This window comes from Kribbella sp. CA-245084 (assembly GCF_050942355.1).
GTDB lineage: Bacteria > Actinomycetota > Actinomycetes > Propionibacteriales > Kribbellaceae > Kribbella.
In genome coordinates, this window is record NZ_CP192053.1 from 57672 (window position 1) to 172019 (window position 114348).

The 114348-nt window shown below is 68.3% G+C and carries 103 protein-coding genes, 1 tRNA gene and 1 pseudogene (2 of these 105 running past the window's edge); 55 read left to right on the forward strand and 50 right to left on the reverse strand.

The window, feature by feature from the left end; translation table 11 throughout:
* From ACQPYH_RS00330 to ACQPYH_RS00340, 3 genes are all read left to right on the forward strand, one after another.
* Positions 1-372: the 3' portion of a DUF4328 domain-containing protein gene (locus ACQPYH_RS00330; RefSeq protein WP_130445494.1), read on the forward strand. The gene continues 354 nt to the left of window position 1, outside the view; the window shows 372 of its 726 coding nt (coding positions 355-726); its start codon lies beyond the left edge, outside the window; the stop codon is at positions 370-372.
* A gap of 208 nt (positions 373-580) precedes the next feature.
* Positions 581-2647 carry a DUF4328 domain-containing protein gene (locus tag ACQPYH_RS00335; protein ID WP_432884905.1) on the forward strand — a complete coding sequence of 689 codons (2067 nt, stop codon included), beginning with the start codon at positions 581-583 and terminating at the stop codon, positions 2645-2647.
* A 12-nt stretch (positions 2648-2659) separates the two neighbouring features.
* Positions 2660-3448 carry a sugar phosphate isomerase/epimerase family protein gene (locus tag ACQPYH_RS00340; RefSeq protein ID WP_432884908.1) on the forward strand — a complete coding sequence of 263 codons (789 nt, stop codon included), beginning with the start codon at positions 2660-2662 and terminating at the stop codon, positions 3446-3448.
* Here ACQPYH_RS00340 and ACQPYH_RS00345 read toward each other — a convergent pair.
* Positions 3415-3975: a TetR family transcriptional regulator gene (locus tag ACQPYH_RS00345; RefSeq protein WP_432884910.1), complete on the reverse strand. Its 561-nt coding sequence runs from the start codon at positions 3973-3975 to the stop codon at positions 3415-3417. The two genes, ACQPYH_RS00340 and ACQPYH_RS00345, sit on opposite strands and share 34 nt — an antisense overlap.
* Before the next feature lie 94 nt (positions 3976-4069).
* On the opposite strand from ACQPYH_RS00345, the gene ACQPYH_RS00350 reads away from it, so the two are divergent.
* A complete protein-coding gene (locus ACQPYH_RS00350) occupies positions 4070-5212 on the forward strand; it encodes an FAD-dependent oxidoreductase (protein ID WP_432884912.1) in 1143 nt (380 codons plus the stop codon).
* Here ACQPYH_RS00350 and ACQPYH_RS00355 read toward each other — a convergent pair.
* The gene (locus tag ACQPYH_RS00355; protein ID WP_432884914.1) at positions 5209-6207 is read right to left on the reverse strand and encodes a LacI family DNA-binding transcriptional regulator; all 999 of its coding nucleotides are present in this window, start codon (positions 6205-6207) and stop codon (positions 5209-5211) included. The genes ACQPYH_RS00350 and ACQPYH_RS00355 overlap by 4 nt on opposite strands.
* A 120-nt stretch (positions 6208-6327) precedes the next feature.
* Between ACQPYH_RS00355 and ACQPYH_RS00360 the strand changes: the two genes are divergently transcribed.
* The 4 genes from ACQPYH_RS00360 to ACQPYH_RS00375 all read left to right on the forward strand — a co-directional run bounded on the left by ACQPYH_RS00360 (position 6328) and on the right by ACQPYH_RS00375 (position 12342).
* Positions 6328-7812: an alpha-N-arabinofuranosidase gene (locus tag ACQPYH_RS00360; protein WP_432884916.1), complete on the forward strand. Its 1485-nt coding sequence runs from the start codon at positions 6328-6330 to the stop codon at positions 7810-7812.
* Positions 7813-7824: 12 nt separating this feature from the next.
* Entirely contained in the window at positions 7825-10035 is a 2211-nt protein-coding gene (locus ACQPYH_RS00365) for a family 43 glycosylhydrolase (protein ID WP_432884918.1), read from the forward strand.
* 459 nt (positions 10036-10494) lie between these two features.
* Positions 10495-11382 (forward strand): glycoside hydrolase family 43 protein, encoded by an 888-nt coding sequence (locus tag ACQPYH_RS00370; RefSeq protein ID WP_432884920.1) that lies wholly within the window; start codon positions 10495-10497, stop codon positions 11380-11382.
* A 60-nt stretch (positions 11383-11442) separates the two neighbouring features.
* A complete protein-coding gene (locus tag ACQPYH_RS00375) occupies positions 11443-12342 on the forward strand; it encodes a hypothetical protein (RefSeq protein WP_432884923.1) in 900 nt (299 codons plus the stop codon).
* On the opposite strand, the gene ACQPYH_RS00380 is transcribed toward ACQPYH_RS00375, so the two are convergent.
* Complete coding sequence (locus tag ACQPYH_RS00380) at positions 12329-13696, reverse strand: PLP-dependent aminotransferase family protein (protein ID WP_432884925.1); 1368 nt, start codon at positions 13694-13696, stop codon at positions 12329-12331. The two genes, ACQPYH_RS00375 and ACQPYH_RS00380, sit on opposite strands and share 14 nt — an antisense overlap.
* Before the next feature lie 69 nt (positions 13697-13765).
* On the opposite strand from ACQPYH_RS00380, the gene ACQPYH_RS00385 reads away from it, so the two are divergent.
* Entirely contained in the window at positions 13766-14443 is a 678-nt protein-coding gene (locus ACQPYH_RS00385; protein ID WP_432884928.1) for a pyridoxamine 5'-phosphate oxidase family protein, read from the forward strand.
* Here ACQPYH_RS00385 and ACQPYH_RS00390 read toward each other — a convergent pair.
* From ACQPYH_RS00390 to ACQPYH_RS00410, 5 genes are all read right to left on the reverse strand, one after another.
* On the reverse strand, positions 14440-15225 hold the full coding sequence (locus ACQPYH_RS00390; RefSeq protein ID WP_432884930.1) for an ABC transporter permease: 786 nt from the start codon (positions 15223-15225) through the stop codon (positions 14440-14442). The genes ACQPYH_RS00385 and ACQPYH_RS00390 overlap by 4 nt on opposite strands.
* The gene (locus ACQPYH_RS00395; RefSeq protein WP_432884933.1) at positions 15222-16175 is read right to left on the reverse strand and encodes an ATP-binding cassette domain-containing protein; all 954 of its coding nucleotides are present in this window, start codon (positions 16173-16175) and stop codon (positions 15222-15224) included. The genes ACQPYH_RS00390 and ACQPYH_RS00395 overlap by 4 nt, the downstream gene beginning before the upstream one ends.
* Before the next feature lie 126 nt (positions 16176-16301).
* On the reverse strand, positions 16302-16826 hold the full coding sequence (locus tag ACQPYH_RS00400; RefSeq protein WP_432884936.1) for an EXLDI protein: 525 nt from the start codon (positions 16824-16826) through the stop codon (positions 16302-16304).
* A 58-nt stretch (positions 16827-16884) separates the two neighbouring features.
* A complete protein-coding gene (locus ACQPYH_RS00405; RefSeq protein ID WP_432884939.1) occupies positions 16885-17499 on the reverse strand; it encodes a hypothetical protein in 615 nt (204 codons plus the stop codon).
* 31 nt (positions 17500-17530) lie between these two features.
* Positions 17531-18115, reverse strand: a complete 585-nt coding sequence (locus ACQPYH_RS00410) for a PQ-loop domain-containing transporter (RefSeq protein ID WP_432884942.1) — start codon at positions 18113-18115, stop codon at positions 17531-17533.
* A gap of 81 nt (positions 18116-18196) precedes the next feature.
* Between ACQPYH_RS00410 and ACQPYH_RS00415 the strand changes: the two genes are divergently transcribed.
* Positions 18197-18643: an Lrp/AsnC family transcriptional regulator gene (locus ACQPYH_RS00415; RefSeq protein WP_363881206.1), complete on the forward strand. Its 447-nt coding sequence runs from the start codon at positions 18197-18199 to the stop codon at positions 18641-18643.
* Between the two features lie 160 nt (positions 18644-18803).
* Here ACQPYH_RS00415 and ACQPYH_RS00420 read toward each other — a convergent pair whose 3' ends face one another.
* Positions 18804-19064, reverse strand: a complete 261-nt coding sequence (locus tag ACQPYH_RS00420; protein ID WP_130445510.1) for a cell division protein CrgA — start codon at positions 19062-19064, stop codon at positions 18804-18806.
* A 101-nt stretch (positions 19065-19165) separates the two neighbouring features.
* Between ACQPYH_RS00420 and ACQPYH_RS00425 the strand changes: the two genes are divergently transcribed.
* Complete coding sequence (locus ACQPYH_RS00425; protein WP_130445511.1) at positions 19166-19936, forward strand: DUF881 domain-containing protein; 771 nt, start codon at positions 19166-19168, stop codon at positions 19934-19936.
* Positions 19937-19953: 17 nt separating this feature from the next.
* Positions 19954-20571: an aminodeoxychorismate/anthranilate synthase component II gene (locus ACQPYH_RS00430; RefSeq protein ID WP_432884947.1), complete on the forward strand. Its 618-nt coding sequence runs from the start codon at positions 19954-19956 to the stop codon at positions 20569-20571.
* Between the two features lie 51 nt (positions 20572-20622).
* On the opposite strand, the gene pknB is transcribed toward ACQPYH_RS00430, so the two are convergent.
* From pknB to ACQPYH_RS00460, 6 genes are all read right to left on the reverse strand, one after another.
* Positions 20623-22461 carry a Stk1 family PASTA domain-containing Ser/Thr kinase gene (gene pknB, locus ACQPYH_RS00435; RefSeq protein ID WP_432884950.1) on the reverse strand — a complete coding sequence of 613 codons (1839 nt, stop codon included), beginning with the start codon at positions 22459-22461 and terminating at the stop codon, positions 20623-20625.
* A gap of 123 nt (positions 22462-22584) precedes the next feature.
* Positions 22585-24039 (reverse strand): peptidoglycan D,D-transpeptidase FtsI family protein, encoded by a 1455-nt coding sequence (locus ACQPYH_RS00440; RefSeq protein WP_432884952.1) that lies wholly within the window; start codon positions 24037-24039, stop codon positions 22585-22587.
* Positions 24036-25421 carry an FtsW/RodA/SpoVE family cell cycle protein gene (locus ACQPYH_RS00445; protein ID WP_432894677.1) on the reverse strand — a complete coding sequence of 462 codons (1386 nt, stop codon included), beginning with the start codon at positions 25419-25421 and terminating at the stop codon, positions 24036-24038. The genes ACQPYH_RS00440 and ACQPYH_RS00445 overlap by 4 nt, the downstream gene beginning before the upstream one ends.
* Positions 25418-26815, reverse strand: a complete 1398-nt coding sequence (locus ACQPYH_RS00450; RefSeq protein WP_432884955.1) for a PP2C family protein-serine/threonine phosphatase — start codon at positions 26813-26815, stop codon at positions 25418-25420. The genes ACQPYH_RS00445 and ACQPYH_RS00450 overlap by 4 nt, the downstream gene beginning before the upstream one ends.
* Before the next feature lie 10 nt (positions 26816-26825).
* Complete coding sequence (locus tag ACQPYH_RS00455; protein ID WP_432884957.1) at positions 26826-27308, reverse strand: FHA domain-containing protein FhaB/FipA; 483 nt, start codon at positions 27306-27308, stop codon at positions 26826-26828.
* Between the two features lie 10 nt (positions 27309-27318).
* Positions 27319-28149, reverse strand: coding sequence for an FhaA domain-containing protein (locus ACQPYH_RS00460; protein ID WP_198681756.1), 831 nt, complete (start codon positions 28147-28149; stop codon positions 27319-27321).
* A 170-nt stretch (positions 28150-28319) separates the two neighbouring features.
* Here ACQPYH_RS00460 and ACQPYH_RS00465 point away from each other — a divergent pair.
* From ACQPYH_RS00465 to ACQPYH_RS00480, 4 genes are all read left to right on the forward strand, one after another.
* Positions 28320-28403, forward strand: a tRNA-Leu gene (locus ACQPYH_RS00465).
* A gap of 158 nt (positions 28404-28561) precedes the next feature.
* A complete protein-coding gene (locus tag ACQPYH_RS00470; RefSeq protein ID WP_432884961.1) occupies positions 28562-29317 on the forward strand; it encodes an ABC transporter ATP-binding protein in 756 nt (251 codons plus the stop codon).
* Positions 29302-31137, forward strand: coding sequence for a hypothetical protein (locus ACQPYH_RS00475; protein WP_432884963.1), 1836 nt, complete (start codon positions 29302-29304; stop codon positions 31135-31137). Before ACQPYH_RS00470 ends, ACQPYH_RS00475 begins: the two co-directional genes overlap by 16 nt.
* Positions 31138-31414: 277 nt before the next feature.
* Entirely contained in the window at positions 31415-32389 is a 975-nt protein-coding gene (locus ACQPYH_RS00480; RefSeq protein WP_432884965.1) for a helix-turn-helix domain-containing protein, read from the forward strand.
* Here the strand turns inward: ACQPYH_RS00480 and ACQPYH_RS00485 are convergent.
* Positions 32386-35973, reverse strand: coding sequence for a S8 family peptidase (locus ACQPYH_RS00485; protein WP_432884968.1), 3588 nt, complete (start codon positions 35971-35973; stop codon positions 32386-32388). The genes ACQPYH_RS00480 and ACQPYH_RS00485 overlap by 4 nt on opposite strands.
* A gap of 144 nt (positions 35974-36117) precedes the next feature.
* On the opposite strand from ACQPYH_RS00485, the gene ACQPYH_RS00490 reads away from it, so the two are divergent.
* Together ACQPYH_RS00490 and ACQPYH_RS00495 are read left to right on the forward strand one after the other, a co-directional pair.
* Positions 36118-36906: a PrsW family intramembrane metalloprotease gene (locus ACQPYH_RS00490; RefSeq protein WP_432884971.1), complete on the forward strand. Its 789-nt coding sequence runs from the start codon at positions 36118-36120 to the stop codon at positions 36904-36906.
* Between the two features lie 344 nt (positions 36907-37250).
* Positions 37251-38375: an endonuclease gene (locus ACQPYH_RS00495; protein ID WP_432884973.1), complete on the forward strand. Its 1125-nt coding sequence runs from the start codon at positions 37251-37253 to the stop codon at positions 38373-38375.
* A 3-nt stretch (positions 38376-38378) separates the two neighbouring features.
* Here ACQPYH_RS00495 and ACQPYH_RS00500 read toward each other — a convergent pair whose 3' ends face one another.
* The gene (locus ACQPYH_RS00500) at positions 38379-41003 is read right to left on the reverse strand and encodes a hypothetical protein (protein ID WP_432884976.1); all 2625 of its coding nucleotides are present in this window, start codon (positions 41001-41003) and stop codon (positions 38379-38381) included.
* A gap of 192 nt (positions 41004-41195) precedes the next feature.
* On the opposite strand from ACQPYH_RS00500, the gene ACQPYH_RS00505 reads away from it, so the two are divergent.
* From ACQPYH_RS00505 to ACQPYH_RS00515, 3 genes are all read left to right on the forward strand, one after another.
* Positions 41196-42254, forward strand: a complete 1059-nt coding sequence (locus ACQPYH_RS00505; protein ID WP_432884978.1) for a hypothetical protein — start codon at positions 41196-41198, stop codon at positions 42252-42254.
* Between the two features lie 3 nt (positions 42255-42257).
* Positions 42258-43289: a hypothetical protein gene (locus ACQPYH_RS00510; protein WP_432884980.1), complete on the forward strand. Its 1032-nt coding sequence runs from the start codon at positions 42258-42260 to the stop codon at positions 43287-43289.
* Between the two features lie 70 nt (positions 43290-43359).
* Complete coding sequence (locus tag ACQPYH_RS00515) at positions 43360-44181, forward strand: siderophore-interacting protein (RefSeq protein ID WP_432884983.1); 822 nt, start codon at positions 43360-43362, stop codon at positions 44179-44181.
* Here ACQPYH_RS00515 and ACQPYH_RS00520 read toward each other — a convergent pair.
* On the reverse strand, positions 44178-44885 hold the full coding sequence (locus tag ACQPYH_RS00520) for a hypothetical protein (RefSeq protein WP_432884985.1): 708 nt from the start codon (positions 44883-44885) through the stop codon (positions 44178-44180). The two genes, ACQPYH_RS00515 and ACQPYH_RS00520, sit on opposite strands and share 4 nt — an antisense overlap.
* A 37-nt stretch (positions 44886-44922) precedes the next feature.
* Between ACQPYH_RS00520 and ACQPYH_RS00525 the strand changes: the two genes are divergently transcribed.
* The 5 genes from ACQPYH_RS00525 to ACQPYH_RS00545 all read left to right on the forward strand — a co-directional run bounded on the left by ACQPYH_RS00525 (position 44923) and on the right by ACQPYH_RS00545 (position 50340).
* Entirely contained in the window at positions 44923-45822 is a 900-nt protein-coding gene (locus tag ACQPYH_RS00525; protein WP_432884988.1) for an aminoglycoside phosphotransferase family protein, read from the forward strand.
* Between the two features lie 12 nt (positions 45823-45834).
* Positions 45835-46293 (forward strand): group II truncated hemoglobin, encoded by a 459-nt coding sequence (locus tag ACQPYH_RS00530; protein ID WP_130445530.1) that lies wholly within the window; start codon positions 45835-45837, stop codon positions 46291-46293.
* Positions 46294-46370: 77 nt separating this feature from the next.
* On the forward strand, positions 46371-47429 hold the full coding sequence (locus ACQPYH_RS00535; RefSeq protein ID WP_432884990.1) for a quaternary amine ABC transporter ATP-binding protein: 1059 nt from the start codon (positions 46371-46373) through the stop codon (positions 47427-47429).
* Complete coding sequence (locus ACQPYH_RS00540; RefSeq protein ID WP_432884992.1) at positions 47429-49381, forward strand: ABC transporter permease subunit; 1953 nt, start codon at positions 47429-47431, stop codon at positions 49379-49381. Before ACQPYH_RS00535 ends, ACQPYH_RS00540 begins: the two co-directional genes overlap by 1 nt.
* Positions 49378-50340 (forward strand): ABC transporter substrate-binding protein, encoded by a 963-nt coding sequence (locus ACQPYH_RS00545; protein ID WP_432884994.1) that lies wholly within the window; start codon positions 49378-49380, stop codon positions 50338-50340. Before ACQPYH_RS00540 ends, ACQPYH_RS00545 begins: the two co-directional genes overlap by 4 nt.
* 93 nt (positions 50341-50433) lie before the next feature.
* Here the strand turns inward: ACQPYH_RS00545 and ACQPYH_RS00550 are convergent, their stop codons facing one another.
* Positions 50434-50958: an RNA polymerase sigma factor gene (locus ACQPYH_RS00550; RefSeq protein WP_432884995.1), complete on the reverse strand. Its 525-nt coding sequence runs from the start codon at positions 50956-50958 to the stop codon at positions 50434-50436.
* Positions 50959-51216: 258 nt separating this feature from the next.
* Between ACQPYH_RS00550 and ACQPYH_RS00555 the strand changes: the two genes are divergently transcribed.
* Positions 51217-51813, forward strand: coding sequence for a ParA family protein (locus ACQPYH_RS00555; RefSeq protein ID WP_432884997.1), 597 nt, complete (start codon positions 51217-51219; stop codon positions 51811-51813).
* 34 nt (positions 51814-51847) lie between these two features.
* On the opposite strand, the gene ACQPYH_RS00560 is transcribed toward ACQPYH_RS00555, so the two are convergent.
* The 4 genes from ACQPYH_RS00560 to ACQPYH_RS00575 form a co-directional block, all read right to left on the reverse strand.
* Positions 51848-52996, reverse strand: coding sequence for an ROK family transcriptional regulator (locus ACQPYH_RS00560; RefSeq protein ID WP_432885000.1), 1149 nt, complete (start codon positions 52994-52996; stop codon positions 51848-51850).
* A gap of 74 nt (positions 52997-53070) precedes the next feature.
* Entirely contained in the window at positions 53071-53946 is an 876-nt protein-coding gene (locus ACQPYH_RS00565) for an oxygenase MpaB family protein (protein WP_432885003.1), read from the reverse strand.
* 33 nt (positions 53947-53979) lie between these two features.
* Positions 53980-54516, reverse strand: a complete 537-nt coding sequence (locus tag ACQPYH_RS00570) for a GNAT family N-acetyltransferase (protein ID WP_432885005.1) — start codon at positions 54514-54516, stop codon at positions 53980-53982.
* A gap of 9 nt (positions 54517-54525) precedes the next feature.
* The gene (locus ACQPYH_RS00575) at positions 54526-55821 is read right to left on the reverse strand and encodes an XRE family transcriptional regulator (RefSeq protein ID WP_432885007.1); all 1296 of its coding nucleotides are present in this window, start codon (positions 55819-55821) and stop codon (positions 54526-54528) included.
* 214 nt (positions 55822-56035) lie between these two features.
* Here ACQPYH_RS00575 and ACQPYH_RS00580 point away from each other — a divergent pair, with 214 nt between their 5' ends.
* Positions 56036-56224: a hypothetical protein gene (locus ACQPYH_RS00580; protein ID WP_329004684.1), complete on the forward strand. Its 189-nt coding sequence runs from the start codon at positions 56036-56038 to the stop codon at positions 56222-56224.
* Positions 56225-56617: 393 nt separating this feature from the next.
* Here ACQPYH_RS00580 and ACQPYH_RS00585 read toward each other — a convergent pair whose 3' ends face one another.
* Positions 56618-57010, reverse strand: a complete 393-nt coding sequence (locus ACQPYH_RS00585) for a MarR family winged helix-turn-helix transcriptional regulator (protein ID WP_432885010.1) — start codon at positions 57008-57010, stop codon at positions 56618-56620.
* Between the two features lie 28 nt (positions 57011-57038).
* On the opposite strand from ACQPYH_RS00585, the gene ACQPYH_RS00590 reads away from it, so the two are divergent.
* Positions 57039-57470 (forward strand): MarR family winged helix-turn-helix transcriptional regulator, encoded by a 432-nt coding sequence (locus tag ACQPYH_RS00590; protein WP_432885013.1) that lies wholly within the window; start codon positions 57039-57041, stop codon positions 57468-57470.
* On the opposite strand, the gene ACQPYH_RS00595 is transcribed toward ACQPYH_RS00590, so the two are convergent.
* Genes ACQPYH_RS00595 through ACQPYH_RS00605 form a run of 3 tightly spaced genes read right to left on the reverse strand, consistent with a single transcriptional unit; the run spans position 57467 to position 60943 of the window.
* Positions 57467-58906, reverse strand: a complete 1440-nt coding sequence (locus tag ACQPYH_RS00595) for a GNAT family N-acetyltransferase (protein ID WP_432885016.1) — start codon at positions 58904-58906, stop codon at positions 57467-57469. The genes ACQPYH_RS00590 and ACQPYH_RS00595 overlap by 4 nt on opposite strands.
* A gap of 41 nt (positions 58907-58947) precedes the next feature.
* Entirely contained in the window at positions 58948-59436 is a 489-nt protein-coding gene (locus ACQPYH_RS00600; protein WP_432885019.1) for a hypothetical protein, read from the reverse strand.
* Positions 59437-59488: 52 nt separating this feature from the next.
* Entirely contained in the window at positions 59489-60943 is a 1455-nt protein-coding gene (locus ACQPYH_RS00605) for an MDR family MFS transporter (RefSeq protein ID WP_432885022.1), read from the reverse strand.
* A 119-nt stretch (positions 60944-61062) separates the two neighbouring features.
* Between ACQPYH_RS00605 and ACQPYH_RS00610 the strand changes: the two genes are divergently transcribed.
* The gene (locus tag ACQPYH_RS00610; RefSeq protein WP_432894680.1) at positions 61063-63294 is read left to right on the forward strand and encodes an NACHT domain-containing protein; all 2232 of its coding nucleotides are present in this window, start codon (positions 61063-61065) and stop codon (positions 63292-63294) included.
* Here the strand turns inward: ACQPYH_RS00610 and ACQPYH_RS00615 are convergent.
* Positions 63194-64414, reverse strand: a complete 1221-nt coding sequence (locus ACQPYH_RS00615; protein ID WP_432885024.1) for an MFS transporter — start codon at positions 64412-64414, stop codon at positions 63194-63196. The two genes, ACQPYH_RS00610 and ACQPYH_RS00615, sit on opposite strands and share 101 nt — an antisense overlap.
* Before the next feature lie 54 nt (positions 64415-64468).
* Here ACQPYH_RS00615 and ACQPYH_RS00620 point away from each other — a divergent pair, with 54 nt between their 5' ends.
* On the forward strand, positions 64469-65293 hold the full coding sequence (locus tag ACQPYH_RS00620) for an AraC family transcriptional regulator (protein WP_432885027.1): 825 nt from the start codon (positions 64469-64471) through the stop codon (positions 65291-65293).
* On the opposite strand, the gene ACQPYH_RS00625 is transcribed toward ACQPYH_RS00620, so the two are convergent.
* The 8 genes from ACQPYH_RS00625 to ACQPYH_RS00660 form a co-directional block, all read right to left on the reverse strand.
* Positions 65266-65877, reverse strand: a complete 612-nt coding sequence (locus ACQPYH_RS00625) for a TetR/AcrR family transcriptional regulator (protein WP_432885030.1) — start codon at positions 65875-65877, stop codon at positions 65266-65268. The two genes, ACQPYH_RS00620 and ACQPYH_RS00625, sit on opposite strands and share 28 nt — an antisense overlap.
* On the reverse strand, positions 65870-67426 hold the full coding sequence (locus tag ACQPYH_RS00630) for an AMP-binding protein (RefSeq protein WP_432885032.1): 1557 nt from the start codon (positions 67424-67426) through the stop codon (positions 65870-65872). The genes ACQPYH_RS00625 and ACQPYH_RS00630 overlap by 8 nt, the downstream gene beginning before the upstream one ends.
* A gap of 13 nt (positions 67427-67439) precedes the next feature.
* The gene (locus tag ACQPYH_RS00635) at positions 67440-68597 is read right to left on the reverse strand and encodes an acyl-CoA dehydrogenase family protein (protein ID WP_432885035.1); all 1158 of its coding nucleotides are present in this window, start codon (positions 68595-68597) and stop codon (positions 67440-67442) included.
* A gap of 76 nt (positions 68598-68673) precedes the next feature.
* Positions 68674-70575, reverse strand: a complete 1902-nt coding sequence (locus ACQPYH_RS00640; RefSeq protein ID WP_432885037.1) for an acetyl/propionyl/methylcrotonyl-CoA carboxylase subunit alpha — start codon at positions 70573-70575, stop codon at positions 68674-68676.
* 5 nt (positions 70576-70580) lie between these two features.
* Positions 70581-72134 (reverse strand): acyl-CoA carboxylase subunit beta, encoded by a 1554-nt coding sequence (locus ACQPYH_RS00645; protein ID WP_432885040.1) that lies wholly within the window; start codon positions 72132-72134, stop codon positions 70581-70583.
* A complete protein-coding gene (locus ACQPYH_RS00650; protein ID WP_432885042.1) occupies positions 72131-73243 on the reverse strand; it encodes an acyl-CoA dehydrogenase family protein in 1113 nt (370 codons plus the stop codon). The genes ACQPYH_RS00645 and ACQPYH_RS00650 overlap by 4 nt, the downstream gene beginning before the upstream one ends.
* Positions 73240-74949, reverse strand: coding sequence for an acyclic terpene utilization AtuA family protein (locus ACQPYH_RS00655; protein ID WP_432885045.1), 1710 nt, complete (start codon positions 74947-74949; stop codon positions 73240-73242). Before ACQPYH_RS00655 ends, ACQPYH_RS00650 begins: the two co-directional genes overlap by 4 nt.
* Complete coding sequence (locus ACQPYH_RS00660; protein ID WP_432885048.1) at positions 74946-75734, reverse strand: TIGR03084 family metal-binding protein; 789 nt, start codon at positions 75732-75734, stop codon at positions 74946-74948. Before ACQPYH_RS00660 ends, ACQPYH_RS00655 begins: the two co-directional genes overlap by 4 nt.
* A gap of 163 nt (positions 75735-75897) precedes the next feature.
* On the opposite strand from ACQPYH_RS00660, the gene ACQPYH_RS00665 reads away from it, so the two are divergent.
* A complete protein-coding gene (locus ACQPYH_RS00665) occupies positions 75898-76641 on the forward strand; it encodes a GntR family transcriptional regulator (RefSeq protein WP_432885050.1) in 744 nt (247 codons plus the stop codon).
* 40 nt (positions 76642-76681) lie between these two features.
* Positions 76682-77317 (forward strand): hypothetical protein, encoded by a 636-nt coding sequence (locus ACQPYH_RS00670; RefSeq protein ID WP_432885052.1) that lies wholly within the window; start codon positions 76682-76684, stop codon positions 77315-77317.
* On the opposite strand, the gene ACQPYH_RS00675 is transcribed toward ACQPYH_RS00670, so the two are convergent.
* Both ACQPYH_RS00675 and ACQPYH_RS00680 read right to left on the reverse strand, forming a co-directional pair.
* Positions 77303-78574 carry an NAD(P)/FAD-dependent oxidoreductase gene (locus tag ACQPYH_RS00675; RefSeq protein ID WP_432885055.1) on the reverse strand — a complete coding sequence of 424 codons (1272 nt, stop codon included), beginning with the start codon at positions 78572-78574 and terminating at the stop codon, positions 77303-77305. The two genes, ACQPYH_RS00670 and ACQPYH_RS00675, sit on opposite strands and share 15 nt — an antisense overlap.
* A 65-nt stretch (positions 78575-78639) precedes the next feature.
* Positions 78640-79122, reverse strand: coding sequence for an Lrp/AsnC family transcriptional regulator (locus ACQPYH_RS00680; protein WP_130445555.1), 483 nt, complete (start codon positions 79120-79122; stop codon positions 78640-78642).
* 145 nt (positions 79123-79267) lie between these two features.
* Between ACQPYH_RS00680 and ACQPYH_RS00685 the strand changes: the two genes are divergently transcribed.
* The 6 genes and pseudogenes from ACQPYH_RS00685 to ACQPYH_RS00710 all read left to right on the forward strand — a co-directional run bounded on the left by ACQPYH_RS00685 (position 79268) and on the right by ACQPYH_RS00710 (position 85521).
* A complete protein-coding gene (locus tag ACQPYH_RS00685) occupies positions 79268-80458 on the forward strand; it encodes a polyamine ABC transporter substrate-binding protein (RefSeq protein ID WP_432885057.1) in 1191 nt (396 codons plus the stop codon).
* 90 nt (positions 80459-80548) lie between these two features.
* A pseudogene (locus tag ACQPYH_RS00690) lies at positions 80549-81595 on the forward strand (ABC transporter ATP-binding protein); the annotation flags it as partial.
* Positions 81592-82494, forward strand: a complete 903-nt coding sequence (locus tag ACQPYH_RS00695) for an ABC transporter permease (protein ID WP_432885060.1) — start codon at positions 81592-81594, stop codon at positions 82492-82494. The pseudogene ACQPYH_RS00690 and the gene ACQPYH_RS00695, both read left to right, overlap by 4 nt.
* The gene (locus ACQPYH_RS00700; RefSeq protein WP_432885062.1) at positions 82491-83291 is read left to right on the forward strand and encodes an ABC transporter permease; all 801 of its coding nucleotides are present in this window, start codon (positions 82491-82493) and stop codon (positions 83289-83291) included. The genes ACQPYH_RS00695 and ACQPYH_RS00700 overlap by 4 nt, the downstream gene beginning before the upstream one ends.
* Positions 83288-84655 carry an NAD(P)/FAD-dependent oxidoreductase gene (locus ACQPYH_RS00705; protein WP_432885065.1) on the forward strand — a complete coding sequence of 456 codons (1368 nt, stop codon included), beginning with the start codon at positions 83288-83290 and terminating at the stop codon, positions 84653-84655. Before ACQPYH_RS00700 ends, ACQPYH_RS00705 begins: the two co-directional genes overlap by 4 nt.
* 314 nt (positions 84656-84969) lie before the next feature.
* Complete coding sequence (locus ACQPYH_RS00710) at positions 84970-85521, forward strand: TIGR03086 family metal-binding protein (protein ID WP_432885068.1); 552 nt, start codon at positions 84970-84972, stop codon at positions 85519-85521.
* Positions 85522-85592: 71 nt separating this feature from the next.
* Here the strand turns inward: ACQPYH_RS00710 and ACQPYH_RS00715 are convergent, their stop codons facing one another.
* From ACQPYH_RS00715 to ACQPYH_RS00725, 3 genes are all read right to left on the reverse strand, one after another.
* Positions 85593-86462 (reverse strand): hypothetical protein, encoded by an 870-nt coding sequence (locus ACQPYH_RS00715; protein ID WP_432885071.1) that lies wholly within the window; start codon positions 86460-86462, stop codon positions 85593-85595.
* The gene (locus tag ACQPYH_RS00720) at positions 86434-87525 is read right to left on the reverse strand and encodes a helix-turn-helix domain-containing protein (RefSeq protein WP_432885074.1); all 1092 of its coding nucleotides are present in this window, start codon (positions 87523-87525) and stop codon (positions 86434-86436) included. The genes ACQPYH_RS00715 and ACQPYH_RS00720 overlap by 29 nt, the downstream gene beginning before the upstream one ends.
* Positions 87526-87867: 342 nt before the next feature.
* Positions 87868-89247, reverse strand: coding sequence for an aspartate aminotransferase family protein (locus tag ACQPYH_RS00725; RefSeq protein WP_432885077.1), 1380 nt, complete (start codon positions 89245-89247; stop codon positions 87868-87870).
* Between the two features lie 148 nt (positions 89248-89395).
* On the opposite strand from ACQPYH_RS00725, the gene ACQPYH_RS00730 reads away from it, so the two are divergent.
* Positions 89396-91000 (forward strand): amidohydrolase, encoded by a 1605-nt coding sequence (locus tag ACQPYH_RS00730; RefSeq protein WP_432885080.1) that lies wholly within the window; start codon positions 89396-89398, stop codon positions 90998-91000.
* Positions 91001-91008: 8 nt separating this feature from the next.
* Positions 91009-92436, forward strand: a complete 1428-nt coding sequence (locus tag ACQPYH_RS00735) for a gamma-aminobutyraldehyde dehydrogenase (RefSeq protein ID WP_432885083.1) — start codon at positions 91009-91011, stop codon at positions 92434-92436.
* On the opposite strand, the gene ACQPYH_RS00740 is transcribed toward ACQPYH_RS00735, so the two are convergent.
* Entirely contained in the window at positions 92433-93518 is a 1086-nt protein-coding gene (locus ACQPYH_RS00740) for a glycoside hydrolase family 172 protein (protein WP_432885086.1), read from the reverse strand. The two genes, ACQPYH_RS00735 and ACQPYH_RS00740, sit on opposite strands and share 4 nt — an antisense overlap.
* An 85-nt stretch (positions 93519-93603) precedes the next feature.
* Here ACQPYH_RS00740 and ACQPYH_RS00745 point away from each other — a divergent pair, with 85 nt between their 5' ends.
* The 3 genes from ACQPYH_RS00745 to ACQPYH_RS00755 all read left to right on the forward strand — a co-directional run bounded on the left by ACQPYH_RS00745 (position 93604) and on the right by ACQPYH_RS00755 (position 96582).
* Positions 93604-94491 carry an N-acetylglucosamine kinase gene (locus tag ACQPYH_RS00745; protein ID WP_432885089.1) on the forward strand — a complete coding sequence of 296 codons (888 nt, stop codon included), beginning with the start codon at positions 93604-93606 and terminating at the stop codon, positions 94489-94491.
* Entirely contained in the window at positions 94488-95156 is a 669-nt protein-coding gene (locus ACQPYH_RS00750; RefSeq protein ID WP_432885092.1) for an N-acetylmannosamine-6-phosphate 2-epimerase, read from the forward strand. The genes ACQPYH_RS00745 and ACQPYH_RS00750 overlap by 4 nt, the downstream gene beginning before the upstream one ends.
* Positions 95157-95289: 133 nt before the next feature.
* The gene (locus ACQPYH_RS00755) at positions 95290-96582 is read left to right on the forward strand and encodes a neutral/alkaline non-lysosomal ceramidase N-terminal domain-containing protein (RefSeq protein WP_432885094.1); all 1293 of its coding nucleotides are present in this window, start codon (positions 95290-95292) and stop codon (positions 96580-96582) included.
* 430 nt (positions 96583-97012) lie between these two features.
* Here ACQPYH_RS00755 and ACQPYH_RS00760 read toward each other — a convergent pair whose 3' ends face one another.
* The 3 genes from ACQPYH_RS00760 to ACQPYH_RS00770 are packed head-to-tail and all read right to left on the reverse strand — an operon-like array spanning position 97013 to position 100266.
* Entirely contained in the window at positions 97013-97501 is a 489-nt protein-coding gene (locus tag ACQPYH_RS00760; protein WP_432885096.1) for a DinB family protein, read from the reverse strand.
* Positions 97502-99565: a YhgE/Pip family protein gene (locus tag ACQPYH_RS00765; protein WP_432885099.1), complete on the reverse strand. Its 2064-nt coding sequence runs from the start codon at positions 99563-99565 to the stop codon at positions 97502-97504. It lies immediately after the preceding gene.
* A complete protein-coding gene (locus ACQPYH_RS00770; RefSeq protein ID WP_432885101.1) occupies positions 99562-100266 on the reverse strand; it encodes a hypothetical protein in 705 nt (234 codons plus the stop codon). Before ACQPYH_RS00770 ends, ACQPYH_RS00765 begins: the two co-directional genes overlap by 4 nt.
* Before the next feature lie 58 nt (positions 100267-100324).
* On the opposite strand from ACQPYH_RS00770, the gene ACQPYH_RS00775 reads away from it, so the two are divergent.
* The gene (locus ACQPYH_RS00775) at positions 100325-100936 is read left to right on the forward strand and encodes a TetR/AcrR family transcriptional regulator (RefSeq protein WP_432885104.1); all 612 of its coding nucleotides are present in this window, start codon (positions 100325-100327) and stop codon (positions 100934-100936) included.
* On the opposite strand, the gene ACQPYH_RS00780 is transcribed toward ACQPYH_RS00775, so the two are convergent.
* A complete protein-coding gene (locus ACQPYH_RS00780) occupies positions 100917-102449 on the reverse strand; it encodes a molybdopterin-dependent oxidoreductase (protein ID WP_432885107.1) in 1533 nt (510 codons plus the stop codon). The genes ACQPYH_RS00775 and ACQPYH_RS00780 overlap by 20 nt on opposite strands.
* 73 nt (positions 102450-102522) lie before the next feature.
* Positions 102523-103074, reverse strand: a complete 552-nt coding sequence (locus tag ACQPYH_RS00785) for a MarR family winged helix-turn-helix transcriptional regulator (RefSeq protein ID WP_242000539.1) — start codon at positions 103072-103074, stop codon at positions 102523-102525.
* Positions 103075-103259: 185 nt separating this feature from the next.
* Between ACQPYH_RS00785 and ACQPYH_RS00790 the strand changes: the two genes are divergently transcribed.
* From ACQPYH_RS00790 to ACQPYH_RS00815, 6 genes are all read left to right on the forward strand, one after another.
* Positions 103260-104276 carry an ABC transporter ATP-binding protein gene (locus ACQPYH_RS00790; protein ID WP_432885110.1) on the forward strand — a complete coding sequence of 339 codons (1017 nt, stop codon included), beginning with the start codon at positions 103260-103262 and terminating at the stop codon, positions 104274-104276.
* Complete coding sequence (locus tag ACQPYH_RS00795; protein WP_432885112.1) at positions 104273-105079, forward strand: ABC transporter permease; 807 nt, start codon at positions 104273-104275, stop codon at positions 105077-105079. The genes ACQPYH_RS00790 and ACQPYH_RS00795 overlap by 4 nt, the downstream gene beginning before the upstream one ends.
* Entirely contained in the window at positions 105072-105887 is an 816-nt protein-coding gene (locus ACQPYH_RS00800; protein ID WP_432885115.1) for an ABC transporter permease, read from the forward strand. The genes ACQPYH_RS00795 and ACQPYH_RS00800 overlap by 8 nt, the downstream gene beginning before the upstream one ends.
* A 96-nt stretch (positions 105888-105983) precedes the next feature.
* On the forward strand, positions 105984-106754 hold the full coding sequence (locus ACQPYH_RS00805; protein WP_432885118.1) for a hypothetical protein: 771 nt from the start codon (positions 105984-105986) through the stop codon (positions 106752-106754).
* A complete protein-coding gene (locus ACQPYH_RS00810) occupies positions 106754-108061 on the forward strand; it encodes a hypothetical protein (RefSeq protein WP_432885120.1) in 1308 nt (435 codons plus the stop codon). The genes ACQPYH_RS00805 and ACQPYH_RS00810 overlap by 1 nt, the downstream gene beginning before the upstream one ends.
* Positions 108062-108095: 34 nt before the next feature.
* On the forward strand, positions 108096-108872 hold the full coding sequence (locus tag ACQPYH_RS00815) for a metallophosphoesterase family protein (RefSeq protein ID WP_432885122.1): 777 nt from the start codon (positions 108096-108098) through the stop codon (positions 108870-108872).
* Positions 108873-108949: 77 nt separating this feature from the next.
* Here ACQPYH_RS00815 and ACQPYH_RS00820 read toward each other — a convergent pair whose 3' ends face one another.
* Positions 108950-109594 carry a GNAT family N-acetyltransferase gene (locus tag ACQPYH_RS00820; protein WP_432885125.1) on the reverse strand — a complete coding sequence of 215 codons (645 nt, stop codon included), beginning with the start codon at positions 109592-109594 and terminating at the stop codon, positions 108950-108952.
* Between the two features lie 56 nt (positions 109595-109650).
* Between ACQPYH_RS00820 and ACQPYH_RS00825 the strand changes: the two genes are divergently transcribed.
* Positions 109651-110577: a hydroxymethylglutaryl-CoA lyase gene (locus ACQPYH_RS00825; RefSeq protein ID WP_432885127.1), complete on the forward strand. Its 927-nt coding sequence runs from the start codon at positions 109651-109653 to the stop codon at positions 110575-110577.
* Between the two features lie 159 nt (positions 110578-110736).
* Positions 110737-111573, forward strand: coding sequence for a helix-turn-helix transcriptional regulator (locus ACQPYH_RS00830; protein WP_432885130.1), 837 nt, complete (start codon positions 110737-110739; stop codon positions 111571-111573).
* Between the two features lies 1 nt (position 111574).
* Here the strand turns inward: ACQPYH_RS00830 and ACQPYH_RS00835 are convergent, their stop codons facing one another.
* Positions 111575-112270, reverse strand: coding sequence for an EcsC family protein (locus ACQPYH_RS00835; RefSeq protein ID WP_432885132.1), 696 nt, complete (start codon positions 112268-112270; stop codon positions 111575-111577).
* 218 nt (positions 112271-112488) lie between these two features.
* Here ACQPYH_RS00835 and aat point away from each other — a divergent pair, with 218 nt between their 5' ends.
* A complete protein-coding gene (gene aat, locus ACQPYH_RS00840) occupies positions 112489-113154 on the forward strand; it encodes a leucyl/phenylalanyl-tRNA--protein transferase (RefSeq protein ID WP_432885135.1) in 666 nt (221 codons plus the stop codon).
* On the opposite strand, the gene ACQPYH_RS00845 is transcribed toward aat, so the two are convergent.
* Positions 113147-113848, reverse strand: a complete 702-nt coding sequence (locus ACQPYH_RS00845; RefSeq protein ID WP_432885138.1) for a TetR/AcrR family transcriptional regulator — start codon at positions 113846-113848, stop codon at positions 113147-113149. The two genes, aat and ACQPYH_RS00845, sit on opposite strands and share 8 nt — an antisense overlap.
* A gap of 112 nt (positions 113849-113960) precedes the next feature.
* Between ACQPYH_RS00845 and ACQPYH_RS00850 the strand changes: the two genes are divergently transcribed.
* On the forward strand, positions 113961-114348 hold the 5' portion of the coding sequence (locus ACQPYH_RS00850; RefSeq protein WP_432885140.1) for a nitroreductase family deazaflavin-dependent oxidoreductase. The gene runs 80 nt beyond the window's last position; only the first 388 of its 468 coding nucleotides appear in the window; it begins with the start codon at positions 113961-113963; the stop codon falls past the right edge of the window.

Genomic DNA, 114348 nt, shown 5'->3' on the forward strand with positions numbered 1-114348 from the left:
GTCAACCTCTGGTACCCCAAGCAGGTCGTCGACGACATCGTCGCGGCCAGCGATCCGCGGACCGATCCGCACACCGAGGCGCTGAAGGAGATCCCTGGCACCCAGCTGGTCTGGGCCTGGTGGATCACCTGGGTGATCGGACTCGTCACCGGAAACATCGTGCAAAGAGGCGTACTCGCCGGCGCGTCGCAGCTCGGAGACCTGCGGACGAACGTCATACTGTCCTCCGTCTCAGCGCTGTTCACCACCGGCGCGGCCGTGCTCGCGGTGATCCTGATCCAGCGGATCGACGAACTGCAGAGCATGCGTCCATGGGTGCCGTGGTGGTCGGTCGGGACACCGCACAACGGGTTCCAACCGCCTGCGCGGTAAACCAAACCGTCACGCCCTGTCCGGTGCCTCGTTACCAATGGTGATGGGCGTACGAAAAGAACACGTTAAGTCGACACCCTCCGTGCTGGGGCCGACTCCCTTGGCGTACCTACTTCGTGGTATCAATGTGGCTCGGTCATGCGGGGGCAGGACCTGGCCGAAGCGCCGAACAGACGACGGAGTTCCAGCGACGCGAGGGACGCGAGACGTGAGCCACCCGCAGGCATTATTGACTGCTGTCGACGATCAGGAAGAGTGGCAGCCGCACGCGGCTGAGGAGTTCCAGCAGGTCGGGACGGTCGGGAAGATCGCCATCGGACTGCTCGGCGCGTCGACGATCACCCACCTGCTGTCGACCTGGTCGGACTGGAACACCTACTCCGTCGTCCACCGCTACCTCGGCGGGATGCCGAACGTCGACGACGCGGATCTGAACCGCGCCGACGCCATCGCCAAGGTCACCGCGATCCCGAACGTGGTCATCTCGGTCGCCGCCGCGGTCGTCTTCGTCATCTGGCTCTGGCGGGCCCGGGTCAACTCCGAGGTGTTCTGCCAGGCCGACCACCGCCGCAGCCACGGCTGGGTGCTGGCGAGCTGGTTCTGCCCCGGCCCGAACCTCTGGTATCCCAAGCAGATCGTCGACGACGTCTGGCTCGCCAGCGACCCGAAGACCCCTGTGTACGCGGACGACCTGCGCCGGTTCAGGACCCCCAGCCTCACCTCGGTGTGGTGGGTGGCCTGGATCGGCGCTCTTGCCTTCGACGTGGTGGTGCGCCGGTTCCTGATGTGGATGGAAGCGACCGTCGGCTCGCTGCGCGGCATCGCCCTCGCCGGTACTGCGTCCCTCGTGCTGACCGCTGTTTCCGCGGTCGCGGCGACGATGGTGATCCGCAAGATCAACCACATGCAGACCACCCGCTCGTGGGTGCCGTGGTGGGACCAGGCGCCGAAGCTCAGCGCGGTCCCGTCGTACGAGGTGACCCAGGTTCCGTCGTACGCGAACGACGACACCGACGAGCAGCCCGCGATCTCCGAGCCGATCGCCGCGTCGCCCTCGATGGGTCTGGTCCGCGAGCCGCAGCCGCAGCTCCAGATGGCCGGCGGTCCCCAGGCACCGGCAGGCAGCCCGTTCGCTCCGCAGGCCCCCGCGCCGAACCCCTTCGCCCCGACCGCGCCGGCACAGCCCGTGCCGCAGGGCTTCCCGGGCGACGGTGCCGCCGCACCGGCCGCGTTCGCCGGTGACCCGGTGGTCGAGGAGTCGCCGAAGTGGAGCCCGTTCGCTCCGGTCGTCGAGAACTGGCAGGACAACGACGCCGGTCCCGCGACCGAGCAGTTCAGCCCGGTCGAGTCCTGGCGGGACGAGAAGCCGGCCGCGGAGACGACGTACGAGCCGCAGACCTCCTGGAACGACTACCGCAGCTCCAACGACGCGCTGGGCACGACGAGCACGACGAGCAGCTGGCTCGACGAGGCCGCGCCGATGACCGTCAGCCAGCCGGATCCGTACGCGTACCAGGAGCCGCAGCAGCCTGAGCAGCAGTGGGCGGCGCGCTACTCCGAGCCGTACTCGTACGAGACCGACTACACGTCCTCCCAGGTGGAGGCGCAGACCGCACCCGAGCCTGAGCCCGCGCCAGTTGCGCGCGCCGGACGCCGGGCCGCTCGGGTCGCGGTCGACAGCCCGTCGGCGATCCAGCCGGCCGTCGAGAGCCACTCCGGCTACGGTGCGGAGTCCGAGCAGACCAGCTACTCGTCGTACTCCGACCACAGCGTCTACGGCCAGTCCGAGCACACGCAGCCGTCGTCGCACGTGTCGGCGTCCTCCGGGTACTACGAGCCGGCCCCGGCGCCGAGCCAGGGCTACCAGGAGCAGGACGACTACCTGACGCCGTCGAAGCCGCTGCCGCCGGTCCCGTCGTACGGTCCGGAGCCGACGTACTCGTCGAACAACGACGAGTACACGAGCTACGAGTCGACGTCGTACACCTCGGACTACTCGCCGTACAACTCGGAGTACAGCAGCAACAACTACAGCTCGAGCAACTACGAGTACGACGCCTACAGCAACAACACCGGGTCGGAGTACACGAGCACCGAGTCGTACGAGACCTACAGCCCGAACTACGCCACGGAGTCGTACGGGTCGCAGTACTCGCCGGAGCCGGAGCAGACCGAGTACCAGCAGCAGCCGTACTCGTACGAGGAGCAGCAGCCGACTGACCCCGAGCAGCCGACCGCCCCGCGGACCCAGCCACGCCGTGGCCGCTGGGTCTGATCAAATAGCTGTATGCGTCTAGGTTTCGCCACCCTCGGATGTCCCGGAGCTCCGCTCGACGATGTCCTGGCGCTTGCCCAGGGCAACAAATTCGTCGGTCTGGAACTGCGGGCCGCGCCGGACGAGTTCACCCACACCGGCCTGACCGCGGCCGAGCGGCGTGAGCTGCGGACCCGGATCGATGACGCCGGCCTGGAGATCTTCGCGGTCAGCAGCTACGTGAAGCTCTGCGCCGTCGAGGAGCAGCCCCTCGAAGCCCATCTCGAGCTGGCCGGAGACCTCGGCGCCCGCGGCGTTCGCGTCTTCCCCGGCGACGACGCAGCCGATGACAGCGGTACGGCGGAATCCCCCAGCGCCGGCGAGATCCGCGCGCTCGATCGCGTGACGACCGCTTCGCGGGACGTCCCGATCCTGCTGGAGACGCACGACTCGCACTCGACCGCCCGGCAGGTCGCCGCGCTCTGTGCGTTGCTCGACACCAACGTCCCCGGCCATAACGTGAAGGCGATCTGGGACAGCTCGCACACCTGGTCGCACGGTGAGACGCTGGCCGAATCGTTCGCGCTGTTGAAGCCGTGGGTCGACGTCGTGCAGTTCAAGCAGGCCGACTCACAGCAGGACTACCGTCCAGTGGCGATCGACGCCGGCGACTTCCCGATCCAGGAGTTGCTGCAGACGCTCGACGGGACCGACTACCCGCTCTCACTGGAGTGGGAGCTCAAGTGGCACCCGCAGCTGCCGTCGCTCGCGGAGACGCTGCCCGCCGTTCACACGTGGCTGGGCAACGGCGAGGTCAAGTAGCGCGTGATCGTCGGGCCGAGCCACGCGACCGCCTCGTCGGTGGACAGGCCGACGATCGGCTCGAACTCGAGGATGTAGCGGCACAGCGCGAAGCCGAGCGCCTGCGTCGCGATCAATCCCGCCCGCACGGCCGGCTGATCCAACGCGGCCCGCTCGAACGCCGGAGTGAGCTGCCCGATGAACACCTGCTGCATCCGCTCGGCAGCGGCCTGATTGGTGACCGCAGTACGCAGCAGCACCCGTAGCGTGTCGTCCTCCTCCCAGCGCTCCACCAGATGGCGGACGAGCACCTCCCCGGTCTGCTCGCGCGGTACGTCGCGCAGGTCCGGCAGCCGTACGTCGAACTCGGCTGCCGCCGCGAACAGCTTCTCCTTGCTGCCGTAGTACCGCATCACCATCGCCGGGTCGATCGCCGCGTCGGCCGCGATCGCCCGGATCGTGGCCCGCTCGTACCCGTCCGCGCCGAACCGCTCGCGCGCTGCCGCGAGGATCGACGCCCGGGTCCGGTCCGACTTCTTCTCCGCCATGCCCACAGCATATGCCAACACTTGTTGACTTTTTCTAGGAGTAGCCCTAACGTAAAAGTCAACAAGTGTTGATAAACGGTTGGAAGGAGCGACGATGACTCCGCGAAACGCAGAGGTCGTAGTGGTGGGTGCGGGTCCGGTCGGGCTCGCGGTGGCGGTCGGTCTCCGGCTGCACGGGCACGACGTGGTGGTGATCGACAAGCAGGCCGAGGGCACTAACACCTCCCGGGCGTGCGTGATCCATCCGCGGACGCTGGAGGTGCTGGAGCCGCTCGGGGTGACCAAGCAGCTCGTCGACCGCGGACTGGAGCTGGAGGACTTCTCGATCCGGGCCGGCGACCGCAAGCTGATCCCGGTCGGCTTCGAGGACCTGCCGACGGCGTACCCGTTCGTCACGATGATCCCGCAGCCCGTCACCGAGCAGGTCCTGCTCGACCGGCTCGAGGAGCTCGGCGGATCGGTCCTCCGCCCGTACGCCGCGACCGGGCTGCAGCAGACCCCCGACGGTGCCGACGTCACGCTCGACAACGGCGACGTCATCCACGCGCAGTACGTCGTGGCCGCCGACGGTATGCACAGCACGGTCCGCGAGCTGGCCGGCCTTCGGATGCCCGGCAACACGCTGGAGCTGTCGCTGAGCCTGGTCGACATCCGCGTCGAGAGCGGACTGCCGACCGACGAGGTCGGGCTGTACTTCGCGGCCGCCGGACTTCTGGTGGTCGCACCCCTGCCGGACGGTAGCTTCCGGCTGGTCGGCGAGGTCCACAACGCACCCGAGCACCCGGACCTGGCCTTCGCGCAGGACCTCGTGGACGACCGCGGCCCGCGGAAGTCGCACCCGAAGGTCACCGAGGTGGTCTGGGGCTCCCGCTTCCGGATCCACGAGCGAGTCGCGGACGAGTACCGATCCGGGCGTGTGCTGCTCGCCGGTGACGCCGCCCACACGCACAGCCCAGCCGGCGGTCAGGGCATGAACCTGGGCCTTCGCGACGCAGTGGTTCTGTCGGATGCGCTGTCGCAGGCGCTGGCGGGTGACGAGTCCGGTCTGGACGCCTACGCCACGGACAGCCGCGCGGAGGCCGTACGGGTGATCGCGCTGGCGCACCGCCTGACCAGGCTGGCCAACGTCCCGCGGCCGATCCGTCCGGTGCGCAACGCCGTACTGCGGTTCGCGGGCCGGCTCGGCAAGACCCAGGACGGTCTGGCCAAGCAGCTCGCCGGTTTCCCGGAGCGCTAACCGGCGGTCGATTCGCGGATCTGCAAGGTGTACGGGACGGTGAGGTCGCGGTGGGCCGCCTCACCGTTTCCGGCGATCCGGTCCAGGAGCAGGGCGACCGCGTTGTCGGCCAGCCACGCCTTGTCCGGCGAGATCGTGGACAGCGTCGGCGAGTGGTACCGGCCGTCCTCGATGTCGTCGAAACCGACCACGGCGACGTCATCCGGAACGCGCAGCCCGGCGTCGGCCAGCGTTCGCAGCGCGCCGAGCGCGAGCAGATCGTTGAAGCAGAAGATCGCATCAGGCGGCTCCGACAGCGCCAGCAGGTCGCGCATCGACGCGGCGCCGTCCTCCCGGTGGTACCCGGTCCCGGCGAGCTCGAGTGCGGGATCGTGTGGCAGGCCGGCCGCCTTGAGTGCCTTCCGGTACCCCTTACGCCGTACCGCGCCGGTGCTCGTCCCGCCGACGCCGATCGCTGCGATCCGCCGCCGGCCGATCGAGATGAGGTGCGTGGTGGCGTCGCACGACGCCTGGACCGAGTCGACCGCGACCCGGTCGAACTGGCCGCCGGCCGGACGCTCGCCGAGCAGGACCAGCGGCTTCCCGGCGTCGGCGACGGTCAGCTTGGCCGGCACGGTCGTGATCGGCGAGAAGATGATGCCGTCGATCAGCTGCCCGCGCATCCCGTCCAGGACCAGCTTCTCGGCTGCGGCCTCGCCCTCGGTCTGGTCGATCAGCACGGTGATCCCGCGGCGCTTCGCGGCCCGGCTGATCTCGGCGCCGAGCTCGGCGAAGTACGGCGAGGCCATCTCCGGGATGGCCAGCGCGATGAAGTCCGAGCGGCCTTTGCGCAGCGAGCGCGCGCTGACGTTCGGACGGTAGTCCAGGGCGGCGATCGCGGCCTCGACCTTGGCGCGAGTCCGCTCGGTGATGTGCGGGTAGTCGTTGATCACGTTCGACACGGTCTTGACCGAAACGCCGGCCCGCGCGGCCACATCACTCAGCCTGGTCGCCATCCCGAGAACCTCCAGTCACCGGCCTGTCGCCCGAGTCTGCCACCGGCGAACTCTTTACAGCGATTGTCAATCGTTGTAGACAACCACGTTAAACGTTGTAAACGACTCTGGGGAGGCCCTGTGGCTCGGCTCGTGGTTGACCCGGCGTTCGTGGTGGGTGACCTGGACCGGCGGGTGTTCGGTTCGTTCGTCGAGCACATGGGGCGCTGCGTTTACACCGGGATCTACGAGCCGGAGCATCCGCGGGCGGATGCGGACGGGTTCCGGGAGGACGTGCTGGAGCTGGTGCGCGAGCTCGGCGTGACCGCGATCCGCTACCCCGGCGGGAACTTCGTCTCGAACTACGACTGGGAGGACGGCGTCGGCCCGAAGGACCAGCGGCCGCGGCGGCTCGACCTGGCCTGGCGGGCGATCGAGCCGAACCAGTTCGGCACCGACGAGTTCATCGCGTGGTCGCGCAAGGCCGACGTACAGCCGATCTGGGCGGTGAACCTCGGTACCCGCGGGATTCGTGAGGCCGTCGACCTGCTCCAGTACTGCAACCTGCCGGCCGGGACCGCGCTCAGCGACCGCCGCGTCGCCAACGGCAGCCCGGAGCCGCACAACATCAAGATCTGGTGCCTGGGCAACGAGATGGACGGGCCGTGGCAGATCGGCCACAAGACCGCTTCCGAGTACGCGCGTTTGGCCGAGGAGACCGCCAATGCGATGCGTCGCGTCGAGCCGGACCTCGAGCTGGTCGCCTGCGGTTCGAGCAACGCCGGTATGCCGACGTTCGGCGAGTGGGAACGCGTCGTCCTCGAGCGCACGTACGACCTCGTCGACCACATCAGCCTGCACGCGTACTACGAACCGCGCGACGGCGACCAGGCGAGCTTCCTGGCCGCCGCCGAGGAGATGGACCGGATGATCTCGTCGGTCATCGCGACCGCCGACCACGTGAAGGCGCTCAAACGCAGCGACAAGGAACTGACGCTGTCGTTCGACGAGTGGAACGTCTGGTACCAGCAGCACTTCCCCGGCGAGCTCGGTCTCGGCATCCGCGAGGTCGGCCCGCTGATCGAGGACAGCTACACCGTCGACGCCGCGGTCGTGGTCGGCAGCCTGCTGATCACCCTGCTCCGGCACGCCGACCGGGTGAAGATTGCTTGCCTCGCGCAACTGGTCAACGTGATCGCCCCGATCCGCACCGAGCCCGGCGGTCGCGCCTGGCGGCAGACGATCTTCCACCCGTTCGCCCTGACCGCGCGGTACGCCGGTCCGACCGTGCTGCAAACCGCGATCACCGGCGGACCGGAGATCGATACTGCCGCCTTCGGCAAGGTCCCGGCGTTGTGGAGCACAGCGACGTACGACGAGAACACCGGGGAGACCGCGATCTTCGTGGTGAACCGGAGCGAGACCGACAAGATCGACCTCGAGATCCCGGTGACTGGACGCATAGTCGAGCACCTGGCTCTGTACGACGAGGACCGGTCCGCGGTGAACACCGCGGACCAGCCGGACCGGGTGACGCCCCGGACCGTGGATGGCACCGAGATCGTCGACGGTGTCTGCACCGCCACGTTGCCACCCGCTTCGTGGCATCTGATCCGTTTGAGCTGAAGGGACCGCCCTGTGCCTTCGAAACGACTACTCGCCACAGTACTTGCTGTCGTCGTAGTAGCGGCCGGTACGTCGGCCGCCACCGCGGCGCCGGTCGTGACCACCACCAACCCCGTCACATCCAGCTTCGCCGACTCCTTCGCCGACCCGTCGATCATCCAGGGCCGCGACGGCTACTGGTACGCGTACGCCACGTCTGACCCGCTCGTCGCGAACGGCCCGTTCGGCCTGATGCACATGGCCCGGACCAAGGACTTCAGCTCCTGGGAGTACCTCGGCACGGTCTTCAACGATCAGACCAAGCCGGCGTGGGCCGCGCCCGGCTCGTTCTTCTGGGCGCCGGACATTCGGTACTTCGGCGGCCGCTACGTCATGTACTTCACCGTCACCGACACGACCGCCAACGCCGGCGGCGATCCCGCGATCGGCGTGGCCACCGCGCCGACGCCGGCCGGACCGTGGACCTCGAGTGACGGCCCTGTCGTAGCGCCGCGACCCGACGGCAACGGCGGCTACCTCGGCACGATCGACCCGGCCGAACTGACCGCCGCCGACGGCAAGCGGTACCTGTACTACGGCGGCTTCAACGGCGGCATCTCCGTGACGGAGTTGAGCGCCGATGGCACGCACGCGGTCGGCACCCCGACCCAGGTCACGATCGGCGACCGCTACGAAGGCTCGTACGTCGTCTACCGCGACGGCTGGTACTACTTCATGGGCTCGTCGATGAACTGCTGCGCGGGCCCGACCACCGGGTACTCCGTCTTCGCCGGCCGGTCCCGCTCCCCGCGCGGCCCGTTCGTGGACGCCGACGGCGCGAAGCTCACCGACTCCCGCGTCGGCGGTACGACGGTGATCACGCAGAACGGCAACAAGTGGATCGGCCCCGGGCACCACGCGTTCATCACCGACGCGGCCGGGCAGGACCACATCGTGTACCACGCGATCGACCGCGGTACGCCGTGGCTGACCGACCCGTTCGGCATCAACCGCCGACCGATGCTGATCGACCAGATCGACTGGATCAACGGCTGGCCCCGCACTCGCGCCGGCCTCGGCCCATCCGAGGGCCCTGTCCCTGCGCCCACAACCGGCTCTGGGTTGGGCATCGACTCGACCAACCCTGCCGCCGGTCTCCTGGGCGCAACAGCCAACCCCGGCGATGCGGCCGGCGGTCCCACCGCCTCTATCAACGGCGTGGCTCGAACCCGCTCGTCGGCACCAAGTGGCTCGCTCCGTGTGGAGGCGGACGTCCGGCTCGGCTCGTCGTTCACCACAGTAGTGGGCAACACAGTGAGTGCGACTGTTGCCGACAATCGGCTGACGCTCGCAGTTGGCCGTCGTACAACCTCGGTCAACCTGCCGGCCGACTTCGACCGCACGCAGTGGAACAAGCTGTCGGTGCAGGTGAGCGGATCATCCGTGACGGCACGACTGAACGACGCGGGACTCGGAGATGTTTACGGGGAGGCGCAGCTCAGCGTGCCCGGGTTGAGGTTGGCGGCGGCTCCGGTGCGCTGGGCCGGGAGCGCTGAAGTGGACAACCTGACCGTCAGGCCGGTTGCCAAGCCGGTGACGAAGCTGGCCGCAGTACCGCGGACCGGGAAGCTGCTCGCCGGTGACGACTTCAACGGGGCGCTCGGCGCGGACTGGACCTGGGTGCGTCAGGACGACAAGGCAACTGTTGCCGACGGCAACCTGAGCTGGCCGCTGGAGAACGCCGACATGGTCGGCAGCGGGAACAACGCCGGCCTCCTCCTGCACGCGACACCGGCCGGGAAGAGCTGGATCGCGGAGACCAAGCTGCACCTGGACACCGGGATCGATGACGTCCGCAACTACCAGCAGGCCGGCATGATCGTCTACCTGAACGACGACGACTTCGCGCGCCTCGGCGACGTCGCGATCTGGAAGACCCGCCAGACGGAGTACGGGCGCGAGCTGGTGGCACGACCCTCCGACGGCGCCACGTCGTACGGCGCTGCCGCGATCGGCCGGACCGCGCCGACGATGTGGATGCGGATCGCGTACCACGAGAACGCCGCCGGCGAACACGTCTACCAGGCCGGCACCTCGATCGACGGCAAGAACTGGACCTGGGGCGCCTCCTGGGTCCTCCCAGCCGCCGCCCGCATCGGTCTCTACGCCCACGGCGAGTTCACCGGCGCAAACCCGCCGCCCGTCGCAACCTTCGACTACCTGAAGTTCTACGAGAGCAGGTAGAGAGCTCTTCAGAAGTCCTGCAGAGAAGGAAAACAAACGAAGAAGAGGTTATTCAGAAGCTCTGAAGAGAAGGTACAAGAAAGAAACGGAAAGACGAAAAGATAGAGTGGTGGTTGGCTGCACGGCTGGGTCCGGCGGTCCGGCGTCAGTCGGCAGGTGCTGTCCGGCCGTCGAGGCTGTTCGCGGTGGAGCGTTTGAGGGGTTTCCGCCGGGGGTGGTCGGTTCCAGATGCAGGCCAACCAACTGTCCGGCCGGCACCACGGCTTCCCGGCAACCCAACTGTCCGCGCCGTGGTCGGCTGGTTCGCCGAGTCGTGGAGAAGGGCCCCTGGCCGGTACGCCGAGTCGTGGACAGTGGCTGCAAAATATCGCCAGAACCCACGACGCGACGAACCCGCAACCGGATCCGGTTGATCTCTTCCTTGCAGGCTCACCTGGGACTTCTGATTGGACCTCATAGATGTTCACCAACCCGGTGTACGACGGTAGCTTTGCCGATCCGCAGGTTATTGCGGTGGGCAATGAGTACTTCGCCTTTGCGACGAACGGGCCGCTCGGCAATGTGCAGACGTTGACGTCGACGGACCTCGTGTCGTGGCAGCAGGTCGGCGATGCGCTGCCGTCGTTACCGGATTGGACCGCGCCCGGAAGGGTGTGGGCGCCCGAGGTTGCCGTGCACGCGGCGGACCGGTACGTCATGTACTACACGACGCGCGATCTCGCGTCCGGTCACCAGTGCCTCGGCATCGCGGTCGCGTCCACACCCCAAGGTCCATATGTCGACAAATCTCCACGACCGTTCATCAGTCAGGCCGACGAGGGCGGCTCGATCGACGCCTCGCCGTTCCAGGACTCGACCGGCCGCCGCTGGCTGTACTGGAAGAACGACGGCAACGCGATCGGCGTGGACACCTGGATCTACGTCTCCGAACTGTCCGACGACGGCCTCACGCTGACCGGTCCCGTGCACCGCATGATCAGGCAGGACCAGCCCTGGGAGGGCAACCTCGTCGAGGCCCCGTACATGGTCGAGCGCAACGGCAAGTTCCACCTCTTCTACTCCGCCAACGCCTTCGACAAACCGACGTACGCCGTCGGCCACGCCCTCTGCGACTCCCCCACCGGCCCATGCACCAAGTCCGGCAACCCCATCCTGTCGTCGAGCGCCGACGCCGCCGGTCCAGGCCACAACATGGTCCTAGGCAACTGGTTCGTCTACCACGCCTGGGACCCAACCCAGGTAGGCACCGACCCCAAGGGCCGCACAATGTGGCTCTCCCACCTGACGTGGGACGGCGACACCCCAGCCGTCCAACCCCCGCTCGCAGAGAACCCGCTCGATCCCTAACCTTTTCGGGCTCGGCTGCATCTGGATCTGTGGAAGGTCCGGATCTGGGGAGGGAACGTTATGCGGCGGACTATTGTCTCCAGCCTGGCGGGGGCGGTTGCGTTGACTGCGGCGGTGTTTGTGCCATCGGCACACGCCGCCGGGTCGACGGCGACCGGGGCATGCTCGCTCGCACCGGGGTCTGTGCTCGACAGTGGGGCACAGGACAACGGCGGGATCACGGTGGGCTATCCGGCGCGGAGCGTCGGCCTGCCCGGGCCCATCTTCGGCGTGTTTGCGCCGGGTGCGGTCCGATTCAGTACGACGTTCACGAGCGACGCGTCCAACCTGGGCGCGACGAACGAGGGCTGGGTGGTGCAAGGCGACTCGTTGTACTACCGCATCTACTCGATCGACACGATGAACGAGTTCGTCCCCGGCCTGCCGAACGCGACTCAGCGCATCGGCGGCGGCTGGTCGAGATTCACCGCGCTGGAGGTTTCCCAAACCACCGCGCGTACGACGGCGTACGGACTGCGCAACGACGGGACGCTGTTCCGCTGGACCGTCGCCGGTGGATGGAAGGCCACCGGTTCGGCGACCGGGTTCGCAGCGGTGAAGTCGATGGCGCTGATCAGCAAGACCGCGACGTACGACACGTTCCTCGCGAACACCCGCGGCGGAGCGCTCTACACCATCCACATCCCGACGGCAGGGTCGATGAAGCCGATCGTGAAAGCGGTCCGCACCAAAACCTGGCAGGGCTTCGACAAGCTGCTCGCGAGCAAGTGCGGCAACTACGGCACGCTGCTCGTCGGCATCGACAAGGACACCAAGACGGCCACCACGTACGCCGTTGGTCGAGCCAACGGTACTGCCACGGTGATCAGCCACGTCAGCTCGTCCGCAGGCAGCTACAAGGCACCGGTGTACTTCCGCTGGGGCAGCACTCCGGACATCGACCCGCTCAACGGCGAGTAAGGACCTCAGTCAGGATCGTCAGGGCTCGGTGCAGATCGGACGTCGCCGGCGTCGCGTAGCCGATCACCAGCCCTGGCGGTCCTGACACGCTGCGCCGGTACTCCGACAACGGCGCGACGACGACACCCGCTTCCCGAGCAGCGGCGGCGATCCGGAGGTCGTCGGCGTCGTCGGGCAGCACCAGCGTGACGTGCAGGCCGGCGTCCTGGCCGATCACCTGACCGTACGGCGAGAGCACTGCGACCGTGTGCGTACGGCGATCCGCGTACAGGCGGCGCCCGCGGCGTACGGCCTGGTCGAGGTAGCCGTCGCGGAGCATCGCGAGCAAGGCAGCCTGCATCGGCCAGCCGGGCCAGTCGCCGGAGTTGGCGCGGAACGTGGCGAGGCGGTCGACCATCTCCTCGGACGCGACCAGCCAACCGAGCCGGAGGGCGGGGCTGAGCGTCTTCGACAGCGTGCCAAGGTGGACGACGCGCTCCAGATCCAGTTGCGCGAGCGCGGGCAGCGGCGCGACGTCGTACCGGAACTCGCTGTCGTAGTCGTCCTCGATCAGCTGAGCGCCGGTGCGTCGCGCCCAGCGGATCAGTTCGTTGCGTCGGGCAACGGGTAGCCGGCCGCCGAGCGGGTACTGGTGCGATGGCGTGACATAGACCGCGGCCGCGTCGTCCGTCAGCGCGCCGACCTGCAGACCGTCCTCGTCGACCGGGACGTCGACGATCTCGAGGCGGTGATCGCGGGCGGCGACCACTGCGTTGAGATAGCCGGGATCCTCGATCGCGATCCGGTCGCCGGGCTGCCGGGTCACGGTGAGCAGCAGGCGTAGTCCATGCACGGTGCCGTTCGTGACGAGCACGTTCTCCGGTCCGCATGCGATTCCGCGGACCCGCCCGACGTGGTCCGCGAGCGCGGCACGCAGTGCGGGAAGTCCTGCCGCGTCGTCGTACCCGCGCGGCGGGGACTGCGCGGACACCTCACGCCAGGCGCGACGCCAGCCGGCGTCAGGCGTCGGGGCGATGTACGGGATGCCGGGGCGGAGCGTCGGCAGCTTGGTGTCGGGATTCGCGGGGTGCGGCGTGTGGCGTCGGACGGCGGGCTGCAGCGGGACGACGTCCGTGACGAACGTGCCGGCGCCCGTGCGTCCCTCGATCCAGCCCTCGGCGTGCAGCTGGTCGTACGCCGCCTGCGTCACGGACCGCGAGACGGACAGGTCCCGCGCGAGGTCGCGGGTCGACGGGAGCCGGTGGCCTGCCTGGAGCCGACCGTCCAGCACAGCGGCCCGGAACTGCTCCGCCAGCTGCAGATGCAGCGGGAGCCCCGCGGTGCGGTCGATGGTCAGCGGGAGCGAGCTCTCCACGAATGGACTACCTGATTCGAACGGGAATGGACCGTGCCAGCATGCCACTCCTGCCATCACTCTGATGACATGACCAGCCCGATGCAGCCGACCGCCCGGACTCAACTCCGCCGCTCGAAGGAGCGTGCCGCGGCCGATCGCGAGGCGTTGTACGACGTACTGCTCGACGGCATGTTCTGTCATCTGGGTGTCGTGGTCGACGGTGCTCCGCTCGTCCTGCCGACGGCGTACGGCGTCGACCTGGATCGCGGGCCGGACGGCACGCTGTACCTGCACGGCTCGGTCGCCGCGCGCAGCGTGGTCGCGGCGCCGGAGCAGACGATCTGCGTCACGATCACGCACACCGACGGGCTGGTGCTGGCGCGGTCCGCGTTCCACCACTCGGTGAACTACCGGTCCGCGGTCATCTTCGGCGTGCCGCGGCTGATCACCGACCCCGACGAGAAGCTGCACGGGCTCAACCGGATCGTCGACCACCTCGTCCCCGGCCGGTCGACCGCCGTACGGCCGCCGAACCGCAAGGAGCTGGCCAAGACCTCGGTGCTCGCGCTCTCGCTGACCGAAGCGTCGGTGAAGACCCGCAACGGGCCTGCCAACGACGACGAGCAGGACCTCGACCTGCCCTACTGGACAGGCGTGATCCCGCTCCACGTCGTCGCCGGCGAACCGGAGAACAACCCTGACTGCGACCTGTTGGTCCCCGCCCACGTCCGCACCCGCGCGAACCTGATGGGCGCTCCCTCCTAGGCCGCCGTCCCCTTGTTGTAGCTCTTCTGGGCCCAGAAGTAGCCGACGACCGCGATCGCCAGGCACCAGGCCAGGGCCAGCCAGCCGTCGCCGCTGTCCATCGGCGTACCCAGCAACAGGTGGCGCAGGGTGTTGATGATCGGGGTGAACGGCTGGTATTCGGCGAACCAGCGGATGCCGCTCGGCATCGCGTCCAGCGGGATGAAGGTGTTGCTCAGGAACGGCAGCAGCAGGGCGATCGGCAGTACGACGTTGCTCGCGCTCTCCGGCGTCTTGCTGGTCAGACCCAGGGCGATCGCGAACCAGGTCAGCCCGACGGTCACCGCGATCAGCAACCCGGCCGCCAGCAGCCAGTCACCGACCGACGCGTTCGGGCGGAAGCCGATCAGGACCGCGAAGCCGACGACCAGGCCCAGGCTCGCGATCGTCAGGATCACGTTGCCCAGCACGTGCCCGGTCAGCACGGCCGGCCGGAAGATCGCCATCGTGCGGAACCTGGCCACGATGCCTTCGGTCATGTCCATGCAGACCGCCACCGCGGGCGACATCGTCCCGGAGGCGATCGACATCAGCAGGATGCCGGGGGTGAGGAAGTTGATGTACTCGCCTCGGCTGCCGCCTCCGCCGAGACCGGCCGAGAAGGTGTCGCCGAAGATCAGGCCGAACAGCAGGATCATGATGACCGGCATCCCGAGGGCGCCGAGGGACAGACCCGGATACCGCTGGGCGTGCCGTAGGTTGCGGCGGAGCATGGTGCCGGTGTCTTGCAGTGCGTAACTCATTTCGCGGCAACTTTCTCGGTGGACTGATCAGTGGGCTGACCGGTGACGGCGAAGAAGACGTCATCCAGGTCGGGCGTGTGGACAGTGAGTTCGTCGACCTCGAGCGAGGCGTCGTCGATCCGGGCCAGCAGGTCGCGCAGCGCGTGCACGCTGCCGTCGTTCGGCACCTGCAGGACCAGCGATTCGTGATTCGGTACTGCGGTCGGCAGCACCTGGCCCGCCAGCGAGAACGCGTCCGGCGAGGTGAAGCGCAGCCGGATGTGTCCGCCCGGTGCGAGCCGCTTGAGCTCTTCCGCCGTACCTTGGGCGACCAGTTGTCCGTGGTCGAGGACCGCGATCCGGTCGGCCAGCTGGTCCGCCTCGTCGAGGTACTGCGTGGTGAGCAGGACCGTGACGCCGCCGGCGACCAGCTCGCGGATCATCGTCCACATGCTGTGCCGGCTGCGCGGGTCGAGGCCCGTGGTCGGCTCGTCCAGGAAGATGATCTGCGGGCGGCCGACCAGCGTCATGGCGAGATCGAGCCGGCGCTTCATGCCGCCGGAGTACGTCATCGCCAGCTTCTTGCCGGCCTCGACCAGGTCGAACTGCTCCAGCAGCTCGTCCGCCCGGCGCCGGGCCTCCTGCTTGCCGAGGTGGTACAGATCGGCCATCAGGATCAGGTTCTCCCGGCCGGTCATCAGGCCGTCGACCGCGGAGAACTGGCCGGTGACCCCGATCGAGGCGCGGACCGCCTCGGGGTCGCGGTGCAGGTCGTGGCCGGCCACCCGGATCTCGCCGGCGTCGGCGGTCACCAGTGTGGACAGGATCTGTACCGCGGTGGTCTTGCCGGCGCCGTTCGGGCCGAGCAGGGCAAAGATGGTGCCTTCGGCAACGTTCAGGTCGATGCCGTCGAGCACGAGTTTCTCGCCGTAGGACTTGCGCAGTCCGATGACGTCGATCGCAGCTGACATGAGTCTTCCTCGCAGGTTTTCGGGCAGGGTGAACCTGCCCCCAGGTGGCCAAGGGGTTGTTTCAGGCGTGTTCGACCGCCCCGCGACCTAGCTCAGGTCGCCGGTGCCGATCAGTTGTGGTGGGAACTAGATGTCGAGGTCCTCCACCGCCGGTTGGTTGGCGGCTTCCTCGACCAGTTCGTAGAGGTCTTCGGGGATCAGCTCGCGGAGCTGCTCGACCGAGTCGACGATGTTCAGCGTGGCCTCGCCCTGCGCCATGCTCCAGGACTGGTCGCTGCTCCAGTTGCCGATCCAGGACCGCCAGCCGGACAGGTAGCGCTCGTCGTCGCCGCTGACGGTGAACTGGCTGCGGCGATCGGCGTGCAGGACGAACTTGCCGGTCCGGCTCCGGTAGACCTTGAAGGCCTCGTACCCGGTGGTGCTCGACCGCCCGCCCTCGGCCAGCAGTACGCCGGAGAACCGCTGCTTGCGGCCGGCGCCCCGGCCCACCCGCACGGTGATCTCGTCGTACCCCTCGAGCCGTCCCTCTTCCATCTCGACGTACTTCCGCAGCGCGATCGAGATCGCCGACGACAGATTCCCGGCGAGCTCCTGCGCCTTCTTGTACAACGGCAGGTCGTCGTCGGACACATAGATCGTCTTGTTTGGCATCGCTCTCCTCCTACGTAGAACTATACGCAGAAGGTTTCACCCATGTCTACATATATCTCTACGTAGATGCAGGCGAGTACACCCAGGGCGCGGTCAGGTCGAAGAACTCCGGCGGCTCGGCGTCAAGCGCGTCCAGCTCGTCGACTGTCGCTTTCAGCTCCTGCGGCGGTTCCTTGCGCTCGCCTTCGCGGGCTTCGGCCTCGGAGGTGAAGTAGAACGTCGTGGTGAAGGCACCGTCGTCGTACAACGAGAACACGCTGCCGATGACGTCCGGCCGGAAATCGGCCCACTTCGCCGGATCCCCAGACATCAGAGTCCGGATCCGATCCGGATCCGTAACGCGACCGCGGATGATCTGCACGAACCCGGCCGTATCCGGATCGCCGACCATGCCGACGGTCACGTCCTCGGTGTCGTGGAAGGCGGCGTCGCCGCTGAACAGCGACGAGAACTCGTGCCACCACTTGTCCTGCCCCGGCGACTCGCTGTTGCGCCGCGCGGAGTCAGCGGACTCGAAGCGAGCTTGCGCGATGAACCTTCCGTCCGCGGTGACGCCGGCGGTGGTCCCCAGCCAGCCGGGTGCCTCGGGCGCGAGTTCTTCCATCCACCGATCCATCGCGGCGTGTGCCTGCTCGGCGTCGGTGACCTGCCCCTGAATGACCTGTACGAACATGGTGCGACCCTCCCCGGTCTCCCCCAGGTCGCTACCGCTGATTCGACAGTACGCCCGCCTGTTGTACGCGGGCGAGCATGAGGATGCCGGCCAGGACGCCGGTTGCGCCGAGGGTGATCAGGCGGGGGTCGGTTTTCCACAGGCCGAAGATCAGCCAGCAGGACAGTTCGCCACAGACGAGGGTCCAGGTGCCCTTCGAGATGCCGGTTGGATGAGTGGTGCGGTACGCCGTCCACAGCGACGGGGTCACCTGGACGATCGAGGCGGCGGCGAGGAGGGTGCCTAGGCCGACCCGGCCGCCGAGTGCGGCGGCGAGGGCGAGGAGGCCGGCCCAGGCGGCGATCCAGCGGATGGCGCGGCGGTTGAGGGCGCCGCGGCGTACGAGCATCACCGAGACGGTGCCGGCCAGGGTGCTTGCGGCGGTCGACGGGAGGCTCGCGGTCCAGTAGCCGGAGGCCATGAAGTAGCAGAACCAGGCGGCGTTGTTGATGCTCGTCAGCGTCGCCCAGGACCAGGAGACTCCGGCCGTGTCCCCGGTCCGGCGGAGTTTGAGGATCTGCGGAAGGTACTGCGGAATGCCGAAGCAGGCAGCTGCGATGGGCAGAAGGTCGAGCATGGCGCAAGATTACGGCTGAATCGGCGAAGTTATCGTGCGAATTCATGCTCAACCGCAGCGTCCGGAGATAGGATCTTTGCTGTGGATGCGATTGATCGCAAGATCCTTGCGGTGCTACAGGCCGAGGGCCGGCTGACGGTGACCGAACTGGCTCAGCGGATCGGGCTGAGCGCGGCCCCGTGCCATCGCCGGCTGCGGGAGCTCGAGCGCGGCGGCGTGATCTCCGGCTACCGCGCCGTCGTCGATCCGGGCGCGGTCGGGCACGGGTTCGAGGTGCTGCTCGCGGTCACGATGGACCGGGAGGAGTCGGTGGCCGGGTTCGAGGCGGGGCTCGAACAGATCCCGGAGGTGGTGCACGCGGAGCGGCTGTTCGGCGAGCCGGACTACTTCGTCCGGGTGGCCACAGCCGATATCGCGACGTTCCAGCGGCTGCGCGACGAGCGGCTGGCGCGGCTGCCGGGTGTCCAGCGGATGACCTCGACGATCGTGATGAAGAAGGTCGTGGACAACCGGCCGCTGCCAACGTGAACAGTGTGGAAACTCATCCACTCAAACCTGATTTATCCACAGATTTGAGCCATTTCGGGGCGGTTTTCGTGGAGAAGTAACGGTCAGCTTGGGGATAACTCGCCCGAATCGGTGTGCACAACTGGGGATACGGGTGTGGATAACTCTCCGATGACCGGGGTCAGACCCACTGTGTGGAGACCACGAACCCGACCGCGATCAGGCCCATGCCGATCAGCAGGTTCCAGTTGCCGAGGTCCTTCATCACCGGGATGTCCTGGCCGGCCACGTAGAAGACGACCAACCAGGCGAGACCGAGCAGCCAGCAGAACAGCATCAGCGGCGCGACCCACACGCGGCTGGTGGTACGCGGCCTCTTCGGGGTCTTCTCGACCTTGACCTTCTCGGTCTTCTTCTTGTTGCGACTGCTCGACTCGGGCACGACTGAACTCCTTGTAAGGACGGACGCATAAGCTGACCGCTACGACCTGTGCGGGTCCGGTCCGGGTTAGCGTAGTGCAGACAGCAATGTGGAGATCACTGGTGCGTAGGTTGAGGCGGATTTCGCTGTGGCGCGTGGGTGCGCCGCTGGCGCTGCTGTGCGCCGGTCTGCTGTTCGCGACCAGTGCCACCAACGCCCGTGGCACGGACCTGCGGCCCAGTCGCAACACTACGCTCGCGGGCCTGGTGGAGGAACAGAGCCGCCGCAGCGCGAGCCTGGTCCGGCAGCACGCGGCACTGACCCACGACATCGAAGCGCTGCAGGCGCAGCAGGGATCGATCGACCCGAAGCTGGCCAAGCAGTTCGAGGACCTGTCCGAGCAGGTCGGCACCCGCCCGGTCGTCGGCCCGGGGCTGACCGTCACCCTCCGGGACGCGCCGCCCGAGGTGGTCAAGGAGAACCCGGACGTCGACGAGAACTGGCTGGTCATCCACCAGCAGGACATCCAGGCCGTGGTGAACGCGCTGTGGGCCGGCGGCGCCGAGGCGATGACGATCCAGAACCAGCGCGTCATCTCCACAACCGGGGTCAAGTGCGTCGGCAACTCCGTCGTACTGCACGGCGTTCCGTACCTCCCGCCGTACACGATCAGCGCGATCGGCGACCGGCGGAAACTGCAGAAGGCGCTCGACGACTCGCAGTACATCGAGAACCTGCAGGACTACGTGGTGAAGTTCCAGCTCGGGTACGACGTGAAGAACGAGTCGTCGATCTCGATGCCGGCCTACGAAGGCACCCTGGACCTCCAGAGCGCGACCGTGCCCGGTTATCCACAGACCCCATCGGCCAGCCCATCGGTCACCGGCCGGTAGCTGTCACAATGGTCCGCATGCCGCGGATCCTTGTCGTCGACAACTACGACTCCTTCGTCTACAACCTGGTGCAGTACCTGCAGCAACTGCAGGCCGACACCACGGTGCTGCGCAACGACGAAGTCACTCCCGACCAGGCCGGTGAGTTCGACGGCGTCCTGCTGTCCCCCGGTCCCGGTACGCCGGAAGAAGCCGGCGCCTGCGTCGACATCGTCAAGGAGAAGGGCGGCGAGGTCCCGATCTTCGGGGTCTGCCTCGGTCTCCAGGCGATCGGCGTCGCGTACGGCGGTGTCGTCGGCCGGGCGGACGAGCTGCTGCACGGGAAGACCAGCCAGGTGTTCCACGAGGGCGCCGGCGTACTGTCCGGACTCCCGTCGCCGTTCACCGCGACCCGGTACCACTCGCTCGCGATCGCGCAGGACACCGTGCCGGACGAGCTGCAGGTGACCGCCCGCACCGAGGCCGGCGTGATCATGGCCGCGCGGCACCGCGACCTCCCGGTGGAAGGCGTGCAGTTCCACCCGGAGTCGGTGCTGACCGAGGGCGGTCACCGGATGCTCGCCAACTGGCTCGCGATCTGCGGCGACCAGGACGCGGTCGCGCGCTCCGTCGGCCTGGCCCCGATCGTCAGCTAGAGCTCGAAAACGACGGAACCCCCGGAGCAGTCGCTCCGGGGTTCCGTCGTCTCATCCGCCGATCGTGATGCCCGGCGTGGTCGGTGTGCTGGGCGTGTCCGTCGGCTGGCTCGGCGGCGGGGAGGTCGTCTCCTGCTGCTTGTTGACGGTCAGCGTGATCAGCGAGCCCTTCGGCGCCTTGCTGTTCGCCTTCAGCGACTGCTGCAGCACCTGGCCGTCGGCCGCGTTCGGGTCGTTGCCGAACACGTACCCGACCCGGAAGCCGGCCTGCTCCAGCGTCAGCTTCGCGTCGTCGTACGACTGGGTGACGACGTTCGGTACGTCGACCTGGGTCTTGCCGCTCGACACGGTCAGGGTGAACTCCTGACCCGACGGGTACTGCCCGTTCGGGTCCGGGCTGACCGCGAGCACGGTGCCCTTCTTCTCGTCGCTGTCCTGCTCGACGACCTTGTCCTTGACCTTGAAGTTCGCGGAGGTGCCTTCGAGCGCCTTGCGGGCGGCGGACTCCGACTTGCCGATCACGTCCGGCACCGGGAACGCACTCCGCCCGGACGAGAACACGACGGTGACCGTCGAACCCTGCTCGGCCTCGGTCCCGCCCAGGGGCGTCTGCCGGATCGCGGAGCCGCGGCCCACCGTGTCGCTGGTCTCCGACGGTCCCTGCGCGAACCTCAGACCCTTGTCGGTCAGCAACGCGGTCGCGTCGGCGACCGATTTGCCGCTGACGTCCGGCACGGCGACCTTCGCCACCGGGGTGTTCGTCGCGCCACCGCCTGCGTTGTTGTCCTTGCCCATGTTGGTGAACAGCGCGTACGCCCCGACGGCGACCGCGACGATCGCCAGACCGAGCAGGAAGTACGCCAGGCCGCGGTTGCGCCGCGACCGCCCGTCGTCCTCCTCTTCCAGGTCGTCGCCGCCCGGCGGGAGGATGTCGTTCCCCGCGGTCTGGCGGTAGGCCTGGGTGGCAGCAGCCGCCGCGACCGCGGTCGGCGCCATCGCGCGGGTCTCGGCGACCGCGGCCATCGGCGCGGTCACCTGCTGGCCGGCCAGCACCCGATGGATGTCGGCCCGCATCTCGGCGGCGCTCTGGTACCGCTCTTCGCGGTTCTTCGCCAGCGCCTTCAGTACGACGGCGTCGACCTCCGGCGGGATGTCCGGGTCGAACGACGACGGCGGGAGCGGCTGTTCCCGGACGTGCTGGTAGGCCACCGACACCGGCGACTCACCGACGAACGGCGGACGCCCGGTGAGCAGTTCGTACAGCAGACAGCCGGTCGAGTACAGGTCGGAGCGGGCGTCGACGGTCTCGCCGCGGGCCTGCTCCGGGGACAGGTACTGCGCGGTGCCGATCACGGCCGCGGTCTGGGTCATCGTGGAGGACGTGTCGGCGACCGCACGGGCGATACCGAAGTCCATCACCTTGACCTGACCCTGCGGGGTCAGCATCACGTTCCCGGGCTTGATGTCGCGGTGCACGATGCCGGCCCGGTGGCTGTAGTCCAGCGCCTCGAGCACACCGGAGGTGATCTCCAGGGCGCGCTCAGGCATGATCTTCCGGCCTTCGCGGATCAGGTCCCGCAGCGTCTTGCCGGTGACGAGCTCCATCACGATGTACGGGATCGTGACGCCGGAGCCGTTCGGATCGGGCTCCTCGCCGGTGTCGTACACCGACACGATGGTCGGGTGGTTGAGCGAGGCGGCCGACTGGGCCTCCCGGCGGAATCTGGCCTGGAAGGTGGCGTCACTGGCCAGATCGACCCGCAGCCGCTTGATGGCGACCGACCGGCCGAGCCGGTTGTCCACACCCCTGCGGACCTCGGCCATGCCGCCGCGGCCGAGCGGTTCGCCTTCTTCGTATCGGCCGCCGACGAGACGTGCCTGCGATGTCATGACCTCAGCCTTCCAACCTGTCTGTGAGACACAAAAACACACTCAACTTGCCCACGGTAGCGGCCGCCACACGTGGTTCCCCGTTGGAAAGACGCGCCGTGACGGCATCATTCCGTATGGTGCTCATTGGCCCAGCACCGCCTCCATCACCGACTTGGCGATCGGCGCGGCCAGCTTGCCGCCGGCGATGTCGTCCCGGGCGATGTCGGCCTTCTCGATCAGCACCGCGACCGCGATCTTCGGGTCGTCGGCCGGTGCGAACGCGGTGAACCACGCGAACGGCGGGCGGTCCTTCGCGGTCTGCGCCGTACCGGTCTTGCCGGCCACCTGGACGCCGCTGATCTGACCGGGCTTGCCGGTGCCGTTGTTGACGACGTCGACCATCATCGCGGTCAGCTGGGAGGCGACCTGCGGAGTGACCGCCTGGTGCAGCGACTCCGGCTTGGTCTCCGAGACCGTCTTCAGGTCCGGCGTCTTCACGTTCTGGACGAGGTACGGCTTCATCACCTCGCCCTTGTTCGCGATCCCGGCCGCGACCATCGCCATCTGCAGCGGCGTGGCCCGTACGTCGTACTGGCCGATCGCGGACTGCGCGGTCTGCGGCTCGTTCGGGTCGCCGGGGAACTGGCTGGTGGCCACGCTCGGCAGCTCGGCCAGCGGCCGCGCACCGAAACCGAACTTGGCGGCCTGCTCGCGCAGCGCGTCCGGCCCGAGCGCCAGACCGACACTGCCGTACGCCGTGTTGCAGGAGTACCGCAGCGCGACCGTCAGCGTCGCGTTGTTGCTGCCACCGCAGTTCTTGCCGTCCTCGTTCACCAGCGGGACGGTGGTCTGCGGCAGCGGCAGCTCGGCCGGCGAGTTCACCTTGGTCTCCGGCGTGTACTTGCCGCTGGACAGCGCGGCCGCCGCGGTGACCAACTTGAACGTCGAGCCCGGCGGGTACAGCTCCTGCGCCGCGCGGTTCGACAGCGGCCGGTCCTTGTCCTCGGTCAGGCTCTTCCAGGCGGCGTCGACCTTCGCGCTGTCGTGCGAGGCGAGCCGGTTCGGGTCGTACGACGGCGTGGTCGCCATCGCCAGGATCTTGCCGGTCTTCGGCTCGATCGCCACCACCGCGCCGGTCTTCGAGCCCAGCCCCTTGTACGCCGCCTGCTGCGCCGCCGCGTTCAGGGTCAATGTGACGCTGCCGCCCTGCTGCGGCCGGTTGCTGATCACGTCGATGATCCGGCGGAACGCCATCGACGGGTCCGAGCCGTTCAGCTCGGAGTTCATCGTCAGCTCGATCCCGCCCCGGCCGAACCGGTAGGAGTAGAAGCCGGTCACGGGTGCGTACACCGGGCCGGACGGGTACGTCCGCTGATACTTGAACCGGTCGTTCGACGGCTTGCTCTGCGCGACCGGCGTACTGCCGATCAGGATCGGGCCGCGGTTGACCGAGAACTGTGAGTCGCGGACCCGGTTGTTGTCGTTGCGGCCGTTGATCTCGTTCGCCCGGAAGGCCTGCAGGTACGTCGAGTTCGCCATCAGCGCGAGCATCAGGATCATCGCCGCCACGGCCAGTCGTCGGATCGCCGAGTTCACTGTTTCTGCACCGCCATCGCGATCGTTTCGTCGGACACTGGAGCGGCCGGGGTCTGCGGCCGCCGGGCCTGGTCGCTGATCCGTAGCAGCAGCGCGATGATCGCCCAGTTCGCGACCAGCGACGTACCGCCGAGGGCCATGAACGGGGTGGCCAGACCGGTCAGCGGGATCAGCCCGGTCACGCCGCCGACGATCACGAACACCTGCAGCGCGAACGACATGGCCAGGCCGGTCGCGACCAGCTTGCCGAAGATGTCGCGGCAGCCGAGCGCCGTGCGCAGGCCGCGCTCGATGATCAGCGTGTAGACCAGGATGATCGCGATCAGGCCGGTCAGGCCCAGCTCCTCGGCCATCGAGGAGATGATCATGTCGCTGTTGGCGTAGAGGGTCAGCTCGGGCCTTCCCTGGCCGAGGCCGCGGCCGAGAATGCCGCCCCAGGCCTGGCCCATCAGACCGAGTTTCACCTGGCCGCCGTCAATCGCCCACGGGTCCATCCAGTCGGTGACGCGGCGGTGCACGTGGCCGAACGCGGAGTACGCGAAGGACGCCCCGGCGGCGAACAGCAGGCCACCGATGATCAGCCACCCGGCGCGCTCGGTAGATACGTAGAGCAGGAACAGGAACAGGCCGAAGAACAGCAGGGACGAACCCAGGTCGCTCTCGAAGACCAGCACGCCCAGACTGGCCAGCCAGGCGATCAGGATCGGCCCGAGGTCCCGAGCACGTGGCAGGTCGAGGCCGAGGAACCGGCGTCCGGCCAGCGTCAGTACGTCACGCTTCACCACCAGGTAGCCGGCGAAGAAGATGACCAGGCAGACCTTGGCGAACTCGCCGGGCTGGAACGACATCCCGAAGACGCGGATCCAGATCGGCGCGCCGTTGACGTTGGCGCCCAGGCCGGGGACCAGCGGCAGCACGAGCAGCACCAGACCGGCCAGGCCGAGGCTGTAGGTGAACGCCTGCAGCCGGCGGTGGTCGCGGACCACGATGATCACTGCGAGGAACAGCACGACGCCGACCGCAGTCCAGGTGATCTGCTGCGGCGCGAACGGGACGCCCCTGGTCTTGCCGATCGCCGTCAGACCGAGGTCGATGCGGTGGATCATCGCGACGCCCAGCCCGTTCAGCAGGACGGCGCACGGGAGGATGACCGGGTCGGCGTACGGCGCACGGAACCGCAGCGCGAGGTGGGCGATCAGGGCGAGCAGGGCGATGCCGACGGCGTAGTACCCGGTGCTGGCCGGGACCTCGTTCTGGACGGTCACGCCGATGTTCACGTACGCCGCGACCGAGACGATGACCGCGATGATGAGCAGCAGCAGCTCCACCCCGCGCCGGGTGCGCGGAATGATCTGGATGACCGACGTGGAGGCGATGCTCATCGGACCCCGTCGCAGTCGTCCGGGCTGCCCGGCGTCGTCGTACTGCCCGGGCTGGTCGGCGTCGTCGACGGGTGCACGACCGGAGTCGTCGTCACCGGCGGCTTGGAGACAGGCGGCTTCGACACCGGCGGCGTGCTCGGCTTCGGCGTCGGGGTGGGGGTCGGCTTGGTCTTCGCGGCGCACTCGGCAGCGGTCTGCTGCAGCTCGGCGACGATCGACCGGGCGCCGGCCAGGTTGTCCGCCTGGATGTTGCCCTCCACCTGCTCCCGGCTGTACGTCGGAAGCTTGTCGACCTGCAGCGCCTGCCGCTCGTAGACCTTCGACAGGTTCAGACCCGGGAGATCCGCCTCGACGCCCTTGAAGATCGCCACGTAGTCGCCGTCGGAGCCGACGTAGTACTGCTTCTGGGTCCAGCTGTACGCGAACCAGCCGCCGCCGCCGATCAGCCCGAGGACGATCACGAGTACGGCGATCCGCCGCAGCCAGGGGAACCGCTTCGGCGGGCGCGGTGCGTACCGAAGCTCTTCGGGGTCGAGCGCGCCGCCGTGGCCACCGCCGCCGTGCCCGTGGCCGCCGGTGCGGATCGCGACCGTCGGCTCGCCGCGGCCGGTGCTGCCCTGGGCCAGCTCGGCGGCCGCGCCCACCAGTTGGGGCTGTACGCCGCTCGCGGGCTCCGTCTCGACGACGTCGGCGACCACACAGGTGACGTTGTCGTTCGAGCCCGCCTCGAGCGCGTGCGTGATCAGCTCGACGACGACGGAGTCCGGCGTACCGGAGGCCATCGAGGCGGAGATCACCTCGTCGCTCACGTAGTCGGGCAGGCCGTCGCTGCACAGCATCAAACGGTCGCCGGCCCGGACGTCGATGATCTCCAGGTCCGGATCGGAGTCCGGGCGGCCGTCGAGCACGCGCAGGATCAGGTTGCGGTGCGGGTGGGTGAAGGCCTCCTCCTGGGAGATCCGGCCCTCGTCGACCAGCGACTGCACAAAGGTGTGGTCGTGGCTGAGCTGGTAAAGGATTCCGTCGCGCATCCGGTACGCGCGGGAGTCGCCGAGATGCGCCAGGCCGAGCTGCTTGCCGTCGAACATCAGCGCGGTGACGGTCGAGCCCATGCCCTCGCGCTCGGGGTCCTCCTCGACCAGCTCGGACAGCCGCTCGTTGGCCCGGTGGACCGCGCCGGCCAGCGCCTCGATCATGTCCTCGCCGCCGATCTCGGCGGTGTCCAGCCGCCGGATCACCTGGACCGCCGCCGCGCTGGCCACCTCACCGGCCGCGGCGCCGCCCATTCCGTCGGCGAGCAGCAGCAGGTGCGGACCGGCGTACGCCGAGTCCTCGTTGTTGCGGCGCACCCGTCCGACGTCGGACAGTGTGGCGTAGTCGAGCGACAGGGTCATCGAGGCAGGCCTACTTCGCGATGTTCAGCGTCGTCCGGCCGATCCGGATCGAACCGCCGATCTCGGCCGGGACCGGGCGGGTGACCCGCTGGCCGTCAAGGTACGTGCCGTTGGTGGAGCCGAGATCCTCGACCCACCACTGGCCTTCGGACATGAACAACCGGGCGTGCCGGGTGGAAGAGTAGTCGTCGTCGAGCCGGATCTGGCAGTCCGAGCCGCGACCGATGATCACCGGCTTCTCGGTCAGCGAGGCGCCGACGCCGGCCTGCGGCCCGTCCGCGATCGTCACCGACGCGGGCAGGCCCTTGCGCTTCTTGGCCGGCTTGGCGGTCTTCGGCGTCCGGGTGTTCTGCGGTACGACGGCCGCCGCGGCCCGGCTGTCCACCTTCGCGCCGAACAGGTCGGACCTGATCACGGACAGCACCGCGAGGACGAACATCCACAACAGGGCCAGGAACCCCAGTTTGATCAGGGTCAGGGTCAGTTCCGACATGGACTTCCGGTCACCACCCGCTGCTCGGCGGCTGGGCCATCGGCTCGTCCGCGAGACGCAGCGTCATGGTCGTGTTGCCGATCCGCACCGTCGAACCGTCGACCAGCTCGGCCTCGGTGCTGCGGCGGCCGTTCACCAGCGTGCCGTTGGTGGAGCCGAGATCGACCAGCACGACCCGGATACCGTCCGGGCCCTCCGGCATCAGCCGGATCTCGGCGTGCCGCCGGGACACACCCGGGTCGTTGATCTGGATGTCCGCGTCGGTACCGCGGCCGAGCACGACGCCGGGCGGGTTGACCGGGCGGCGACGCCCGTTCACCTCGAGCATCACCTGCGGGTGACCGCGGCGCGGGGACGGCTGCGGCTGGTACTGGGGCTGCGGCGGACTGACCGGCTCGGGCGGCACGTAGGGCTCCTGCTGGTAGGGCTGGGGCTCGGGCTGCTGATAGGCGGCCGGGCGACGCTGTGGCGTCCCGACCGTCTCGCTGACCACCCGGAACTTACCGGTCGGGAGGTCGTCCTGCTGAACCAGCTCGATGTCGATCGGCCCGGAGAACGTGTACCGCTGGATGTCGGCGTGGTCCCGCAGTTCGTTGGCGAGCTCGTGGTTCAGGGTCCGGCCGTAGGCGTTGAGGCGCTCGAAGTCGTCCGGCCCGAGCTCGACGATGAAGTGGTTCGGCACCAGCCGCCGGTCCCGGGACAGGATCCGCGCGGTGTTGTCGATCTCACGCTTGAGAGCCGCCGCGAGTTCGATCGGCTCGACGTCACCCTTGAAAGCGCGCGCGAAGACACCGCTGACAATGCCTTCCAGGCGTCGCTCGAAGCGCTGTAGCGGTCGCACGCCTCCTCCTCCACGGTCGGTACGCCAAAGATCATCCACCGGTCGAGGCGGACACACCGGGTACGACGATCGATCGTATCGGGAGGTTCGACCGAACCCGCAATGTGAAGCACCCGGACAACCCGTGCTAATGTTCCTTCTCGTCGCCGGGAGCACCATCCGGCGACTGCGCGCGGGTGGCGGAATAGGCAGACGCGCACGGTTCAGGTCCGTGTGCCCGAAAGGGCGTGGGGGTTCAACTCCCCCCTCGCGCACAAAGAATGTCCCGGTCGGTCGACCGGGACTTTTTGTTTTCCCGGCTGTGTCGCCTGTCACTCGCTACGAACGGTAACCGGAGCGCCGTCCGGTGGATGAAGACCATCAGCCATCCGGGGGACGTCGGGGGACGGTGCCCGGTGGAAGAGTGTTCGGTATGGAGCAAGCACTCGAGCTGGTGGGGTTGACCAAGGTGTTCGGCGAGGAGCGGGCGGTTGACGATCTCAGTTTGAGCGTGCCGGCTGGGTCGTTCTTCGGGGTGTTGGGGCCTAATGGGGCTGGGAAGACGACGTCGTTGTCGATGGCGGTTGGGTTGTTGCGGCCGGACGGCGGTACGGCGCGGATCTTCGGGGTCGACGTTTGGCGGGAGCCGGCGACGGCGAAGGCTCTGGTCGGGGTGCTGCCGGATGGGTTGGGGATGCCGGAGCGGCTGACCGGGCGGGAGGTGCTGACGTACCTGGGGCTGTTGCGCGGATTGCCTGAGGACGAGGTCGAGCGGCGGACAGCCGAACTGCTGGAGGTGCTCGAGCTCGATCACGAGGACGACAAGCAGGTGATCGGGTACTCGACCGGCATGCGGAAGAAGCTCGGCCTCGCGGTCGCGCTGCTGCACGCGCCGCGGTTGCTGGTGCTGGACGAGCCCTTCGAGGCGGTCGATCCGGTGTCGGCGGCGACCATCCGGACCATCCTGCACCGGTTCATCGCCGGCGGCGGCTCGGTGGTGATGTCGAGCCATGTCATGGCGCTGGTCGAGCAGCTGTGTGATCGCGTCGCGGTGGTCGCGGACGGCAAGGTAGTTGCCGCAGGCACCGTTTCCGAGGTGCAGGCCGGCGGCACGCTGGAGGATGCGTTCGTGTCGCTGGTCGGTGCGTCGACGCGTGGAGCGGACGGTCTGACGTGGCTCTCGCACTGACGTACAACACCTCGCACACGCTGGTCCGGATGCGGCTGGCCGCGTTCCGGCATGCGCTCAAGGACCAGCTGCGGCTGACCTGGATCGTCACTGGCGGGTTCGTCGGCCTGGTGCTCGCAGGCGGGACGATCTGGGTTGCGGCGAAGGGCGACAACGACGTACTGGTCGTGGTGCTCGCGGTCTGGATGCTCGGCTGGGTGGTCGGTCCGCTGTTCGCGGGCGGTGGCGACGAGACGCTCAAGCCGGAGTACTTCACGATGATGCCGCTGTCGCCGCGCACACTCTCCACCGGCCTGCTGGTGGCTGCGCTGGCCGGTGTCGCACCGATCATCAGCCTGATCGCTCTACTCAGTCTCGTCATCGCCGGCGCGAACGTCGCCGCCGCTCTGGTCGCAGTGCCGGCGCTACTGCTCCAGCTCTTCTGCTTCATCCTCGCGTCCCGGCTCGCCGTCGCGGTGTACGGCGTACTGCTGCAGGTGCGGGCCGGTGCGGTGATCGCAGCGCTGGTCAACGCGTTCATCCTCGCGTTCACGGCGCAGGGCTGGGCGCTGATCGTGGCGTACGTGTCCACCGACGTACAAGGCACGCTGGCCAAGGCCGCGCGGATCGCACCGTCTGGTTGGGGTCTGGTGGCCGTAGAAGCGGCCGGCCGTGGCGACTGGCTCAGAGTGCTCGCAGCACTGGCCGGACTGGTCGTGCTGGGTGTGCTGATGCTCGTTACCTGGTCGGCGTTGCTGGTACGTCGGACAACTGCGTCCAGAGTCGGCGGCAAGGTACGGCGACCGCTGAGTGGGACCGATCCGCGGAGTGGTGCAGCCGCCAAGGAACTGCGCTCGTGGACGCGGGACCTGCTCTACGGGCACAAGGCGGTCTTCGCCATCAGCTACGGACTGTTCTTCTGCATGATGCCGCTGGCGCTGGGCTGGAAGGCGATGCTGCCGTGGGCGGGTCCGGCCGCCGTCGTGATGGCCGCTGCGATGTCCGCCAACCTCTACGGCGCGGACGGTACAGCGCTTTGGAGCACGCTGATGACGCCCGGCGCAAACGGGCCGGATGTGCGCGCACGCCAGCGCGCGTTCTTGCTGGTCTTCGGACCGATCACGCTGGTCATCACCCTGTTGCTGACCTGGTGGTCCGGCTACGCCAGCGCCTGGCCGCTCGTGCTGAGCGTGTTGCCCGCACTGCTCGGTGGTGCAGCCGGTCTGGTCGTGGCCAGCTCGGTGTACGCCGCCGTACCGACGACTGATGCGCACAAGCGGTCCGGCAATCCGCTGAACTCGGGCGAGAACGAGGGCGAGACGATGGGAATCGTCTACGTGATGCTCGTGCTGGTTGCGTCGACCTGCGTCCCGGCCCTGATCGTGGCGCTGAACGCCGGCTGGTGGGGCGTGCTGGTCGGCATCGGCTCCGGCGTACTCGCGTGGTGGTACTTCGGCCGCCTGGCGATCCGGCGTCTCGATCGGCGTGGTCCTGAGCTCCTCACGCTGCTCAGGCATGGCAGATCGCCCGCGGAGCAGGCCAGGAAGACCGCAGGGCTGGACGCACTGCCCAGGTGGAAGCGGACCGCCGCGGGACTGTGCCTCGGGTTCGCTGCGATCCCGCTCTTCCCCCAGGCCGTCGTACCGGCGATCTTCAAGCTGACCGGGAACGACGACACGCGGTCCTGGTTCCTGGCGCTCTACCAGACCGGACCGTGGCAGTGGATCGTCATCGTGCTGATGGCCGCGTTGGGCCTGTCGATGTACGCCTTCGGCGGGCTTACCTACTACCGCGCGAAGAAGCGCGCTCCGGGTGCGTCGGTCGCGGCAGCCGCAGGGTAGGCGCCCCTCGATGCCGGGCCGTCGGTGCCACGGTCCGGTGGTTGCGCAGCATCCAGACAGCAACTGCGGCCGCGGCGAACAGGCCGGCGATCCCGGCATAGTCGGTCAAGCTCATGATCATTCTTTTCTCCAGGGCGGTGGGCTCGGCGGCGGCGAGTTCCGCTGGCGTCTGACCGGAAAGTGACGGGCCTTCAGGCTTTCCGTGATGACACGGCAGTGCCGTGACCAAAAAGTGCCAACAATTCCTGAAAGGGTGGGTCCCCGGAGGTGGGGTGGAATGCAGGACGGCTCGTTGCTCGATGCGCGTGAGGAGCAGACCTACCGGCTGCTGGTCGGCCTGTCCGCCGCGCGGGCCGCGGAGCTCGCTGAAGTCGCCGAGCTGCCGCAGCACGAGGCTGACGAAGTACTGCAGCGGTTGCAGGCGAAGGGCCTCGTCACAGTCCAGGCGGCCGACGAGCCAGTGTTCAGCCCGCTGCCGCCGGATGTGGCCTTCGGTACGACGCTGTTGCGCCGCCAGGAGTCGCTCGAGGCCGCCCGGAAGACGGTCGCCGCGCTGAGCGAGGAGTTCCGGGCCAGCGCCAGCCGCCGGGACGCGCACCACCTGGTAGAGGTGATCATCGGCGCCACGACCCTCCGCGAACGGCTGCGCGACCTGCAGAACGCGGCCCGCGAGGAGATCCTCTGGTTCTGTCGTGCGAACCCGCTGGCGATGCAGGGCGCCGAGAACACCGAGGAGTACGGCGCTCTGTCGCGCGGCGTCCGGTACCGCGCCATCTACGAGCGAGCGCTGATCGAGACGCCCGGCGAGCTGGACTCGATCGCCGAGGGGGTCAGCTGGGGCGAGGAGGCCCGGGTACTGCCGACGCTACCGGTGCGGATCGCGATCGTGGACCGGTCGACCGCGATCTGCCCGCTGGTCCGCGACGACGAGAGCATCGGGGAGCCGTCCGCGGCGATCATCAACCGCGGCCAGCTCCTGGACGCACTGCTGGCGCTCTTCGAGAGCTACTGGGAGCTGGCGACACCCGTCCGGCTCCAGCCCGGCGACGCGCAACCGATAGAAGGTCTGGACGACTCTGAGCGGCTCCTGCTCTCACTCCTGGTCGCTGGGGTGCCGGACAAGTCGATCGCGAATCAGCTGGGCATCAGCCGACGGACAGTGCAACGCTGCCTGGACCGCCTGATGGTCCTGGCTGGTGTGGACACCAGGACCGGTCTGGCGTTCCAGGCGGCAAAGCGCGACTGGCTCTAGCGAACGCCGTAGGCGCGGATCACTGTCTGGGTGATCTTTGCGCCGTTCGGTCCGGTGGCAGCGACCTTCAACGACACCGAGTCGTGCGCGTTCGGTACGACGGCGAGGTAGTGGCCGAGGGCGCCGATCACGACGAGGCGCTTCCAGGTCTTGCCTTCGTCGTACGACGCCCAGGCCTGCAACGAGGTCGCCCGCGGCGACTCGAAGCCGATGGCGTGCGTACGGGCTGCCACCCGACCGGTCAGGTCGACCGGAACGGTGTAGCTGACCTGCTGCAGCGGGAGCGCCACAGCCTTGTCGTCAGGCTGGTTGGTCGAGCGGAACTCCCACGAGGTCTCGGTGTGAGTACCCCAGTTCCACTCCCCCTCGGAGTCCTTGCGCTCGGTCGTCAGGTCGAGCTTGTACGCCGCGTCGTCGCTGGACGTGATGACGTCCTCCCACGCGTCCGGGAGCTCGGCGACGACCTGACCGTTGCGGGACAGGGTCGCCGACGACGCAGTGGTCTCGCCGACCGTGTAGTGGCCGGCCGCGTCCACAAAAGACGGGATCCGGAGCGACAGCCGGTCCCCGGTCCGAGTGGACTGCACACCAGGCGCTGCAGCCGGGCGTACGACGGGACCGAACCACGTCTCGTCCGACGTACCGGTTCGGTACGAGCGAGGTACTGACGTCATCCCGCCGGCCAGCGGGTTCATGTCGTCCCAGGTGTAGAGATGGTGCACCCGGTGCTGCCAGAGCGAGTCACCGGACGTCACCCACTCCTCCCGCACCTTCGGCGTCTCGACGAACCGCTGGGAGTCGTTCCAGGAGAATTCCTGCCACGGACGCCAGCCGAACCGCTGCTCCTTGGCCCAGTTGAACCCGCCGTTGTCGGCGTACCGCGTGGTGATGCGCGCGCTGTTGGCCGGCGTCACCTTGTAGTCGATCTTCGCCGGGATCGACCCGATCGAGACCTGCTGTACGTCGTACAGGTACGGGCTGGAGGTGGTCAGCGTGAGGTCGATCGTCGCCTTGCCGCGTCGGGCGCGGTCGATCAGCTTCTGCCCGTCCTTGAAGGTCGTGACCATCGCGGGGATCGGCTCGCGGTCCCCGGTCGGGCGCCAGACCGTCCAGGCGGAGAAGTCGGCCGGGCGGACCAGGATGATACCGGCGGCACCGGCGTCGGCTGCTGCGGCGATCTGAGCTTCCTCGTCGTCGGCCGCCATCACGACCACCGCACCACGCACGGGCGCGTTGGAGTACACGAGCGGAAAGCGCCGCTTGCCTTCGAACGAAGGGGACCGGTGCAGCAGGTTGATGTCCAGGGGACCGGGAACTCCGGGGACTGCGGCTTGGACGAGCGGAGCCACCAGTTGCCAGCGGGAGGAGAACTCGAAGGTGCCGTCCTTGACCGGCTTGGTCGGCGTGACATTGACCTGCTTGACCGTGCTGAAGTGCATCACGCCGTGGCTGATCGAGCGGCCGTTGGCGTACACGCGGTGCACGTAGTAGCTGAGCACCGCCTGCTGTTCCGACGGCTTCGGCGTCTCGATCGTGATCGGGACGGCCTTCCGCGCGTCGATCACGATCTCGGTGTCCTTGCTGACCACGATGTTCGGGTCGGTGAACAGGCTGACCTGCTCGTCCTGCGGGTCCGAGTTCTCGACCAGCGAGTGCAGCAGGTACGTGCCCTCCTCGACCTCGGCCGTGTACGACGCGCCGTCCGGGATCCACGCCAGTACGTCGGACCGCGAGTTGTCGCCGAACAACGAGATCACCGGTACGCCGGTGGGCCGGCCGTCCAGGCCGACCGCGCGCAGCGTCACCTTGTGCTTCGGACCGGACCGGAGCGCGCCGACCGCGGTGTGGGTGACGACACCATCGGGGCCGGTGGCAACGATCCACCCGCTGTACTGACCGCGACCGACCTTGGCCGGGTCGAGGGTCACCGGTACGTCGGCGGCGCCGTTGGCCGGAACGGTGACGCTCGCGGGCAGGGCGAAGCCGGTCGCCGGCTGCTTGTCGTCGAGGTTGGTGACCTGAGCGGCCAGGTTCAGCGTGACCGCTGTATCGGAGTCGTTCTTATAGGTCACTGTGCGGGTGCCGGTTTCCAGGCCGAAGTCGGCGACGCCGCTCGCGGTCACCTTCTGCGCAACCGCACGGGTCAGGTCGACCCGGCCTGCGCCCTGCTGGTACACGGTCTGGTCAGGCTGCGTCTTCGCCGTGCTGACCAGCGCGTTCTTGAGTTGGTCGGCCTTCCAGTCCGGGTGCTGCTGCGCGAGCAGTGCGGCTGCACCGGCAACGTGCGGCGTCGCCATCGACGTACCGGAGGCGGAGGTGTAGAGCTCGTCGATCGGGTCGCCCATGATCGTGCCGGCCGCGCGGGCGGCGATGATGCCGACGCCGGGCGCGGTGATCTCCGGCTTCAGGCCGGCGTCGCCGAGACGCGGTCCACGGCTGGAGAAGTCCGCGAGCTGGTCGTTGCGGTCCACGGCCCCGACGGTGAGCGCGGACGCGGCGGCGCCCGGCGTACCGACCGTCTCGTCCTGACCCTCGTTGCCTGCGGCAACGACGAACAGAGTGCCGGTCCGGGCGGTGATGTCGTTGACGGCCTGGCTGAGCGGGTCGGTGCCGTCGGTGGCTTCGCCGCCGAGACTCATGTTGACGACCTTCGCGCCTTCGGCCGCGGCCCACTCCATCCCGGCGATGATCCAGGAGTCGTACCCGTACCCGTCGTCACCGAGCACCTTGCCGACCAGCAGGTCCGCCTTCGGCGCGACGCCCTTGCGGGTACCGCCCGCGCCCGCACCGGTGCCGGCAATCGTGGCGGCGACATGCGTGCCGTGGCCGAAGTGGTCCACGGTGCCGCTCGGGCTGCCAGAGAAGTCGACGCTCTCCTTGACCTTGCCGGTCAGGTCCGGGTGCGTGGCATCCACGCCGGTGTCCAGTACGGCGACCTCGACGCCCGTACCTTCGTACCCGGCCTTCCATGCGTCGGGTGCACCGATCTGCGGGACGCTCTTGTCGAGCACCGGACGGACCTTGCCGTCGAGCCAGATCTTGGTGATGCCGCTGTTCAGGGAACGGGCACCCGTGGCGGGCTTCAGCGATTTCCACAGGGCGGGGAGCTGGTCCTTGGCCGCGTCCACAGCCCGGCCGCCGATCGACGGGAGCTGGCGGGTGGTCGTCGTACCGGCGAGGTTCTGGTCGGCCCGGAGGCCGGGAGTGTCCTTCACGATCAGCGGGAGGTTGGCGGCGGCGCCGTACCCGTCGGCGATCAGCTCGTCGACGTCGAACAGGTCCACGTCGAGGACGCCGGTGGAGATGTACGGGACAGCGTCGCTCGGCAGCACCCGGAGTCCGCCGTCGACCTCGATGGTGTGGAACGAGACGCCTTCACGGCCGGGCGCCGGTGTGACGGTGGCAGCCTTCTTGCCGCCGCCGGCATCGGCGAGTTCGACGACGTCGCCGGTGATCAGCGTGACGGCGGAGGTCTTGATCGTTGTGGATCCCGTGGGCGGGGCGGCGGCGGCCGGGATCGCCGACAGCGTGCCGATGGTCAGCATCGCCGCGAGGGTGGCGGCGGTGAGGCGGGTGGAGGACATAGGCGGATTCTCCTTCGAGAGGTTGGGGGCAGGACCACCTCTTCTTCCGACAGAGTTTGCAATCAGGTCACAGCAATCAGCCCTGTCCATCACTGCCGTAGCTGCGACATGGCGCAACCACGCCATCACCGGCACCATCGGGTCATGACCGGACAGCAGCTCGTACGTCGGTGGGCCTGGTTGGGGACGTTCCTGATCGGCGCCGGGCTGTACCTCGCGGTGCTGGCGGTGCTCACCGACACCGGGAACCCGAACCTGTTCCCGACGATGATCCTGCTCGGTGCGCTCGTCGTACCGCTGACGTTCGTGACGTTCGCGGCCGGGCGGTCCGGGCGGTGGCTGATCGACGGGCCGACGCTCGGCGGGTGCGTGCTATTCGGCGGCGTGGTCGGCGTGGTGGTCGCGGGCCTGCTCGAGTACGACGCGATGCGGCGGCTCGGGACGTTGCCGATGGTCGGTGTCGGGCTGATCGAGGAGGCGGCCAAGCTCGTCGTACCGGCGATCCTGGTGATCTTCTTCGGGCACCGGTACCGGACCTCGATCGGGCGCGGGATCGTCATCGGCGTCGCGGTCGGCACCGGGTTCGCCGTCCTCGAGACGATGGGGTACGCGTTCGTCGCGCTGCTGCAGTCGGACGGGAACGTCGGCGCCGCCGAGCAGACGCTGTTCATCCGCGGGCTGCTGTCGCCGGCCGGGCACGCGGCCTGGACCGGGCTCGCCTGCTGGGGTCTGTGGCGGTACGTGACCGCGCCGTCCGGCAAGCACTTCGCGGGCTTCGTCGGGATGTACGCGCTGGCCGTCGCGCTGCACACCACCTGGGACGGGATCGGCGGCAAGATCACGTACGCCGTCGTCGGCGCGATCTCCATCGGGCTGCTGCTGTACGGGTTGAAGCGCGCCCAGAAGACCGACGCCGCCGTGGTCACCGCCTGACGGGTCAGTGACCTGTCAGTACGGTGAGATCGCGGTCGCGAGCCATGGACAACGCGTGCCGGAGTGAGTACGGTCCGTAAACGGCGTCCGCCATCACGCCACCCTCGTCGGTGAGGTACTGCCCGCCAGTAGTACCTCGCTGGTGGGTGGGCAAGCAGGCTGCGGCGGACAGTCACGGCCTGATGGGGGCCCATCCACCCAGGTGGGGCGATGAACGGCACTCACTCGTTCACCGCCCCACCGGTTCAACCCTTCACCGGGTGTTCGCAATCCGGATGTTCCGTGGCCCGGCAAGCTGGGCAGACTGATCTGCGTCCGGTCCCCACCCGCCCCTGGGAGTAGCCGTGTCCCGATTGTTCCGTCCGGCGCTGCTCGTCACCGCCGTACTCGCACTGCTCGGCTTCGGCATAACACCGTCGAACGCCGCCACCACGATCACCGTCGCGACAGCGATCGGCCGCCAGGACAACTCCACGGCGTCCGTCAGCGGGTACGTGGTCGGCCAGCCGACCGCGACCAGCACCGTTGTCCGCAGCAACTTCCCGAACGACTACGCGCTGGCGCTCGCCGATTCGGCCACCCAGACGAGTACGTCGGCGATGCTCTACGTCCAGATCCCGGCCGCGTTCCGCGCGTCGTACGGACTGCAGAGCAACCCGAGCCTGCTCGGCAAGCAGATCACCGTCACCGGCACGTTGGCGGCGTACTTCTCGCACCCCGGCCTGAAGAACGCGACGGCGTTCACCGGCGGCGGCGGTACGACGGACCCGCCCGGCGACCCGGGTGACTACTACGCCGGCGCCGAGGGCAAGACCGGCGCCGCACTGAAGGCCGCGCTGCACACGATCATCTCGAGCCAGACCAAGCTCACCTACGACCAGGTCTGGGACGCGCTCGAGGTCACCGACCAGGACCCGAACAACAGCAGCAACGTCATCGAGATCTACTCCGGCCGCTCGATCGCGAAGAGCAGCGAGGGCGGCGGCGTCGACGACTGGAACCGCGAGCACGTCTGGGCCAAGTCCCACGGCGACTTCGGTACGGCGACCGGCCCGGGCACCGACATCCACCACCTCCGCCCCGAGGACGTCTCGGTGAACTCGGCCCGCGGCAACCTCGACTTCGACAACGGCGGTACGGCGGTCGCCCAGTGCTCCGGCTGTACGGCGGACTCCGACTCGTTCGCCCCGCGCGCCGCGGCCCGCGGTGACGTCGCCCGGATGATCTTCTACATGGCCGTCCGGTACGAGGGTGACGACGGGTTCCCGAACCTCGAGGTGAACAACTCGGTCGGCAACGGCACCGCGCCGTACATCGGCAAGCTGTCGGTGCTGAAAGCGTGGGCGGCCGCCGACCCGCCGGACGCGTTCGAGAAGAACCGCAACGAGGTCATCTACAACCAGTTCCAGCACAACCGGAACCCGTTCATCGACCACCCGGAGTGGATCAACTCCATCTGGCCGAACTAGACCCTAGAACTGCCGATTGACCTGCACGTCCTCACGCCTCGGCCCGCCCTGACCCAGGGCGGGCCGAGGTGCGTTGGAACCCGACTCGACCTGTCCGGCGACGACCTGCGGACGGGCGATGCCGGACTGTGCGGCAGCGAAGCCCAGGCGGGTCTGCACCCAGTCCTGGAAGCCGGGGTCGGCGACCCGGATCTGGTAGCCGGTGCGGGTCAGCAGCCCGCGGGAGATCAGCTTGTGGGATGCCTCGTCGAGGTTCCATCGCCCGGGCCCGGCCGGCTCGGAGCGCGAGGGGATGACCATCCCGTTCGACCCCTGCACAGACGTCTTCGCGAGCAGTTCCTTCTCGTTGGGCGAGCAGTTGTACCAGGCGGCGTCGTACAGTGCGCGCGACTGTGCGTTCAGGCGTGCGGTCGCAGTCGCGGCGATGTCGGCGGTGATGCCCTGGCCGTGGTCGGTGAGCTCGAGCGCGGCGGCGGCCAGAGTACGCAGCCGGGTCGGGTTGCCGTTCGCCGCCGCGACCAGGTTGTCGACGGCCTCCGGCTCGTACCGGACCCGGGCCTTGTCGAGCGGCACGGTCAGCGCGAGCCGCAACTCGTCGGAGTGGATCGGCTGCAGCCGGCGTACGTCGAACTTGCCGGCCTCCTTGGTCTCGGTGCCGGCGTGCCCGCCCGATGCCTCGAGCAACCGACTGGTCGCCTCCTCGCCGCCGGCGGCGATCAGGAACATCGGATGCCGGACTTCCTTCAGGTGTGCCGACAGCGAGGTCAGGACGTACAGGTCTTCCTTCGACGCGGCGTCCAGGTTGTCGACCATCACCAGGATCGGAGTCCGGCTCGGGTGCGCCATCTTGCCGAGGTGTTCCGCGACCTCGTTCAGGGTGGTGCCGACCGAGTCCTTCTTGATGCCCTCCACCGTGCTCTTGTGGATGCCGACCTTCGGACCGGGCGCCAGGCCGAACCGGAGCTGATTGGTCTTCATCAAGTTGGCGGTCCGGACCGCCATCCGGTTCAGGAGCTGTTTCAGCTCCCGCACCTCGCCAGCCGGGTACTGCTTCTTGATGGCATCCATCTCACCCTGGACGGCGCGGATGAACCGGGCCTCGAGCCCCTCCCGCCGGGAAGCGTCCAGCTGGATCGCGATCCAGCCCTCCGCGTCGGCCATCTCCTTGGTCCGGGTGAGCTCATGACTTGTGCCGCTGCCGGGCGCGCCGGTGAACAGCAGTGACGTGCCGGTCGGACCGCGGTCCTCGAGCGAGATCGGACGGCCCTGCGCGTCCGTCCGCTTGACCTCGTGAACGAGCTGTCCCGAGATGCCGAACACCTGGTTGACCAGCTCGCGATCACTGGTCGGGTGGACCGGCGCGAGCGCCACGTCGCCGCGGGAGACGGCTGGACCGTTGGTCAGCTCGGGCACCGGATCCGGTGTCTGCCCGACGTAGTCGTTGACCCAGTCCCGGAATCCCTCGTCGGGGATCGTGACGACGCCCCCGCCGTGCTCGCGCAGCATGCCGCGGGCAACGAGTTGCTGGCGGGCCTGGTCGATCTCCTGCCACTTGCCGGCGCCGGCGGCCTGGGTCACGGCCGGCATGTACACGCTGTTCGGCCCCTGCGATGCGACGAGCACGAGCAGGTCCTTCTGCGCGTGCGTGGTGCTCTTCTGGTTCCAGTGGTCCTGGTACGTCTCGGCCGCGTCGGCGTTGACGTGGGCGATCGCCGCCTGCACCGAGCTGACCGTGATCCCGGCCTGCTGGTCCTGATAGGCGATCGCGGCCTGGCTGAGCGACCGGAGCCGGGAGGGGTCGCCGTTCGCGGACGCGACCAGGCGGTCGATGGCGTCGTGCTCGTACGCGATCCCGTGGTCCTGGAGCGGCAGGGTCAGGGCTTTCCAGACCTGATCGTCGGGCAGCGGTCCGAGCTCGCGGACGTCGAACTGGTTGCTGATCGTGGTGGCGATACCGGACATCCGCCGGGAGGCGTTCATCAGCGACCAGGTCGACCGCGCTCCACCGGCCGCGACCAACCAGACCGGCAGGTCCATCTGCTCGATGTGAATCGCCAATTCGTTCAGCCCGGCCTGGTCGTTTTCCAGAGCTTGGTCGATTCCGTCCACCAGCAGCAGGATCGGCCGGCCGTTGTCCCCGGTCAGCTTGCCGAGCTCGTCGGCGAAGTCGGTGAGCGTGGTGCCGAGTTCGCTGTACGCCGTGGTGTCGCGCTCCATCTTCCCGACGTACTCCATCGGGAACGGGCCGCCGCCGAAACGCAGCTCGACGCCCAGGCGTTTGTTGCCGCCGCTGCGGGTCAGCTGGCCGACCGTGTTGTCCAGCTTGCGCACCGCGCGGCGGCTGAAGCGCTTGCGCAGCTCGTCGATACTCGAGCGGATCGCGATCGTGAGCTGGTGCTCGAGCGGGGCGTTCGCGGACGCGTTGAGCCGGATCGTGGACCAGCCGTTCGCCTCGGCCAGGTCCTCCGCGCGGTACAGCTCCGAGGTCTTGCCCATACCGGGTGGACCGGTGAAGAGGATCGCCTGACTCTCCGGCAGGACGTTGCCGAGCGAGATCGAATTGCCGACCTTGTCGGTTCGGATGACCGAGTACGCCGGGTACCGATCACTGCCGAAGACCGAACTCATTGGACCAGCGTGCGGACCGTAGCCGTACCCGACACGGTCTGTACATGACTGGGTGGTTAACAATCGCCGCCCGGCAGTTGAATCGGGCCACTATCTGACGAGGCCGGCAACCGGTCTACACGCGGCGGCCCGATCGAGCAGTTCTGAGCCGCAAGGCTTGGAAGCGACCTGTACCGCTGTCACCCTCGGTGCATGCGAATCAAACCGGTCCTGGCGACGCTGGCAACAGCGTCCGCGGTGGGGCTGTTGCTCGGTGCGGTTCCGACAGCGGCGCAGGCCGACCCGGATCCGAACCTGACGATCACCCAGGTCACCCTCGACCGTACGTCGGTCGCGGTGTCCGGCCTGAACACGTACCCGATCAACGTCACGGTCAAGGGCGGTTACCGCTCCAGCGAACCCGGCGACGAGAGCCTCGTGCTGAACCTGCTGCTGAAACGCACCAGCGGCACCGGGGCGCGCGGCGACATCGTCTCGGCCGACCTGAAGCGGACCGGCGGAACGCTTGCCAACGGCACCTGGACCGGGCGGCTCAACGTCGCCTCGACCGCGAACGGCACGTTCAAGGTCACCGGTGTGATGACCGGTCCGTACGGCGGCCCCGATCCCGGTACGCCGGTCGACCCGACGCCGTACGCGGGCCAGACGATCACGGTGAAGGGCACGAACCAGCCGAAGATCACCGCGGCGGTGAACCCGCGGATCGTGCCGTTCGGTAAGCCGTACACGATCACCTGGGCGGTCACGAACACGGCGACAGGCAAGCCGTACGGCACCCGGATCCCGATCGGCCTCGGCGTCGACACGCCCTGCGCCGAGGGCGGCAGCCCCATGTACAAGACGGGTACGAACGGCGTGATCACCAAGGCTTACACGGCGAACGACGCCGGCGCGCTGAACTGCGCGCACATCTACGCCGACCCGTACTACATCGTCGGGCAGTGGCTGTTCCCGGCGCGGCCGACCGTCATCGCCGCGGTGCCGTCGAAGGCGAGCGCGAAGGTCGGCACGATCGTCCCGGTCAACGGCTCGGTCGCACACCTGACCGGGGCATGCCCGGTGTACCTGCAGCGGCTGTACGGCCGGACGCAGTGGCGCAACGTCAGCTCCGGCAAGGTCCGGCAGTCCGGCCGGTTCACGCTCAACGCGCAACCGTCGTACGTCGGGGTTATCCCCTATCGGGTCTACTTCCCGGCGTGTGAGCCCTTCGTTTCGGCTGTCACCAAGACGTTCACGATCAAAGGGGTCTGATCAATGAAGGCTCGAATCCTTGCTGCACTGGTCGTGCTGGGGCTCGGGGCGGTGCCGATCACCGCCCAGGCCAGCCCGGACCCGAACCTGAAGATCGACGCGGTGGCGATCAACCAGCCCGCGGTCGCGGTCACCGGCCTCAATACCTTCCCGCTCACGGTCACGGTGACCGGGAAGTTCACCGATGCGGAAGACGCGAAGACCCCGGTGCTCGTCATCCTCCAACGGACCGGCGGATCGGGCCCGGCGACGTCGATGATCTCGACCAGCCTGCCGCGGCTCGCCAACGGGACCTGGAGTGGTCACCTGTACGTGCCCTCGACAGCCAACGGCACCTTCAAGGTGACCGGCGTGATCCACGGCCCGTTCTTCCCCGGCAGTGGTGACATGACCGACCCGACGCCGTTCAGCGGCCCGTCGCTCGCGGTCATCGGGACGCACATTCCCCGCATCAGCGCGTCGGTGATCCCGAAGGTCGTACCGTTCGGCAAGCCGTACTCGATCAAGTGGGCCGTCACCGACACCCAGACCGGGAGGCCGTACGGCAGTCGGCTCCGCGTGGTGCTCGGCAACGACAACACCTGCGCCGAGTACATGGGCCCGGGCTACACGAACCTCACCGACGTCGCCGGCACGGTGACCAAGTCGTACCCGGCCTCGCTCGCCGACTTCGTCAACTGCCTGCTACTGCCCGGCAACCCGTCGTCGAACGGCGGACTCGGGCTCGTCCCGGCCCGCCCCGGCATCGTCTCCGCGACGCCGTCGAAGACCAGCGCCACGGTCGGCACGATCGTCCCGGTGAACGGCGTGGTCGCCGGCGCGCCGTCGTCCTGCAAGGTGTACCTGCAGCGGCTGTACGGCGCGACGCAGTGGAAGACCGTCAGCCCGGCCGGGAACATCCGCTCGTACAGCGGGAAATTCGTGCTGAACGCGCAACCGGCGTACAAGGGCCTGATTCCGTACCGGGTGTACTTCCCGCTTTGCTACAACTACCAGGCCGGCGTCAGCAAGGTCTTCTACATCCGCGGGACCTGAGTGCTTCGGGCGGGTGGGTTAGGCTTACTTAGGTAGGCCTAACTTATCCGCCCGAGAGGACTGTGGTCGCGTGACCAGCCCCGCACCCCGCCGTAACCGCGTCTGCAAGCGCGCCGTCGTACTCCGGACCGAGCGGATCACTCCGCACATGATCCGCGTCGTGCTGACGTCAGACGACTTCGCCGACAACGGCTTCAGCGATCACTACGTGAAGCTGCTGTTCTGCAAGGACGGCGTCGAGTACCCCGAGCCGCTGGACATGGGTGTGGTGCGCGAGACGTACCCGGCCGAGCACTGGCCGACGATGCGGACCTACACCGTCCGCAGCTGGGACGAGGCGTCGCGCGAGCTCGCCATCGACTTCGTCCACCACGGCGACGAGGGTGTCGCAGGCCCCTGGGCGGCTTCGGCCCAGCCGGGTGACGTGCTCTGGTTCAACGGTCCGGGCGGCGCGTACTCGCCGGACGAGGCGGCCGACTGGCATCTGCTCGTCGGCGACGAGAGCGCGCTGCCGGCGATCGGCTCCGCGGTCGAGCAGCTGCCGCCGGGCGCACGAGCGACCGTCCTGCTCGAGGTCGGGGATGAGACCGAGGAGCAGAAGTTCGGTGGCGCGGGCGACGTCGACGTGCGCTGGTTCCACCGGTCCACCGCTTCCGGTGAGCGCGGCGACGGTCTGGTCGAGGCCGTGGAGGCGCTCGACTTCCCGGACGGTACGCCGCACGTGTTCGTCCACGGCGAGGCCGGGTTCGTCTTCCGAATCCGCAAGAACCTGTACCAGGAGCGCGGTCTCGCCCGCGATCGCGTCTCCCTGTCCGGCTACTGGCGCCTCGGCAAGAACGAGGACGGCTGGCAGGCCGAGAAGGCGGAGACCTCCAAGCAGGAACGAAGCTAGTTCTCGCGGCGTTCGGTCAGTACGTCGATCAGCGTCGAGGACTGGTTCGTCGGAAGGACCCAGTCCTCGCCGTTGGCCTGCAGGATGACGGCTGGGCCTTCGCTGGCGACCGCGTGGGTGACGGCGATCGGGAACTTGAGCCGCTCGGCACCTGAGAGCGAGAACTCGTAGGTGCCGGTGATGCCGGTCAGCGGGTAGGTGCGGAACTGGTGTTCCGAGCGCGGGATCGGGTGCGACTGGATGGTGACCGAGTCCGCACCGACGAGGACCGCGGCCAGCGGGATGCCACGGAGCCGGAAGACGAGCTCGTACGGCGTACCGGCGAGCTCCGGGACGAACGGCACCAGCAGGGCGCGATCGGCCGCGCGGGCCAGCGCCAGACCGGCGACGATGCCGACGATGAGACCGGGCAGCGCGAGAATCGCCGGCCACCACACCCCGACCGCGAGCGGGAACAGCGTCACCATCAGGCCCGCGAGACCGCCGAACAGGCCGGCGACCCCGAGCCACCAGCGCGGCTGGTAGCGATGCCGTCGCCGCAGTACGAAGCCCGTCACCAGCATCGCCAGCGGTACGACGCAACCGATCCAGGCGAGTGCCGATCCGGTCGAGGCGATCAGCGCCACGAGCACCAGCAGCAGCACCGGGATGCCCAGATAGATGACCGCCACCAACCGCTGAACCCGCCGATGCCTGCTCTCCACAGGAAAACCCAAGCACATCGAGGCCGAACGACCTACTGTGCCGGGTGTGATCGAGATTCCCGCGAGGCTCATCCGGAACCACAGCGAGAAGGCTCCCGAGTGGCTGGCCAGTCTTCCGGCGGCCCTCGATCGGTACGTCGACGAGTGGCAGCTGACCGTCTCCGGTGACCTGATGAGCGGCGAGGCGTCGTTGATCGTGCCCGTCGTACGGCGGGACGGGACCCCGGCGATGCTCAAGCTGCAGTCGGTCAACGACGAGAGCGAGAGCGAAGCGCTGGCGCTCCGGACCTGGAACCACGACGACGTCGTCGAGGTGTACGAGGACGACCCGGAGACCTCGACGCTGCTCCTCGAGCGCCTCGAGCCGCGCACCCTCGACGATCTGCCGGACCACGTCGAGGCGACGCGCATCCTGGCCGAGATCCTCACTCACCTGATGGTGATCCCGGCTCCCCCGGGCGTCCGCCGTCTCGCCGACATCGCGGGTCAGATGATCGAGGACGCACCCGCGATCATTCCTCTGCTGGTCGACCCGGCCGACCGTGCGCTGGCTCAGCGCCTCGTCGCCCAGGTGGCCGAAGTACTGCCCGAATCCGGTGACCGGCTGCTGCACTGGGACCTGCACTACTACAACGTGATGGCCGCCCACCGCAGGCCGTGGCTGGCCATCGACCCGAAGCCGCTGGCCGGCGATCCGGGGTTCGAGCTGATGCCGGCGTGCTGGAACCGCTGGGACGACCTGGTCGCGACCGGCGACGTGGCGCAGGCGATCCGCAACCGGTTCGACCTGATGCTCGAGGTGACGGGGATCGATCGGGACCGGGCGCTGGCCTGGACCGCCGGGCGGATCCTGCAGAACGTGCTCTGGTTCACCGAGGACGGCGACACCCGGATCGAGGCCGAGCTCAAAGCGGTTACCGATGCCCTCTTCGCGTGATTACATAATTACGTGACTACTCCGACGCTGTACGACTGGGCCGGCGGACACGACGCGCTGCGCCGGCTGACCGAGGTGTTCTACGACAAGGTGCTCGAAGACCCGATCCTCGCGCCGGTCTTCGCGCACATGAGCGACAAGCATCGCGAGCACGTGGCGATCTGGCTGGGCGAGGTGTTCCGCGGCCCGAGCCGCTACACCGACGAGCTCGGCGGCTACCCCGCGATGCTCGCCCACCACCTCAACCTCGGGCTCACCGAAGAGCAGCGTTCCCGCTGGGCGGCGCTGATCGCCCAGAGCGCCGATCCGGCCGGTCTCCCCGACGACCCGGAGTTCCGCTCGGCCTTCGTCGCCTACATCGAGTGGGGCACCCGGATCGCGCTTGCCAACTCGCAGCCTGGCGCGACCCCGCCGCCCAAGGCGCCGGTGCCGCATTGGGGCTGGGGCGAGGCGCCGCCGTACCAGCCCTGACATGAGTTAGCGCCCTTGCCGTTGGGTAGAGTCCCGGTTCACGTTGTGTCTGCCTGCGGGGATGCGAGGGTTTACCTGTGACCGCTCAGCTCGAATACCCCGACATCCAGGCTTCCGACGCCCTGCTGTCCGTCCAGGACCTGTGGAAAGTGTTCGGACCGAAGGCGCAGCGCGTCCCCCGCCGTCCCGACCTCGCCGCACTCGACCGTACCGCGCTGTACGCGAAGACGGGCTGTACGGCGGCCGTGCGCGACCTGAGCTTCGACGTCGCGCCCGGCGAGGTGTTCGTCGTGATGGGCCTGTCCGGGTCGGGCAAGTCCACCTTGGTCCGCTGCCTCACGCGTTTGATCGAGCCGACCGCCGGCCGCCTGGTCTTCGAGGGTGAGGATCTGCGGGCGGCCGACGAGAAGCGGCTGCGGGCGTTGCGGCGGAGCAAGTTCTCGATGGTCTTCCAGCACTTCGGGCTGCTGCCGCACCGCAAGGTGATCGACAACGTGTCGTACGGCCTCGAGATCCGCGGCGAGAGCAAGCCGGACCGGCGCCGGCGCGCGCAGGAGGTCATCGACCTGGTCGGCCTGGCCGGCAACGAGCACCTGTACCCCGAGCAGCTGTCCGGCGGCATGCAGCAGCGGGTCGGCCTGGCGCGGGCGCTCGCCAACGATCCCGACGTACTGCTGTTCGACGAGCCGTTCTCCGCGCTCGACCCGTTGATCCGGCGCGAGATGCAGACCGAGGTCGTGCGGCTGCATCGCGAGGTCGGCAAGACGATGGTGTTCATCACCCACGACCTGTCCGAGGCGCTCAAGCTGGGCGACCGGATCCTGCTGATGCGCGACGGCGCCGCGGTCCAGCTCGGCACCGGCGACGAGCTGGTCGGTGCGCCAGCCGACGACTACGTGCGCCAGTTCGTCCGCGACGTACAGCGGGCCGACGTACTCACGCTGCGCTGGATCGTCCGCGAGCCGCGGCCGGACGAGCCGCTCGACGGGCCGGAGCTCGGTCCGGACGTGCTGGTCCGGGAGGCGACCCGGCTCGTTCTCGAGTCCGACCGCCCGGTCAAGGTCGTCGACGGCGGCACGCTGCTCGGGGTTATCGGCGACGAGGAGATCCTGGCCGTCGTCGCGGACACGAACTGATGGCGTCCATCACCGGCTCCGTCGAGATCGAGGTACGACGGCCTCGCCGCAGCGTCGTCGTCGGCGTACTGCTCGTCGCCTGGGTCGCGCTGTACTTCGTCCTGCGCGGCATCGACACGCTCGTCCTCGGCGGGCAGGAGACGACCGCGCTGCACCGCTGGCTGACCGAGCACCGCGACGACGTCGGCCAGGGGAACGTCTTCTTCGACGCGATCCGGATCGCCGTCGACCACTTCGTCGTACTGCTGCAGAACCTCATCTCGCAGCCGTCGTTCGACCGCCCGGTCCCGGCGATCGGCTGGCTCGGCGTGATCGCGATCTCGGCGTACTGCGCCTGGGCTTTCGGCAACTGGAAGGTCGCCGTCCTGACCGCTGCGGGGCTCGGCTTCGTCGGGCTGCAGGGGTTGTGGCAGGAGAGCATGGACACGCTCTCGCTGACGATCGCGGCCGTACTGCTGTCGCTGCTGGTCGCGATCCCGCTCGGGATCTGGGCCGGGTTGTCCGACCGCGCGTTCAAGGTCGCGACGCTGGTGCTCGACCTGATGCAGACGCTGCCGACGTTCGTGTACCTCGCGCCGCTCACGCTGTTCTTCGCGATCGGGCCGGCCGCTGCGACGATCGCCACGCTGATCTACGCGGCGCCGCCCGCCGTACGGCTGACCGCGCACGCGATCCGCTCGGTGCCGCCGGAGAGCGTCGAGGCGGCTCGGTCGCTCGGCTCGACCCGTGGGCAGACGCTGACCAAGGTGTTGCTGCCGATGTCGCGTTCGACCGTTGTCGTCGGCATCAACCAGACGATCATGGCCGCGCTGTCGATGGTGACGGTGGCCGCGCTGATCGATGCGCCCGGCCTCGGCCAGACCGTGCTGAAGGCGCTGCAGACGCTCGACGTTGGCGTCGCGTTCAACGCCGGGCTGGCGATTGTCGTGATCGCGATCGTGCTCGACCGCGTCACGACCGCGGCCGGCGACCGTCCCTGGCGTACGGCGAACCGTCGTCGCCGTCTGCTGCTCGGTGCCGGCGCGGTGGGGGTGCTGGTCGCGGTGTGGTTCTCGCGGACCTACGTGTGGGCCGCGGAGTTCCCGGCGCAGGCGAACATCGGATCGCGGATCGCCATCATCGCGTCGGACGTGACCGACTGGGTCCAGAACGTCTTCGGCGGTTTCACCTACGGCGTGCGCGACGCGGTCACGAACGGCCTGCTCAACCCGCTCGAGGGACTGCTGACGGGATCGCCGTGGTGGCTGGTCACCGTGGTCGTCGTCGCGCTGGCGTTCGTGCTCGGCGGCTGGCGAGGCGCCGTACCGGCTGCTGTGTGTTTGGGGCTGCTGGTGGCGACCGGGGTGTGGCAGGACAGCATGGTCACGCTGGCGTCGACGCTGCTCGCGACCGTCGTGGTCGTCGCCGTCGGGCTGGCGCTCGGAGTATGGGCCGGGCGCAACCGACGGGTCGACACCTGGATCCGGCCGGTGCTCGACGCGGGGCAGACGATGCCGCCGTTCGTGTACCTGGTGCCGTTCCTGGCGTTGTTCGGGACCAGCCGGTTCACCGCGATCGCGGCCGCGGTCGTGTTCGCCGTACCGGTGACCACGAAGATCGTTGCTGATGGCATCAGGGCGGTGCCGGTCGCGACCGTGGAGGCGGCGAACTCGGTCGGGTCGAGCGGCTGGCAGGTGATCAGCAAGGTGCAGCTGCCGGTGGCGCGACGGGCGATCACGCTCGCTGTCAACCAGGGCCTGATCTACGTGCTCTCGATGGTCGTCGTCGGCGGACTGGTCGGCGCGGGCGCACTCGGGTACGACGTGGCCGCCGGGTTCGCGCAGAGTGAGTTGTACGGCAAGGGTCTGGCCGCCGGGCTGGCTATCGTCCTGCTGGGCGTCATGCTCGACCGCATCACCCAGGCGGCGGCTCGCCGTACCGAGAATTTCACAACAAGAGGAGACAAGCGGTGAACAAGCTCCGGTACGCCGGTGTGCTGACGGCGGTGGCGCTGGCCATGACGGCGACTGCTGGGTGTGGTGGCCAGAAGGTCGGGGAGGACAAGCCGGCCGCCGCGGGCAAGGACTGCGGCACGTTCAACCTGACCGTGAGCCCGTGGGTCGGGTACGAGGCGAACGCCGCGGTGGTCTCCTACGTGGCGACCAAGGACCTCGGCTGCAAGGTGGTGAAGAAGGACCTCAAGGAGGAGATCGCCTGGCAGGGCTTCTCCACCGGTGAGGTCGACGTGAACCTGGAGAACTGGGGACACGAGGACCTGAAGAAGAAGTACATCACCGACGACAAGGTCGCGGTCGAGGCCGGATCCACCGGGGTCAAAGGCATCATCGGCTGGTACGTCCCGCCGTGGATGTCCGCGAAGTACCCGGACATCACGGACTGGAAGAACCTGAACAAGTACGCCGCGCTGTTCAAGACGTCGGAGTCCGGCGGCAAGGGGCAACTGCTCGACGGCGACCCGTCGTACGTGACGAACGACGAGGCGCTGGTGAAGAACCTGTCGCTGAACTACAAGGTCGTGCAGAGCGGCAGCGAGACCGCGCTGATCCAGGCGTTCCGGGACGCGGAGAAGAACAAGAAGCCGCTGCTCGCGTACTTCTACGAGCCGCAGTGGTTCTTCAACGAGGTCAAGCTGGTGAAGATCAACCTGCCCGCGTACAAGGCCGGCTGCGACGCCGACCCGGCGAAGGTGGCCTGCGACTACCCGCCGTACGACCTGGACAAGATCGTCTCGAAGAAGTTCGCCGACTCCGGCAGCCCGGCGTACGACCTGGTCAAGAACTTCAAGTGGACCAACGAGGACCAGAACGCCGTCGCGCGCATGATCGCCGTCGACAAGATGACCCCGGACCAGGCCGCGCAGAAGTGGGTCGACCAGAACCAGTCGAAGGTCAACGCCTGGCTGGGGAAGTAATCCGGCATTGACCGTCCGAGCAGTCCCGCTGAAGCCGCCGGCGGGACATCCGCTCGATCCGGTCCATGATCCAGCAGGCAAGGCATGGGAACTTCATGGCCGGCCGCCCAGGGTTTGACGCACGGTGCTTCGGGCTCGGTGCAGACGTGACTTCATCGCGGCTGTACTGAGCCCGAGCGCCTTGGCGACCATCGGGCCGCTGTAGCCCTGGACGTCGCGGAGGACGAGGACGCTGCGCTGGTCCGGCGGCAGGTCGGCAATCGCAGCGGCGACGGCCTGCGCCTCCAGTTGGCGCAGGACCTCGTCCTCCGCGGATGCCGCGGTGGTCTCCGCTGTGATCGGGTGCTCGCGCAACAGCAGACGGGCGCGGCGCAGGCACTCGTTCCGGACGATGCGGAACATCCAGGACGTCAGCGCGCTGGTGGCGCGGAGCATGCCGATCTTGCGGTACAGGATGATCAGCGCCTCCTGCGCGGCGTCCTCGGCGTCCTCCGGCGTACTGCAGAGGGTCCGGGCGAACCGCCGCACCGTCGGGTGGGAGTCGGCGACCAGCGTGGTCAGGGCGTTCAGGTCGCCTGCCCGGGCGGCGGTGATCAGCTGCTCGTCGAGGTCAGCCACGGCTCCTCCGACGCAGGACGGCGACGCTGCAGGCGCCGAGCAGCAGCACCACGACAACTGCTGCGATGGTCAGGGTGACGGTCATTTCGCTCTCCTTCATCGGTGCGATTCGGGAGTAAGAGGCGGTGGGCGGGCGAAAGGATTCTGGGCTGAAGTGGCCTTGAGCTTGTTCACACGGGCCGGGGGCAACTATCACGATGTTCGAAGGCAACGCCGATGACACGCCGGAAATCGGACAAAACCGGGTAAGTTCTGTTCATGATCATCGTGACAGCTGCACTGAAGGGCGGGGTCGGGAAGACAACCACGTCGGTGTATTTGGCCGCGCTGGCATCTTCCAACCGTCGTACATCCACTCTGATCGACGCCGATCCGCAGGGCAGCGCGGCGGACTGGATCGCGGAGTCCAAGGACGACCAACTCAACCGGATCGAGATCGCGGAGGCGCCGACCGAGCGCCTGCTGAACAAGGCGCTGGACAAGGTGCCGCCGGAAGGTATCGGCATCGTGGACATGCCGCCGTCGCACGAACGCCTGCTGAACAAAGCCCTCGAACGGGCCCGGATCGTGATCATCCCGGCCCGCGTCGGGGGCGTCGAGACACCCCGGGTGAAGGCCGTGATGGAGCTGGTCCCGGACGGCGTGCCGGCCGGCCTGGTGATCTGCTCGGCCCGCACCTACACCCGCTCGTACCAGGAGGCCATGCAGCAGTACGCGCAGGAAGGCATCCCGGTCTGGGGCACCATCCCCGAGCGCGTCTCCATCACCGCCGGACCCACCGGACCGCTCGCAGCCGACGGCCTCGAGTCGTACAAGAAGGTCTGGCGCAAGATCCTCGCCGCCGCCCGCAGCTGACCCGAACCCCGCGGCCATCACCTGGTCGCGGGGATCAGCGGTGCAGGGGTGGTTCGCCGCGGACGTACGAGCGGATCACCGTGGCTGCCGCGCCGCGGGCCCAGTCGTCGAAGGTGTGGGAACGCAGCATCAGCCGGCAGTCGCCCGCGGCGCCGAACGCATGCTCGGCGAACGCGCGCCGCATCCGGTCCTCGTACAGGTCGTACTCCGCGACGCCCTCGCCGGCGATCACGACCAACTCGGGGCCGACCAGGTTCACCATCGCGGCCAGCGCGGAGCCGATCACCTCGCCGGCCCGGTCGAATGCCTCGCGGGCCTGCTCGTTGCCTTCGTGCGCGAGCTTGATCGCACCCGCCAGGTCCAGGTCCGCGCGCCCGGTCGTCTCCCGGGTCCGGGACAGGATCGCGTCCGACGAAGCGACCGTCTCCACGCACCCACGCCGGCCGCAGGTGCAGACCAGGTCGCCCGGCGCGAGAGGCAGATGGCCGAGCTCGCCCGAGACGCCGTACGCGCCGGAGACGACCTCGCCGTTGATGTAGAGCCCGCATCCGATGCCGGAGCCGATCGTCACCACGGCGAACGAGTCCGCGTTCACCCCGACGCCGAACCAGTGCTCGGCCACAGTCAGCGCCCGTACGTCGTTCGACACCACGATCGGCACGCGCACCCGCTCGCCGAGCAGCTCCGCGACCGGTACGCCGCGCCAGCCCATCAGCGGCGAGTCCCGCACCACGCCGTGGGCAGCGTCGACATCACCCGACACCGCGATCCCGATGCCGGCCAGCGGACCCGCCACCGCCGTACCGGACTTCAGTGAGCCGATCAGCGCCTTCACATGGGCGGCGAGTCGGTCGATCACCACCTCCGGATTGGTGTCGTCCAGCTCTTCGTGCCGGATGTTCAGGATGCCCGCGGTGAAGTCTGTCGTGACCCCGATCAGGCTCGTCGGCGTCACCTTGACCCCGATCACCGAGACGCTGCTCGGTACGACGGTCAGCGGGCTGACAGGCCGGCCGATACCCAGCTGGCTGTCCCCGTCCACCGGCGAGGCCGGCTGGTCGGTCACGAACCCGGAGTCGATCAGCGGCGCAACAGCCTTTGTCACAGCCGCCTGTGACAACCCGGTCCGGCGTGCGATCTCCACCCGCGGGATCGGTCCCTGAGTCAGAATCCTGGTCAGCACCTCAACTCCCGCCGGCGTAGCCAGGGGAAGAGGACGATGAGGACGCAGCGGCATTAGAACAACTTACCGGCGTGTCATACCTCCGCGCCGCTTTCTGCCAATGTTGGCGACGCGAGAGCCCATCGGATGGTTCTGGTGAGGCCGTCGCCGGCGGCTCGGACGACGGTCTGCTCGGCCAGCGGGACGTATGGGAGCCGAAGCGGCAGCCTGGTCCACCACGGGAGCAGTCCGACCGCGGCAGCCGTGAGTACGCCGTACGCCGGGCGGGCCGCCCACGGGACCGGCGGGTGCACCAGCATGAAGCGGGCCGCCTGGCGTGCCTCCGTCGTACCGCGTAGTTCGGGCTGGTACTCCTTCAGCAACTGCTGCAGCTCGGCGACCGTCGTCGGCGGGTCGATCACGCCCATCTTGCGGGCTACGAGCGCCGCGTCCTCGACGTACAGATCCTGTTCGGCGGCGTCGAGCGGGTGGGCGCCGTACCGCTGGTGGGCGGCGAGGAAGCTGTCCACCTCCGCCAGGTGCACCCACTTGAGCAGGTGCGGGTCGGACGCCCGGTACTTCACGCCGTCCGGGCTGGTGCCGCGGACCCGCTCGTGCACCGACCTGACGTGCTCGATCGCCTCCTCGGCATCCGGGATCGCGCCGTACGTCGTGATGGCGAGGAAGTAGCTCGTACGACGCAGCCGTCCCCACGGGTCGCCCCGGTAGCCGGAGTGCGCCGCCACCGCAGCCATCGCCAGCGGATGGAGGGACTGCAGCAGGAGGGCCCGCAGTCCCCCGGCGAACATCGACGCGTCACCGTGCACCCGCCGGATCGGCCGGTCCGGTGCGAACCAGCGTGGTCCGGGTGTGTTGTGCACGCGGTCGCGCTCAGCATGCGGATCCGGACCCGCGACCTTCGTCAGGATCATCCGCGCCAGACCGTCCCGCAACGGGTTCAAACCAGCCATACGACCAGTCTCCCCGCCACTCCAAGCGCCGGGCTACTTCGACGAGTACTCGTCCGCGAGGAGGGAGTAGAGCAGGGAGTCGCGCCAGCCGCCGTTGGTGAAGACGTGGTCGCGGAGATGGCCCTCGTAGGTGAAGCCGAGCCGTTTGACGACCGCGATCGAGGCCTCGTTCTCGGGACCGATCGCGGCGGTGACCCGGTGCCGCCCGAGCGTGCCGAAGGCGAACCGCAGCAGCACCCGGGAAGCGTCCGTCGCGTAGCCGCGCCCCCAGTGGTCCGCGCCGATCGCGTACCCGAGCTTGGCGCCCCAGGCGCCGCTCGGTGCGATCCGCGCGAACCCGATCACGTGGTCGTCGTCCGGCCGGGTGACGGCCAGCATGTAGTCGGGACGGTCCTCCTGCGCGGACCGCTGGACGATGCCGGCCAGATTCTGCACGGCCTTCGCCCGGTCGTAGCTGTCGAACGCCATCCAGGTCGTGACACGGTCGTCGCCGGCTATCCCCAGATAGTCGTCCAGATCGGTCGTACGGAATTCACGCAGTGTGGTCAGCTCGCCGCTGAGCGGTTCCATTCGCGCAGGTTACCGGGGGTACGTCTGCATCGGAGTCCGGGTGAAGGTCTCGATCTCCTCCTGCAGCTCGCGTGCGTCGTCGGCGCGACCCGACTGCCGCAGCGCCTGGTGGACCCGGCGCGCCGAGTGCACCACGCCGTTGATCCGGCGCTCGGTCGGCAGGGTCAGCACCGGAGCCAGCGCGTCGGCCGCGCCGTCCAGCTCGCCGCTCGAGATCCGGGTGATCGCCATCGCGGCGTGGCTGCCGGCGGCGTCGCCGAAGGCCCACTCCGGGTGGTTCTGGTCGGTGTAGGCGTCGACCGCCTGGCTGGAGTACCGCTGGGCCTGCTCGACCTCACCAGGCAGCTGGGCGAGCGCGTCCGCGGCGTAGTACAGCTGGCGGTTGCGGCCGAACGTGCACAGGCCGCCCATGTCGTCGAGGTCGTCGTTGTGGACGGAGTTCCACGCCTCTTCGGCCCGCTCGAGCGCGGCCCGGGTGGCCTCCGGGTTGCCGAGCGCGGCCCAGGCGCGGGCCTCGCTGACCGGGAGCCAGACGCTGGTGGTGCTGTTGGCCTGCTCGGCGTACCCGGCGCCGAGCTGGGCGTAGCGCACCGAGTCGTGCGGGTTGCCGGCCCAGTAGGAGACCAGGGACTGCAGGCCCCGCACCCAGGCGCGCAGGCCGTGGTGGTCGGCGTTGTCCGCGCACATGAACGCGGTCCGCGCCTGGGTCAGGGCGGCGTGGGGGTTGCCGAGGTCGTGGGACGCCTTGGCGAGCAGGCCGCCGGTGACGCCGGCCAGGAAGTACAGCTGTCGGTGGTTCTCCGGGCGCTGGCGGCTCTCCAGCAGACCGAACACCAGGTCCTGCGTCTCGACCAGTTGGCCGAGGATCTCCGGCAGTGGGCGCTGTGGGTACGCCTGGGCGGCATGGCGTACGTCGGCGTACACCTGTTCCATGGCCTCGCTTCCGAGGCCGGACTGGGCCGCGAGGGCAAATGCCCTCGCGCGGCTGGCAGCCATGTCGAGAACCTCCATCTCGTTACCTGTCGTGATCCGTCCACTCGCGGCAGGTGCCGGCACCACCTGGGCGGCCTGTTCGGGCACATACGGCGCGAGGAGCTCCTCGACCGGTTTGCCGAACATGCGTTGCAGGGTGCGCCGGGTCTGAGGAGTGGTCCCCGCGCGCTCGCCCGATGCGAGCCGACGCAGGTGCCGCTCGGTGATGGTTCCACCCAGCTCGACGAACTCGGCGACGATCTCGGAGTAGGTCTGGTTCCGGCGCTGGATCAGATGCGCCAGGACCGTCTTTGGCGCGTACCTACTCGCCATCGTTCCTCCCGTTCACGTCAGTACAGACGTTGTCTCGACTCATGCCCCACGACAAGGTGCTGTCCCCCAGATGTCCGTCAGAGGACCGGAAGAGGTCCGGCAAAGGTCCGGTTCAGGTCCTAGAGCGGTCACGGTGGGCTCGTGCACCATTACTGCCATGACAACCAGTAAGTCCAACTGGTTGCAAGGCCTGAGAGTTACGGGGTGAGAGGTAGTGAGCATCGCGGAAGTGACGTCGAGACAGCACCGGCGCAGAGTTCGGGTCTGGTTCGGCGAGCACGTGATCGCGCAGTACGTGGCTGAGGCGCCATTGGCGGCCCGCTACGAACACGCAATGCGGCGCCGTTTTGCCGGCCTGAAGGTCACCAACGACCTGCTCGGCCCGCTCGACTCCACAGACTGAAACACCGGTAGTAGCCGCACCACCTTAAGGCGTCCGGGTCCTCCTCAGACCCGGTCCGCTGCGCCCTGAGGTCTCCTCACGCTCAGGGGCAGCTCTGGAAGGTCCGGGGCATTCCTCAGCTCCCGGACGAAACCCGAGGTGCGGTCCGGAGCACTCCTCAGCTCCGGACCGCACCGCCCTCCCGAAACCCGGCTGGGCCTGGCGGTTGAGTTCCCTGTATCGCCGCCGCCCAGCCGTTCCAACCACCTCCTGGCCGACACCTCGGGCCAGGCAGGGTCGAGTGTCCTGGGCGGTAGGACACCGGAGGCCCCCGTCACCTCACCGGGAGCCTCCCCCTGAGGTGGCCGGCTCCGAGTGTGACCGCCGCGCCTGGGCGGTCACATTCGGAGCCCCTTAGCCGAGGTTGTCCGCCATCCGTTTCAGCACGCCGACGGTGGCCAGGTACTCCTCGTCGCTGATGCCGGTGGTGATCTTCCGCCGCTGCGCCTGGACCTTGGTGTTCAGTGCCGCCAGCGCGCGCTCGCCGGCCTCGGTCAGCTCGTCGCCGGTCAGCCACTCGCGCTCGACCAACGGATTCGTCACTGCGGCGAGCTCGGTCGCACTGTCGCTGAGGAAGGGTGACAGTGCGACCGCGATCTTCTGCGGTCCGGCCGCCGCGTTCAGCGCCTGCCACTGCCGGCGGTTCAGGCCGTCGGCCGCCAGGACCCGCTCGAAGGATTCCTCGAGCAGCCGGTCTACTTCCTTCAGCCACCACCCGATAGGCTTGTTGTCATCTGACATATACATGTCAATGAGCATATAGTTGGAGCTGGGCATGGACAAGACCGAGCCGATCGCCACGGTCGAGGCCGCGATGATCGCGATCCGCCGCCGGCAGACCCGCCGTACGCTCGCGGTGCAGTCGGGCGGACCTGATCCGGTCCAGGAGGTCCTGGACGCGATCGAGGCGGCCGAGCCCGATCTGCTCGGCGTCAACGGGGTCGCGGCCGCGATGGGGGTGGATCAGCCCCGCGCGAGCAAGCTGGTCGCCGCCGCAGTGTCGGCCGGCCTGGTACGGCGTGAGGCCGATCAAGCCGATGGGCGTCGTACGAACCTCGTGCTGACCGCGGACGGGAGACGGCAGTTGGAGGTCGTCCACGGGTTCCGTCGGGAGCGGTTCGCTGCCGCGATGGATGACTGGACGGGTGACGAACGAAAGGTGTTCGCGGACCTGCTGGCCCGGTTCGTGACCGGGTTGGACCGCTAAATGTCCGCTTCGGGTCCGCCGCAGGCGCGTTGCAGATCGGCGAAGGTTCCGTCCGGGTCGTGCAGGATCCGCATCCCGTCGCTGACCACTCGCCTCGTGCCTGCATCGACCGGGTCCAGGTTCGCCCAGGCGGTTGCGGTGACGCCGAGCTCGATCTCCAGGCCGGAGGCTCGCGCGATCCGGACCTCGCTGAGGTACGGACCCCACTGCTGCCGGCGTACGACGCTCACAGCGCCGAAGGCCTTCAGCCACTCGTCGTCGGCCAGATACTTCTCCGGTACGTCGGTCAGCAGGACGAGGTCGACGTCCGACGTCATCTTCGCCGCGTCGCGCGCCCACGATCCGACCATCGCCATCCCGCGGATCTCCGGCTGACCCTCCGCCCACTGAATCGCGGCGGCGACTACCTCGTCGACCTCCTGCCGTCGCACCGACGGATCGGCGACGTAGACGGCGAACGGGGCGTCAGGCTGTACGTCGGGCGAGCCTTCGGCCCAGCCTTCCGCGCGGATCTCACCGGCGTACTGCAGGCCGAGTCGCTTCATGACCGCCTGGGATGCGGTGTTGACGCGCTCGGTCAGGGCGATGACGGCCTGGGCGCCGAGCGTGCTGAAGGCGAAGTCCAGGCCGGCGCGGCCGATCTCGCCCGCCAGGCCGCGTCCGCGGGCCGATTCCTTCAAGGCCCAGCCGAGCTCGAGCCGGTCGACCGCCCACTCCGGTCCGACCAGGTCCGCGATGGCCGCGGTTGTCGGTGAGTCGGCCGGGATCCGCGAGAGTCCGCCGCGGCCGGCGAGGGGGCCGGTTCGCTCGTACGCGATCCACTTGCCGGCTCCATCCCGCTCCCAGCCTGCCTGGATGGCCGCGACCTGCGCGGCAACCTCCTCCGGAGACCAGTGCGCGTCGTACCAGCGGGACACCCACGGATCGGCGAAGACCTCCGCGAGGTCCGCCGCATGTCCGGGGAGGACACCGTTGGGTCCGGTGATCGGCTCGAGCCGGAGGCGGTCGGTGAACCGGGTCCTGAGCGCGTGCGCCACCAGGTCGCGCAGCCGCCGGTCGCCGTCGGTCCGGTTGACCATCAAGAGGTCCAGGTCGTCCGGACCGGCCCACGCGGACGCGTCGTGCTTGCCGGCTTCGAGACGGGGCTTGGTCAGGTCGCCGTCAATGGTGATGAGGTAGTCGACCTCCCGCCGTACGCGGCCCTCCCATTCCCACTCCCAGTCCGCGACGGTCCAGACGATGTCGCGGACCTTCCAGCCCGTCTCCTCCTCGACCTCCCGCGCCAACGCCTCCTCCGGCGTCTCGCCCGGCTCCAGATGCCCGCCGACAATGTCCCAGATCCCAGGCAACAACCGCCTCTCCGCCGTACGCCGCTGCAGGTAGACGCGATGCTGCTCGTCCCGAATCAATGCCCCAACACAGTCGACCGCACGCATGACCCCAACCTAGGACAGCCACATCCGACGGCTCGACCGGTTTAGCGGTAGCCGCTGCCGTTGCACATCGCACAGGTCGTATATCCGCCGCTGCATTGTGAGCAGCTCTTGAAAGTGCCGTCGTAGTCCTGGACCGAGCCACGGCCGTTGCACGACCAGCACATTTGCTTGCCGTTGCTGCACGCGGTGCACGGCTGCCTCGCGGGACCTGCCGTCGCCCAGTTCGCTGTCGAGCTGGCCTGCTGCGCGCTCACCGGTGGACGGTTCGCTGCGCGTGCCCGGCGGTTGGCCGTGCGGGCCGCGATGCAGTCCGCGTCGGCTCTGGCGACCGGCGGCCGGATCCGGATGTAGTACCAGAGCGCCAGCGGAATGCTCAGCAGGACGAGGTACGCGACGACAGGCAACAACGCCCACAGCCACTTCCGCTTCCCGGCCTGTTTCCAGGCGTGACCGTGCAGTCGCAGCACGCTGACGAACATCACCAATGACGTGAACAGGCTCGCCAAAGCGATCAAGTTGAGTGTTTTCATCCCCGCCCCCAGTTCGGAGTATGTGCTGCGCATCGCAGCCGCACAAGGGGGATCAGGCGTTGGACAGTGGGCGCTCGGCGACGCGGTTCGGCATGAAGGTGACGGCGGCTACGAGGAGTACGGCGGCGATCGCGGCGCCGTAGTACACATCGTGGATCGCAGGGGCGAGTACGTCGCTCGGCAGCTTCTCGAGGTCCTCGTGGTCGCCGCCGAGACGCGCGGCCACCACTCCGTTGGCCACGGCACCGAATACCGCGACGCCGACCGCACTGCCGACCGAACGGGAGAACATGTTCGCGCCGGTCACCACGCCCCGCGTCTGCCAGTCCACCGACGACTGTGCCGCGACAACCGACGGTGAGGCGGAGAAGCCGAGGCCGATGCCGATCACGAAGCACGCCGCGGCCAGGTGCACCACGGAACTCCCGGACCCGACCGTCAGCAGCAGCCCAGAGCCGAGTACGACGATGATCGCGCCCATCAGCATCGTGGTGCGGAAGCCCACCCGCAGATAGATGCGCCCGGCAAACGATGCGGCGATCGGCCAGCCCAAGGTCATTGCCGCCAAAGCGAATCCGGCAACGAGGGCCGACGTACCGAGCACGCTCTGCGCATACAGCGGGACGTACGTCGACAGCCCGATCATCAGCAACCCGATCAGCAACGCGGCCGAGTTCGCCGAGTTCAGCACGCGCTGCCCGAGCACCCACAACGGCAGGATCGGCTCGGCGGCGCGGCGCTCGACCAGCACGAATGTGGTGAGCAGCATGACCGCCGCGGCCAGGATCACGATGCTCGCGGTCGAGTCCCAGCTCCACATCACGCCGCCCTCGAGCAGCCCGAGCAGGAGCAGCGAACCGCCGACCGCGAGCAGGACTCCGCCGGCGTAGTCGATCGTGTGGCTGGTCTTGCCGGCGACCTTCTCCTTGAACCGGCGTACCAGCACCCACGCGGCCGCCATCCCGAGCGGGATGTTGACGAAGAAGATCCACCGCCAGGAGATGTAGTCCGAGAACACGCCGCCGAGCGTCGGCCCGACGAACGACGAGATGCCCCAGACGCTGGCGATGTAGCCCTGCACCTTGGCCCGCTCCGCGACCGTGTAGATGTCGCCGACGATCGTCATCCCGATCGGCTGGATCGCCCCCGCGCCGAGCCCCTGCACCAGCCGGAACGCGATCAGCGCCGGCATGCTCCACGCGAACCCGCACAACACCGACCCGAGGATGAACAGCCCGACGCCGAGCAGCATCATCGGCTTCCGCCCGCGCTGGTCGGCGAGCTTGCCGTAGATCGGCACCGACACCGCCTGCGCGAGCAGGTAGATCGAGAACAGCCAGGGGAACTGCGTGAAGCCGCCGAGATCGTCGACGACGGACGGTACGGCGGTGGCCAGGATCGTCGCGTCGATCGCGACCAGCCCGACGCTCAGCATCACCGCCAGCAGGATCGGCCCTCGCTCCGACCGAAGCCCCACACTCGTCCGGTCGATCCGCTCAGTAGTCATATCAGCCATCAATGTATGTGACCTGACAACAATTCCCCTAAGCGCTGATCGCCTGCTGGACGGCGACGCGCGCAGCCGGGTTGGTGGGCTCACGGACCGTTACGCTCCGGTGGGTGAGGATGCGGGACGGTCTGGTGCGCGCCGTCGTGCTCGTGGTGACCGTCTCGCTCACGCTGGTGCTACTCCCGATCGCGATCAACGTAGGCACCGGCGGGACCGCGCCGGCCTTCCTCGAGCCGTACGTCGGTTGGGCCTGGCCGCTGATCGGCGTGCTGTGGGTGGTGGCGATCGTCACCGCGCTGCTCGAGGTGCGCAACCGCCGTCTGCCCGTCGTCTCCAGCCGCAGCGCCGACCAGCCGCGCAACCGTACGAACGCGCTGGCCCACATCGATCGCTACCTGTCCGAGCGCCAGGCCGGCTCGCTCGCCTCGCGTACTCGCATCGCGTTGGCTCTGGAGGAGCACCCCGACGCAGTGGTCCGTCCGTACGACCTGCTCGTCCAACCGCTCGACCGCGAGCCTAGACGGGTGCCGAACGAGGCAGACATCGCGAACGTCTTCGACGAGCTGCAGGACTCCATGCTCATCCTCGGCGCACCCGGCGCAGGTAAGACCACCCTGCTCCTGGAGCTCGCGCGGAACCTCGCCGGGCAAGCACATGCCGACGACAGCCTGCCGATCCCGGTCCTGCTCGACCTGGCCGGCTGGACCACCCAGTCCGCCTACCAGAGCGACGACGACCCCAACGACAGCGCACTGCTCGCGGGCTTCGTCCGCTGGCTGCTGTACGAGCTGAACGACCGCTACGGCATCCCAGCACCGGTTGGACGCACCTGGTTGCGTGACGGCCGGTTTGCCCTGCTGCTGGACGGACTCGACGAGATCAACGAACCGGACCGCGCCAAGCTCGCACCGGTCCTGGAGGAGCTCCGCCACAACTATCTGATCGGTCCGATCGCAGTCACCTGCCGCACGCACGATTACGAGCGTCTGCCTCACCAACTGAGGCTGTACGGCGCTGTGCACATCAGACCGCTCACGCGACAACAGGTGCTCGACTACTTCGCCGCTGTCGGCTCAGCACTCGACGGTGCTCGGGTGGCGATCGAGCAGGACGACGAGCTCTGGGACTTGGTCAACTCGCCGCTGATGCTCAACGTCATGGTCCTCGCGTACCAAGGCCGAGCGCCGGAGGACGTGCTCGCCGGTGGGGTCGCGGACCAGCGGCGTGAGCTCTTCGACACCTACATCTGCGAAGTCCTCGCCCGGAACCGCAAGACAGCAAGCCAGTACGACGCCAAGACCGCAGTACGCCGGCTGTGGTGTCTGGCGTGGTGGACGCGTAGTCGTGCCGGCGACCGCACCGCCGTACCGCGGTGGATGACACCGAACGGCTGGTTCGGACTGTCGCTGCCGGACGTGGACTACCTGACGCATGCAGTCTGCCTGCCGGCTCTGTTCGCTGGACTCAGCGCGGGCGCGACGCTGGTCATGATCGCGCAGTACGGCGCACTAGCCGGGCTGGCTGTTGCTGGTGCGACGCTCTTGCTCGTTCACCTCAGGCCGCACTCGTGGCAGCGGCTGTCCGGAAGCGCACCGGACCGGGGACTGCTGTCTGCTCTGGTGTTGCTGGGCAGCACAGCGGTGACTGTCCTGGTGACTGTGGCAGCGCTGGGGCTGGTTGAGCTGCTGACAGCCAAGGTGGCGCTCATTGTCGAGGCTGTAGCGATCGCTGGGTCGTACGCCGTCGAGTTCGTCATCTTCCACGACAACTCACGTCGGCTGCTGCTCGGTGCGCGGTTAGCCTTGGTTGTTGGGGCGAGCTGGATCACGTTGAGCCTCGGTGACGCCACCGCCTTCGCGTCCGGGGTGGCGATCGCGCTACTCGTTGCCCAGGGCATCCGGATGGTGAAGTCCCTGCCGACCGACCACCTGCCCGCCACACCCGACAAGGGATGGCGGATGGACCCGTGGGTCGGCGGTGGCGTCGTCGCTGCCTTCATCGTCGCTGTGGCTCTCGGAGCGGACTTGGCGTCGCTGCAAGTCGAGGCGGTCGTTGGCATCCTGATCGGCACGGTTGCCGCGAAGCCCTGGCGACGGCGACCGCCCGTCCTTGCCGGACCCCTGTCCCGGCTGCTCCACGACTCGCTGCTCCGCTGGACCGGGTACTTGCCGTGGCACCGCCGCGCCTTCCTCCGGTACGCCGCCGACCGGTACGTGCTCGCGCACACCGGGCATGGGGAGTACGCGTTCATCCACCTGCTCGTTCGCGATCACCTGGCCGAATGCGCTCCGGACGAACTCGCGGCGAAGGTCGATCGCCGGATCGCGGAGCGCGCTGCCCGTCGGTAACCGGCTCGGAGATCGCGTACCCGATCAGACTGCAGCAGCAGACCAGCGCGATCAGCGGGCTCAGGGCGAGCTGCAGCGACGTGTGCTCGGCGATCGTGCCGAGGACCGGCGTGGCGACGCCGCCGATGCTGACGGCGAGGCCGAGCGTCATACCGCCCGCAGTACCGACGCGTCCCGGGAGGAAGTCCTGCCCGAGAGTCACGTGCAGCGAGAACGGGATCGACATCGCGATCGCGGTCAATGCGAGGAAGGCGAAGAATGCCGGACCTGGGATGAACACCAGGCAGGCGATTGCGGGCACGGCGACGGCGTACGACGAGCGCAGCGTGCGGACGCGCCCGTACCGGGTGGCCAGTCGACCGCCGATCAACGTGCCGAGCGCGCCCGCGGCGAAGAGGATGAACAGGGCGACGCCGCCGGTCGTCGTACCGCCGCCGACTCGCTGTCCGGCGTACAGGGCGATGAAGGTGCCGAGGCCGACGAAGACGATCGAGCGGCAGATCATGATCGCCGACAAGCGCAGGAACGACGACCAGTCGTCGGTGCCTTCCGCTTGGCGGCGGGTGACGGCATCGGTGACGCGCGATCGGATCGCCCAGGAGGTGATCGCGGCACCGAAGAGTGCGGGTACGACGAGCACCGGGGTCAGCGCGAGCCCGCCGGCGGCGATGAGCGGGGTGACGAGGACCGGTGCGAGTGCGAAGCCGACGTTGCCCCCGACAGAGAACCAACTCATGCCGACGTGACTGCCGCCGCTGACGACGCGGGCCATCCGGGCGGCCTCCGGGTGGTACGCCGCGACGCCGAGCCCGGAGAGCGCGGCCGCGAGCCAGCTCAGGATGTAGGTGTGACCAACGCCGAGGAGCGCGATGCCGAGGCCGGCGGTTGTCATCGCGACCGGGATCAGCCACGTCAGCGGACGCCGGTCGGTCAGTACGCCGAACACAGGCTGCACGACGGACGAGAGCAGGGTCGCGGCCAAGGTGATGCCGGATACCGCGACGTACCCGAGGCTGCGCTCGGCGACCAGGAACGGCACGAGTGCGGGCACGCTGCCCTGGTAGATATCCACGCACGCGTGGCCGGTCGCCATCAGTCCGATCGGTCGAAGTCTTCTCACCACTCGATCGTTGCCGCCGGGTGGGCTGTCCGGCTTCCGATAAAATGACAATCTATGCCGGAAACCCGCCAACGTCCCGCAACCACCGGCCACCGCCCGATCGAAGCCGGCGGCGGCATCGAGGCGCACTGGCACGACCGCCACCAGATCGTGTACGCCGGCCGCGGCGTCCTCTCCGTCACCACCGACGCCGGCAGCTGGGTAGCCCCCGCCACCCGAGCCATCTGGATCCCCGCCGGCACCCTCCACCAACACCGCGCCTACGGCGAAACCACCCTCCACACAGTCGGCCTCCGGGAGAACCCCCTCGGTTTGCAAACCCCATCGGCGCTGGTCGTCAGCCCGTTGCTCCGAGAGCTGATCCTCGCCTACACGTCTGTTGGGTATGACGAAGCCGTGCCAACTGCGGCCGGCACGGCCGGCCGGCGTGAGACGGCCGATCTGGCCGACCGGGCGCACCGGGTGGACCGCGCGCAGCGCGCCGACCCCGCGGAGCGGGGGCGGCTGTTGGAGGTTCTACTCGATCAGTTGCGGCGGTCGCATCAGCGGCCTACCTACTTGCCCACAGCACGTGATCCCCGACTGGTGGCGGTGTGCGAACTGCTGAGGGCGGCGCCGTCGGATGGGAGGACGCTGGTCGAGTTGGGACGGGTCGTCGGGGCCAGCGAGCGGACTCTCAGTCGGTTGTGTAAGGGCGACCTGGGGATGAGCTTCCCGCAGTGGCGGACGCAGTTGCGGTTGCATGAGGCGCTTCGGTTGCTCGCGGAGGGGGAGTCGGTGACCCGGGTGGCGCACAGGACTGGGTGGGCGTCGGCCAGTGCGTTCATTGACACGTTCCGGCAGGCGTTCGGTCACACACCCGGATCGCGGAGAGCCTGATCCAGGATCCGGCTCCACTGGCGCACGATGCCGCGGCGGCGGGCGCTGTCGTCGGTCAGCAAGTCAGCGAGACCCAGACCGCGCGCCATATCCAGCACGCCCTGCACCGTCTCCCGAACGCCGGGCGTGCGTTCGCTGACCTCCAGCACCTCCAGCAACGCCCGGTGCGCCTGCCGCCCCACATGCGACTCCAACCGCACGATCTGCCGTCGCAGCGCATCCTCGGTCGACGCCGCCACCCAGAGGTGCAACGCAGCCCGAAACAGCGGGCCTGTGTAGACATCCGCCAGCATCCCGACGATCGCCTCGGTCCGCCCCGGACCCACCGGCAACGCTGCCGCCTGCGAGCGGATCTCGGCCAGCCGCACCGAGGTCATGTACTCGACCGCTGCCGCGAACAGATCCGCCCGCGTCGGGAAGTGATGCTGCGCCGCCCCCCGCGAAACCCCGGCCCGGGTCGCCACGACGCTCACGGTCGTCGCGGCGTACCCGACCTCGGCCAGGGACTCGACCGCCGCCTCCAGCAACCGCTGCCGGGTAGCCCGCGAGCGGTCCTGTTGCGGTGCCTTGAGCACCTCACTCACGCGCGGCCTCGCGAGCACGCAGTTCCCGCCGCAGGATCTTCCCCGACGCCGCCTTCGGCACCGCGTCGATGAACTCGACCTGCCGGATCTTCTTGTACGGCGCAACCCGCGCGGCGACGTACTCCATCACGTCCGTCTCCGTCAGCTCGGCACCGGGCATCGGCACCACGAACGCCTTCGGTACTTCGTTGCCATCGGCATTCACCCCGATGACCGCCGCGTCCGCGATCCGCTCGTCCGTGAGCAGCACCGCCTCGAGCTCGGCCGGCGGCACCTGGTACCCGTGGTACTTGATCAGCTCCTTGACCCGGTCGATGACGAACAGGTAGCCACGCGCGTCCATCCGCCCGATGTCCCCGGTGTGCAGCCAGCCGTCCCGGTCGACGGTCGCGTCGGTATCGGCCGGCCGGCCGAGGTACCCCTTCATCACCTGCGGCCCGCGGATCCAGATCTCGCCCTCGTCGGCATCGTTGCCATCGGCACCGACCAGCCGCATCTCGGTCGACGGGAACAGCTTGCCCACGGCACCCGGCGGCGGCTCCGGGTCGTCCTGCGGTACGACGTGCGTCCCCGGCGACAGCTCCGTCATCCCGTACGCCTGGAGTACGGCGTGCAGCCCCAGCCGCTTCGCGCATGCCTCGGCCAGCTCACCGTCCAGCGGTGCTGCCGCAGACGTCACCCACTTGAGGTGCGACAGGTCCACCCCGTCGACCGCCGGGTGCTTGGCCAGCGCCAGGACGACGGGAGGTGCGACGAACGCGCGGGTGATCCGATGCTTCTCCAGCGTGGTCAGGAACTGCTGTAGGTCGAACTTCGGCAGCACGACGACCGTCGCGCCGAGCCGGAGCGGCAGGTTCATCAGCACGGACAGCCCGTAGATGTGGAAGAACGGCAGGATCGCGATGATCCGCTCGCCGTCCTCCAGGTCGAACATCGACTCGGCCTGGTGGATGTTGGTCGCGATGTTCCGGTGCGTCAGCATCACGCCCTTGGCCGCGCCCGTCGTACCGCTGGAGTACGGCAGTACGGCGACGTCCTCGACCGGGTCGATCGAGACGACCGGCTCCGGAGCCGTGGACGCGACCAGCTCCATCACCGAGCGGTACCCCTCGGCCTGGTCGCAGACGAAGATCTCCTCCACGTCCGTACCCTCGACCGCCGCGGTCGCGACCGGCAGGAACAGCGAAATCGTCACCAGCAACTTCGCCTTCGAGTCGATCAACTGCTTGTGCAGCTCGTCCGCGGTGTAGAGCGCGTTCACCGTGGTCACGGTCGCACCGGCGCGCGTGGCGCCGTAGAACACCACCGGGTACAGGATCGTGTTCGGGCTGTAGAGCGCGATCACGTCACCGTGCCGGATCCCGAGCTCGGCGAGCCCGGCCGCGACCCGACGCGTCATGTGGTCGAGCTGGACGTAGCTCAGCTCCTTGCCGGTGACACCGTCGACCATCGCCGGCCGGTCGCCGTACTCCTGGGCTCTGCCGAGAACTGCCTCGTGGATCGGTACGTCGAGCACCTCGACGGGCGCGAATTCACTGGTGATGATCATTGCCCCACTCCTTCTAGTACGACTTCGGCAGTCCCAGGCTGTGTTGTGCCACGAAGTTCAGGATCATCTCCCGGCTGACCGGCGCGATCCGGGTCGCGCGGGCCGCCGCGACCAGCGATGCGACGCCGTACTCGACAGTCATACCGTTCCCGCCGAGCGATTGCACGGCCTGATCGGTGGCCCGTACGGCGACCTCCCCGGCGGCGTACTTCGCCATGTTCGCGGCCTCGCCCGCACCCATGTCGTCGCCCGCGTCGTACAGCGCCGCGGCCTTCTGCATCATCAGGCGGGCCAGCTCGAGCTCGATCTTGACCTGCGCGAGCGGATGCGCGAGACCCTGGTGTGCGCCGATCGGGGCCTTCCAGACCTGCCGTTCCTTCACGTACGCCGTTGCCTTGTCGAGCGCATGCCGCGCGATCCCGATCGCGAACGCCGACGCCATGATCCGCTCGGGGTTCAGCCCCGCGAACAGCTGCATCAGCGCGGCGTCCTCGGAGCCGACGAGCGCTTCGCGCGGGAGCTGTACGTCGTCCAGGAACAAGGCGTACTGCTTGTCCGGGCTGATGAGGTCCATCTCGATCTGCCGGAACTCCACGCCCGGCGCGTCGATCGGCACGATGAACAGCGCGGGCTTGAGCTTGCCGGTCTTCGCGTCCTCCGTGCGGCCGACGACGAGGACCGCCTTCGCGACGTCGAGTCCGGAGATGAAGACCTTGCGGCCGGTCAGCGACCAGCCGTCGTCGGTCCGGCGGGCCGTCGTCGTGATCTGGTGCGAGTTCGAGCCGGCGTCGGGCTCGGTGATCGCGAACGCCATGATCGTCGTACCGTCGGCCAGGCCGGGCAGCCAGGTCTGCTTCTGCTCGTCGGTGCCGAAGCGGGAGATCACGGTGCCGCAGATCGACGGTGAGACGACCAGCATCAGCAGCGGGCAGCCGGCCGCGCCGAGCTCCTCGAGCACGATCGAAAGGTCACCCATGCCGCCGCCTCCGCCGCCGTACCGCTCCGGGAGGTTGACGCCGAGGAAGCCGAGCTTGCCGGCCTCCAGCCACAGCTCGGTCGTGTGCCCGCCGGACCGGGCCTGCCGGTTGAACCACTCGTAGCCGTACTTCTTTCCGAGCTCGCTGACGACCTTCCGCAGCTCCCGGCGTTCCTCGGACTCGACGTAACTCATCGTCGTCCTCGCTTCGCTCCGGGCGCCGATGAGGCACGAATCGCGCTGTGCCTTCTGATGAACTCGCTGCGCTCGTTCATGCTTGCTCCCCAACCACCGCTAGTACGGCGCCGACCTCGACCTGTTGTCCCGCTTCTACCTTGAGCTCACCGACCACGCCGTCGACCGGAGCGGCGATCGTGTGTTCCATCTTCATCGCCTCCAGCCACAGCAGCGGTTGCCCTTGGGTAACTTTGTCGCCGATCTGCACGCCGACCCGGATCACCGTCCCCGGCATTGGCGCCACCAACGACCCCACCGCCACCTGCCGCGCCGGATCCGTGAACCGCTCCACCGGAGCCAGACTCACACTCCCCAGCGCCGAGTCCACACACACCAGCCCGTCGTACGCCGCCACATCGAACACCCGCCGTACGCCGTCAACCTCCAGCACCACCCGCGTCGGCGTACTCTCCACCAGCCTGGTGTTGCCCTCAGCAACCAATCCGTCGCGGGTCATGCGGTACGCAACCTCATGCACGACCTCGCCGACGCGATAGCTCTTCCGCTGCGGCTGCGACGACAGATTCCGCCAGCCACTCGGCACCCGCACCGGCGCCTGTCGTCCGGCAGCATCAGCCAACGCCGCAGCCAACGCCGACACCCGCACCACCGCGTCATCCGGCGGCTCACCGACCCCATGCTTGTCGAAGAACCCCGTGTCGGTCTCACCAGCCAGAAACGCAGGATGACCCAGGATCCACACAAGCAAATCCCGGTTGGTCCCAGTCCCATGAATCGTGGACCGCCGCAACGCAGCAGCCAATTGCCGGGCAACCGTGCCGCGGTCAGGCCCAGCCGCAATCACCTTGGCCAACATCGCGTCGTAGTACGGCGAAACCTCCGACCCATCCTCAACCCCGGAGTCCACCCGCACGCCGAGTGGTACCTGGAAGCGGTGCAGGGTTCCTGTTTGGGGTTGCCAGTCGTTCAACGGGTCTTCGGCGTACAGCCGGACCTCGATTGCGTGGCCGACGGTGGGAGGCGGGTCCGCTGGCAGGCGCTCGCCGGCGGCGACCGCGAGCTGTAGCTGCACCAGGTCCAGTCCGGTGGTCTCCTCGGTGACTGGGTGTTCGACCTGTAGGCGTGTGTTCATCTCGAGGAAGTAGAAGTTGCCGTCCTGGTCCGCGAGGAACTCGACCGTGCCGGCTCCCACGTAGCCGATCGCGGCAGCTGCCTTTCGTGCTGCGTCGAAGAGCAAGGCACGCATCCAAGGAAGACGCTCGACCAGTGGCGACGGCGCCTCCTCGACAACCTTCTGGTGGCGACGCTGGATCGAGCACTCCCGCTCGCCGACGGCCCAGATCGTCCCGTGCTGGTCGGCCATGATCTGTACCTCGATGTGCCGACCGGCCGCCAGGTACCGCTCGCAGAACACCGTCCCATCGCCGAACGCCGACAACGCCTCTGCCGACGCCGCGTCGATCTCCGCGGCGAGGTCCTCAAGACGCGACACCACCCGCATCCCGCGCCCTCCACCCCCGGCCGACGCCTTCACCAGCACCGGCAGATCGTCGGCGGACACCTCGGCCGGCGTGAGCTCAGCCAGCACCGGCACCCCGGCCGCCGCCATCAGCTTCTTCGCCTCGATCTTCGACCCCATCGACGAGATCGCGTCCACCGGCGGCCCGATCCAGGTCAGCCCGGCGTCGATCACCGCCTGCGCGAACCCGGCGTTCTCCGACAGGAACCCATACCCCGGATGTACGGCGTCCGCGCCGGCCCGCACCGCCGCCTCGACGATCAGCTCCGCGCGCAGATACGTCTCACCCGGCGTGTTCCCGGGCAGCTCGACCGCCGCATCCGCCTCGTCGACGAACGGCATCCGAGCATCCGCGCTCGAGTACACCGCAACCGTCGACAGCCCCAGCGCCCGCGCCGTACGGAAGATCCGCCGCGCGATCTCACCCCGGTTCGCCACCAACACAGTCGTGAACATGCGCCTCACATCCGGAAGACGCCGAAGGACGAGGTGCCTTCGACCGGGGCTGAGTGGATGGCGGACAGGCAGATGCCGAGGACCGTTCGGGTGTCGCGCGGGTCGATCACGCCGTCGTCGTACAGCCGGCCGGACAGGAACATCGGCAGGGATTCCGCCTCGATCTGCCCCTCGACGTACGCCCGCATCTGCGCGTCGGCGTTCTCGTCGTACGGCTGCCCCTTCGCCTCCGCGGCCGCGCGCGCGACGATCGACAGGACGCCGGCGAGCTGCTGCGGTCCCATCACCGCCGACTTCGCGGACGGCCACGCGAACAGGAACCGCGGATCGAACGCCCGCCCGCACATCCCGTAGTGGCCGGCGCCGTACGACGCCCCCATCAGGACCGAGATGTGCGGCACGCGGGAGTTCGAGACCGCGTTGATCATCTGCGCGCCGTGCTTGATGATCCCGCCCTGCTCGTACTCCTGGCCGACCATGTAGCCGGTCGTGTTGTGCAGGAAGATCAGCGGCGTGTTCGCCCGGTTCGCCAGCTGGATGAACTGCGCGGCCTTCTGCGACTCCTCGCTGAACAGCACACCGCGCGCATTCGCAAGGATGCCGACCGGGTATCCGTGCAACGACGCCCACCCGGTCGCCAGCGACGACCCGTACAGCGGCTTGAACTCGTCGAACACCGACCCGTCCACGACCCGGGCAATCACGTCCCGCGGATCGAACGGGATCTTCAGATCACCCGGCACGATGTCCAGCAGTTTATCCGGGTCGAGCAGCGGTTCGTCGTACGACGGCTTGGGCGCCGGGCCTTGTTTGCGCCAGTTCAGCCGGGACACGATCTGCCGCCCGAGCCGGATCGCGTCCTGCTCGTCGACAGCGAAGTAGTCCGCGAGACCGGACTGCCGCGCGTGCATCGACGCGCCGCCGAGCGACTCGTCGTCCGCGTCCTCACCGGTCGCCATCTTCACCAGCGGCGGCCCGGCCAGGAACACCTTCGCGCCGCCGTCGACCATCACGACGTAGTCGCTCATGCCGGGGATGTACGCACCGCCCGCGGTCGAGTTGCCGAACACCAGCGCGATCGTCGGGATCCCTTCGGCCGACAACCGGGTCAGGTTGCGGAACATCGCGCCGCCCGGGATGAAGATCTCCTTCTGCGTCGGCAGATCCGCGCCGCCGGACTCGACCAGGCTGATCACCGGCAACCTGTTGGCCCTTGCGATCTCGTCCGATCTCAAAGCCTTGCGAAGGGTCCACGGATTGCTCGCGCCGCCCTTGACGGTCGGGTCGTTCGCGGTGATCAGGCACTCGACACCTTCGACGACGCCGATCCCGGTCACCAGGCTCGCGCCGACGGTGAAGTCCGAACCCCAGCCGGCCAGCGGCGACAGCTCGAGGAAGTACGAGTCGGGGTCGAGCAGCAGTTCGATCCGCTCCCGGGCGAGCAGCTTGCCGCGCTTGTGATGGCGGTCGACGTACTTCTCGCCGCCGCCGGCCAGCGCCTTCGCGTGCTCGGCGTCGAGGGCGACGAGCTTCTCCAGCATCGCCTCGCGGTTACTCATGCGGTGAACCCCAGTCTCTTGGAGGCAAGGCCGGTCAGGATCTCGGTGGTGCCGCCGCCGATGGCGAGGATCTTCTGGTCGCGGTACTGGCGTTCGACCTCGGCCTCTCGCATGTAGCCGAGGCCGCCGTGCAGCTGGAGCGCCTGGTCGCAGACCCATTGGCCGGCCTCGACCGCGGTGTTCTTCGCGAAGCAGGTCTCGGCGATCACGTCCTCACCGCTTTCCGCCCGCTCAGCGACCGAACGCACGTACACCCGAGCCACATCGATCCGCCGCGCCATCTCGGTCACCGTGTGCTGCACGGTCTGCCGCGAGATCAACGGCCGCCCGAAGGTCTCGCGATCCCGGCACCACGCAACAGTCAGGTCGAGCGCCCGCTGAGCCCCGGCGTACGCCTGCACCGCCAACGTCAACCGCTCAGCCACGAAGTTCACCGCGAGCTGCACGAACCCGGACCCCTGCGGCCCGACGAGATTGCCCACCGGAACCCGCACATCGGTGAAGGACAGCTCAGCAGTGTCGGAACACAACCACCCCATCTTCTCCAGCCGCCGCGACACCTCGAACCCCTGCTCGATCACGAGGAGGCTGATCCCGTGCGCACCTGGGCCGTCCGTGCGGACCGCTGTCGTCACGAAGTCCGCGCGGCAGCCCGACGTGATGAACGTCTTCGCGCCGTTGACAACGAACACGTCGCCCTCACGCCGAGCCGTCGTACGAATGGATGCCACATCCGACCCGCCGCCGGGCTCCGTGATCGCCAGCGCGCCGATCAGCTCACCGTTCAACGTGGGCCGAACCCATCGCTCGATCTGATCCTGGTTGCCCGCAGCAACAATATGCGGCAGCGCGATTCCGCAGGTCAGGAGCGACGCGACCAGGCCACCGGACCCGCCGGCGTAATGCATCTCCTCGACCACATCGATAGCGTCGAGCAACGAACCGCCGCCGCCACCGACCGCCTCCGGGAAGCCGACACCGAGCATGCCGATCGCCCCGGCCTTCTTGTGCAGCTCTCGCGGCAGCTCGCCATCGCGCTCCCACTGGTCGAGCTGCGGCAGCACCTCGGCGTCCATGAAACGCCGCACGGAGTCGCGGAACGAGTTCACAGCAGAACCTCCGGTACGTCGATGTACCGGGATCGCAGCCACTCGCCGACCGCCTTCGCCTGCGGGTCGAAGCGAGCCTGCGCCGCGACGCCCTCGCCGAGCAGACCCTCGACGACGAAGTTCACCGCCCACAGGTTCGGCAGGAGGTAGCGGGTCACAACGAGCGGCTGGGTCTCGGGCAGCAGCTGCTTGAAGAGGTCGACGGTCAGCGTGTGCGCCAGCCAGCGCCACGCCTTCTCGTCGCGCACCCACACGCCGACGTTCGCGTCCCCACCCTTGTCGCCGGAGCGTGCACCGGCGATGCGGCCGAGCGGCACCTCGCGCGTCCGCGGCGGTCCGCTCGACAGTTGGAGCAGCGGCATCGGCTCCTCGATGTCGTCGACGGGCGCCAGCGGCTGTGTCTCGGCGGCCGGTTCGATCACGGTGCGCGTGCCGTCCGGGAGTACGACGACGTGCTCCACCTCGTGGATGTCGACGTACCCGGCCCGGAACACGCCGTACGGCGAACCGTCGCCGGGCGGCGCGGTGACATGGAACCCTGGGTAGCTCGCGAGTGCCAGCTCGACCGCGGCGCTGCTGAACGCGCGACCGACGACCTTCGGATCCGGGTCCTTCACCGCGCACCGGAGGAAGACGCTCGCCTCTTCCTCGGACTCGGCGTTCGGCTTCTCGGTCCAGGCGAGCGTCCACTTCAGCTCGGCCGGCCGCTTCGGAAGCGCTTGCTCGAGCTGCTGCTGGACGAGCTCGGCCTTCTGCTCCAGCTGCAGCCCGGTCAGCACGAAGTCGACCTCGTTGCGGAATCCGCCGACGCTGTTCAACGAGACCTTGTACGTCGGCGGCGGGGCCTCACCGCGTACGCCGGAGATCCTGATCCGATCCGGCCCGTCTGCGGAGAGCTCGATCGTGTCGAGGCGGGTCGTGACGTCCGGACCGGCGTACCGGGCGCCGGTGATCTCGTACAGCAGCTGGGCTTTCACCGTGTCGATCGTGACCGCGCCGCCGGTGGTGTCGTGCTTGGTGATCACGCTGCTGCCGTCCGCGTGAATCTCCGCGATCGGGAACCCGGGTCGGCCGAAGTCGCGGATCTCGCTGAAGAACGCGTAGTTCCCGCCGGTCGCCTGACAGCCGCACTCGATCACGTGCCCCGCGACGACCGCGCCGGCAAGCTCGTCGTACTGCGTCCGCTTCCACCCGTGATGCGCGGCGGCCGGCCCGACGATCACCGACGCATCGGTGACGCGCCCGGTCACCACCACGTCCGCGCCCGCCTGCAACGCCTCGGCGATCCCCCAAGCACCGAGGTAGGCGTTGGCCGTCAGCGATTCTCCGAGGTCCAGCTCGGCGGCGCGGGGCAGCAGATCGTCACCTTCGACGTACGCGATCTTCGGGTGCACGCCGAGTCTGTCGGCCAACTGACCGATCGCCTGCGCCAGACCCGACGGGTTCAGACCGCCCGCGTTGCTGACGATCTTCACACCCCGATCCAGCGCCTCGCCAAGCCCGCTCTCCAACTGCTTGAGAAAGGTTCGCGCGTACCCGAGTGTCGGGTCCTTCAGCCGATCCCGACCGAGGATGAGCATCGTCAGCTCAGCCAGATAGTCGCCGGTCAGCACGTCCAGAGGCCCGCCCGTGAGCATCTCGTGCACCGCGCTGAACCGGTCCCCGTAGAACCCCGACGCGTTCCCGATGCGGATCGGCTCAGTCATGCGAACTGCCCCGGCCGCCGACCCTTCCCGGGCAACCCGGCGAACGCCTGAATGATCCCGAGCCACTCCTCGACCTCAACCCCCTCGGCCTCCACCGCCAGGTCATCGCGATGCCGCCGCTGCGTCGCCAGCAGGCAGAAGTCCAGTGCCGGGGCGCTCACCCGCTGAGTCGCGTCCTCCGGGCCCCAGGACCAGACATCACCGTCCGGCCCGGTCAGCTCAACGCGGAACTGCTCGGCCGGAGGTGTGCGGTCGTTGAGCAGGTACGCGAAGTCCCGCGTGCGGACCGCGAGGTGCGCGACGTGGCGCAGCCGGTTGCTCGGCTGACGTCGTACGCCGAGTGCGTCGAACACGTCCTGCCCGTGCGCCCAGGTCTCCATCAACCGCGCGGTCGCCATCGAGGTCGGGCTCATCGGCGGCCCGTACCAGAGCACCTTCTCGCCGGCCGGCACCTTCTTCAGCGCCTCGGCCACCTCCGCGCGAGTCTCCCGCCAGTACGGGAGCAACTGCTCCGGCGGCAGCGCCGCGGTCTCCGCCGCACCGTCGTCGACGTACGTCGTGGGGCTGGCGGCCGCCGTACGCAACGAGGCCTTGAACCCGTCCGGATCGGTCGCGGCCAAGTGCGCCGCCTCATCCGTCCAGGCGAGGTGCGCGATCTGATGCGCAACCGTCCACCCCTCTGCCGGCGTAGGCGTCGCCCACTCGTCGGCGGCCAGCCCACCCACCAACCGATCCAGCTCCGCACTCTCGGCCCACAAATCAGCCAGCACGACATCCAGTTGCACGCTGCACTCCCTCGCCAGGAGACCGTCCGCCGAGCGTCCCACGCCCACCAAAAAGAATCAAGCGTGCTTGTTTTCATCTCCGGGGCGAGTGGTCTAGCCGGGCTCGCTTCAGCGGTGATGAAAAGGCTTCCACACAGGTCTAGTCAGGTGTTACGCAAGACCAATGCATGGTTCGTTGCCGGGGAAGGCCGCCGAGATCCGGGCGCTGCTGCTGAGTCTGATCGACACGTTGCCGGAGGGCGCCGCGTTGCCCCCGGAACGTGAGCTGGCGGCGCGCTGGAACGTGGCGCGGATGACGCTGCGGCGAGCCGTGGACGAGCTCGTGATCGAGGAGCTGCTCGTACGGCGGCATGGCAGCGGCACGTACACGAGCCGGCCGAAGGTGGCGCGCTGGCTCGGGATGATCGGGTTCTCCGAGGACATCCGCCGCCGCGGGATGCGGCCCGGCAACACCATGCTCGAGTTCCGGCACCAGAAGGCCGAGCGGCCTGCGGCGCGCCGGCTGCGGATCCCGGTGGGCGATCCGATCATCGCGTTCACCCGGCTCCGGCTCGCGGACGACCATCCGATGGTGGTCGAGCGCACGACGCTGCCCGCGGCGTACGTCCCCGGACTGCAGGCCGAGGACCTCGACGGCTCGCTCTACGACCTGCTCACCAGCCGCTACGGTGTCGACGTCGCCAGCGGTACGTATCGCCTCGAGCCCGTCATGCCCGACGCGAAGACGGCCGGTTGGCTCGACATCCCGGCCACACAGCCCTGCCTCGCCCAGCACGGCATCAGCTTCGACGGCCGCGACCGTGTCTTCGAGTACACCTCGGCCGTCTACCGCGGCGACCGCTACGCCTTCACCACCGAACTCCGCTCCACCGCGCCGACGCGCAGGATCTCTGACGCGTCACGGTGATTACTTGACCCGTCGGGAGATCACTAGGGTGAGACGGGTTATGGATCTGAAGAGCCCGATCAGCACAGTCGTGCCGTCCCTCGACGGGCCGGTGTTGCTGGTGCTGGCGCGGGCCGAGGAGGGTCTGTCCGGCCGCCAGATTCACAAGCTGGCGGAGTCGGGAAGCGTCGCGGGCGTTCGGCTCGTGCTGCAACGGCTGGCGGCGACCGGGCTCGTACACGTCGACGATCTCGGCAATTCGTTGCTCTATCGCCTTAATCGCAAGCACATCCTGGCCCCCATCGTCGACCAGCTCGCGGACCTCCGCAGTACGTTGATCAGCCGCCTCGCGGACGAGATCAGCAGCTGGCGGATCCCGCCGGTCCACGCCAGTGTGTACGGCGCGATCGCGCGCGGCGACGGTGATCTGGACAGCGACGTCGACCTGCTGCTGATCCGCCCGGACCGGCACGAATTCGTCGACGTGCTCTGGGAGGAGCAAGTCGGTCGGCTGATGCAGACCGTCGTCGACCTCACCGGCAACCCCGCGCACGTCTTCGAGCTGAGCCGCACCGAGCTCTCGGGTCACCTCGACACCGAGGACCCGATCCTCAACGACTGGATCCGGCCGAGCATCGAACTCACCGGCGTACCGCTGATGGAAGCCGGCCGGCAGCCCGTCTCAGCCGCCAATTAACGGGGCCATCAGCCGCGCGATCAGGCTCTGCCGCCGCGTCACCCGCTCCTCGACGTCCGCGAGCGTCATCGCCCGCAACCCGGCATTGATGCCCAGCCAGCGCAACGGCTCCGGCTCCCATGCCCGCGAGCGATGCCCGACCCAGGGCAGCCGAGTCAACGCGGTGTCCCGCTCGAGGATCAGGTCGCGCAGCGTGCGCCCCGCGAGGTTCGTCGTACTCACGCCGTCCCCGACGTACCCACCCGCCCAGGCGACACCGCGCTCCAGCCCAACCGACGCGCACCAGTCCCGCGGCACACCCAGCGGACCGCCCCACGCGTGCGTGAACTCGGGCGAGATGTCGAACAGCTCCCGCAGCGTCTTCTGCAACCCCTTGAACACCCGCGGTACGTCGTCGAACCCGGGCTTGATCCGCGACCGGAAGTGGTACGGCGCACCGCGGCCGCCGAACGCCAGCCGCCCGTCTGCGGTCCGCTGCCCGTAGATGATCAGATGCCGCTGATCGCTGAACGTCGGCCGGTCCGCCAGCCCGATCCGGTCCCACACCGCCTGGTCGAGCGGCTCGGTTGCCACCATCAACGAATACACCGGCGCAACGACTCGCGACTGACCGTCCAGCCCCGGCGTGAACCCCTCGGTCGCCCGGACGACGACCTCCGCGCGCACCACGCCGTACGGCGTGATCGCGCGCCCGGGCAGGAGCCGGGTCACCGGCGTCAGCTCGTGGATCGTCACCCCGAGCCGCTCGACCGCCGCGGCCAGTCCGCGCACCAGCTTCCCCGGATGGATCGCCGCGCAGTGCGGCATGAATGTTGCCCCCAGCACCTTTGTTGCACGGACCTTCGAGGCGACCTCGTCCGGCCCGAGGAACTGCAGGTCCCCCGGTCCCCACTCGGCCGCGGCGTCCACCTCGGCCCGCGCCCGGGCCAGCTGCACCCGCGTCCGCGCCAGCACCACGGTCCCGCCCTTGTGGTAATCGCAGTCGATCCCCTCGGCCGCGCTCACCAATCCGACCTCGTTCACGCTCGCCTGCATCGCCCGGTGCAGCTCGATCGCGGCCTCCCGGCTCGAGCCCGGCAACGCGGCCAACCGTCGCGACGACACGGGAAACAGTGCCGAACACCACCCGCCGTTTCGGCCCGAAGCCCCGAACCCGGCGGTCTCGGACTCGAGCACGACGATGCGCAGCGACGGATCCGCCTTCGCCAGGTAGTACGCGGTCCACAAGCCGGTGTACCCGGCGCCGACGATCACCACGTCGGCGTCCCGGTCGCCCGCGAGCCTCGGGCGCTCCGGCAGCGGATCGGGAGCCGACCAGAGGTTCAGCGCACACCCCAGGAGTAGGTCTGTTTCACCAGCTTCAGGTAGACGAACGTCTCGGTCGCCTTCACGCCCTCGATCTGCCGGACCCGCTCGGACAGCACCTGCAGCAGATGCTCGTCGCTCTCGCACAGCACCTCGGCCAGGATGTCGAACGACCCGGCCGTGACCACGACGTACTCGACCTCGTCCATCTTGGCCAGCTCGTCGGCGATCGGCTCCAGCGCGCCCTCGGCCTTGATCCCGATCATCGCCTGCCGGTCGAACCCGAGCTCGAGCGGATCGGTGACCGCGACGACCTGCATCACGCCGGCCTCGGTCAGCCGCTGCACGCGCTGCCGGACCGCCGCCTCGGACAGGCCGACAGCCTTGCCGATCGCGGCGTACGAACGCCGGCCGTCGAGCTGCAACTGCTCGATGATCGCCTTCGAGGTGTCGTCCAGCAGGGTCTGGTTCTTGTCGGGGTTCCCCGTTCGCACTGCCACCCCAGGATCTTTTCACCGGGCCGGGGCGTCAGCAAGTCACGGAAGCGGAATTCGTTGCGAAATGGCCGATTAGCTTCGGAATCCCTTGTTCAGATCGCCAAGGTTTGACAGTATCGCCCGCGACAGACGGTTCCTAGGGGGTTCCATGAGTCCTCGTCACCAGCGCGTCGTGGGGCGTCGCGCGGTCCTGAAGGGGATGTCGCTGTCCGCGCTCGGGGTCGGAGGGGTGCTGGCGGGCTGCGGGATCCCGCCGGCCAAACAGAGCGCGGACAGCTGCATCAGCACCGACATGTCGGGCTCACAGAAGACGCTGAACTTCTCCAACTGGCCGAGCTACATGGACGAGTCCGACGAGAAGGTGAACGGCAAGACTGTGCTGCCGACGCTGGAGGACTTCCAGAAGCAGTCCGGGATCACGGTCACCTATACCGCCGACGTCAACGACAACGCCGAGTTCTACGCCAAGGTGCGCGACCAGCTCGGCAGCTGCCAGTCCTGCGGCCGGGACATCTTCGTACTGACCGACTGGATGGCGGCCCGGATGGTCGGCCTCGGCTGGCTGCAGAAGCTGGACCACTCCAAGATCCCGAACGTCGACAAGCAGCTCCTGAAGCAGCTCAAGGCGCCCGCCTGGGACCCGAACCGCGACTACAGCGTGCCGTGGCAGAGCGGCCTGACCGGCATCGCGTACAACGCCAAGGTCACCAAGGAGGTTCGCAGCTTCACGGACCTGCTCAGCCGCGACGACCTCAAGGGCCGCGTCACGCTCCTGTCGGAGATGCCGGACACGATGTCGTTCATGCTCAAGCTGGTCGGCGCCGACCCGGGCAAGTTCAACGACGCCGAATGGAGCAAGGCGCTCGACAAGCTCGAGGAGTACGTCGGCTCCGGGCAGGTCCGACGCTTCACCGGCAACGACTACGTCCAGGACCTGAACGCCGGCAACATCGCCGCCTGCGAGGCCTGGTCCGGCGACGTGATCGCGATGCAGGCCGACAACCCCGACATCAAGTTCGTGGTGCCGGAAGAGGGCCTGATGCTGTGGTCGGACAACATGCTGGTGCCGAACAAGGCGACCCACAAGACCAACGCCGAGGCGTTGATGAACTACTACTACGAACCGGAAGTCGCCGCGACCTTGGCAGACTGGGTCAACTACATCTGCCCGGTCCAAGGGGCCAAGAAGGCGATGGAGACCGTCGATCCCGACGTCGTCGACGACCCGCTGATCTTCCCCGACGAGGCCACGCTGGCCAAGACGGCGTCGTTCATGCCGTTGGACACGGCCAAAGCAGCCCTCTACGAAACCGACTTCAACCTCGCGATCGGGGGCTGATAGATGACCAGTGATCTAGTACTCCACGGAATCAGCAAGCAGTTCAGCGGGCAACGGGCGGTCGACAACCTCGACCTGACAGTCCCGTCCGGCTCGTTCTTCGCGCTGCTCGGACCGTCCGGTTGCGGGAAGACCACCACGCTGCGGATGATCGCGGGACTTGAGGAGCCGACCGCAGGCAGCATCCGGCTCGGCGAGCAGGAGATCACCGGCCTGCGCCCGTACAAACGTCCCGTCAACACGGTCTTCCAGAACTACGCGCTGTTCCCGCACCTCGACATCTTCGAGAACGTCGCGTTCGGGCTGAAGCGGCGCGGCGTCAAGGATTTCAAGCCGAAGGTCGAGGAGATGCTCGGGCTGGTCGAGCTCTCGACGTACGGCAAACGTCGGCCGTCGCAGCTGTCGGGTGGCCAGCAGCAGCGGGTCGCGCTGGCCCGGGCGCTGATCAACCGGCCGCAGGTGCTGCTGCTGGACGAGCCGCTCGGCGCGCTGGACCTGAAGCTGCGGCGGCAGATGCAGCTGGAGCTGAAACGGATCCAGACCGAGGTCGGCATCACGTTCGTCCACGTCACCCACGACCAGGAAGAGGCCATGACGATGGCCGACACCATCGCGGTGATGAACGGCGGCGTGATCGAGCAGATGGGCTCGCCGGCCGAGCTGTACGACCTGCCCGCAACCACGTTCGTGGCGAACTTCCTCGGCCAGTCGAACCTGATCCGGGCCACGATCATCGGACAGGCCGAGGAGAACATCACCGTCGACGTCCACGGCCGCAAGGTGACCGTGCCGCTGCCGCGGTGCCGGGTCACCGAGGGCGACGTCTGGATGGGGATCCGGCCGGAGAAGGTGTTCATCGCCGCGGCCGGGGCCGAGCAGAGCAACGGGTCGAACCAGTTGCGCGGCGCGGTCGTCACGGACGTCAGCTACGTCGGCGTGAGTACGCAGTACCTGGTCAAGCTGCCGTGGGACCAGGAGCTGACGATCTTCGAGCAGAACACCGGCGCGCGGGGCACGTTCGGGGTCGGGGAGACCGTCGACCTGCACTGGTTGCCGACGCACACGTTCGTGCTCGACGCCGACCAGGACGCGCACGCCGGGGTCGAGCACATCGACGATCCGGATGGTGCCGGATGAGCGCGGTCGGCCAGCTCGGGGCAGCCTCGGCCGCGCCGCCCGCGAAGGTCGAGCGCTCCGGCCGGCGGTTCACGGGGTACCTGTTGCTGCTGCCCGGCGGGTTGTGGCTGCTGCTGTTCTTCGTCGTACCGCTGATTTCGTTGCTGGCGGCAAGTTTGTACGATCCGAACGGGTCGATCGAGTCCGGGTTCAAGATGACCTGGCACTTCCACAACTTCGTCGACGCGATGGCCGACTACGCGCGGCCCTTCGGGCGGTCGTTGTGGTACTCGTTGCTGACGACACTGTTCTGCCTGCTGCTCGGGTACCCGCTGGCGTACGCGATCGCGATGAAGGCCGGCCGGTGGAAGAACTTCATGCTCGCGCTGGTGATCGCGCCGTTCTTCACCAGCTTCCTGATCCGCACGCTGTCGTGGAAGCTGCTGCTGTCGGACAACGGATTCGTGGTCGACGCCCTGAAGTGGCTGCACATCCTCGGTCCGGACGGACGGTTGCTGGCGACAACGACCGCGGTGGTGACCGGGCTGACGTACAACTTCCTGCCGTTCATGGTGCTGCCGCTGTATGCCTCGCTCGAACGCATCGATCCGCGGTTGATCGAGGCGGGCGGTGACCTGTTCGCCAATCCGTTCACGACGTTCCGGACAGTCACGCTGCCGTTGTCGATGCCGGGCGTGGTCGCGGGGACGCTGCTGACCTTCATCCCGGCGGCCGGCGACTACATCAACGCGCAGCTCTTGGGTACGCCGAAGCAGCGGATGATCGGCAACGACATCCAGCGGCTGTTCTCGGCGGGCGCGTATCCGACCGCGGCCGCGTTGTCGGTGACGCTGATGGCGGCGATCGTCGTACTCGTGCTGGTCTACGTACGGCGGGCCGGGACGGAGGAGCTGCTATGACACGGGCCGGTCGTTGGGTCAGGCAGCGTTTGATCCTCCTGGTGGCGTTGCTCGTACTGCTCTATCTCTTCGCGCCGATCTTCGTTGTGATGCTGATGTCGTTCAACGAGCCGAAGAGCAAGCTGTCGTACACGTTCGACGGGTTCACCTGGGCGAACTGGCAGCACCCGTGCCGTCCGTACGGGTTGTGCGACGCGGTCAGCACCTCGCTGCGGATCGGGTTGCTGGCAACGGTGATCGCGACGGCGCTCGGCACGTTGATGGCGTTCGCGATGGTGCGGCATCGGTTCCGGGGGCGGGCCGGGGCGAACCTGTTCATCTTCCTGCCGATGGCCTCGCCCGAGATCGTGCTCGGCTCGTCGCTGCTCGCTCTGTTCGTGTCGAGCGGCTTAGGCGGCAAGCTCGGGTTCTGGACGGTGCTGATCGCGCACGTGATGTTCTGCCTGTCGTTCGTGGTCGTGACGGTGAAGGCGCGTCTGACCGGGATGGATTCGCGGCTCGAACAGGCGGCGATGGATCTGTATGCCAACGAGTGGCAGACGTTCTGGCGGATCACGTTCCCGCTCGTGTTCCCCGGCATCCTGGCCGCGGCGCTGCTGAGCTTCTCGCTGTCGTTCGACGACTTCATCATCACGAACCTGAACGCCGGTACGACCGTGACGTTCCCGATGTTCGTGTGGGGGTCGGCGCAGCGTGACATCCCGCCGCAGATCAACGTCGTCGGTACGGCGATGTTCGTGCTGGCGCTCGTGCTCGTCCTGGGGGGTGAGCTGGCCCGACGCCGGCGTACCCGATGAAACTGGCAGCTCTCGCCGAGGCCGAACCGCGAGTCTTCTGGCTCGAGGACAAGTCGGCTCCGGAACCGCTGCCTGCCTTGCTCGGTCCCGAGACCGCCGACCTCGCTGTGGTCGGGGGCGGTTACACCGGTCTGTGGACGGCGTTGCGCGCGAAGGAGCGCTACCCGTCGCTGGACGTCGTACTGCTGGAAGGCGACGTCTGCGGCTCCGCTGCGAGCGGCCGCAACGGCGGCTTCTGCGACGCGAGCCTCACGCACGGGTACGCCAACGGATTGGCTCGCTGGCCGTCCGAGATCGACGAGTTGGAACGCCTCGGCCTCGAGAACCATCGTGCTCTCGGCGACACCATCGCCCGGTACGGCATCGACTGCGACTGGCAGCTCACCGGCGAACTGACCGTCGCCACCGAACCCCACCATCTCGCAGAGCTCGCCGCTGAGGCTGCCGAGCGCCCCGGGACGCAACTGCTCGACCAGGACTCGGCCCGGGCGGAGCTCCATTCCCCTACCTACTTGGGCGCCTTGTTCGACCCGGCCCGCACCTCGCTGGTCGAGCCTGCCCGGTTGGCCTGGGGGCTGCGCCAGGCCTGCCTGGACCTCGGCGTACGCATCCACGAACACAGCGCGGTCACGCGGATGCACTCCAGATCGTTGCATACGGCAACCGGTTCCGTTCGCGCCGACCGGATCGCCTTGGCTACCAACGCCTTTCCCTCGCTACTGCGCCGCTTGCGGCTCTACACCGTCCCGGTCTACGACCTTGTCCTGGTCACTGAGCCTCTATCGGCTGCTCAGTTGGCGTCGATCGGCTGGCACCGCCGGCAGGGCGTCGGCGACGCGTCCAACCTCTTCCACTACTACCGCCTCACCCGGGACAACCGCATCCTCTGGGGCGGGTACATGCCGCTGTACTACTTCGGCAGCCGCATCGACCCGTCCCTCGAGCAACGGAACTCCATCCACACGATGCTCGCCCGGCACTTCTTCCAGACCTTCCCCCAACTCGAAGGCCTGCACTTCACCCACCGCTGGGGCGGCGTCATCGACACCAGCACCAGATTCTGCGCCTTCTACGGCACCGCCCACGCCGGCCACACGGCCTACGCCCTCGGCTACACCGGCCTAGGCGTAGCCGCCACCCGCTTCGGCGCCGACGTCATCCTCGACCTCCTGTACGCCGAATCCACCCCCCGCACCACCCTCCAAATGGTCCGGGACCGCCCCCTCCCCTTCCCACCCGAACCCCTCCGCGCAGCCGGCATCCACCTAACCCGCTGGTCCATGCACCAAGCCGACAAACACACCGGCCACCGAAACCTCTGGCTCCGAACCCTCGACCACCTAGGCCTAGGCTTCGACTTCTAACTGGCTGCGTCAGCCCACGCGTGCTTCCGTGGGCGCTCCCGCTCGTCGCTGCGCTCCTCACCCGCGCCCACTACGCCCGCTCCCACCCGCCCCCCGGCTACCGCCGGTATTTCGCCTGCGGGCTACCGCCCGCGGTGCGCGCTCATCGCGCGATCGACTGCTGGCGCGCACCGTCAGCAACCCGACTGCCCGCTGTCAGCACCTCCCGCTGATCCTGAAGCTGCTCGCACCAGGTACCGATTCCTTTTCCAACCTCCGCGGGTCTACAAGGCAACTGCGAGAGAGGAATATGAACGGTGGAGAGTGATTCTGTAGTGAACCAACAGCTGAGCCGTGCCTTCGCCAGCACCCGTGCGGTGCTGGCCGAGGTGCAAGCGGCCCACTTGGATGCGCCGACTCCGTGTGTGTCGTGGGACGTGCGCGCCCTGATCAACCACTTCATCAACTCGGCCCAGTGGGCCGCGGCCACCGTCGGCGGACGCGAGCACACCGAGGAGGACTATGCGCCCGGCGACTTCCTAGCCACCTACGACAACAGCATCAAGGCCACCCTGGCAGCCTTCGAGTCCCCCGACGTCCTGGAACAGACCGTCCAGCTGCCATTCGGCAAGTTCTCCGGCACCGACATCCTGAACATGCTCACCAGAGACCAATTCACCCACGGCTGGGACCTAGCTCGCGCCATCAACCACCCCACCGACCTGGACCCCGACCTAGCCTCAGAACTCCTCACCCAAGCCCACCTCGACATCGTCGACGCCTACCGAGGCCCAAACGCCCAAGCCATCTTCGGCCCCGCCACCAAGCCTTCCCTTAACGCGACCCCCGCCGACCAACTAGCCGCCTTCCTCGGCCGCCCAGCCTGAAGACCAGCGACGGCCCTAGGCCTTCGACTGCCATATCTAGCAGGTGCTCGAGGGTGAGCTTCAGTTGATGATCAACTGCGGCCGCCATCGAGCTCCTGCGCTGGTCCGAGTGCCTTTGACAAGTCCTCGGCGAGAGCCGAGACGGAGGCGGCGACAAGCTCCGGATCGCCGATGCCGGACTCGGCGCGGCCGGCCATCTTCGCGCCGAGGGCTGTCGGTCCGGCGGCGAACAGTTCCCGGAGGTAGACGATCGCTGTCTCGGTCGCCGGGGCACTCACGGCATCGGCGCGCAGCTGCTCGAACACCTCGGCCAGGGCCGCGGTTTCGGTGTCGATGAGGATCCGGTAGATGTCGTGGGCATCCTTGTCCTGCAGGCGATTGGGGTTGGTGTCGTTGACGCGTTCCCCGATCTTGAAGAGCTTGGCCACGAGGAGCGCGCCGCAGCCGGCGACCTTGACGGTGGACCGGCGGCCGTCAGCCGGGTCGAGTGCGGACACCTCCATCGGCGAGTTGTCGATCAGGACCGGCTCGAGTCCGTCAGCCCTGCGGGTGGCGCTCTTGCTATGCGGTGGGATTCGCCCGCCGCGAACCTTCTTCCCGCCCTCGGTGAGCGACGCCGGGACCATCAGGTCCACCGGGATGCCGGCCGAGTTCAGCCAGGCGCCGGGCTGCCTGCTGTTCCGGTTCTGGCGGAAGCCCGCCCGGGTCATCGCATCTTCGAGCAGCGGGTCGTCGTCCAGTTGGCGGGGATCGACCGCCAGGTCGCTGTCCTTGGTGGTCTCGGCCAGGGCGACCGCCGCCGCCGAGGTCCGCAGGTACACGGCCTGGGCGCCGATAACGGTGACGGAATCCCGGTGGGACTCCAGCGCTGCAAGCACGTCGAGGAGTGCGGAGCGCGACTGGACCAGCAGATCAGTCCTGCTGGCGCCAGGTTCGTTCATTGCGAGCCATCCATTCGATGAGTTCTTCGCCCTCGGACGGGTTCCGTCCCGGGCCGGTCAGTAGGTCGACAGCAACTTGGGCCGGCGCCGCGATCTGGTAGCCGCCATCGGTACGGACGCGGGTCCGGGCGAACACGGCGGTGCTCAGAGGTTCGGCTAGTACGACGTTCGCGCTGGTCTCAACGGGACGCAGGTCCCACGTGGCGGACGCGCGCGCCACGTCCGGGGTGTAGATCATCGCCGACCTGGCCGGAGCGTAAGGCGACCACTCGGCGGCGGCCAGCGTGCCAGTCACTGCGTACTCGGCGTCCGACTCGGCAACGCGCGACAGGAACCTGTCCAGGCCACGGGGCGCGAGCCAGGTGGTCGTACGGTTGCTCGCGACGAGTTCGTAGTCCCGGCTCCATCGCCGCAGCAACGGCTGCCACTCGGGCACAACAACCTGCGACGCGTGCCGCTCGACCAGTCCCTCTTCCTCGAGGAACTGCACGACGCGGTACGCCGCACCAGTTGACGCACCCGAGGTTTCGACCAACGCCCGGATCGGCCACCGCCGGTCATAGTCCAGTAGCGCCCGGACCACCTGGGCGGCCGGCGCGCCCTTCAAACTGCCGCGCGGCCGGCCGGGACCGCGCCACGGATCGCGATCCGCGCCCCGATCGGAGACGAACAGGCCGGGGGCCGGAGACGTGATCCGGACGTTGCCGGTGGCATCGACGAACGACAGGCCGGCCTCGATCAGCTTCTGGCGAACCGGAGGCGACAGGTAGCGCGCTGCCACCACCCCTGTGACCTCCGGACTTCCCGTGACATCGCTGGCGTACCTGGTGATCTGGTCGTGGATCGCTTGAACGTCGCGGCTCTCGACTGTGCGCTTGACCTCAAACACCAACCGGCGCAGTGCGCCATCGGGGGAGCGAAGATCAACGATGCCGTCGGTGCCTCGATCACGCGAAGACGTGACTGCACGTACCTCCCACCCCTCGGGTAAGCGCTCCGAGAGGATCTCCTTGCCCCGCGCGAGAACATCAGCCTCCGTGAGCGGCGCTGGCGATGTAGCCACGACCCACCTCCTGTTCGGGAAATAGTACGACTCCGCTGTCAGCGGAATCAACTAATTTCCCGAACAGGCTTCCGAAAGCGGGTCCGCCGTGCGCGATCTCCTGGCGTCACCTTGCGGGGCTACCAGCAGCACCCCGTGACCACTGTCCGTTTACCCACGGACCTGCCCCGGGGTAGTCGCGGCGAGCGCCAGCGAGCAAGTCCCGGGCGGCAGCCCGGAGCACGCCAGCGGCAGCTGGCAGATGCCGGCGATGAGCCGGAGGGTGGGCGGGAGCGGGTGGAGCGGGCGCGGTGAGGAGCGGAGCGACGAAGATAGCGGCCGCGTAGCCCGCGTGGGGTGCTTTTACAGGAGGGTTTCGGCTTCTTTGAGGACTGATCTGAGGATGGATTCTATTTCGTTGAAGTGGGGTTGGTCGCAGATCAGGGGTGGGGAGAGTTGGATGACGGGGTCGCCTCGGTCGTCGGCTCGGCAGTAGAGGCCGGCGTCGAAGAGGGCTTTGGAGAGGAAGCCGCGGAGCAGCCGCTCGGATTCCTCGTCGTTGAAGGTTTCCTTGGTGGTCTTGTCCTTGACGAGCTCGATTCCGTAGAAGTAGCCCGCGCCGCGGACGTCGCCGACCATGGGCAGGTCGAGCAGCTTCTCGAGTGTCGCCCGGAAATCCCCCTCCCGGCTCCGGACGTGCTCGTTGATGCCTTCGCGCTCGAAGATGTCCAGGTTGGTCAGCGCGACCGCGGCTGACACGGGATGGCCACCGAAGGTGTAGCCATGGGCGAATGTGGTGTCCCCGTGCAGGAACGGCTCGATCAGCCGGTCCGTCGCGATCATCGCGCCGAGCGGCGAGTAGCCCGACGTGATGCCCTTCGCGCAGGTGATGATGTCCGGCTGGTATCCGAACCGCTCGGCTCCGAACATGTGGCCCAGCCGGCCGAAGGCGCAGATCACCTCGTCGCTGACGAGCAGTACGTCGTACTCGTCGCAGATCTCGCGGACGCGTTCGAAGTACCCAGGTGGTGGCGGGAAGCAACCACCGGCGTTCTGCACCGGTTCCAGGAAGACGGCGGCGACTGTCGACGCGCCTTCGTTCTCGATCGCGACCGCGATCTGGTCGGCGGCCCAGCGGCCGAAGGCCTCCGGGTCGTCGCCGTGGATCGGGGCGCGGTAGATGTTCGTGTTGGGCACCCGGAAGGTGCTCGGCACGAGGGGCTCGAACGGCTCCTTGAGCTCCGGCAGTCCGGTGATCGACAGCGCCCCCTGCGTCGTACCGTGGTACGCGATCGCGCGGCTGATCACCTTGTGCTTGCCCGGTTTGCCGGTGAGCTTGTAGTACTGCTTGGCCAGCTTCCACGCCGACTCGACCGCTTCGCCGCCGCCGCTGGTGAAGAACACCCGGTTCAGATCTCCGGGCGCGTACGACGCGACCCGCTCGGCCAGCTCGATCGACTTGGGATGTGCGTACGACCAGAGTGGGAAGTAGGCCAGCTCCGAGGCCTGCTTGGCAGCCGCCTCGGCGAGCTCCGTCCGGCCGTGGCCGAGCTGGTTGACGAACAGGCCCGCGAGGCCGTCCAGATACCGCTTGCCGCGGGCGTCGTAGATGTACACCCCGTCGCCGCGCACGATCACCGGCACTTCGCCGGACTGGTAGCTCGACAACCGGGTGAAGTGCATCCACAGGTGGTCGCGCGCCGACTGTTGGAGGTGGGCGAAGTCGGGCGTATCGGACGGCATAGGGCTTCCCTCTTCTCCAGGCTGGCCGGTCCCGCCATCGTGCCCGGAAAAGCGTGTCCAGGCAAGTGATTTCGTGCCAGAAGAGCCGATAGTCTGTCGATGTCAGCAGTCATGGACCGGATCCAACGCGGAATCCGTAGGGAGCTTCGTGGACACCTTGTTCCTGAACGGCGCGGTCTTCGACGGCACGTCGTACCGGCCGGGGCTGAGCGTCGGCGTCCGCGACGGCCGGATCATCCCGGGAAGGGAGCGGACGGCGAAGACGCAGATCGTCGATCTCCAAGGCGGGCTCCTGCTGCCCGGGTTCGTCGACGCGCACATCCATCCGGTGCAGGGCGGGCTCGAGCGCGGCCGCTGCGATCTCGCGCTTGCGCACGGCCTCCCGGCGTACCAGGAGACGATCCAGCGGTACGCCGAACAGCACCCTGACGTCCCGTGGATCCTCGGCGCCGGCTGGCACCAGCCCGACTTCCCCGGCGCCGCACCGCGCGCGACCGACCTCGACGCGGTCACCGGCGACCGCCCCGCCTTCCTGGTGAACGCCGACCACCACGGCGCCTGGGTCAACACAGCAGCACTCACCCAGGCAGGCATCGACCGCAGTACGCCGGACCCGCCCGACGGCCGGATCGAACGCGGACCAGACGGCTCCCCGACAGGCACCCTCCACGAGGGCGCCATGGACCTCGTCGGCCGCCACGTCCCGCCGACCACGCACGCCGAGCTCGTCGCGGCGCTCGAAGACGCGCAGGAGTACCTGCACTCGCTCGGCGTCACCGGCTGGCAGGACGCGATCCTCGGCGACTACGCGAACATGCCCGACGCGACGAACGCTTATCTCACCCTCGCCAACGCCGGACGACTGACAGCGAGGGTCAATGGCGCGCTCTGGTGGCAGCGCGACCGCGGCGCCGACCAGATCGCGGAGCTGCAGGCCAGACGAAACGCAGTAGACCACTCGCGCTTCCGCACCCGCACCGTGAAGATCATGCAGGACGGCGTCGCGGAGAACTTCACCGCCGGAATGCTCCAGCCGTACTTCGACGGCTGCGGCTGCCGTACTGCGAACAGCGGCCTGTCGTTCGTAGACCCGATCGAACTGCGCGACAACATCACGCAACTCGACGCGGCCGGATTCCAGGTGCATGTGCACGCGATCGGCGACCGCGCGGTCCGCGAAGCCCTCGACGCCTTCGAACACGCCCAGCAGCGCAACGGCGAGACCGACCGCCGGCACCACATCGCGCACCTGCAGGTGGTCCATCCGGACGACATCGCCCGCTTCGCACAGCTGAACATCACCGCGAACATGCAGGCACTCTGGGCGATGTACGACCAGCAAATGGTCGATCTCACCGTGCCGTACCTCGGCCCGGAGCGGACGAGTTGGCAGTACCCCTTCGGCGCACTGGCGAGGTCGGGTGCGCGGCTGGCGGCGGGATCGGACTGGCCGGTGTCGAGCCCGGATCCGCTCGCCGCGATTCACGTCGCGGTCAACCGGCGCGACGACTCCGCAGCGGAGCAGTTCTTCCCCGAGCAGGCGCTCGACCTCGCGACCGCGCTCACGGCGTACACCAAAACCAGCGCGTGGCTGAACCACGCCGACGACACCGGCCGGATCGAGCCGGGCGCGCTCGCGGACCTCGTCGTGCTCGACCGCGACCCGTTCACCACCCAGCCGGACGAGATCGCAGCGACCCGCGTCCGGGCGACGTACATCGAGGGCGAGTGCGTGTTCGAATCGAGCAGATAGGAACCGTCATGGACACCATCACCAACATCGTCGACGGCAAGCCGGCCGCAGCGCTCAGCGGCGCGACGTACGACGTGATCGCGCCGGCGACCGGTTCGGCGTACGCGCGAGCACCGTTGTCGGGCACTGAGGACGTCGACCAGGCGATGACCGCGGCGGCGCGAGCGTTCGAGAGCTGGCGGGACACGACGCCCGCCGAGCGGCAGCTGGCGTTGCTGCGGATCGCGGACGCGATGGAGCGGCGGGCGGACGAGTTCGTCGCGGTGGAGAGCCGGAACACGGGCAAACCGCTCGCGATCACGGTGACCGACGAGATCCCGCCGTGCGTCGACCAGTTGCGGTTCTTCGCGGGCGCGGCCCGCCTCCTGGAAGGGCGGTCGGCCGGTGAGTACCTGGCCGGCCACACGTCCTGGGTACGGCGGGAACCGATCGGCGTCGTCGGACAGGTGACGCCCTGGAACTACCCGTTGATGATGGCGGTCTGGAAGATCGCGCCGGCGCTCGCCGCCGGGAACACCGTCGTACTCAAGCCGAGCGACACGACGCCGATGTCGACGGTGCTGCTCGCTGAGGTGGCGCAGGAGTTCCTGCCACCGGGCGTGCTGAACGTGGTGTGCGGCGACCGCGACACCGGACGGGCGCTGGTCGATCACGACGTACCGCAGCTGGTCGCGATCACCGGCTCGGTGCGCGCCGGGATGGAGGTCGCGTCGTCGGCGGCGCGGAAGCTGAAGCGGACCCATCTCGAGCTCGGCGGCAAGGCGCCGGTCGTGGTCTTCGACGACGCCGACCTGGAGAAGGCGGCGCAGGCGATCGCGGCCGCCGGATACTTCAACGCCGGTCAGGACTGTACGGCGGCGACGCGCGTGCTGGCCGGTCCGCGGATCCATGACGACTTCGTCGACGCGCTGACCGAGCAGGCGAACCGCACACACACCGGGACGCCGGACGACCCACAGGCGACGTACGGCGCGCTGAACAACGAGGCGCAGCTGCACCGGGTCGACGGGTTCGTCCGCGGCCTGCCCGACCACGCGGCCGTCCGGACCGGCGGCGCCATCGTCGGTGAGCGCGGCTACTTCTACGCGCCGACCGTCGTGTCAGGTCTGCAGCAGAACGACGACGCGATCCAGCAGGAGATCTTCGGGCCGGTCATCACCGTGCAGCGTTTCACCGACGAGGACGAGGCGCTCCGCTGGGCGAACGGCGTCGAGTACGGCCTCGCGTCGTCGGTGTTCACCCGCGACCACGGCCGCGCGATGCGGATGAGCCGCCGCCTCGACTTCGGCTGCGTGTGGATCAACACCCACATCCCGATCGTCGCCGAGATGCCGCACGGCGGCTTCAAACACTCCGGCTACGGCAAGGACCTGTCCGTGTACGGCCTCGAGGACTACACCCGCATCAAGCACGTCATGTCGAACATCGAGGACTAGATCACCTCGAGGTAGTCCCTGTCGGGCAGCGTCGGGAACGGTGTGTGGGGTTCGGTCTGGTACCAGTAGGACGTCGACGCCAGGTCGTCCTGGAGTTGGAGGAAGCGACCGTCGCGCCGCCAGCCGAGCGCCTGGATGGTCACCCGGAGATCCTCGGTGAACCGGATCGTGTCCTGGATGTGCCAGCGGTAGAGCCCGAACCGCTGCTGGTTGTCGGAGAACCCGCTCGGCTCGATCACCTGCGGCATCCCGAGGTACGGCGTGGTGAACGTCGCGTACTGCCCCTCCGGATGCTCGAACGCCCAGGCGCCGCCGAAGTAGTCCTCGGTGCCGGTGCCGCAGATCGTCGGGTACTCGTCGTCGCCGTCGAGGTAGAACTTGAACTCGCCCTCACCCCACCACCCGCTGTTGTTGCAGCCCCACGCGAGGTACGTCCCGACGTACTGCCCCTGCCCTCGTACGCCGTCGAGCAGCGTGTGCACCTCGCCGTACGGGACCGGGTTGCTGCGGCGGAACTGCGCATGGAAGTACGCGACATCCTCCGGCACCGTCGTCCGGGTGAAGTCGACCTGGTAGAAGAAGTTCTCGATCTCGGTCTCGAGCAGGTTCTCGATCGTGATCCGGGCGCCGGCGCGGAACGGCATCTGCCAGTAGCTGTTGAACCCGCCCTTCGGGTTCACCGCGATCGGCACCGAGTTCACCTGGCAGTGCCGTCCCCAGCCGTTGCAGAAGAAATCGCCCAGCGGTACTTCGACCGACGGCGTCTCCTCGTCGTCCCAGTACGCCCGCAGTACGAGCGATCGCCAGGTCTTCGAATCGACCGTGATCCACAGATGCGTGATGGCCCCCGAGCCGTCGATCTCGGCGAGGGTGGTGGTCGACCCGGGGGCGAGGTTGATGCACGGCTGGATCTTCCAGCCCGGGCCGAGGTCGCGCGCGTGCCGGGAGAGGATCCCCTCGGTGGCTCGCGCGCCGCCGCCCTTCGCGCCGTCCGGGTTCTCCGCGCTGATCGAGTACGACCGCGCGGACGACAGCCGCGCCACGTTGCCGAGATGAACGTCGAGCCCGTTGAAGTCAGCCATGGGCAACGACCCTATGGCGTCGGGGATGCTGGTGAGTACGCTGCGGTGAACCACATGGCACCGACTAGTCGTACTGGATCACTGCATGAGCCGCATTGCCATCGATGGCGGTCAGTCCGCCCTTCGACTCCGTGTTCTCCCGTCCGGCCGGACCGGCGAAGGGCCCGGTTACACGCACGGACCGGATGCGCTCCGGAGGATGCTCGACGCGATCGGCGCCGCCGCGGCCGAGGCCGAGGTGACGGGGCGGATCAAGATCGTTGCCCTCGGTCTCACCGGATACCCGCAGGCGTCCGGCGCGGCGGACAGGTTCGCCGCCGACGTCGGTGAGTTACTGAACGCCGACGAGGTGCGACTGACCCAGGACATGGTCACCGCGCACGCGGGCGCGTTGCCCGAGGGGTACGGCGTGGTCGTTGCTGCGGGCACCGGACTGGTCTGTCTCGCGGTCGATCGGGACGGTACGTGGCGCAAGCTGGACGGGCACGGGTACCTGTTCGGAGACGCCGGCAGCGCGTTCGCGATCGGTCGCGCCGGGCTGGTCGCCGTACAGCGCTCACGCGACGGTCGCGGGCCGGTCACCAAGCTCGCGGACACTGCGCTCGATCCGGTGACGCTGTACCGCTCCTCGACGCTGGTCGACGACGTGGCCCGGTTCGCTCCCGAAGTACTGCGGTGTGCGGCCGAGGGCGATCCGGTCGCGCACGATCTCGTCGTACGGGCGGCTGAGGACATCGCCGAGACGATCGGTGCCGCGGTCGCGCAACTGGCCGGCGAGGGGCCTGTGCCGGTTGCTTGCGTCGGCGGTCTGTTCAACGGTGCGGGCGAACAGTTGTTGAACCCGGTCCGCGACGCTCTCCCGTCGCGCGCGCGGCTCACGCCCGCGGCCGGCAACTCGCTCGACGGTGCAGAACGCCTCACAAGGGGACCAGCCGGAACGTACGCCGACCTGATTGTGACGCATCGCCGATGAGAGCTCTCGCCCGTGGCAGCCTCGTGGTGTCCTGCCAGGCGGGTCCCGAGAACCCCATCCACGGACCTGCCGCGATGGCGTTGATGGCGCAGGCCGCCGAGGCGGGTGGCGCCGGCGCGATCCGGGCCAACGGGCCGGACGACATCGCAGCGATCCGCGCGGTGACCGACCTGCCGATCGTCGGGCTCCACAAGCTGGGCGATCCGGCGGGCGTCTTCATCACGCCCACGTACGAGTCCGCCGCCGGTGTCGTCGCGGCCGGCGCGGATCTGGTCGCGCTCGACGCAACCCTCCGACCGCGGCCCGACGGATTGCGGCTCGACCAGCAGATCGCGCGGATCCACGACGAGCTCGGCGTACCCGTGATGGCCGACGTGGACAGCCTCGACGCCGGTCTCGCAGCCCGGGACGCGGGCGCAGATTTCGTCGCCACGACGCTGTCCGGATACACCGACGGCCGTACGCCGACCGGACCTGACATCGAGCTGGTACGGCGGCTCTCGGCGCGGCTGGACTGCCCGATCATCGCCGAGGGCAGGATCCGTACGCCTGACGACATCAGCGCTGTCTGCGATGCGGGCGCGTACGCCGTCGTGGTCGGAACCGCGATCACGAACCCGATGGAGATCACCGCCCGTCTGGTCGGCGCCCTTCCGGTCCGATAGACACTTGTCACATGCGCCTGCTTGACCGCCGTACGCGGCCCTTCGCCGAGACGACCTCGATAATTCCGGTGTTGGCCGTTTATCTTGGCTTCCATCGTCAGATCAGTGCCGGTATGACAGTTGGAGCCCTCTCGTGACCGAACTGCTCCTGGCCGCGACGTCCCTGGACGTCACTCCGCCGCCCGGCCATCGCCTCGACGGGTACGCCGCCCGCGCCGGAACCGCGACCGGTACTGCGGACCCGTTGCGCACCACGCTGATCTGGCTGTCGAGCGTGGACGACCCCGGTGTGCTCTGGCTCACACTCGACGCGATAGCTGTCAGCGCCGGGCTCGCCCGTGAGCTCGCTCTCGCAGCGGGTGCTGCGGCCGGCATCCCGCCGTCCAACGTCGTCGTCTCCGCCTCGCACACGCACTCGGGGCCTTCGGGATGGACCGGTGAGATCCATCCCGTCATCCCTGCTGAGCAGGAGCGCGCACTGGTGGATTCGCTGGTCGGTGCCGTGCGCGGCGCTCGGCTTGAGCGGCAGCCGGTGACTGCGTCGTGGCGTTCGGTCGAGGTGATCGGCGTCGGTACCAACCGGCACCGCCGCAACGGTCCGCACGACAACACCGCCGGCATTCTCGCGCTGCACTCGCTGTCCGGTTCGCTCGAAGCGGTGCTGCTCGACTTCGCGTGCCACCCGACGACGTACGGCCCCGAGAACATGCGGTACTCCGCCGACTGGCCCGGCGCCGCCCGCTCCGCCCTCGCCCCCGCGGTCGTCGGGTTCCTCCAAGGCGCCGCCGGCGACGTCAGCCCCCGCTTCACCCGCCAGGGCCGCGGCGCCGCCGAAGTCACCCGTCTGGGCAGCCTGCTGGCAGGCCGCGTCCGCGAGGCGCTGGCCGGGCCCGGCCTGGAACTACCCCAGTCGGTCCCCGCGATCCGCCGTACGACGCTGACCCTGCCCGTCCGGAACATCCCACCCGCCGACGAATCCGAGAAGCTCGCCACCGCCGTCGAAAAGGTCGTCACCGCCGCCGAACAGGCCGCGACCGCATCCGGACCCCTCGGAACCGTCCAGGCCGCCGTCGACGACCCCTCCGGCCGCATCTCCCAAACCCGCCTCGACGGCGCCCGCGGCCAAGCCCTGATGGCCGCCGCCACCCTCCCCCCGACCCTCGACCTCCCCGTCAGCGCCGTCACCATGGGCGACGTCTGCTGGATCAACCTCCCGGTAGAACTCTTCGCCGTCCACGGAGCCTGCCTCCAGTCAGACAGCACCCACCCCATAACCCGAGTAATCGGCTACACCGACGGCTACTACGGCTACGTAGTAGACCCCTCATCCGCCGAAGCCGGCACCTACGAGGCCCTAATAACCTTCTTCGACCAACCCACCACCAACAAACTCCTCACCGACACAGCCACCTTCGTCAACAGCTGAACCACAGCCCCCGCGCGCTACGCAGCCGCTTGCTTCGTCGCTCCGCTCCTCAGCGCGGCAGCTACGCCCGCTACCCACCCACCCCCCGGCTCATCGCCGGTGCATCCCTTCCGGGCTACCGCCGGACTTTCCGGCTACCGCCGGGACTTGCGGGCTGCCGCCCGCGGTGCGCGCTTATCGCGCGACTGAATGCTTACTGGACACCCGGGGCAGGCGGGTCGGGGTGATGGGAACGTCGTCCGTGCCCATTGGTCGGCTGCCCGCGGTACGCGCCTATCGTCGACCGACTGCCAAGCCGGCGCCCATGGCCAACCGAATCTACGGACACATCGCGGCGACCCGGCCGCGCCGGGCGCACTGTAGTTGCCCGAAGCAACTTTGGCCGACTGTCACAGGTAGGCATGCAGCCTGCCAGTACGCGCTCTGGAGATCAGGCGCCTGTGGCCCCGTCTAGTTGTTCGCGGAGGATGTCGGCGTGGCCGTTGTGGCGGGCGTGTTCTCGGAGGAGGTGGGTGTAGATCCAGCGGAGGGATACCTCGCCGCCGGCGGGGTGGGGGACCTGGTGGTCGAGGGGGAGGGCGGCGGTGATTCGGCGGGACTCGGCGCAGGTCTGTTCGAAGGCGGTGATCGTCGCGGCGACGGTTTCGGTGTCGGACACCTGCCAGCTGTCCGGGCCGCCGCGGGACTCGCCGGGGATCTCGTCGCGGGGGCGGCCGGCGAGGATGTGCTGGAACCAGTTGCGCTCGACTCCGGTGAGGTGTTTGACCAAGCCGATCGGCGTGGTCTCCGACGGCACCAGCCGGCGCCGTGCATCCGCCTCGGAGAGGCCGCGGAGTTTGTCCACCGTGACCTCCCGATGTGAGTCCAGGAACGCCTCCAGGATCTCGCGTTCTCCCGCGGTACGAACCAGGTCTTCCATCTAGAGCACCAGTTCCGGTTGGAGTTTCTTGGCTGGCCAGACACGCTGCTTGCGGGCGGCGAGGGTCGACGCAGCCAGGGCGACCGCGAACCATGCTCCCAGGGCGAGCAGGTCGCGGCCGAGGGAGGTGCCAGGGCCGCCGTACATGAGGTGTCGTACGCCGTCGATGGCGTAGCTCATCGGGAGGGCGTGGTGGAAGAAGTACAGCGGCGCCGGGATGGTCTGCCACGGGAACGTGCCGCCGGCGCTCACCAGCTGGACGACCATCAGCACCAGACCGAGGAACTTGCCCACAGCACCGAACCACGCCGACAGCGCGTGCAGGATCGCGACGAAGGTGAACGATGTCAGGATCAGGAAGCCGACCGTCAACCACGGATGGGCAGCATGGATCCCGAGCCCGAGCGAGACGGCGACGAAGACCAGCGTGGCCTGGATCGCGCCGAAGAGGGCCGGAGGCAACCAACCGCCGAGAGCAACGCGGAACGGCGATTGCAGTGCAGCGAGCGCCCGCGGTGACAGCGGCCGGACGAGCAGGAACAGCACGTACGCACCGATCCAACAAGCCAGGCTGAGGAAGAACGGAGCCAGACCAGCGCCATAACTATCGGCCGTAGCCTGCGAAACATTCTGCAGGGTGACAGGTGCGCCCAGCGTCTCAGCAACGGCCTTGCGCTGATCGGCCGACGGGTTAGGGATCTGCTTCACGCCGTTCGCCAGCCCAGTGTTCAGCTGACCAGCACCGGTCTTGAGCTGACCCACACCGGTGGCAAGGCTGTTCACACCGGTCAGCAACTGCCCCTGTCCTACAACAGCCTGCTTCTCCCCAGCCGCCAGCTGCTGCGCACCGGTCTGCAAACTCCCCAGCCCGGTCTTCAGCTGACTAGCGCCGCTGTTGAGCTGATCCGCCCCATCAGCCGCCGCACTGATCCCACTCGTCAGCGCGGGCGTCGCGTCCGCCAGCGCAGCCGCGCCGTTCGACACCTTCCGTGCCCCGACGGCCAGTTGGTTGAGCTGCTTGGACGTCGACTGGATCTTCGTGTTCGCCTGTACGACGGGAGCGCGCAGCTTCGCCGTCTCCAGCAACACCTCGCGAATCTGATGCTGGCTGAAACCCTGAGCCTTCAACCGCGCAGCGAGCTGGGTGTCAAAAGTCGAGAGATCCTTCACTAACGTGCTCGACGCAGTAGCGACCTGCTTCCCGGCACCAGCGATCTTCTCGTTGCCATCGGCAACCTGATTCGCACCGGCGGCCAACGACTTGGTCTGCTTCGGCAACGTCGACGTCTTCCGCTTCAACGTACCCAGACCGTTGTCCAGCTTGGAAGCACCAGCAGCCAGCGAGTTCGCGCCCTGCGACGCCTGCGCACTACCCGTCGCCAACTGCGTCGCACCAGCGGACAGCTGCTTCTGTGCAGTGTTGAGCTGCGCAGCGCCGGTCTGCAACTTCCCGACCCCGGTCGCCGCCGACGCCAGCCCCTGCGACAACTGCGCAGCACCTGCAGCCGCCGAGCCCACCTGCTTGTGGATTGTGTTGTACCCCGCCAGCAGCTGCGACGCTGCCGTCTCGCTGACCTCTGACGCCACGGTCTTCGTCACCTGCGCGACGACCTGGTTGGCGATCGTGTGCGCGATGTAGTTGTTGGCGTCGTTGGTCAGCAGCTCCAGCTGCGCCTGACGCGGTGTGAACTCCGCACTCGACGCGAGATCGGACGAGAACGACTTCGGCAGTACCAGCGCGAACTCGTACTTCCCGTCCGACACCCCCGACGTCGCGTCCGCACGGTCGACCTGATGCCAGTCGAAGCTCTTGGACTTCACAAGTTCCGCGGCGACCTCCGGTCCGACGTTCAGCTTCTCGCCGGTCGCCAGCGTCGTACCGGCGTCCTCGACGACGACCGCGGTCGGGATCTTGTCCAGCCGGCCGTACGGATCGTGGTTCGCGTACAGGTACAGCCCGCCGTACAACACCGGCACCAGCAGCAGCGCGACCACAGCCAGCTTGGGCAGCCGACCCGCCGTCAGACGCCGCAACTCGCTCAGAGCCATCCGCAGTGCGGTCACTCGTCCTCCTCCTCAACTGCATCGAGCTCAACTGCACCGATGGGAGCAACCGGAGCAACCGCAGTGACCTGCACCGGGTCAGGCTGGTCCGTCTCGCCCAGCTGCGCCGCCTTCACGTCCAGCAGCCGGGCGGACGCGTCAGCGCACGTGATGATCACGCCGTACCCCTGCGCCGCCAGGTCGCGCCCCAGCGCGAACCAGCCATGCGGATCACCACCATGTCGATCCGGCATGGTCAGAATGACCACCTGTACGTCGGGACGCGCCACAGTGAGCTCCGCCAGCAGTCTGGTCCGTACTGCGACCGGCAGGTGCTCGAACCGCTTGCCGGCATGCTCTGCGGCGTCATGCTCGTCCAGCCACTCCAGCACGGCCTTCCGACCCGCCTTCCGACCGGCGATCGCCAACTCCTCGCCGACAACCGTCTGAACCGGCAGAGCATCGTCCGGCTCGGTAATGCCTGGCGCGTCGACGACGGCGACCCGTCGCCGAAGGAGAGCCGGGTCAGCCTGACCGTCGAGCCGCACCGTCCCGGTGTCCGGCTTCAGCCGCCCGGACAGACCCAGCGCGGCCGCAACGTGCCCAGCACCCGGGTATCCGGTCAGCAGCACCACCTGATGATCTGCGACCGACACCGACGTGGCGTGCAGCATCGTCGCGTGCGGACCCTGCACGCTGATCCTGGTGGCCTCGAGCTCCATCCTGCGTTCCCCGATTCAATACGGTTGTGTATTCAATACAGAACTGTATCCTACTCGTATGGAAACGCCCAAGCGCCGCCGCTCCAACACCCGGGCCCGCCTGCTCGAAGGTGCGTTGGAGGTGTTCGCCGAGCGCGGGTTCCACGGCGCGTCGGTGGAGGACATCTGCGAGCGCGCCGGCTTCACCCGCGGCGCGTTCTACTCGAACTTCGCGTCCAAGGAGGAGTTGGTCCTCGCGCTGTTCCAGGCCACGACCGACCGGCTGCTCGAGCAGATCGAGGCGCTGCTCCCCGAGCTGGCGACTCAGCCCGGCACGCTGCTCGACGCCGTACTAGGGCTGCTCGACGAGACCGCGCCGGACCAGCGGCAGTGGCACCTGATCTCCACCGAGTTCACGCTGCACGCGCTCCGCGACCCGGATGCGGCGCAGGCGCTCAACACGCAGCGAGCGATGTTCCGCGACAGCCTGACGAAGCTGGTCGAGCAGATCACCGAGACGAGCGGCCTCACCCTGAGCGTGCCGGCGGAGCAGTTCGTCCGCCTGGTCATCGCCGTACACGAAGGCGCCCGCTCCCAGAGCCTCCTCGAGCCGCGCAAACTCCCGCCCGGCGAGCTCGAGCACACCTTCCTACCAATGGTCCTGGAAGCGGTCAGCCGACCTTCACGTTGACGGTGTGCAGGCCGGTCGAGCCGTTCGGGGCCGGGGGTGCGGAGGATTCGATCTGGGCGTTGCCCTTGTCGTCGGTTGCGCGGACCTGCAAGACGTGGGTGCCACGCGGCGCGTCCCAGGTCCAATGCCACTGCCGCCAGGTGTCGATCGACACGTCCGTCGCGAGCGTCGCTTGTTGCCATGGGCCACCATCGACGCGGACCTCGACCTTCGACACGCCGACGTGCTGGTCCCAGGCCACCCCGGCCACCGTCACCGGACCCGGGTCGAGCTTCTTGCCTCCGGGTACGTCGATCCGCGAGGACAGCTTGATCGGTCCGAGCTCGGACCATCCGCGCGGCGTCCAGTACCCCTGGAACTGGTCGAACCGCGTCACCTCGATATCCACCAGCCACTTCGTCGCCGACACGTAGCCGTACAGCCCGGGTACGACGATGCGCACAGGGAACCCGTGCTCGACCGGCAGCGGCTGCCCGTTCATCGCGAACGCCAGCATCGCCTGCCGATCGTCGAGCAGCGTCGGAAGCGGCGTACCGGCGGTGAATCCGTCCTTCGACATCGACTGGATCGCGTCCGCATCCTTGGACGGACCGGCCTCTTCGAGCAGGTCCTTCAGCAGTACGCCGGTCCACAGAGCGTTCCCGATCAGATCGCCGCCGACCTCGTTACTCACACACGTCAGCGTCACCCACTTGTGGATAACCGGCCGTTTCATCAGGTCGTCGAACGACAGCGTGAGCTCGCGGTCGACCATCCCGTGGATGCGGAGCTTCCAGTCCGAGGGCACGATCTGCGGCACGGAGAGCGCGGTGTCGATGCGGTAGAAGTCCTCGTTCGGAGTCGCCCACGGTACGGCGCCATCGGCCTGGACACCGGCCGGCGGGGTGAGGCTCGGCGGCTGCGGAAGCTGGAGCTGCTTGCGAGCGCTGGCGACCGCGGCGCGGTTCCCGCCGACGACCTTGCCGAGCAGAGCGAACGCCGCCGAGCCCAGCGCGACCCCGCCCGAGAGCTGCAGGAACCCGCGGCGGCTGACGTCGTCGTCGGGGTGATCGATGAGCGGTTCGAGCCGACGGCTGAACAGGCGCAGGACGAGAAGCGCAGTACCGCCGGCCAACGCCGACGGAAGGAATCCGGTCTGCCCGGAGTCCGCGCGGGTGAAGGCGGCGATGATCGCGACAGCGCTCAGCCCGACGGTGATCAGCGCGCCGGCCCAATACCGCCGTACGGCGAGAATCCCGCCGACCGCGGCGAGGATCACCACGACGATCAGGATGCCGGCCCGGAGCGCGGTCTTGTCGTGCGTGCCGAACCACGAGATCGCGAGGTCCTTGAGCCACGGCGGCACCCGGTCGATGAATGCCGACCCGATCGCCACGACGGGCGTCTGCGGGGTGCCGAGGATCCCGGCCGCGACGCTGCCGACCGCGAGTCCTGCGAGTGCCGAGAGTATGCCGCCGACGGCTCCGCGCCATCTGGTTCCGCCGGGGGCCTTCGGGTCAGCCTGTTGCTTCACTTCTCAACAATTGCGCGACGGGGCGCCCGACACCAGCCGGGCGCCCCATTCGTTAGTCGCGGGTAATGATCGTTCAGATTCGGTCAGGGGTAATGGGTCCGAGCCCGGGCCGGCCGTTCGGCCAGCGGCGGGCGTTGTCCCGGACCCGACGGAGCTTGCCGAGGACGAGATCCCGCTCGTCGGCCAGCTGGGACATCCAGAGGCTGTCGATCTCGAGGAGGTGGTCCGGCAGTGCTTCGCGCAACCGCCGCTTCCCCTCCTCGGTCAGGACGGCGAACGAGCCGCGGGCGTCGTCGGGGCAGGGCTCCCGGCGTACCAGCCCGAGGTTCTCGGCTCGGTCGACCAGCCGGGTGATGCCGCCGGTGGTGACGGTCAACTCCCGGGCAAGTGAGGTCAAACGCTGCTTCTCACCGTGGCTGCGGGCAAGCCGCAGCAACAGTTCGAACATTGCCATTTGCAGTCCACTGCGCTTCAGAGAATGGCGCATCAGGTGATCCAGCTCAGCCGCTGCTTCTCGCAGCAGCCCGTAGGCCGTCAGCACGTCGCTTTCCCAGGGTTCCGCGGCGCGAGTGGGTTCTGCATCGGCGAGCGCTAGGGGCGAGCAAAGCGAAGGCGCGATGGTCATGCGCGGACTCTATTAGCTGACTAGGTCACTTCGCTACACGGGGTGACCCTTCGGCTACAGATCGACCCGCAATCGCAAGAACCCTGAGCGTAGCGGACGATCTGGTCTAGCACGGAGTTTTTCACCTGCGCCGGGCCTGGATCGGTGAGAGGATGACCGTTCCGCTCGCTGGGGAGGGTGTGTGTATGCCGGCTATCCAAGCGGCCGATCTGGTCAAGGAATTCAGCCGGCCCGCCGTGCTCCCGGGGCGTTTGCCCAGGTTGCGCGCCCTGTTCAGCACCAAGCGCGACACTACCCGTGCCGTGAACGGCGTGAACTTCGAGATCGAGCCGGGTGAGCTGGTCGGGTACCTCGGCCCGAACGGCGCCGGCAAGTCGACCACGATCAAGATGCTGACCGGGATCCTCACCCCGACGTCCGGTGTCTGCCGGGTGGCTGGGCTGGAGCCGTCCCGCGACCGCGCCCGCAACGCCCGCAACATCGGCGTGGTCTTCGGTCAACGCACCCAGCTCTGGTACGACCTGCCGCTGCGCGACTCGTTCGAAGTACTCGCGGATCTGTACGACCTCGACCAGTCGGCGTACCGCAAGCGTGTCGGGCTCTTCACCGAGCTGCTCGATCTGGAGGACTTCCTCGACACCCCGGTCCGCTCGCTGTCGCTCGGCCAGCGGATGCGCGGCGACCTGGTCGCGGCGATGCTGCACGAGCCGTCGATCCTGTTCCTCGACGAGCCGACCGTCGGGCTCGACGTGGTCGCGAAGGCCCGGCTGACCGAGTTCATCGCGGAGACGAACCGGACCGACGGTACGACGGTCGTCCTGACCACCCACGACATGGACGACGTCGAACGGCTCTGCCAGCGGATCATCGTGATCGACTCCGGCACGGTCCTGTACGACGGTGACCTGTCACGGCTGAAGGAACGCTTCATGCCGTACCGCTTCCTGGTGCTGACACTTGCCGAGCGCAGCATCCGCGGGGTCACCGACATGCCGTACGCGACCGAGGTGGAGACCAGCGCGGTCGGTGCAGTCCTGCCGTACCCGGACCGCAGCGTCGTACTGCGTTTCGACCCGCGGGAGATCACCACGCCGGAGCTGATCGCCCACGCCTCGCAGGTGTACCAGGTGGACGAGCTGTCGATCGTGGACCCGCGTCTGACCGACGTGATCGCCCAGCTGTACGACGGCTTGCTCACGTGAGTACGTCGCCGCAGGTCCGCGCGTTCCGCGGCATGACCCGCGCCGGAACGCGGTCGGTGCTGATCTACCGCGGCGATCTCCTCACCGGCGCGGTGACGCTCGTCATCCAGGTCGTGCTCGCGATCGCGGTCTGGCGGATCGTGTACGACGGACGCGGGCCGGTCAACGGTGTGGACGCCAGCACGGCGGTCGCCTACGCGGCGATTGCGGCCTGCCTGCAGTCAGCGCTGCTGCCGTGGCAGTTCTCGTCGCTGCCGATGCGGATCCGCAGCGGTCAGATCGCCACCGACCTGACCCGGCCCCTCGCTCTGATGTGGCAGGCCCTGGGGCAGAACCTCGGCGTATTGCTCGCCCGGCTGCCGTTGGCTGCGGTCGGTCTGGCAGCCGCCGGCGTCCTCGGGGCACTGGTGCTGCCCCCGGACGGTGCGGCGCTGCTGCTCGCGGCCGTCGCCACAGTGGTCGGAGCGTTGATCGCGATGCTGTGCAACCTGATCGTCTCCATGGTGGCGTTCTGGACGCTCGAGATCAGCGGGCCGCTGATCGTCTACCGGTTCGGCAGCTCGTTCCTCTCCGGTTCGCTGATTCCGCTGTGGTTCATGCCGGGGTGGCTGCGGTCGTCGATCGAGTGGTTGCCGTTCCAGGCGCAGGTCTACACGCCGGTGTCGCTGTACCTCGGCCAGACCCGCGGGATCGAAGCGGTGGCTCTGGTGGGGATGCAGCTGGTCTGGTTCGCGGTCCTCACGCTGCTCCTGCAGGCAGTTTGGCGACGAGCCCGGCACAAGGTGGTGGTCCAAGGTGGCTGATCACGCGCCGTCCTGGTTCCGGCAGTACGTGATCCTCGAACGTGCCGCGTTGCGGGCCCAGCTCCAGTACCGCGTGAACTTCTGGACCACGTTGATCGGCGGCGTGGCCTTCCAGGGAACGCAGTTGCTGTTCCTGGGCGTGCTGCTGTCGAAGTTCGGGATGATCGCGGGCTGGGGGTTTCCGGAGGTCGCGTTCGTGTTCTCGATGCGGCTGGCCTCGCACGCGCTGTACGTCGTACCGTTCGGCTCGCTGATGATGACCGACTTCATCGTGCGCGAGGGTGACTTCGACCGGTATCTGCTGCGTCCGGTCAGTCCGTTCCTGCAGCTGGTCACGCGCGAATTCCGGTTGATGGCGCTCGGGGACGGGCTCCTGGGGGTCGGTGCGCTGATCATCTTCAGCTGGCATGCGCCCGTCGACTGGACCGCGCCGAAGCTCGTCTACCTGATCCTCGCAGTCGTCGGCGGCAGCCTGGTCGAAACCGGCATCCAGACCTTCTTCTGCGGCCTGTCCTTCCTGGCCACCTCGACCTTCTCGCTCCGGATTTTCGCCGACGACATGATCACCCGCTTCTCCGGCTACCCGTTGACGATGTTCGGTCGCGGCGTCTTCTTCGGCTTCTGCACGGCCTTCCCGATGGCGTTCATCGCGTTCCTTCCCGCCACGGTCCTGCTCGGCCGCACCGCCGACGTACCCCTTCCCGGCTGGCTCATTGTGGTGTCGCCGCTGGTCGGTCTCGCCGTTTTCGCGCTCGGGTACGCCTGCTTCGTCCGCATGCTCCCCAGGTACACGAGCCCCGGCAGCTGACCCCTGCGAAGGGCCTGTGGATAACTTCCGCGGCGGTCCGGCGATTTTTGCGAGGCTTCTCTCGTGAGGTTGTCGACCGGCGGATCGGGGAGTCAGATGAGCGACAGCAGCGAGGAACAGTCACCGTTCGGCCGCGGCTTCATCGCGGCGAGCATCGTCATCGGCGCGGTGGTGGTCTGCGGGGCGGTGTTGCTGATCGGGAGCTTCACATCCTCTGGCACGGCGCCGGCGGCGGGTCAGGCTCAGCAGCAAGCCGTCGTGCCTGCTCCTTCGAATCCTTCGGAGCCGACCGCGACTGCCACGCCGGTCAACTCTCGGCCCGTCAACTCGACCGGCTGCAACCGCAGTACTGGCGATCAGTCGGTCCCGCAGCAGCCGCCCGCGGTGGATGGCTGGGAGGTGAGCAGCCGCATCGTCGTACCGCGGTCGTCCGCTTTTGGCCCGGTGAAGACGGACGCCGACGGGTTCCGTCGATGCTTCGCGCATTCGCCGACCGGGGCCGTGTACGCCGCTTACAGCGCGTACGCCGCGATGGCCGACCAGGACAGGGTGGTCGCCACGGCGCGCAAGCTGATGGTGCCGGGGCCCGGTGCGGACACGCTGATCCGCGAGCTGCAGACCGACCAGTCAGCCAGCGGGTACACCGTGCCACAGGTCGCCGGATACCGCGTCATCGACGCGAGCCCGGATCGCGTCAGCCTGATGCTCGCCACCTCGGTCGACTCGGCGTACATGAGCCTCACGCTCACGCTCGTCTGGCACGGCGGCGACTGGCTCCTGCAACCACCGGCGGCCGGCGAGCCGGTCGGCGCGCCGTTCGCCCAGCACCGTGACCTGTCCGACTTCGTTGCCTGGAGTGGTGTCTGATGTGCGGAAAAATGGACCTCGGCTGCTACATCCAGGACGGCTTCCAGTCCGTCGCGACAAATGCGACGGACCAGCTGCAACAGCAGGCCTCGCAGGCGGCGATGCGAACGCTGGACGCGATGACCTTCTGGATCAAACCCGAGACCCCGGCTATTGCCCAGCAGCACGGCGAGAGCTGGACCAACACCAGCACCGTCGAGTATCTCCAGCACAGTCTGCTGGGCATCACCGGCGCGGTGTTCGTGATCGCCGTCCTCGTCGCCGGCATGCGGATCGCCTGGGAGCAGCGGGCGAGGCCGCTGCAGGAGCTGCTCAAGGCGATCCTGACCTTCGTGGTGGTGGGGGTAGCGGGCACCGCCACGATGCAGTTGCTGATCGCTTGGTCGGACGAGTTCGCGGTGTCCATCATTCACGGAGTTGGCCAGGACATGTCGCTGGCAGCCGTGTTCGGTGGCTCCACCGACGGCGACGGCAAGGTGCAGAACCTCGTCGCGGACGGCCTGCCGGCGCTGCTTGGCCTCTTCTCCTGCCTGGGGGTGATCCTCGTCTCCTTGATCCAGATCGTCCTGATGCTGATCCGCTCCGCCATGCTGGTGCTGCTCGCAGGGGCGTTCCCGCTGGCCGCCGCTGCGACGAACACCGAGATCGGAAGGAACTGGCTCCGGAAGTTCTGTGCCTGGTCCCTGGCGTTCATCGCCTACAAGCCGGCCGCGGCTCTCGTCTACGCGGCCGCGATGAAGCTGGGGCACGACCCCGCCACGAGCACGAATGACGGCGTCGTGCGGGCGATGTCCGGAATGATGATGCTGCTGCTCGGGCTGCTGGCGCTGCCTGCGTTGCTGCGCTTCATGGTGCCAGTCACCGCGGCCGTCGCCGGTGGGTCCGCCGGGATGGGCAGCTCGGTCGCGGACCCGGGTGGGATGGCGACCGGGGCGGTCAACGTCGGCGCGGGATTCAGCGGGAGTCGGGGCGCAGGCAGCTCGGCGGGTGGTTCCGGCGGCGGCGCCGGGGGTGGTGGTGCATCCGGTGCGCAGACGGTCGGTGCCGCCGCGAAGGCGGCCGGGGCCGCTGCCGGTCCGGCGGGCATCGGTCTCGCCGCCGCGCGGAAGACGGCCGGCGGACTGGCCGGGGCAGCCGCGCACTCGGCCGGCGAGTCTGGTGGCGGGTCGATCACCCCAGCCTCCGCGCACGGCCCGATGGCCGGCGGCTCGCGCTCCCGGTCGGCGCGATCCGCCTCGCGCACCAGCCCGCATCCAGCTGCTCAGCAGCAGATCCCGGAGCCGGCCGGTCCGACCGGTAACGGGTGAGCGGCGGACCCCACCAGCTGAAAGCATGCAGTTCATGGACCGGATTGCCTTGATCTCCGACGTACACGGGAACCTGACAGCGCTGGAGGCGGTCCTGGCTGACATCTCGGCCCGAGGGATCACGCGGATCTTCAACCTCGGCGACAACGTCGGCAAGGGTCCGCGGGGTCAGGCGGTCGTGGACCGGTGCCGCGAGGTCTGCGAAGTGAACATCCTCGGGAACTGGGACGATCTCCTCCCCGACCCCGACCGCGTTGACGACCGCGAGGCGCTGAGGTGGTGGAAGAAGGAGCTGCGCGAGGATCAGCGCGCCTGGCTGCGAGCCCTCCCGTTCTCGCACGACTTCCTGATGAGCGGCCGGCAGGTTCGGCTGTTCCACGCCTCGTCGACGAGCGTTCACCACCGGATCTCGTTCGATCACGACGAATCGCAGTACCTGAGCTTCTTCGAGAACACGCCGGCCACGGGCGACGGGCCGGTGCCGTCCGTGGTCGGGTACGCCGACATCCACGACGCGTACTTCGAGGAGGACCGCGGCCGCACCCTCTTCAACACGGGCTCGGTCGGCAACAGCCTCGGCGACCCGACACCGATCTACGTGATCCTAGAAGGCGTCATCGGCTCACCCGATCCGGCCCCGTTCTCGATCCAGTTCGTCCGAGTCCCGTACGACGCCCCCGCCGAACTGGCGATCGCCCGCGACCTCGAAATGCCGGAACTCGACGGCTACGAGGCCGAGATCATCCACGGCATCTACCGCACCGACCTCTACAACAACACCGAGTTCGGCTACCACCGCCGCACGCCCTGACCCAACTATCCCCAGCTTTTTCCACAGCTGTGAATTCGGTGCCATCAGCAACAATCTGCCGCTTGTTCACCACTTGGTCACTTGACCAGCAGGGTCTCGGATCCCACGGGCTTGTAGCCGGCGGCCAGGAAGGCCCGGAGGGAGGCGGCGTTGCCGGGGGCGATCTGGGCCCAGATCGACGTGTTCGGCGGGATGAGGGCTCGGGCGGCGCGCGCCAGGTGACGGCCGTGACCTTGGTTGTGGTGGGTGTCGGGGAGCTCAATGGCGCACTCGAGGCGGTCGGCCAGGCCGCGGCCGATGATGACCACGCCGCCGCGTACGTCGCCGTACACGTGGACATCGGTTCGGCACTCCAGCGCCCACTGGACGCGGGGATGGCTGTGGTCGGTGAGGACGGCGAGGTCCTTGATGGCGGCGGCCCGTTTGGCGGGGTCCGGGATGGCGGGGGCCAGGAGCATCGCGTCGTTCGAGCAGACGCGACGGCCGGTCAGCTCGGCCAGGGCCGTGAGGAACGGCGGGTTGGTCGGCGCGGCCAGGTCGCCCGCCGGGACCTGCTCGGCAACCCACGACGGGCTGACGTCTGCGGCGATGACGATGTGGCCGGTGAACGCGACCACGGCAGACTCGCGCTCGGACGGCGCCGGTACGACGCGGACGCCGAGGTCCGGGGCCGGGAAGGCGCCGTTTTCGACGCCACGCAGAATGTCAGCAAGAGTTGTCATCACGAGCATTGTCGCGGAGACCCCGTGTCACGCTCAGACGCCACGGAGGCAGCACGATGCGGAAACCGCAGCTGGTGAAGGCCGAGGGGTTGCCGGACCGGGTCACGATCTACGAGGTCGGGCCGCGGGACGGGTTGCAGAACGAGTCGGCGATCGTCGACGTCGCGGTCAAGGCCGAGTTCATCCGGCGGTTGCTGGATGCGGGCCTGACCACGGTCGAGACGACGAGTTTCGTGCACCCGAAGTGGGTCCCGCAGTTGGCCGACGCCGCCGAATTGCTCGACCAACTCGAGATTCCTGACGGCGTACGCGCACCGGTGCTGGTCCCGAACGAGCGCGGCCTCGACCGTGCGCTGGCTGCCAGCGTCCGGGAGATCGCGATCTTCGCCAGCGCGACCGAGACGTTCGCGTCGAAGAACCTCAACTCCACGCTCGACGACCAGTTCGCGATGTTCACCCCGACGATCCAGCGGGCTTTGGCGGAGGGCTTGACGGTCCGCGGCTACGTGTCGATGTGTTACGGCGACCCGTGGGAGGGCGACGTACCGATCGACCAGGTCGTCAAGGTCGGCGCACGGCTGGTCGACCTCGGCTGCCACGAACTCTCGCTCGGCGACACGATTGGCGTCGCCACCCCCGGTCAGGTCACCGCGCTGATCACCGCCTTCGGTGCAGCCGGCGTGGGAGTCGACAAGCTGGCCGTCCACTTCCACGACACCTACGGCCAAGCGCTGGCCAACACCCTGACCGCGTTCCGCGAGGGCGTCACCACGGTCGATAGCTCCGCCGGCGGGCTCGGCGGTTGCCCGTACGCCGAGAGCGCGACCGGCAACCTCGCCACCGAAGACCTGCTCTGGCAACTCGACGGCCTAGGCATCCAAACCGGCGTCGACCTGCAGAAACTGGTCGAAACCAGCACCTGGATGGCCAACCAGCTAGGCAAGCCCTCCCCGAGCCGGGTCGTACAGGCCCTCGCTGGGTGAGGCTGTGCCGAGTGGTGCAGGTCCTCGCCAGGTGACCCCTCGCCTCGCCCCTGCCCTTTCCGCTTCAAGTCTATCGACGTTCGCCTGAGCCGAGTCGAAGTTGTCCACAGGCAGCTCCGGCGGCGCGAAACTGTCGGTGGGGCGGGTCAGACTGGGTGGGTGAGTGCGCAGCGGGCTGAGCTTGGGGAGTTTTTGAAGGCGCGGCGGGCGCGGGTGGCTCCGGAAGATGTCGGGCTGCCTGGCGGCGGGCGTCGGCGTACGCCTGGGTTGCGGCGGGAGGAGCTGGCGCAGCTCGCCGGCGTTGGCGTGACTTGGTACACGTGGCTCGAGCAAGGCCGGCCGATCAACGCGAGCGGCCAGGTGCTCGACGCCGTCGCGACGACGCTCAAGCTCAGCCCGGTCGAGCGCGAACACCTGTACCGCTTGGCCGAGGCGACGCCGGTGCGGTTACCGCCTACGACGGATTGCGCCAGCGAGGCCGTCTTCGCCGAGATTGTGGAGGCGCTCGACCCGTTGCCCGCGGTGATCACCAACACCCGGTTCGACATCGTCCGGGCGAACCGCGCGTACAACGACCTGTTCCACGACTGGCACCAACTGCCCTGCATCCACAAGAACCTGCTCTGGTGCATCATCACCGAGCCGGCCGCCCGCGCCCAGCTGCTCAACTACGACACCGAGGTCCCGTACATCGTCGGTCGCCTGCGCTCGGCGTACGCCGAACACATCGGCGACCCGGACTGGGAGACCGACCTCGAGCGGCTGCAGGCGATCAGCCCCGAGTTCACGCAACTGTGGTCCCGCCACGAAGTAGCAGCCTGTACGCCGCGCGAGCGCCGCATCGTCAACCCAGCCGTCGGCCAACTGCACTTCACCATCACCGAGCTGGCCATCCCCGCCCACCCGGACCTGGTCCTCTTCGTCGAGACCCCCGCCGACGAGGAAACCCGCGCCAAACTGCCCCGAACCCGTCGGCCAGTGAGCGTGACCGCCTAGATCACGGCTCGATCGGGCGCCGGACCCGTCGGATCAGGCTCTTGTCGGCGAACTGACCGACGCGGTACGTCGACCAGCCGTCCACACCGGCACCGACCGCACCGCCGAGCAACGGGATGCGGCGCGTGATCGTGAGAGCCATCTTCTTGCCGCTGATCCGTGCGATCAGCTCGGCGACGACCTCGTTCGAGACGTGCCGGTCCAGCTCCGGGTCGAACACCGGGGCGGTCGCGATCGCGATCGGCGACGTCGGCAGGCTCGACTTCTTCAACCGGTCGGCGACGCCCTCCTCGCCGAGCAGGCAGGTGATGACCGCCGTCCGGACGCGTGGATCGTCCAGGTCGTACCCGCGCAGGTGTGCGATCGCGGCCACCATCCGGGCCTGGACGATCGCGATACCGGTCAGGTTCGCAGGCAGGGAGACCGGGAGCGTAACGAGACCGCCGAGACCGGTCGCGAAGCCCTGTACGCCGGCCAGCCGGATGTGCTGGTCGATCACCGCGTCGATCGCGAGCTGGGCGTCACCGCCGCACCGCTCGAGCTTGTTCTCCGCGACCCGCTCCGCGCCGGGGAACCGCTGGTACCCGTCGATCGCGATCTCGAGGATCTGACGCAGCACACCACCCGCGGCTGCCGGGGCGAACCTCTGGGCGGCGGGCGCGAGACTACTGGCAACGAACCTGGCTACTCCGGCCACGGTGCTCCTTCCCGCCCGGCCCCACAGGTCAGAACCCGGACGTGCTTCAACTGTACGTGGCTCCACGATCCTCGCCACTCGGGAGAAACCCTTGGTGGCCCCTAGGTGGCGGATCTGCAGGCCATCACAACCGCGGCCCACCGGTCGCCCGTCGCGTGGCCGAGCGCCGACGGGCGGAATGTGATGGCCTGGGGATCCGCATGGTCCAGGATGGTGCTGTGCCAGTCGAACCTGTCCCGTCCCAGTGGGAGTTCCCGCCCGTCGGAGTTGCCGGGGCGAGTGACGTGGTGGCGGGTGGCGCGGACCTGGCGCCGGGCACCGTGCTGGCGGCGTACCGGCGGGGGTTGTTCCCGATGCCGGACCATCGCGGCTCGATCCTGTGGTGGTCGCCGGTCGATCGCGGCGTGATCGACGTCGCCGGCTACGAGCCGTCGCGCTCGCTGCGGCGGGCCCGGGCGAAGTTCGAGATTCGGGTGAACACGGCGTTCGACCAGGTCATCCGCGCGTGTGCGGATCCGCGCCGGCCCGGTTCGTGGATCGACCGCGAGATCATCGCGTCGTACACCGAGCTGCATCGGCTCGGCTGGGTGCATTCGGTGGAGGCCTGGGACGGCGACGAGCTGGCCGGCGGGCTGTACGGCGTCGCGATCGGCGGGTTGTTCGCAGGCGAGTCGATGTTCCACCACAAGACCGACGGCTCGAAGGCCGCTGTCGCGGGGACGATCGAGCTGCTGGACGACGGGTACGCCGCCGACCGGGTCTTCGACATCCAATGGGTGACCGACCACCTCGCAACCCTCGGCGCGGTGTCGATCGCGCGGGAGACCTACGTACGCCGGGTTGCGCGCGCCGTCGGCGTACCGCTCCCGAAGGCGTTCATGTGAGGCCGACGAACGCGGCCATCTGGCGCGACGTCGACTCGAAGAACTCGTCGGCGGGGTCCATCGAGCCCACCAGCTGACCGAAGAGTTCGAAGCTGATCATGCCGAAGAGTTGCGTCCACACGATGACGGTCCGCATCAGCACCGCCGGCGGCACATCGGGCGCCAACGGCACCAACACCTCAGTCTGTTGCGCGAGTAATCCTGAGGGGTTCGGTGCGTCGGCAGGCAGCGTCAATCGGCCCGCGACCTGAGCCCGCTGCAGTAGACCGAGCAGGAGGAGTGGCACCCGGATCGCGGGCTCCACCGTCGTCTGGGGCGCCTTGTAACCGCTGATCGGAGAGCCGTAGATCAGCGCGTACTCCTGTGGATGAGCGCGAGCCCAGTCCCGGACCGCGGCGTAGATCGCAACCCATTCCGCCAGCAGATCGTCCCCGCCCGCAGCGCCCTCGCCCGCAGCTCTCTCAGCCGCCGACCCGAGCGCGTCGTACGCATCGATGATGAGCGCGGTCAGCAGCTCGTCGCGGCTGGGGAAGTACCGGTAGAGCGCCGACGAGACCATGCCGAGCTCACGGGAGACCGCGCGCAGCGACAGCGCCTCCGCCCCGACGGTCGCGAGCTGCCGGCGCGCGGCGCCCTTGATCTCCTCGGTCAGCTCGGCCCGGGCACGTTCACGGGCAGTACGTCCGGCGTTCATATGGCCAGTGTGCCACAGAATCGAGAGCAGTGCTCTTGACAGTGAACAGCGATCTGGTGTTCACTGATCACAACAGAGAGCACCGCTCTCGCAAAGAGAAAGAGTCGCCGCCATGACGGAGTACAAGCAGACCTACGACAGCAAGCGCGTCATCACCTCCTCCGAGGGCAGCATGCGGGTCTTCAACAAGGTCGTCGCCCGCCTGACGAAGCTGGGCCTGAGCCTGATGGGCAGCCGGGTCCTCTCGGTCCAGGGGCGCAAGTCCGGCGAGTGGCGCAGTACTCCGGTGAACCTGCTGATCATCGACGGCCAGCGCTACCTGGTCGCGCCGCGCGGCCACACCCAGTGGGTCAAGAACCTGCGCGCCAGCGGCACCGGTCGCCTGCAGCTCGGCGGCAAGGTCGAGACGTTCCACGCCGAGGAGCTGGCCGACGCCGACAAAATCCCCGCACTGCGGCTGTACCTGAAGAAGTGGGCCTGGGAGGTCGGCGCCTTCTTCG

Bases quoted from the DNA above. Each gene is read 5' to 3' on its own strand.
- ACQPYH_RS00340 (WP_432884908.1), top strand. From the start codon at position 2,660: ATGCGTCTAGGTTTCGCCACCCTCGGATGTCCCGGAGCTCCGCTCGAC.
- ACQPYH_RS00345 (WP_432884910.1), bottom strand. From the start codon at position 3,975: ATGGCGGAGAAGAAGTCGGACCGGACCCGGGCGTCGATCCTCGCGGCA.
- ACQPYH_RS00350 (WP_432884912.1), top strand. From the start codon at position 4,070: ATGACTCCGCGAAACGCAGAGGTCGTAGTGGTGGGTGCGGGTCCGGTC.
- ACQPYH_RS00355 (WP_432884914.1), bottom strand. From the start codon at position 6,207: ATGGCGACCAGGCTGAGTGATGTGGCCGCGCGGGCCGGCGTTTCGGTC.
- ACQPYH_RS00370 (WP_432884920.1), top strand. From the start codon at position 10,495: ATGTTCACCAACCCGGTGTACGACGGTAGCTTTGCCGATCCGCAGGTT.
- ACQPYH_RS00375 (WP_432884923.1), top strand. From the start codon at position 11,443: ATGCGGCGGACTATTGTCTCCAGCCTGGCGGGGGCGGTTGCGTTGACT.
- ACQPYH_RS00385 (WP_432884928.1), top strand. From the start codon at position 13,766: ATGACCAGCCCGATGCAGCCGACCGCCCGGACTCAACTCCGCCGCTCG.
- ACQPYH_RS00390 (WP_432884930.1), bottom strand. From the start codon at position 15,225: ATGAGTTACGCACTGCAAGACACCGGCACCATGCTCCGCCGCAACCTA.
- ACQPYH_RS00395 (WP_432884933.1), bottom strand. From the start codon at position 16,175: ATGTCAGCTGCGATCGACGTCATCGGACTGCGCAAGTCCTACGGCGAG.
- ACQPYH_RS00400 (WP_432884936.1), bottom strand. From the start codon at position 16,826: ATGCCAAACAAGACGATCTATGTGTCCGACGACGACCTGCCGTTGTAC.
- ACQPYH_RS00405 (WP_432884939.1), bottom strand. From the start codon at position 17,499: ATGTTCGTACAGGTCATTCAGGGGCAGGTCACCGACGCCGAGCAGGCA.
- ACQPYH_RS00410 (WP_432884942.1), bottom strand. From the start codon at position 18,115: ATGCTCGACCTTCTGCCCATCGCAGCTGCCTGCTTCGGCATTCCGCAG.
- ACQPYH_RS00430 (WP_432884947.1), top strand. From the start codon at position 19,954: ATGCCGCGGATCCTTGTCGTCGACAACTACGACTCCTTCGTCTACAAC.
- pknB (WP_432884950.1), bottom strand. From the start codon at position 22,461: ATGACATCGCAGGCACGTCTCGTCGGCGGCCGATACGAAGAAGGCGAA.
- ACQPYH_RS00445 (WP_432894677.1), bottom strand. From the start codon at position 25,421: ATGAGCATCGCCTCCACGTCGGTCATCCAGATCATTCCGCGCACCCGG.
- ACQPYH_RS00450 (WP_432884955.1), bottom strand. From the start codon at position 26,815: ATGACCCTGTCGCTCGACTACGCCACACTGTCCGACGTCGGACGGGTG.
- ACQPYH_RS00455 (WP_432884957.1), bottom strand. From the start codon at position 27,308: ATGTCGGAACTGACCCTGACCCTGATCAAACTGGGGTTCCTGGCCCTG.
- ACQPYH_RS00470 (WP_432884961.1), top strand. From the start codon at position 28,562: ATGGAGCAAGCACTCGAGCTGGTGGGGTTGACCAAGGTGTTCGGCGAG.
- ACQPYH_RS00480 (WP_432884965.1), top strand. From the start codon at position 31,415: ATGCAGGACGGCTCGTTGCTCGATGCGCGTGAGGAGCAGACCTACCGG.
- ACQPYH_RS00485 (WP_432884968.1), bottom strand. From the start codon at position 35,973: ATGTCCTCCACCCGCCTCACCGCCGCCACCCTCGCGGCGATGCTGACC.
- ACQPYH_RS00490 (WP_432884971.1), top strand. From the start codon at position 36,118: ATGACCGGACAGCAGCTCGTACGTCGGTGGGCCTGGTTGGGGACGTTC.
- ACQPYH_RS00500 (WP_432884976.1), bottom strand. From the start codon at position 41,003: ATGAGTTCGGTCTTCGGCAGTGATCGGTACCCGGCGTACTCGGTCATC.
- ACQPYH_RS00505 (WP_432884978.1), top strand. From the start codon at position 41,196: ATGCGAATCAAACCGGTCCTGGCGACGCTGGCAACAGCGTCCGCGGTG.
- ACQPYH_RS00510 (WP_432884980.1), top strand. From the start codon at position 42,258: ATGAAGGCTCGAATCCTTGCTGCACTGGTCGTGCTGGGGCTCGGGGCG.
- ACQPYH_RS00540 (WP_432884992.1), top strand. From the start codon at position 47,429: ATGGCGTCCATCACCGGCTCCGTCGAGATCGAGGTACGACGGCCTCGC.
- ACQPYH_RS00555 (WP_432884997.1), top strand. From the start codon at position 51,217: ATGATCATCGTGACAGCTGCACTGAAGGGCGGGGTCGGGAAGACAACC.
- ACQPYH_RS00565 (WP_432885003.1), bottom strand. From the start codon at position 53,946: ATGGCTGGTTTGAACCCGTTGCGGGACGGTCTGGCGCGGATGATCCTG.
- ACQPYH_RS00570 (WP_432885005.1), bottom strand. From the start codon at position 54,516: ATGGAACCGCTCAGCGGCGAGCTGACCACACTGCGTGAATTCCGTACG.
- ACQPYH_RS00575 (WP_432885007.1), bottom strand. From the start codon at position 55,821: ATGGCGAGTAGGTACGCGCCAAAGACGGTCCTGGCGCATCTGATCCAG.
- ACQPYH_RS00585 (WP_432885010.1), bottom strand. From the start codon at position 57,010: ATGTATATGTCAGATGACAACAAGCCTATCGGGTGGTGGCTGAAGGAA.
- ACQPYH_RS00590 (WP_432885013.1), top strand. From the start codon at position 57,039: ATGGACAAGACCGAGCCGATCGCCACGGTCGAGGCCGCGATGATCGCG.
- ACQPYH_RS00595 (WP_432885016.1), bottom strand. From the start codon at position 58,906: ATGCGTGCGGTCGACTGTGTTGGGGCATTGATTCGGGACGAGCAGCAT.
- ACQPYH_RS00600 (WP_432885019.1), bottom strand. From the start codon at position 59,436: ATGAAAACACTCAACTTGATCGCTTTGGCGAGCCTGTTCACGTCATTG.
- ACQPYH_RS00605 (WP_432885022.1), bottom strand. From the start codon at position 60,943: ATGACTACTGAGCGGATCGACCGGACGAGTGTGGGGCTTCGGTCGGAG.
- ACQPYH_RS00610 (WP_432894680.1), top strand. From the start codon at position 61,063: ATGCGGGACGGTCTGGTGCGCGCCGTCGTGCTCGTGGTGACCGTCTCG.
- ACQPYH_RS00620 (WP_432885027.1), top strand. From the start codon at position 64,469: ATGCCGGAAACCCGCCAACGTCCCGCAACCACCGGCCACCGCCCGATC.
- ACQPYH_RS00630 (WP_432885032.1), bottom strand. From the start codon at position 67,426: ATGATCATCACCAGTGAATTCGCGCCCGTCGAGGTGCTCGACGTACCG.
- ACQPYH_RS00635 (WP_432885035.1), bottom strand. From the start codon at position 68,597: ATGAGTTACGTCGAGTCCGAGGAACGCCGGGAGCTGCGGAAGGTCGTC.
- ACQPYH_RS00640 (WP_432885037.1), bottom strand. From the start codon at position 70,575: ATGTTCACGACTGTGTTGGTGGCGAACCGGGGTGAGATCGCGCGGCGG.
- ACQPYH_RS00645 (WP_432885040.1), bottom strand. From the start codon at position 72,134: ATGAGTAACCGCGAGGCGATGCTGGAGAAGCTCGTCGCCCTCGACGCC.
- ACQPYH_RS00655 (WP_432885045.1), bottom strand. From the start codon at position 74,949: ATGACTGAGCCGATCCGCATCGGGAACGCGTCGGGGTTCTACGGGGAC.
- ACQPYH_RS00665 (WP_432885050.1), top strand. From the start codon at position 75,898: ATGCATGGTTCGTTGCCGGGGAAGGCCGCCGAGATCCGGGCGCTGCTG.
- ACQPYH_RS00670 (WP_432885052.1), top strand. From the start codon at position 76,682: ATGGATCTGAAGAGCCCGATCAGCACAGTCGTGCCGTCCCTCGACGGG.
- ACQPYH_RS00685 (WP_432885057.1), top strand. From the start codon at position 79,268: ATGAGTCCTCGTCACCAGCGCGTCGTGGGGCGTCGCGCGGTCCTGAAG.
- ACQPYH_RS00695 (WP_432885060.1), top strand. From the start codon at position 81,592: ATGAGCGCGGTCGGCCAGCTCGGGGCAGCCTCGGCCGCGCCGCCCGCG.
- ACQPYH_RS00700 (WP_432885062.1), top strand. From the start codon at position 82,491: ATGACACGGGCCGGTCGTTGGGTCAGGCAGCGTTTGATCCTCCTGGTG.
- ACQPYH_RS00705 (WP_432885065.1), top strand. From the start codon at position 83,288: ATGAAACTGGCAGCTCTCGCCGAGGCCGAACCGCGAGTCTTCTGGCTC.
- ACQPYH_RS00715 (WP_432885071.1), bottom strand. From the start codon at position 86,462: ATGAACGAACCTGGCGCCAGCAGGACTGATCTGCTGGTCCAGTCGCGC.
- ACQPYH_RS00725 (WP_432885077.1), bottom strand. From the start codon at position 89,247: ATGCCGTCCGATACGCCCGACTTCGCCCACCTCCAACAGTCGGCGCGC.
- ACQPYH_RS00735 (WP_432885083.1), top strand. From the start codon at position 91,009: ATGGACACCATCACCAACATCGTCGACGGCAAGCCGGCCGCAGCGCTC.
- ACQPYH_RS00740 (WP_432885086.1), bottom strand. From the start codon at position 93,518: ATGGCTGACTTCAACGGGCTCGACGTTCATCTCGGCAACGTGGCGCGG.
- ACQPYH_RS00745 (WP_432885089.1), top strand. From the start codon at position 93,604: ATGAGCCGCATTGCCATCGATGGCGGTCAGTCCGCCCTTCGACTCCGT.
- ACQPYH_RS00750 (WP_432885092.1), top strand. From the start codon at position 94,488: ATGAGAGCTCTCGCCCGTGGCAGCCTCGTGGTGTCCTGCCAGGCGGGT.
- ACQPYH_RS00760 (WP_432885096.1), bottom strand. From the start codon at position 97,501: ATGGAAGACCTGGTTCGTACCGCGGGAGAACGCGAGATCCTGGAGGCG.
- ACQPYH_RS00770 (WP_432885101.1), bottom strand. From the start codon at position 100,266: ATGGAGCTCGAGGCCACCAGGATCAGCGTGCAGGGTCCGCACGCGACG.
- ACQPYH_RS00775 (WP_432885104.1), top strand. From the start codon at position 100,325: ATGGAAACGCCCAAGCGCCGCCGCTCCAACACCCGGGCCCGCCTGCTC.
- ACQPYH_RS00785 (WP_242000539.1), bottom strand. From the start codon at position 103,074: ATGACCATCGCGCCTTCGCTTTGCTCGCCCCTAGCGCTCGCCGATGCA.
- ACQPYH_RS00790 (WP_432885110.1), top strand. From the start codon at position 103,260: ATGCCGGCTATCCAAGCGGCCGATCTGGTCAAGGAATTCAGCCGGCCC.
- ACQPYH_RS00805 (WP_432885118.1), top strand. From the start codon at position 105,984: ATGAGCGACAGCAGCGAGGAACAGTCACCGTTCGGCCGCGGCTTCATC.
- ACQPYH_RS00810 (WP_432885120.1), top strand. From the start codon at position 106,754: ATGTGCGGAAAAATGGACCTCGGCTGCTACATCCAGGACGGCTTCCAG.
- ACQPYH_RS00815 (WP_432885122.1), top strand. From the start codon at position 108,096: ATGGACCGGATTGCCTTGATCTCCGACGTACACGGGAACCTGACAGCG.
- ACQPYH_RS00820 (WP_432885125.1), bottom strand. From the start codon at position 109,594: ATGACAACTCTTGCTGACATTCTGCGTGGCGTCGAAAACGGCGCCTTC.
- ACQPYH_RS00825 (WP_432885127.1), top strand. From the start codon at position 109,651: ATGCGGAAACCGCAGCTGGTGAAGGCCGAGGGGTTGCCGGACCGGGTC.
- ACQPYH_RS00845 (WP_432885138.1), bottom strand. From the start codon at position 113,848: ATGAACGCCGGACGTACTGCCCGTGAACGTGCCCGGGCCGAGCTGACC.